The sequence below is a fragment of the Paenibacillus sp. BAC0078 genome (genome assembly GCF_054483875.1).
Genome location: NZ_JBTLRW010000005.1, coordinates 172,537 through 287,879, shown reverse-complemented (window position 1 = coordinate 287,879; position 115,343 = coordinate 172,537). Strand labels below are relative to the sequence as shown.

Genomic DNA, 115,343 nt, shown 5'->3' with positions numbered 1-115,343 from the left:
AGACCGAATATTACGAATGTGACCAAAGCCAGCAGCAATGATAAGGAAGGATTGTACGAGTTCATTGTTAAGCTCGCTGACGGAACGGAGTGCCGCGCGTTCTACAATCGGTTTCCGGAATGGAAAATGACGAACATCAGCCGCCTGCTCAAGACGCCTTGTCCGGTTTGCCGCAAAGATTTTATCTGCAGATGTATGGAAGCCTTCACCGCTGATTTCGAAGGGCAAATGATCGGGAATGAATGGATTGACAAGGCGATTGCCGAATAATTACATGGACGGATTACGATGGCGCGGGAGCTTATCCCGCGTTTTTGTTTTTTTAAGAGGAGCGCTCAGGGATATACTATGATTATCAGAAAGGGGTGGGGACAGTGGAGGAAGAACGGATTACAGCTATAGAGGGCAAGTCCGTTGTGCTGATTGATGGGGTGTGTCATTTGTGCCAGGGGCTGGTCCGGTTCATTATTCCGCGTGATCCCAAGGGCAGATTCCTGTTCGCCCCTTTGCAGAGTGAGATTTCCCGTGAGCTGATGATTGATAATGGGCTTACGCCCGACGGGCTGAGTACGGTAGTGCTGCTGGAGAATGGAGTTTGTTATACGGAGTCTGCTGCAGTGCTGCGGATAGCCCGCAGGCTGCGATTTCCGTGGCCGGTTGCGTATGTATTCATGATTGTTCCCCGCCCGCTGCGTGATGCCATGTACAGGTTTGTAGCCAGGAACCGTTACCGCTGGTTTGGCCGTGATGAGCAGTGCCTGGTGCCGACACCGGAGATCCGGAGGAGGTTTTTATGAGTGCTTATGGGTAAAAACAAGCAGCAGACCCCGGTTTGGGGCCTGCTTGTTTTTTTGACGGGAAAAAGATCAGTTCGCCTTACTTGGTCAACGCTTCAACATTGAGGTTGTAGGTCTGCACCAGCTTCCACTTGCCGTCCGCCGATTTTTTCAGCGTGGTGACGGCTTTGACCCGGGAATCGTTGAACTGCGGTCCTTTTAGCTTTTTAACTGTAACTACGGTATATATTGCGGCTTCATTATCTGAATAACTAATGATTTTGGAGGACTCCACGGTTGTCTCTAAATCATAGGCCTGGAAGATCTGTTTATAGGTCTGCTTGGTTTGCTCGTAGGCTGCGGAAGTTTCGTCAATGGTGGACAGCATGCCGTCCATGTCTTCTTTGTTGGTATAATCCGTGTTGGCTTGCAGCGTGGCCTTGATTTGATCCTCATCCGCTTTTGGAACTGTAATATCCGCTTTCAGCATAGCATCCGGGAGGATATATTGGATTCCTTTGATTTGGATGCTGCTGATCAGCCAGCCGGAGTTATCTGCATTCCTGGTAAGAGAATATACATATTCCGATTTCGAATTCAACATGAAGGGGCCGCTGACTTTATCTGTCGTCTCAATCGTATGTACGGTCGCTTCCTTGGCCTGCACATCAATAATGTCCATCTGGACAATCGCTGTGGTAGTAGTGAAGGTATTCATCTGCTGCTTGAGCTGTGGACCTGCTGCGGCAAGCGGTGATTTCGGATCAATGAGGCTTATGAAGCCTTCGGAATTGCCCTTGTTGGAGTAGGTGACATATTTGTCGAAAAGCTCCGCAATCCCTTTGGTGTCCGCGCTGCTCTGATTGCTTTTGATTTCAACGGTATTTGCTGCCGCATTCCAGGTGACGCTGTTTCCTGTCGCTTCGCTGACAAAACGCAGAGGCACGTAGGTGACATTGTTGATCATTTTGGGAGCGGTTGCCAGTTGCTTAACGGTTCCGTTCACGCTCGCTTTTTTGCTGCCAATCTGCAGTGTGATCGTCAGGCCTTCCTTTGCTGCTGTAATGGTGCCTGTTTTGGCGTTCCACACCAGGTTCAGCCCCAGTTTCTCAAAAATGGGCCGCATAGGAATGAGGATGGAGTCGTGATCTTTAACCGGTGCATTGGTGGTCAGGTTCAGCTTCTGCTGATCAATCTGGACTGTGATGGGCCGCTCTGCAGCGGCTGCCGAAAGGCTGATGGCACCGGACAAGGTGAGTACGGCGAGAAAACCAGGTACTAGCTTCATGGTGAGATGTGCTCCTTTATTATGATCTTGGTCCAGGTAAATAATGGACGTATGAATTATACAGGGAAGTGACGGATATTGGAATATCCTGCGCGGGCTATAAAACGACAATTTTAAAAAAGCTATTGCTGTGCTCTTATATATATGCTACTATAGCTGTAAATTATAGGAATAGTAACGGAAGCACCGTTCAATGACCGTATCTCACGGTTATTGGCGGTGCTTTTTTGCGTTCTTTTATGCGGAAAGGAGAGGGGTTATATGGCGGCAAGGATCGTGCTCGCCGTGCGGGAGAGTCAATATATTGAGCCATTGCTGCATTACGTTCATCACAGCGAGTATGGAGGAATGCTGCGGATCACGGCGTTTAGCCGGCTGGATACCTTTGTGGAATTTATGAGGGGAGAGGAGGTTCCCGATGCTGTTGTAGGCGATCCTTCTTTTATCGAGGCTTGGCTCGTGGAAGGGAGAAGCACGGTTCCGTGGGCGGTTCTGAGCGAAGCCGGGGAGATTTCGGGCAAGCAGCACGGGAGTCTGGCAGGCGGTCAGGTTATTGCCAAATACCAGTCGCTGCCGTCACTGCTGGAGTCCATACTCCGGTTATGTGATGTGAAGCGAAGCAGGGCATCCTCCACTCCGAAGGAAGAGACGCTGCTTCTGGGTGTGGTCTCGGCCAGCGGAAGCAGCGGCAAAACCACGCTTGCGCTAAATTTGGCCAAACAGCTTGGCGGACTGGGTCTGTCGGTTTTTTATCTGAACCTGGAAAGTGTGGACAGCAGTGCATTGGTGCTGCGGATGCCGGCTGGAAATTCCCCAGGGCTGGAACGTCTGCTGTATGAACTGAAGGCAAGCGGAGGAGAGGAGGGTGAGGCCGCGCCGGACAGGCTTGCACTGGAAAGATATGCTGTGCGGCAGGACAGTCTTCGGAGTGATTCCTTCAGACCTGTAGCGAATTTCAAGGAAATGCTGCAGATGTCGCTTGCGGATACGCTGGATCTATTGGAGCGGCTGTCTGCAGCGGGACGATATGATGTCGTAATTGTAGATACCGGAAGCATTGAGGAGGAGCGGGCCCAGGCTGTTTTGCAGAGATGCGGCATTCTGCTGTGGGTGCTGAGGAATGATGAGGCCAGTCTGTATAAGACGGCTAGGTGGCTCGGACATTGCAGCAATCCGAATTCAGGCAAGCTGCAGGAGGTGCCGGACAAGAGCAGATTTGTTATGAATTTCGCAGCGGATTCAGCGTATGACAGGGCTATGCCTGTGGAAATCAGAATTGATGCCGTCCTACCTTACATCCCATCCTGGGCGCTGCCGCATCACGGGGAGCTTAGCCTGAATTCGCCGCAATTTGTGGCTGGGGTGCTGCAGATTTGCACGGAATTCGTTGAGCCGGCGCTGCCGCGTGTTTTTACCGGAAGCCTCTATGAATGAAGAGATGTTCAGAGAACTACGCAGCGATATCCGGTCAGGGCTTGATGTTACCTCCGCTGTGGGGAACCGCGAGCTTACGGCTCATATTGAGCGGACGATTCTAGAGCGCGACAGTCTGCGGTATTTGACCGCCCAGGAGAAGCATGAATTGGTCAAGAGGCTGTTCGATTCCTTCCGTGGACTGGATGTGCTGCAGCCGCTGGTGGATAATCCGGCGATTACCGAGATTATGATCAACAGTCATGATGAGATTTTTGTTGAGGAGGACGGACACATCCGCCGGTTGCCGCTGGCTTTTGAATCCAGAAGCAGGCTGGAGGATATTATCCAGTCCGTGGTCTCCGGTGTGAACCGTGTGGTGAACGACTCTTCGCCAATCGTGGATGCCCGGCTGAAGGATGGCTCTCGCGTCAATATCGTTCTGCCGCCGGTTTCACTGAAGGGTCCGGCGATGACCATCCGCAAATTTCCCGAAACGCCGATGACGATGAGTGAACTGATCCGCCGTGAGGCGTTAAGCGGGGAAGCGGCGGAGCTGCTGCAAATATTGGTGGCTGCCAAATACAACATTTTTATCAGCGGGGGCACCGGCTCGGGCAAGACAACCTTTCTGAACGCCTTGTCCCAGTTCATTCCGCCGCAGGAGCGTGTCATTACAGTAGAGGATTCCGCCGAGCTGCAGATTGTGACCGTGCCTAACCTCGTCTCGCTGGAGACGAGAAATGCCAATACGGAAGGCCGCGGCGAGATTACCATCCGGGACCTGATCCGCTCCTCGCTGCGTATGCGCCCCAACCGCATTGTGGTCGGGGAGGTCCGGGGAGCGGAATGCCTCGATATGCTGCAGGCGATGAACACAGGACATGATGGATCGCTTAGTACGGGCCACTCGAACAGTGCGCGGGATATGCTCAGCCGCCTGGAGACTATGGTGCTGAGTGCAGCCGATCTGCCTGTCGCGGTGGTCCGCCAGCAGATCGGTTCGGCGATAGATATTTTCGTGCATCTGTCGCGGCTGCGGGACCGTTCGCGGCGGGTGGTGGAAATCTGTGAGGTCATTGGTCTGCAGGACGGGGAGGTGGCGCTGAGCCCGCTGTATGAGTTCCGGGAAGCAGGGGAGAGAGGCGGGCGGGTGCAGGGAGGTCTTGTCGCTTGCGGGAATCCGCTTATGCATGACTACAAGCTGAGGATGGCTGGGGTTCACGACTATCCGTTGTCCCGGTTTAGTGCCGGAGTTCAGAAGAAGGAGGAGGGGGTGATCTGAATATTTTGAACAAGAAGGTGCAGCGTTCGCGGAAGGCTGGAAGAAAATTCTTTGCCCTCAAAGGCAGGCCGGAAGGCACTCAATCAGCGGAGGAGGCTGCCCGTGCTCGTGGAAGCCAGGTGCAATTGCCGGATTATACGGTGTACACGTTAACTTCGCTGCAAAGAATCCTGTCATTGCTGGCAGGAGGGGGGCTACTCTGGGGTATTGGGTTTCTTTTCTACCACAATGTTCTGCTGTCTCTGCTGCTGGTCCCGGGCGGGGCATATGCGCCGCGAATGCTGCGCGACTATCTGCTCCGCCGGCGGCGTGCCGCACTGAATCTGCAATTCAAGATGACGTTATTCTCACTCTCTTCTTCGCTGTCTGCAGGCCGTTCCGTCGAGAATGCTTTTCGTGAAGCGGTGCAGGACCTGCTCATGCTCGACCCGGAGGGCGGCAGCGATATGATCTCTGAGCTGAATATTATCTGCGCGCGCATGGAGTATGGCCAGCCGGTGGAAGAAGCGCTGCATGATTTCAGCAAACGGGCCGGCATGGACGATGTTGAACGGTTCGCCGACGTGTTCTCTGTCTGCAAGCGGACAGGAGGTGACCTGGTGGAGATCGTGCGCCGGACCTCAACGATCATCGGGGAGAAGCTGGATATTAAGCAGGATATCGCCGTCAGCATCGCCCAGAAGAAATTCGAAGCCAAGGCTTTGCTGGTATCGCCTCTTGTTATGGTGGCGTTTATGAGTCTGACAGCAGGGGATTATATGGAGCCTATGTATACCGGTGCAGGAATTGCAATCTCCACACTGGCACTTGGCAGCTTGTTTCTATGTTATCTCTGGACCTCCAAAATCATGGATATTCCGCTGTGAAGGGGGTGAAAAGATGATTTGGGTATGCGGCGCCATCATGTTGGCGCTCACACTCGGCTGGGCGTTCCTGCGCCTGAAATGTGGCAACCGCTATGCCGGGCTGCGCGGATTGAGGGTGGAAGGGCTGCGGCTTCGCAGGCTTGGAGAGCCTATTCTTTTGCTGATAGAGAAGGGGAAGCTCGGCAGTTATGTCCCTTCGGTGATGTTCAGGATTCAGCGCTCGCTGCAGCGGACCTATGGAAACCGCCACAGTGCAGAGCGGACGCTGCTCTTCATGGGCGAGATGTTCAGCTACAGCTGGCTGTTCCTGGTGGCTGGAAGCACACTCACCCTGTTCAGCGGGGAGAAGGCCGGGATTCTTCTGGGAGCAGTGCTGGCGGCAATCCTTCCGGTGGCGCTGGTCAGCGATTTGCATAAGAAGGTAAGGCTGCGGGAGCAGAATATTTTACTGGAGCTGCCGGAGCTGCTGAACAGCATTGTGCTGCTGGTGGGTGCGGGAGAGACGGTGCAGCGGGCGATTGTCCGCTGTGTGGACAGCCGGAAAGAAGACAGTTCACATCCGCTGCATAAGGAACTGCGAACCATGACCAGTGAATGGGAGAGCGGCTATTCGTTTCAGCAGGCGTTTGAGAATTTCAGCAAGCGCTGCGCGGTGCAGGAGGTGTCGCTGTTCACGACTACAGTGCTCCTCAATTACCGCAGAGGCGGGGCGGACTTTGTTTTGTCGCTGCGCGACCTTTCGCGGATGCTGTGGGAGAAGCGGAAGGCGATCAGCCGGACACGCGGGGAGCAGGCTTCTTCGAAGCTGGTTTTCCCGATGGTGGTTATCTTTTTAATTGTAATTGTGCTGGTGGGGACACCGGCGTTCATGATGCTAAAAATGTAGGAGGATGAAGCTGATGATGAGTTTAACGGTTGTGGAAGCTGCAAAGGGCTTTTGGAAGGATGAGGAAGGGCTGGGCACGCTGGAGATGATCCTGATTATTGCGGTGTTGATTGCGGTAGTGCTGGTATTCCGTGAGGAGATTGTGAAAGTGGTCAAATCCTTGATCAGCACGGCGGGAGACAAGAGTCAGGAAGTATTCGAGTGATTGCACTTCAAAAGGACGAAGGCAGCTTTACCATAGAAGCCTCTATGCTGCTGCCGATTATTATGTTCATCACTATGCTGCTGCTGTTCTTCTGTCTGTACAGCTATCAGAAGTCGATGCTGCTGCAGGTGGCTTCAGCCGCTACAGAACGCGCAGCCTTCAATTGGGATAATAGCAGCAAGGCGAAAGAGGGCTCTTTTGCCATCGGACAATATGATTCTCTGTACTGGCGAATTGGCGATGATGGCCTGTTATCTTCTTTGTTCGGTGTGGGGGCGGATAACGGTGCAGTTACAATAACACTTCCTGCCGCCGAAGGTGGAGGCGCATTAGCCGCGGTTAAGCTTCAGCGGTCCTCCGGGATGGTTCCGGCCAATATGCCGGGAGAGATGAAGTACGCCTACAGTCTCACCGGCCGAAAGGTAAGCGCAGAGCTGAAGCGGGTGCTGAATCTGCCCGTGCTGGATGGGCTGCTGGCTGACAAGGCTAGTCCTGAGGTGACTGCCCAGTCTGTGGTTGCTGAGCCAGTGGAATTTATTCGTACCGTAGACCTGATGCGCTATTATGGTGCCAAATTCAAGGGCGGCACGCAGAATGCCAAGTCAGGGACAGGCATGGAGAAGAAAAATGCTGCTATGATGATGACCAAACTGAAGTAAGCAAATGGTATTGCATGCGGCAGGCGGGAAGAGTCTCGGGAGGAAGAAATGCAGCAGGAAAGAGTGAGGAAAGGGCGTGGATAAGGTGTGAAGCTAGAGGGGGGCTTTGGCGAACGGATAAGGCGAAAGAAAAACGGGAGTTTGACTATTATAGGTCGGGTTAGCAGTAGACAATTTGGCAGAAGTCAGGGGAACGGAAGCCCGATCAACAGGATCTGGAATCATAGCTGGAATCATCGCTGGATTCACAGGACAGATGGCTCGGTCTCTATATTTCTGATTATGGTGCTGGCTTTTGTATTTCTGTTCTCCGCTGTGCTGATTGACTATGCGCGGATTGCCGCTGTGAATGTGCAGGAGGAGCGATTGGCGAGGGCTGGTGTCCGTTCAGTGATGTCTTCATACGATATTGAACTCAAGGACAAGTATGGGTTGTTTGCCTTCGGTGGCAGTGACGGCGACCAGCTATTGGCCGGAGTGCTGAATGATAATCTTTATGAGAGCGGACGCGGCGATGCTTTTAATTTGCTGCCGGTGAAGCTGGATTCCGCATCTCTGAGCTGGAGTCGTCCGCTTGGCAGCTATGATATCTTTCGCCGGCAAATTGTTGAGGAGATGAAATATAAGGCGCCGATTGATTTTGCCCTGGAGCTGGCCGGGAAGTTCAAGCCGCTGTCTGCGGTTATGGGAGAGGCTTCACGGACAACGAAGATGCTTAGTAAGCTCCAGCCCTTATATGATGAGCGCGAGGAAGCGCTGGATCTGATGCTGAAGCGGCGGAAGCAGGCCGCAGATAGCGGAAAAGCGCTGCAGGAGCTGGTCATGAATCCCCCCGGCGACAGCATTGGGTCTATCGCAGTGGGAAATATCACTTCGGCTGCGGATATCCCGGCTATGTACAACGATTATGTCGGTAAATATTATGCCGATTTGTATCGTGATGAAGACGAGTCTGCACAGTACGGAAGTATTCTGGCACTTTATTCACAGCAATCCGCTGAGCTGATTTCACGGATTCCTGCTGCCCTGTCTGATTTTCAAAAAGAACACGACCAATTCATGGAGGATGCCGGGTCTGCGCTTGAGCAGGTCAAAACCTTGAATGCACAGATGAAGAGCTTACTGGAGCAGGCCAGGAACAACGGACCGGATGATGCGAAGGATGCCGCGCGGGATTGGGATATTCCAGACAGTACGGCAGAGCTAAGTGCCGATCCTATTAAAAAGCTGCGCGAACAGGAGGATTCACTTATTCTTACGGACAGTGATATCGGCACTCTGGAGAATAATTTATCTGCACAGAAGGGAGCATCGCAGGCGGTGGGGCCGGCGGTGTCCGGGCTGCCTGGGAGCTTGGGGGCAGCAACGGGTTATAATGCGGAGCTTTCTCTTATGGTTAACACTGTTCTGGCCGCTTCACAAGCTATAAGCAGCTATATACGGGATTATGGCAGCAATGGGACGGTTATTGCGGCTGAAGCCGCTCAGATCGAAGCGCATCGCACATCAGACAGCCAGCGCAAGCAAATTGAGCAGGAGGCCAAGGGCAAGCTGGGTGATGCCATGAAGCTGCTGGACCAGATCCGCGGGCTGAGCGATAGCGCGGGAGAAGCCATGAAGCGGTATCAGACGCTGCGTCAATATTATGAGGAGAGTCTTGCTTTTAACAAAGGATTGGATCAGGAAAGTGCAGCGGAACCCGCAAGTACAAATCCTTATTCGGCAGGAAGATCATCCATGAGCAAAATGGACGGTCTTTACGCTGCAATGGGTGATGTGCTGGAGGGAGCCAGGGACAGGCTATTCCAAACCGAATATTCGGCGCTGTATTTTCCGGCCTTTGATCCTTCGAAATTAAGCGGTCTAACTTCAGGCTCTATAGGTGATGCAGTGGGGCTGCTCGCAGATCAGCTTGATCCTAATGCCCAAGAGCTGGAGTATATCCTATATGGCTTCTATAATCCCGGCGGGAATATAGCGGCAGCTTATGGGGAGATTTTTGCAACGCGTCTGGCTATACGAACTATGGAGGGTCTTTCAGAAAAGGCTGCTCTAGGTAATCCGTTGTTAATCTTGGCTGCGGCGCTTCTATACGGAGTCGAGCAGGCGGTACAGGATATGCTGCTGTTATGCAAGGATGGCGAAATTCCGCTCTCCAAGTACATACCTGTCAAGCTGAGTTATCGGGATTACCTGCGTTTGTTCCTGGTTCTGCATGGAGGCGGCGATGTGCAGTTGTCGCGAATGCTGGCCTTGATTCGGCTGAATACAGGCAGCAATCCGAATGAGAAGTTCACTTATGCGGCGGCGGATATCAAAATGGCGACGCCGTTATGGTTTTTGCCGGGTGTGGTGAAGCTGCTCGACTACAGTGCAGGTCTTCCCGGTGATGTGCAGGGCAAGTTATATTACCGGACAGTGAAAGCCGATTTCTCTTATTAGCATGGGGGTGACACCGTGGGGAGCTGGTACCGGAAGCAAAAGAGGGCAAAAGATGAAGGCAGTATGGTAGTGGAAGCTGCAATGGTTCTCCCCATGTTTCTGCTGTTTGTCCTGTTTCTGATCTTCATTGTGCAGATGACCTTATATTCGACTGCCTTGCAGAGCACCGCTTCGGATACGGTTAAAGTGATCTCGACTCATATGTACCCTGCCGCGCTTGCCGCACAGAAATGGGGTACAGAGGGAAACGGGAAGGCTGCATCAGGTGAGTTGGGTGGCGGTACCGCTGCCGGAGCTTCGGGTATTTCCGGGAGCGGAAGCTCTAGCGGAAATACAGAGGCTGCTGGAGGCGCAGGGTCGGCTTCGGGCAGTTGGAGCATTCCAAGGCTGTCGATTGAGGAGTGGAGTGAGAGCTATGTGGCGGATCTCCCGGAGCCTATTGATGAGTGGGTAAAGTCTGCCGTGCAGAAGGGCGAAGCCCCTTTGCAGAAGCTGCAGGCAGAGGCGTCGCAGTCTGTGCTGGATTTGGCGCTGAAGCCTGTAATGAAGCCTTATCTCGCATCGGACTGGCTGGAGTATGACCGCATTCATGTCTCCAATGTGATGATACCCGAGCTGAAGGAGGGCTCACGTCCATATTTTGGGCTGGTGGTGAGCTATGAGCTGCCGATGAAGGTCCCTTTTCTGAATCAGAGCATTGTACTGGAGGCTAGTGCGGTTGAACGCTTGTGGATAGGAAATACCGACCAGGCAGGTGATAAAGGCGGGGATGGGGGAGCTCAAGAGGGGAACAGCTCCATTGTCATTCTGGAGAAGCCGAGTCCGGGAGTGGCCAATCATCAGGGCAGAATTCGGGTTAAAATCCCGCCGAATGCTTCCGCAAATCTGTCGATCTTCTATAAGAGCGGTCAGAGCACGGCTAAATATTTGGGCTGGAAGCAGGCGGATGCGAACGGATATATCGAATGGGAATGGAAAATCGGTGTTAATACTACGCCTGGCTCATGGCCATTTGTAATTCGCCTGGACGACGGAACTACGCTTGAAGCAACCTTTACAGTAGTGAAATGAATTTGGCGGAAGAAGGGACATATTAATGGCGGTATGGGCATTTTGGGGCTGCCTGCCGTTCCTGGCAGTGGCGTTAATTACGGATATCCGCTATATGCGGATACCGAACTGGATCACTCTAAGCGTGCTGCTTGCCGGTGTGCTTGCGCAGGGTCTGATGAAAGGGTGGTACGGCGTACTATTTTCCCTCTGCGGTGCAATTGCGGGGTTCCTGCTGCTGCTGATCATGCATCTTATCGGTGCGGTTGGGGCAGGAGATGTTAAGCTTTTTGCGGGAATCGGGGCCTGGACGGGGATATTGTTTACACTGCAGGTTACGGTATATTCTGTGTTATTTGGCGCAGTGATTGGCTGGATCATTGTTCTGACTAGGCGGGAAACCGGAAGACGCATAAGGGGGATCATCAGCAGGACAGCAGGATTTTTGTTACTTCGCGATCTTCGTTTATTTAAGAAAGGAAACGGCAGTGAGCTGTTGAGATTTCCTTTTATGCTGGCGGTCGTTCCAGGATTTATCTGTGCTTATTTGTATCTATGAGGGAGGTGATGGTTATTGTTCGGATTGAGCCGTGATTTTGTGCAGCAGGATGGGTTCTCGATGCTGCTAAGTAAGCCTGAAGGATTGCGTGTGGCGGAGCTCAATATGGTTCAGGCCCGCATGCTGATGAATACCGGGATTCCGCATCATCTGCGGCTGCTGCTCCGGGAAATTGACTTGCAGGTAACCCTGGAGTATGCGTTGTCCCGCCGGAAAATGCTCAGCCATCTTTTGAAAACCGACAAGCTTAGCCTGACGGACCTCTTCGGACTGCTGCTGCAAATTGCTGCGGGTATGGAGGAGGGGCAGTTGTATATGCTTCGGGCGGAGCAGTATGCGCTGCATGAGGATTACATTTTTATTGACGGGCCTCTTCGCGGCGGCAAGGTATATCTCACTTACCTTCCTCTGCTGTCTGCTGAATCTGCCGTGCGTCCCGGAGACTCACTGAAGTCATTAATTATGGTGCTTATGTCGTCCGTAAGTGAACTCTCAGGTGATGGTGTGCAGAGGCTGCTGCAATACTGTGGCGGGGAGGAATTCACTCTGGCAGGGTTAAAGGAGCTGTTGGCGGAGCTGCTGACAGACGGTGATGGAGCAAGAAGGCATAAGGAGGCTATTGAGCCTGCGCCGAGCCCTTCCTTGCCTGCGGTGCCGCTGTCAGCAGAAAGAGTAGTTCGGGAGCGGAACAATGTGCCTGCAGGGAGTGAACCGGTTATCCCGGAGAGGGGGAAAATAGAGCTGGACAACGGAAACGCGGCTAGTGCAGCTCAAAGTCAGGCTTCATGGATGAACGGTTATCCGAGACTCAGGCTAAGGGAAGAGGAGCCACAAATAGACGAACTGGGTTCCGAGAGTCAAGCCTCAACTGAACCGTCCGCGAGCAGGACCTATGTTGTGCTTGGCGGTGTTCTCGCCGACGCGTTATTATGGAAGTTTCTTTATTTGAACAACCCTAAGCCGCTTTGGCTGGTGGTTTGTGCGGCAGTGACGCTGGCGGTTGCAATTTTCTGCTGGCTGGTATGGAGCGGAAGATTGATGCTTGGGGGCGTTAAGGGTGAAGAAGACGCAGAAGGTGAGACGGAGGATAAAAGGTGGATGAATCATAGGGCGCTGGAATGGGATTTCGGAAGAAATCTTGATGCTTCAGCTAATGCGGCTGGTACTCCGGTTAGTACTCTGGGGACTCCGATTACTCCAAGGTCCGCTCAGAAACCTGATATCCCGGTCATCGGCAGTGCTCAAGGTATACAATTCAAAGGCGCAGCAGAAGTACACAGCCAGCATGTAAAAGCACCAGTACCGTTACCGGTAGAGGCAACGACGCTGCTGACACGGGATCAGCCCTCCGAGAATGAGCGCGACAAGGAGAGGCCAGGGCGGGCCGGTCCATACCTTGAAAGAGTCCAGAAGGACGAAATCGGCAGTCTGGAAAAAATCGAGCTGAACCGCCCCAGCTTTCTCATTGGCCGCTCACCTGAGGTAGCACAATATGTAGAGAAATCCGAAGGGGCATCCAGAGTGCATGCTGAAATCCTCAAGGGTCCGGGGGGATACATTCTTAAGGATCTGGACTCCCGAAACGGAACGCTTTTTCAGGGAGAGGCGATGATTCCGTACAAGGAGTATCCGCTGACGGAAGGGACAGTGTTCACCATTGTAAAAGGCTGCTATACGTTCCATTCAGCCTAATAACCAGTGTTATTCAGCTTTCAAATGCTCCAGTGATGGCTGGAGGGTTGAATAGGTGAAGTTAAAGCCGTGGTCCAGCGCTTTGGCAGGGAGCACACGCTGACCCTTCAGCAGAATTTCCGACAGCTCGCCTACTGCTGCTTTCAGCAGAAAGCCTGGCAGCGGGAACCAATGCGGACGATGGTATACTTTTCCGATCATTCTGCCGAATTCTTCATTGGTCACGGGCTGCGGAGCCGTTGCATTGACTGGACCCTCGATTCCGGGAGTTTGTACACAGAAATCAATCAGCCGGACCATATCGGTGAGGTCGATCCAGGACAGCCACTGCTTCCCGCTGCCGATTTTACCGCCGAAGCCGAGCATGTAAGGCAGCTTCATTTTGGGCAAAGCGCCGCTTTCGTTACCGAGCACTACTCCAGTGCGCAGCTTGACCAGCCTTACTCCCTTGTAAGCTGCGTCAGCAGCTTCTTCCCATGCTTGCACGACCCCAGAAGGGAAGTCCATAACATGGGCGGGAGAGGTTTCAACAAAGTTATCTGTCAGCGATGTGCCGTAAATGGCGACAGCGGAGGCCTGGATAACCACTGCGGGTTTATGCTGCAGCGCATTTAGCAGCTTGGCAGCCGCAGAAACGGTCTCAAGCCGGGACTGCATAATCACCTTCTTGCCCTTTGGGCTCCAGCGTTGACTGAGCGAGGCTCCGGCAAGGTTGATGAGTGCATCTGCGTCTTCGCCAAGCTTCGGATTTGACGCCACGCTGTCCCACGTGAGGCTGCTAAGGCCTGGATGTGAAGAGTAAGCCTCAGGCAGCTTACGGCCAACGACGATGACTTGATGTCCGCCCTGTAGCCAATATTCTGTAAGCCTGCGCCCGATAAAGCCGCTGCCGCCGCAGATTAGGTATTTCATAGGGTTAGCTCCTTCGGTTCAGGCACGTCCTGAAGTGATGTTATGGACACAGTTAAGGTGTAGGTAGATAGAGGCTTACTTGATCAGATGCTGGTAAGGAGAGTAGTCGATGCCGTTTTTTTCAAGGAAGCTGACCAGAAAACGGTTATCACGCCGCGGTGTAGCTATGATATAACCTCTGATACAATGCTCGCGGGTGACCTCCGTCGCTTGGCTCTCCACAGCGATCTTGCCAATCTCGGCAGCTATGGAATGCTTGGCGATATCGCGGAAAGGGCCTGGTACAGGCTGGACAAGCTGATCCAGAAAAGCCTTCATCTCGTCGCTCCAGAGCGGACGGCTACGCTCTACCCAGTAATTCTGCCAGTCGAGCTTCGATTTGCCATCGGCCTTCGGCAGCACCTTGAGAAATTTGCGGAACATGAAATAGCCGCCGATGCACATGCAGCCCAGCAGCAGGAAAGTCCAAAATGCGATGGAGTTCATAAACCAATTGCTCGGTGCTGTGGACAGCAAGCTTAAGCTTGATTTGAATGACATGTATACACCGCCTTTGACAATGATGATTGTCACAAACTTCATTCTCAGATAAAGTATAGCGTATTTCCAAAGTTTTGCGAAGCCAAAGACGGCTACTACAGCTTGTCTAGATTTATTTTCCCGATCACGGTAGAATAGGGGTTAATTCGTGAAGGAAAGAGGGAAAAGGCATGCTGAAAATAGGTTCACATGTGTCCTGCGCGGACAAGGGTCTCCTGAGCGCGGCCAATGAAGCAAATGAATATGGTTCTACCTCATTTATGATATATACGGGGGCGCCGCAGAATACGCGCCGCAAGCCGATTGAATCCATGTATCCCGCTGAAGGAAAGCAGGCGATGAAGGAGAACGGTGTGGAGGAGATTGTTGTCCATGCTCCGTACATCATTAATCTGGGCTCCTACAAGGATAACACGTATCAATTGGCCGTTGATTTCCTGCAGGAGGAAATCCGCCGCACGCATGCCCTTGAGGTGAAGCATATTGTGCTCCATCCTGGAGCTTATACGGACAAGGATGCTGCATACGGAGTACAACGGATTGCGGATGGTCTGAATGAGGTGCTTGGCGGTACAGACGAGACGGAAGTGCACATTGCTCTAGAGACTATGGCTGGCAAAGGGACTGAAATTGGCCGCAGCTTCGAGGAGATTGCCTCGATCATCGACAAAGTCGTCCATAACGAGCGGCTGTCCATTTGCCTCGATACATGCCACATTCATGATGCCGGTTATGATATCGTCAGCGATTTGGATGGTGTTCTGCAGCAGTTCGACCAGATTATTGGCCTTAAGCGGCTGGGTGTTGTTCATATCAACGACAGCAAAAATCCGCGCGGAGCGGGCAAGGACCGTCATACCCCGATCGGCTCAGGCTACATTGGCTTTGAGGCCATCAACAAGGTAGTTCATCACGAAGCGCTGGCAGGTCTGCCATTTATTTTGGAGACTCCTTGGATTGGTAAGGATGCGAAGACGGTACGCCCGATGTACGAGATAGAGATTGCTCTCTTGCGCGGCAATGTTAAGGAGCGCTTTGGAGCAGAGTTTCTCCAGCAGGTTGAGGAGCTGCAGGCTTTTTTTGCCAAGCAGGAGCTTGATCCCCGCCAGTATGTGCTGGATGTATGGGAGCTGCTGAAGAACGACGCCAAGGCCAAAAAGGCTGATCCGCGTGAACCGCTGGAACGGCTATACGATAACGTTGCTGCTGCACAGCTTTTCCCGCAGCTTAGTGAGGAAGCGATCAATCACCGGCTTATCGCATGGCTGGCAGGCAAAGAGCTGCTCCTGAACGCTTAAGCTTAACCACAGATTGCGCTAGCAGATGAGAGGATGGAAAGAGGATTATGGAATTACATGTTAAAAGAGATCATTCGTCAAGCGGACATTATCCAAACCGCGCGCGCATGCTCATTTCCTGTCCGGACGGACCTGGGATCGTAGCCGCTGTATCGCATTTTCTGTACCAGCACGGTGCCAACATTGTGCAGTCGGATCAATACACAATGGACCCGGTTGGCGGAATGTTTTTTATGAGAGTAGAGTTTGACCTGCCTAATCTGGATGAGCGGATTGATGAAGTGCGCTCTATCTTTGGCGGTGTGGCTGAGCGGTTCAAAATGAACTGGCAAATTTACAGTGTAAGCCACAAGAAACGGCTGGCGATCTTTGTCTCCAAAGAGGATCACTGTCTGGTTGAATTGCTATGGCAATGGCAGGCCGGTGATCTGGATGCGGATATTGCCCTTGTGGTCAGCAATCATACCGATATGCAGGCCTATGTTGAATCCTTCGGCATTCCGTTCCATCATATCCCGGTTACGGCGGACACCAAAGCGGAAGCGGAGCAACGTCAGCTTGAGGTCATTGGGGATGATATCGACGTCATTATTTTGGCGCGGTACATGCAGATTATCTCGCCTGCGTTCATAGAACATTACCGCCACCGGATCATTAACATTCATCATTCGTTCCTCCCGGCGTTTGTTGGCGGCAAGCCGTATGCCCAGGCCTACCAGCGCGGGGTGAAAATTATCGGCGCAACCGCCCACTATGTTACTGAAGAACTGGACGGCGGTCCGATTATTGAGCAGGATGTGCAGCGGGTCAGCCACAGTGATGATGTGAACGAGCTGAAGCGCATCGGCCGTACGATTGAACGTGTTGTTCTGGCCCGGGCGGTCAAATGGCATATTGAGGACAGAATTCTTGTCCATCACAACAAAACTGTGGTTTTTAATTAATTGATACATCCTCCGGTGAATGGCGGCAGTCCTGATATATTTGGCACCGTGTCTGCCCTTCACCGGAACCCTTCTCCAGCCGGGAGCCTGCTCCCGCAGTTAACCTCAAGCTTCACCGCCTCATTGATAATCTAATACTTTTCTCAACTACTATAGGTAAAAAAGCATTTTACCGGCATTTTGGCACTTTGGGCCAAGGTGTATTTTGTCATGGGCAAAAACGACATTTCAAAGGGGGTAAAAGGCTTGGCATCACAGCGGGGACATTTGTTAAGACGCAATTATTTGTTTGCTTTTCTCATTCTGATCGTCGGTTTCGGCGGATTGCTCGGCTATGATCTTTATTTCAAGCCGTACGTGCTGTCGCAGACTGTGGTCAAGATTAAAGTGGCTGACGGCAGCTTTTTGCCAAAAAATTATGAATTGAAGCCAAACGACCTCTATCTGGATTCTGTCCAGACCAAGGACATCCCCTCCGGGGTGATCACGGACATAAGCCAGGTAGAGCATAAAATTACAAATGTAAATTTGACAAACGGCAGTATTTTGACGGCATCCCTTGTGGATGTCAGTGATCTGGAGCCGCAGCAGGACGAAGGTATCTTCCCTATTCCAAAGGACGCTATCTATGCGATCAACGGCTCACTGCGCAGCAGAGACAAGGTGGATATTTATCTGGTTGACGCTGAATTGGCTAATCAGACGCGGAATGGCGGCTACGGTTCTGCAGGTGCAGGTGGCAGATCTCCCGGTGCTGCGGGATCAACAACGGGAACAGGTGTTGTTGAAGCTGGTCCTGCGGAGCCTGCCCGCAAGGTGTTTCTCACTGGTGTCACCGTGAATTATGTAAGGACCGAGGACAACAATGATGTGCTGGATTCGGAGGACGGCAACAATAACAACCGTTTCACCTCTACCGGCAAGGTGGCTGCACCCGAGCTGAAGCTGAAGAAAAGCGACGGCGAACTGCTGGGGCAATATCTGGAGCAGGGCAAGAAGCTGTGGATTGTACGGGTCGAGTAAAAATGAAGGGAGGCGATTGACATGAAAATATTCAGTTTTGGATTGGATCAGTTGACGATTAATGAGATCAAGCTTGCCGGGTTCACGGTAGTTACGCAAAATGTTCTGCCGGAGCCTTCCCAGACACAGGGGCAGATGCTGATGGTTACGAGCGAGCAGATTCCCGTATCGGGACTTAGTGAACTGCGGCGAGGTTATCCGAACTCATCGTTATTGTATGTATACCGGCAAAAAGGAGTCCGCAGCTATCAGGCCATTCATATGTTATGCGAGAGCCTGGGAATCTTCTTTATTCCACCGCGCTCAACTTCGTCGGCGATTGTGGACAAGCTGCGCTATATTCTGGAGGAGGAGCGCGAGGAACGGAGCAATCTAGTCGGTTTTTTCGGCTCCGGTCCGGGCATTGGCTGTACGAGTATGGCCAAGCTGTTCGCCCGCCGGATGGCGGCGGCAGGAATGCAGGTGATTCTGCTGGGCTTAAATCTGTACGATCCCGGATACGACCGCAAGACGGCAATCAGTCTCGACAGGCTGCGGCCCCGGCTGACCGGTAAAATGCTGCAGGCTGCGGATTTTGAAGGATTGGTTAAGCAGGAGGGCTACGCCTACTTGCCGGGCAATTTTGACTATCTGAGTGTCCAGGATTATCAGGAGGAGGAAATTGAATATCTGCTTGCCAAGGCAGCCGAAACCGCTGATGTGGTAGTTGCCGACTTCGGGTCTGTTCCCGAAAGCGCAGCATGGTATGTGGGGATGCAGAAATCGGCATTGCGTATGATCGTTACGCATCCGAAGCATGAATACCGCCTTCAATCATTAATGGAGCTTGCCGGTCATATGGATCTGCAGCCGAAGGATTTTCAGTGGCTCATTAATCGCAGCAATGTGGAGGAGCTGAGCTCACCCAAGAATCTGGCGCTTCGCTTCGGCAGTGAGATTTTGCTTGAGCTTCCCTATTATCAGCCATTTCAGGACAGCCTTCCACTCGGCAAAAGAGAGCTTCAGCATGTGGATGATAAGGTTCACGCGCTGCTGGTAGCACTGGGCCTGGCGCCGGAAGCTCGAAAGAAGGGGATTTTCCAGTGATTGAATATCGGGAAGAAGTATGCCGCAATAGGCCGAACCCAGCGCAAGACCAGCGGGAAGGAGCTGTGCAGGAATCTGCACTGGAGTCGTTACGGCTGACTAATCCTAACGAATGTTCACGTTTGTTCTCGCTTAAGCAAAGCGTTCTGCGGACCAGTAAGCCGGGCAAAGATGATTTTTATGGTTTTCTGCAAAAGATGAAAAATGATATGAACGCCGAGCTGGAGCGGGAGGACGAAGGGTACTTCGAGCTTAATGCCAAGGCATTGATCGGCGATCCGCAGGCAGTCAGCTTTTTTATGAATGAGATCGAGAAATATTTGCGCAAAACGCCGTTTACCGGCAAGGTGCCGGAGGCTTATGGTACAGCGGCGGAGGCGCTTTTTCACGAATGGAAGGGCTTCGGGCCAGCCTATCGCTGGTTCACCGACCGTGCTTACAGTGAATCTACTGGGCTGCAGATGATCGGACGGCAGATTTTTTACAACCATCGCGGCAGATTTGTGGTCTATCCTTACGAAATGCCCTCACTGGACCGGGTGGAGCAGCTCAAACGTTCCTTGCTCAAAAGCGATCCCAATAAGAAGCTCAACAAGGACAATCCTTCGGTAGAGTTCAAAATGGATGATCCGCTCTGGCCGGGCCGCTTTATCCGTCTCGCAATTTGGGTTTCCCCGAGGGTCTGGGATGGCTTCACAACGATTTCGCTGCGGAGGCAGGTTGTAGAATTTCTCGATCTGGAGGATCAGGCTGGTACGGAATGCATCCCTGCGGAAGCCATCGAGCTGATTCGCGCGCTGTCGGGAACGTTCCGCAATACGATTATCGCCGGGGCAGTAGGCTCGGGCAAAACTACTTTTGCCAACACGATTGTCGGTGAACAGCTTCTCGGCTCCTCCTCCTGCATGGGCGTGGTGATGATTGAGAAGCATCCGGAGTCGATTTTGCCATATCAGATCAAAGGTCATAGGATTATCCCGATTCAGGCTGCCAACGAAGAGCTGATGGAGGTTGGAGTCGAGTCGCTGCGGCATGATCCGAACATTCTCTATATGACAGAAATGCGTTATAACGAATGGGAATTCTATTTGTGGAGCGGTGAAAAAGGCTATGACGGCATTACAGGAACCTTTCATACGGTGGATTCGGAGGATATTCCTTATCAGGGCGCTTTTGCGGTATCGACACGGATCGGCGGGAGTCTGAAGGGACATCTGATCTCTGCGCTCAAATCCTGTGAGCTGGTGTTTATTCTGGAAAGTGTCGCTGACGGGAAAAAGCGGCTGGCGCGGATCTCCGAGGTGTACTATGACGAAGCCGCAAACTCTGTGTTCGCCAATGATCTGATGCGCTGGGAGGAAGAACAATCCGCCTGGACTTATAATGACAAGCTGACAGCCGGACTCATGCGGAAGATGAAAAAGAAAAATTCCCGGGCCTCGCGTGTGCTGCTGCAGGAGCTTGGACATTTGGCCGCGCTGAAGCCTATGGAGGAGCCGCTCAAGGAGAGTCTTAAATCGAAGATTGTACTGAACGAATGAAGGGGGAGAAGGGATGGAGCTGTTATTTTATATGCTTCGGGTTGCCTTTCATTTATTGATTGCGGGTGGCCTGTGGCTGCTGGTGAAGCCGCTGATTGAAAGGCACTTGCGGCAGCTTGGGCAGAAGATCGACCTGGGAATGAGCCTCAGGATCAGTCTTTTTGGCAAAAAGGTCAGCAGCAATAAGAAAAGAAGGTGGCTGTACCGGCACTTGGATGATTTGCTGTATTTTGTCCACCGTAAATATGAACCGGGCATCAGCGTGATGCGCTTTTCCGTTCGCACCGTGTTTTTGTTCAGCGCTGTTTTTCTCTCAGGACTGCTGACCTTAAGAGAGCTGCCGGGGCATTTGAGCTTCAGCAATCCTTTTTTGGAAGGAATCAGCTTCGATGATAGGCTTCCGGTTCAGGGGGCTTGGCGTTTCCCGCTCTTTGTGGCAATTATTGCAGCGAGTGTCCCTTATCTTCGGCTGAGGTATGCCTATGCGCAGAGGAAGGTACGGGGAAGCTATGACTTGCTGGATGTAATCAAAATAGCGGCCAAATTCACGCATCTGTCGGTGGATTCGATTTTGTCCAAAACGGCTGACCTGTTGACGGAGGAAAGTGTGCTGAAGACTCCCTTGAGGCTGATGGGGGCGGCGTTTGCCAATTACAGCAATGAACGGGAGCTTACCCATGAGGCGGAGCGGTTTGCGCGGGCAATCGGGACTACCTTTGCCGTGGAATTCGTGTCGGATTTGCTGTACTGCGAGAAAGAAGGCACGCGTTACCTGAAGAATACTCTCATGATGCTGAGCCGCTCGATGGAGCAGCAGCGGGAGACGATTCTGACGGTAAAGGCAGGAAGCAGAGATGCTATCAGCCTGGGGTTATACGGTAATCTGGTTGTGCTGGTGTCGTCGGTCGGAACATTTATTTATATGCTAAAGCCTGATGTCTATTTCAAGCTGCAGTTTCAGACGAGTGTCGGCTTAACTTTTTTGATGGTTATTATTTCAGGGCTGTTCATCTCTTTCATGATCAGTACCGTACTTGCCAGGCCAAAACTGGACTACCACTAAGGTGATGAACAATGGATAGACTTTTACTTTTGATTGCCGTCCTGGGACTTGTATATCTCTCATTGCTGGTTTTTGTGAGCAGCAGCACTAGACAGGAGCGTTATATGCTTCGGCTGGGGGCAAGGTGGAAAATACTCGGGGAACGGATGCATAATGAACGGCTCCAGCAACTGCTGCATAACAGCGGCCTAACCATTTCTGCCGGTAAAATCACTCTGTTCCGTTATTCGGCGGCGCTTATCTATGTACTGGTTCAAGCTGCAGGTGACTTTCTGCGCTCCGTGCCTTTCTCCATCTACGATCTGCTTGTGGGTGCTCTGATCCTGATCATCACCAGTCCGCTGAGATATCTCCCGCTGGGCTGGCTGCTGGCCTGGCTGCATCAGAAAGCGCTCATTCAAAAGGACGGCGAGCTTATCTCCTTCATCCGGCTCTACGAGAACAATCGGCTGCGCAAGCGGGGATACATGCAGTTCGGCGCTTTCTGTGCGGGAACGGCTGGACATTTTAGCTACATCCGGCAGGATCTGTATGAGCTGTCCGAGCGGGCAGTGGATGAAGGGAACGAACGGGCCATTGAATGGTTCTGCGGCAAATTTCCGGACGATCATGCGTTCATTAATGACATCCGCTCCATTCTGCTGGCTACGGAGGGTATGGACGACGATACGGAAGCGGCGAATTATTTGCGGGAGCAGGGCAAAATCATCACCAAAATTTCCAGCGACCAGTATTTAAAAAAATGGTCCTTCATCGGCGACGTCTCGACCATCATCAACGTCATTCCTTCCATCGCCACTTTCCTGATGATCGTATCGCTGGCGATGCAGTACATTTTGCTGATCAAAGGAAATTTTAACGGCGTGGGAATGTTTCAATAAGCGGATAAATTGCATTGTCTGAAATTTTTGTTGTATTCAAGAATCAAATAAAAATATAAAATGAAAAGGGAGAAATTAACAATGAAAAAAGACGCTATTTCTGCTGGATTGTTCATCGCTATCGGGTTCCTGTGTGTTGCCATCGTAATTGCCATTTTGATTCCGGTTGTACGGGATGTTATTAACTCTGCAGATGACAACAGACCGACTATACCTGGTGTGAGTATAATTCAGCCACTGGATTCGGGCACATCGACCGCATCCGCTCAAACGCTATCCCATACAGCGGTATAATCGCCATGAAAAAAGATTCAATCTCAGTCGCGCTGTTTCTGGCTATTGGTTTTGTGATTGCCGGGATGTTCATCGCGGCGGCAACCCATATTATCGGCAGCAGCCAGGATGATATCATCACACATACCAAACAAGTCGAGCAGTATTAAAAGGGGGAGTCTGCCATGAAGGCTACTGTCCTCCGGGCGTTATTCATGTGGCTCGTCTTGTTCATTATCCTGCAGCCGATTTTCACCTATATCGATTATTTGTTGGATTTGCAGGTTAAAGCCAACACATCGTATATAACGCAAAAAGCGGCAACGGAGGGGATGGTCACGGCTTCCATGGAAAGTGAGGTGATCTCCAACCTGAAGGCTGTAGGATTTCCTGAGGCGTCCATTCAAATCACAAGCAGTACGGAAACCGTACAAGAACGCAAGCAGCGGATGGATGTATATATCTCAGCACCCCGGTTGAATCTGTTTCCCTACAATTTTTCTGGTGTGACCCAGCCTACGCGTTATTACGGACATGGATCTATCATGAGCGAGTATCTCGACTGATTAAGGGATGAACCGAATCTATGGATTATATTGTTAAGCTGGCGTTTGTTCTATTGATCTTCGTCTACTCCTGGTTTTTTCAGATTCAAAATCAGGAGTGGGACACGCTGCGCAGCATGCTGAAGGATGCCAATAACATTGCTGTACACGATGCATCACAGGAGCTAAATGAGGCCGCACGGGCACAGGGCCGTCTGATTATTGACCCCGCTGAAGCTTTTGCCGCCTTCCGGCAATCCCTTCAGGCTAACCTGGGACTGGACGACGGCCTGTCCCCCCTGGCAGGCAGCAGGCTCCAAACCAAAGTTAAGATCGTAAAGTTCGATATTGTCGATCAATCCAGCGGAGTTGCTTTTCCTTTTCTCTATGAGGACAGCAAGTATGGCATCACCAAATACATACAAGGCCCTTCCGTTATTGCCGTCATCGAGACGGGCCACCCGGTACTCATCTCGCGCGCAAAGGTGCAGGAGGCCATCATCGTGCCTGCCGTGCAGGAGTATAAGATGAATGATTAAGAGATAAAGCAGTCAAATACTAACTATTAGGGAGAGCTCGAACTATGAAAAAAACAATGATGATGAAGTCAATTTTGGCAGCAACGATGTTACTTGGTGCAGTTGTAGGACAGGGAAGTGTCTCGCACGCTGCGGGAACTTCTCCTTCGGCGACCGCTGCGCCGGTTATGCGGGATAACCTTTCGAAGTATGGTCTGAAAAAGGCAGTGGAGTTGCCGGTGACTGTTACATCCGGAGGGTTTAGCTATACGCTGGAAAAGCTGATGATTTATGATGTGAAGTCTAAGGATGCTCAGGCGTTGATGAAGAAGTATGGTTACTCAGATAAAATCTATATGCAGCCAACAAAGTATATGATCTGGACGAAAATCACTATTCAAAATAATAGCAAGAAATTAATCCAGTGGGGCGCTAAAGATTTAGTACCAAAATGGTTCTTAAATATGAACGGCTTTAACCTAGATATCCCTACACCTAAACTGACAATCAATAAAGTAAACAACAAAGACGCTTTATACACCTGGTCCTTAAAACCAGGAGAAAAACTGACTACCTATCAAATGTATGAATCAATCGAGGCCCCTGACAGTATCTCTGTTTATTCTAATTTTGGTGGTGGCTTCGATCAAAAGTATATTGTCGCACGTCCAGGGGAGTAATAAATGATGAGAAAAATAGTTACCTTTCTGCTTGTAATTATTGTGTTATTACCTAATTTCCCTAAATCCATAGAAGCTGCGGATTCACAAAATAAAACAATATCCCTGCCCACTGAAATACTTACAGTATCTTCAAATAGCCAGAAGACATACAGTTTAGAGTTGCCGAGTGGAGTTTCAGCCTCATCTATTGTTACTTCATCACTCAAGTATAATGGAACCAATGAAAAGGTTTCTCTTACCGTTGAAAATGGAAAAGTGAAAGTAACATTGAAAGGCGTAGAATCAAAAGGAAAAATCGACAATGTTGAAGGTTATTATGCTTCATATAAATCAATGTTTTCTACAACACCAGGAAATTCGATCTGGAGATATTCAGATGGAATACGCTGGCAAATAAATGATTGGGACCCGTATACAAATTCTCAAAAGCATAAAGACATAAACGGTCAAGGTTCTGGGACTCCCAGAAACGATCCGCCAGATATGAAGATTGTGACTCAATCTCCTGTATATAAGGACGGAATTAAATGGTACAACGGAAGTGTGAACAGTGTTATTTCTCCTGCAGATATCATTGAGTCTTCTGTTCAGCTGAATGTACCTACAAAATATCTACCAAGTACTTATGTGAGTCACAATATAGTTAATGATAATCAATTTGTTATTTACTATAAAACAAATGCAGCATTACAAAATTATGGGCCTGAAAAGCTTCCAGATAGTTGGGAGGGCGGTTATGCAACTGGGAGACGATATAAAATAGCGCTAAACTATTACTTCACCGCTTCAGCCAACGTCACCTCATACAAATATAGCGGCAATATATCTTTCGACTATAAACTTCCGACTGAACCTACTCTAGTCGGATCAGTAACGTTAGACAAACCGAATCCCAACCCAGCCAAGCTAGGAAATACGGACATGCCTGTTCAAATTTCCGTAAAAGGGGAACTGCAAGGGTATACGGATTCGTCTAACATCAGAGAATGGTTATTTTACGCGAAAAAAAAGGATAAAAACGAAACACTTCAGATCAAAAAGGAAGCTGCGAAAACATTCACTGCAAGTAAGAGCTTCGACTTTAAGATTACGGTGCCAGAGGTGACAGGCGAAAACTTTACACAAGATTACGATTTAACAGTCGTGGTTCGATTTAATAAAAAGATCGTTACAAAGACGGGAGAGATTGACTCACTAGAGGAGAAGTTAAGTACTTCGGCTGGCGTGTATAAAAACAAACCGGAAGTCACTTTTCCCCCTGTTCCCCAGCCCCCAGCACCAATCGGAAAGCCGCCAGTTGCTGTAATCAACGCCCCAAGTGAAATTAAAGCTGGTGACGATGCGCTGATTGATGGCTCCTTATCGCATGATCCAGACGGATTCATTAAAGATTATTGGTGGGATACTCCAGGAGCGCAGGATAAAATCGGAAATATGGCTAAAGGAACTACATGGTACACCCAAGCACAAGTAGGAAAAACCTTCGACATTTCTTTAACTGTAGTCGATAACGATTTGCAGTTTGGCAGTACAAGTACGAAGATCACAGTCATTAAGCCGGAACCGGAGGCTCACATCAGGGTAGAGGGAACGTTGAAGCAAAATCGTAAAGTTATTCTAAGGAATAGCAGTACAAGCCCAACCCGGTTTCCATTAGTGCCTGAAAAAACGTATGTATACATAACTACACTTTCTGGAGGGACGAATGCAGATATCATGTACAAGGGCACATTAGGAGACTTTGAAACAAAAGATCTATTGTTCAAAAAGCCAGGGAAGTATAAAGCAGCAATTTATGTGGAGAACACGCTAGGGTATTCCTCCAGTGCTTCTATCACGTTTGATATTGTTCCGGATGAAGCGCCGGTTAATTACTTCTCGTTGGTAGGAGTAGCCTATCGAAGTCCAGACAATGGTAATAAAGCACTTATTGCAATAGATGATATGTCTTATTCACCGGATAAAGATGTCATTGGCCGGCGGCTATGGGAGTATCGCTATGATTCCAATAATGATGGTAATTTCAATAACGAGTCGTGGGTAATATTCAGCAATGAAAATAAGGATCGACTCAACCTGGAAGTAAGTGAGGTTGGAAAATATGAGGTCCGGTTAACCGTTTTTGAGGAGTTTGGCCAACCGACTATAGAGGAATTTGTGACGGAAAGTGATCGCAGATCAACAAATTCGGATGGGCAGGCGCAATCAGAACGAATTGTTGAAGTGAAGAATCGCGGGCCAGAAGTTGACTGGTCTTGGTAAGGGGTGAACAAGATGGTACGACTTAAAAGAATATTATTTACTATGATGCCATTAATAATGCTGTTCAGCCTTCTTTCTGAGTTAAATGATTTTACCGAAACAGCATATGCAACGAGTGATAATCCGAATGTTATCAATTACAAAAATATAACTATACCTGCAACAACATCCCAAAGAGTAAGTCCATATGGAGATGGATCAACAACGGGTAGTATCAATACTATAACATTTTCAAATATACAATATGATAAAACAACAAGGAAAATAAGTTATGATTTTAATCAAGATGCAAAACTTATAACAAATACAACATTGGATGCGCCTATTGATTCAGATGATGTACGGGTAGAGGAGTCAACATTATGTACAGGGATATTGGGAGATGATGAATACCCACTAAAGTATCCTGACAATTTGGACTTTTATGGTTGTGGCCAATATCAAATGAGTCATCCAGGTTTGGTTGCTACTATAATGGATAATCACTGGTTTCAGGGGCCTCTATCTGTATCTGGCGGTAGTTTTGGTGCATCTTTTAATTTGGCTACAGATATTCCATACGCTACAGGACAAAGCCTGGGTACAGTATGGAATAATGTAACTCCTGGCAGAATTCCTATGGCTCTTTTTGTTAGGATTGCCTGGACAGCAGGTAAACAAGCGTCATGGAGATTGGGTCCACAATATGGATTTAATTATCCAATGATAGGCCATACAATGAATTTTGTCATTCCATTAGAAGAAAATGGACCGCCGACGATTAGTTTGAACTCACCTAACGATCAAGTGTTACAGAATGAACCAGGGCGGAACACGATGAATATCGAAGGGTATGTTCATGATCCGGACAATGATGATCTGATTGTGAGTGCGGAAATACCGAACGTGTTCTACAAAAAAACGGTGGTCAAGCAAACGAAAAGCTATCAACCGTTCTCGATACCCATTGATGTAATTGCGGATTCTATTCCTCCGGGAGACTACACGATTAATGTAAAGGTTGCCGATCCATCTGATATGTCTGCTTCTACATCAATGACCGTAAAAGTCAGGATTAGGCTGAAGCGAAATGCATTTGTCCTGGTAAACACGCCTGTAGAGAACAGCGGGACAACCTATAAAGACTATGAAAGTGACCCTAAATACGCTGAACGCGTAAGATATGACCATGATCCAAACTATTTTGAGAACCCAATGGGAATGATTAATGATTCCGGATTATGGAGGACTCAATTATACAGTTCATTTCCGTATACGGGCGAATATGTAGTAACGTATCAGGCCAAAGACAATCCCAAAGCGGATGCCGCATTTTCGGAATATCAGATGTGGAGTAGGGATGCAGCTTCCACCATGAGTTTTCAAGTACATCGGAAACCAATTGCACTTTTTGCCGCGAAGCTGGCCGGCTCTACCGTGCAGCTCATTGACAGCTCCTACGACTTGGATCACGTCTCCAGTGACGATAAAGGGCTTAGTCAGTGGCAATGGCAGTATAAAAAATCGGCAGAAACCATGTGGGTAGATGGGAAGCCTGGAGTTGTATCGGCAACAGATAATTATGATATACGTTTACGCGTTCGGGATATAGACGGAAATGATGGACTTGGGGCCTGGTCAGACTGGTGCCAACGCACAGTTGGGACTGCAGCAGGGAATTTACCCCCAGTGGCCATGTTCACCGTTAACCCTAGCATTGTGTCATACCGTAAGGCCACGACGATTATAGACAAGTCCTTCGATCCGGACAATGACCCACTGGATACATACAAGTGGAGTGTGGTAAAGGATGGATGGAACACGGTATGGTCGCATTATGGCGCGGCGAATACACCGCCTAATATCGCAGGATATGGGATAGGGGATTATCAAATTAGCTTACAGGTCCGCGACAATCGGGGATCATGGTCCGAGAACTACAGCCAAAACGTAAAGGTAGTAAACCATCCACCTGTCGCTGCATTTAACATGCCAAATGAAGTGTATAGAGACACAGTGATAGCCCTGGATAACCAAACACCTGATCCGGACGCAGATGGTGATGCACTCACATATATCTGGAATGCACGAATTAACAACAGCCCGTATTACTGGTCAGGCAACAACCGCTATCAATCCATGACTATACGGGATCTGATCAATAGAAATGGCATTTCACCGAAGCAGGCAATCTCAGAAGGCTGGGAAATGCGGTTGACTGCTTCAGACGGATCACTGAGTTCAAACGCTACACGTACTTTTGTTGTAAAAAATCATGCTCCTGTGGCAGCTATAAACGGGGGAAGTAATGTCCATCAATTTGATACGCAAATGTACTCTTCCAATGATATGGATGAAGATACATCTGATCAAAGTTCTCTGTCCTACTATTGGAAGGTAACTAATGCGGACGGTGACATTAGATCCTACCGGACTCCCAACGTAGCCCTTACTTTCTTAGAGCCGGGAGTGTATACGCTAGAGCATTGGGCCATTGACCAAATCGGCGACAAGTCGAATATTGCTGTGCTTCAAGTGAAAGTGGACAAGAATCTTGCTCCTTCTATGACCATAACTTCTCCAGCAGGAACACTAACCGCGCCGACTGTATTGGATGCAGAGCTTCAAGGAGATCCTTTGGTGAAATGGGCTTATTCTGACCCTGAAAATGACCAGCAGGAACAGTACCATTTGGATTTTTGCTCAAAAGAAGATGATCTTCTGGTTTACAGTGTCGAAAATGCGGACCCAACGGGTTTACTGAGACAGTATCAGATCCCGAACAAAACATTTGAACGGTTCAAGTACTTTTACCTAAATGGGCGAGTGTTCTCCAAAAATTCCTGGTCCGACATCTCTAACGAGAAAGCCTTCATCATCGACAATCCGCCGAAACCAGGCTTTACTCTGATCACCGATACTGGCCGCAATGCAGCAATGGTGCCGATCTACCGGACGGATGTATTGCAGATCCAGAGCACTGCATCGGATGCCGATGTTCCGAAAGGAGACAGCATCACCCATCAATATTTCCTGAAGCCTTCAAATGGGATGGAGGGACTCATCAGCACGCAGAGTGCATTTACCAAGCAATTTACTACAAATGGAACTTTCACCTTACGGCAGGTGGTCACGGATTCATTGGGATTGTACCGGGAGCTCACTCAAACCATTACGGTAGTGAACCGTACTCCAACGTTGAATATCACATATCCAACCAGCACCAGCCAGGCAAGTCCAACAATAGCTAGTACGCTTACGCCGGTAATTAAATGGGATTACCAGGACGAAGACGGAGATCAACAGCAGCGGTATAAAGTGCGGATCATCAACCTGACAACTGGAGCGGTCACGGTGCAGTCGGGCGAGCAAACTTCAAGCGCCAAGCAATGGCAGATTCCAGCTAACGCCTTGGTGGAGAACCAAAAGTATGCAGTGGAAGTAGAGGTGTACGACGGCTTCAATTGGAGCAGTGTGTCACCGCGTAAATACTTCATGGTGAATCTGCTCTCGGTGAAGGGGGGAGTTCAGCATACGGCAGAATGGAACGGAAACCGTCAGGCCTACAATTTGAACAAAAGCGGGAATGCTGAAAGCCCGCGGGGCTACAACGTATATTGGGCGGGTGAACGTTTTGTGCTTCAAGCGAATGCAACAGGTCTGCCGGATACTATTGAAGTCGCAATGTCCGGAGGGTACACTACAAACCTTAGTCCAACAGACAGCAAGAAGACGATTTGGACCGGCGAGCTGTATGATCCTGCTTTTGAAAAGCTGCCTGATGGTCCTGTTACATTTACTTTTACCGCGAGGAATGAATATAACGTCAAAACAGATGCGGTGACGGTGACTATCTTGGGGGATTGGACGGAATATTTTCAGAGCCACCGGGTGAAATAAAGAATTCACAGCAAAGGAAGGGGGCTGGCTGTCTCTCAGACAACTTCTTCCGTCCTTTCTTCGTTCAATCCCGTCATTCCGTGGGTTCTGCGCATGTAGTAGGAGAGCTTGCCGCTGAAGATTTTATGGGCGTACAGGGAGGAAGCGAAATCTTCCGGCGTTACGAAGCAAGAGGGCTTAGCTACCGGATGAACAGCGGACTTTTCGAACACGGAGGCGACAAAATGGGAGCAGAAATAAGCGTCCTCCCGGTCGATTTTTACATTCAGCAGAACGCCTATCAAGCCTAAAAGATGATATTTGTAGCGGTCTTGATGTTGCATCATGCCCTTCACATGATTGTACATCTTCTCGTATTCCGCTTTGCTTACTCTGAGCTGATAGATTGCGCAGTCCGCACTGCTGTAAAAAGGATGAACAAAGTCCTCGCGGATTAGACCCGCCACGAAAGGATTGTAAGCTTTTTTGCGTCCGAAGCTGTATACTTCACGCAGTTCACTGTCAAAGGCAATTGAAGCGTGATTGAGCTCGGCTTTGGTGAACCATTTTATGAGTCCGCTAAAAGCAGTTCCCGTTCCGGTAAGAACGATGTAGATATTTTTATTTGGAGTCATCGGTGAAATTCCTTTCTTCACTGAAGTAACCCCATCTTACTGTATATTCCAGCGCTGCAAAACAAACTTTAGTCTTATCCGGCAACTGGACCAAAGGCTAAGTCGGTGACTGGACCTATGCAGGTATATGTGCTGCGGCAGCCTTGTTTTTCTGGGATAGGGCTGCTTTTTCCGCTGCCTGCAAAAGACTCAGGTCCGTTATTTTTTCTGGAATAAAGATGTATAGATTACCTGCAATCCGCAAAATATAAGCTGTTCGAACGCCAGGTTTACAAAAACAATTGATAATGCTTCCACATTAGTGATACAATAATAGTCAAAATGACATTCTTGATTTAGAGGAGGCTTATTTTAATGACTGAACAGGCAAAAGATCAAGCGATCCACAAGGAAGAAAACTCTACGGTGGACAATCTGGCCATTACCACGATCCGCACACTAGCAATTGATGCCATTGAAAAAGCAAATTCCGGACATCCAGGAATGCCGATGGGTTCAGCGCCGATGGGCTACCAGTTGTTTGCTAAGACGATGATTCATAACCCGGATCACCCTACTTGGGTCAACCGTGACCGTTTTGTGCTGTCCGCAGGACATGGCTCGATGCTTCTGTACGGCTTGCTGCACCTTAGCGGCTATGATCTGCCAATGGAAGAATTGAAGCAATTCCGCCAATGGGGAAGTCTGACACCGGGGCATCCGGAGTTCGGCCACACTGCAGGTGTTGATGCTACTACAGGTCCGCTTGGACAAGGGATTGGTATGGCGGTAGGGATGGCGATGGCTGAGGCTCAGCTTGGCGCTACCTACAATAAGGATGGACATAATGTAATTGACCACTATACGTACGCAATCTGCGGCGACGGCGATTTGATGGAAGGTATCTCTTCCGAGTCCGCTTCGCTTGCCGGTCATTTAAAGCTTGGCAAACTGATTGTAATGTACGATTCGAATGATATTTCGTTGGACGGCAAGCTGAATCTGGCGTTCTCCGAGAATGTAGCCAAACGTTTTGAAGCTTACGGCTGGCAGGTTCTGCGTGTAGAAGACGGCAACGATCTTCCTGCACTGGGCAAAGCTATTGCTGAAGCACAAGCTGAGAGCAGCAAACCGACACTGATCGAAGTGAAGACAGTTATCGGCTACGGCAGCCCGAACAAACAGGGTAAAGGCGGTCATGGCGGTACTCACGGTTCCCCGCTGGGAGCTGAGGAAGCCAAGCTGACGAAGAATTTCTACAAATGGGTATACGAGGAAAACTTCTACGTGCCTGACGAAGTCCGTGCTCTTTTTGCTGAAGTGAAGGAAAAAGGCATTGCAGCGAACAAAGCCTGGGATGAAAAATTTGCTGCTTACAAAAAGGCTTACCCAGAGCTTGCGGCACAGCTCGAAACAGCATTGAACGGCGGGCTTCCTGCAGGCTGGGATGCTAATCTTCCATTCTATAAAGTTGAAGACAAAGCGCTGTCCACACGTGTTGCCTCCGGTAATGCCCTGAACGGCCTCACTGCCGGTGTTCCACAATTGGTGGGCGGCTCCGCCGACCTGGAAAGCTCCACAATGACGCATCTGAATGGCTTGGCCCAGTTCACACCGGATTCTTATGACGGCCGCAACATTTATTTTGGCGTACGCGAGTTTGGTATGGCTGCGGCTATGAACGGGATTGCCCTCCACAGTGGTCTCAAAGTATTCGGCGGTACCTTCTTCGTATTCACGGACTACCTGCGTCCAGCGGTTCGTCTGGCTTCTATCATGAAGCTGCCGGTAACCTATGTGCTTACACATGACAGTATTGCTGTCGGTGAAGATGGTCCTACCCATGAGCCGATTGAGCAGCTGGCTTCCCTGCGCATTATTCCAGGTCTTACTGTCATCCGTCCGGCTGACGGCAACGAAACCTCTGCAGCCTGGGCTTACGCGATGGAAAACACAGCAAATCCGGTAGCGCTGGTGCTGACCCGTCAAAACCTGCCGATCCTTGCAGGAACCGTTGACGGTGTGCGTGAGAACATTAAACGCGGCGGATACGTAGTTTCCGACTCCAAAAATGGTAAACCTCAAGCGCAAATCATCGCTACAGGCTCCGAGGTCCAACTGGCTGTGAAAGCTCAAGCCGCGCTTGCCGAAGAAGGTATTGATGTCCGTGTTATCAGCTTGCCAAGCTGGGATCTGTTCGAGAAACAGGATAAAGCTTACCGTGATTCCGTCATCCTGCCTGAAGTCAAAGCGCGTCTGGCTATCGAAATGGCGCAAACCTTCGGTTGGGAACGTTACACAGGCGACCAAGGCGACATCCTCGGCATCACCACGTTCGGCGCTTCCGCACCTGGCGATACTGTAATCAGAGAATATGGCTTCACTGTAGAAAATGTAGTCAGCCGTGTGAAAGCCCTGCTATAATAGACAGAATTAAAGACAAGGGGGAGAAATAAGCACATGAGTCAGTTCACCAACGCAACAATTCAAAAAGCAGCTAATATTTACTACGATGGAAAAGTTACCAGCCGTACGGTTATTTTGCAGGACGGTACCAAGGTGACGCTTGGCATTATGCTGCCTGGAGTGTATGAATTCGGCACAGAAGGCCCCGAGACTATGGAAATTCTTTCGGGTGATCTTAAGGTGCTGCTTCCCGGAACAGACGTGTGGAAAGAAATTAAAGGAACCGAAACATTCCACGTTCCCGGCAACTCCAAGTTTGCGCTGGAAGTATTCGCTTTAACTGATTATTGCTGTTCTTACCCGGTTTTGTAATTCAAACAAAGGATGTCCCGGCAGCTTCGGCTGTTGGGATATTTTTTTATATTTACTTAAACTTCCATTATTAAGTCGTAATACCTAACGATACTATAAAAAAATGAATCTGCTAATTAATATCATTGACGATATAGGTACATTTTCATATACTTCCACTAGCTACTAGAGAGGCTAGAACCGCCTCAAGGGAGATAGAATGGGAGATGGAAGATGAAAAAGTCACCGTTTAGCAAGGAAATACATAAGTACTATCTAATCTTTTTAAGCTTTATGTTGCTAGGATCGTTATTTGTAACTCCGGGATCTGTACAGGCATCGGCAAACATTGTGAACCCCAATCAGGTATATTCCTACAAGGTAATGCAGAGGGATATTGAGAGATTAGCGCAGGAATACCCCGACCTTATAACTTATGAATCTTTGGGACAGACCGCATATGGACGGCAGCTGTGGGCGGTGAAGCTAGGCAGAGGAGAATCTGTGCTGTTTCTGAACGGTTCTCATCATGCCAGAGAGTGGATGACTAGTTCACTACTGATGAAAATGATTGATACTTATGCCCAGACCTATTACAACAATGGGAAAATCGCCGACTATAACGTACGCAGTTTACTGGATGAAGTCAGCATTTGGATTGTTCCGATGGTAAATCCGGACGGTGTAACCTTGTCCCAGCAAGGCACGGCAGGATTGCCGGCGAATCTAGCCAAAACGCTGCGTCAATATAATGGAAACAGCACAAATTTTACCCGCTGGAAAGCAAATATGCAGGGAATTGACCTTAACCGCCAATATCCGGCGAAATGGAATACGATTAAGAATGCCACTACATATCCTTGGTATCAGAATTATAAGGGCAAGAAGCCGGGGCAAGCTGCTGAAGTGCAGATGATGATGGATTTTACGCATAAGATTGATCCAGAGGTTACAATTTCCTACCATAGCTCCGGCGAAATTATTTTTTGGCACTTTAATACCTTGAGCAGCAATCTGTCCCGCGATAAATCCATGGCCCGGGCACTTGGCTACCTGACAGGCTACTCTCTTGTGAATCCGGAGAAAAACCCTTCGGGAGGCGGATATAAGGATTGGTTCATTCAAGAGTATGGCCGCCCCGGATTTACGATTGAAATCGCAAACTATGCCGGAGAGAGCAGTGTTCCGTTAAGACAGTTCAACCGGATCTGGTCTGAGAACAAGGAGGTAGGGCTTTATTCCGCAAAACAATCCTATTCCTTGTGGCTGAAGAAGCAGAAGCTTCAGTATCTTCAACAATCCATGAGCCTGCTGGCTGGAACGGAGCTCTATACGCAAGTAGGGGCCACAGCCGGAGGTACGAATCTACAGCCGCAGAAGCTTCAAGTTATTGCACAGAAGGGTGACTGGTATCAGGTTCAAGCAGATAAAGGATTAGGATGGATTCATCCATCACCGGGAAAGCTGGTAATCGTCGAGGATATCACGGCGACTACTGAATTGACGGTGAGCACACCCGCCTATAAATATCCGGATGCTTTCGCTCCTAAAGTGACCGTTCTTGCTCCGCAAACCGTCCAGGTATCGGGAAGATGGGGAACCTGGCTGCTGGCCTCCACTGCAAACGGCAATTGGTGGATCGACGGACGAAAGACAGAACTCAAGTGGCCGGTAGAGGAAACAGTGCCAAGTACGCCAACAGATGTTGAGATAACCGGAGAGACACAGCCAGAACCTGCAAATACTACGAATACTCCGTAACCAGCACTAGAATCGCCTTATACATCACTCTAAGAAGGTGCTGGAAGTACTTTAATTAACTGATTCTTGCTGCTCTACACCGGTTTTGTAATTCGATAGCTTAGGGAGTCCCGCCTAATGGCGGGGCTTTTTTGTTGTTTGTATAAAGTTGGGGAAAAGTTTCTTTTGATTTAAATCGTCCGAAGATGAATTTGTTTTATCTGAACAACTGGATAAAGTTTAGTTTATCTGGCAGATTTTCTCTTGGGATAAATTCATCTAGCGCATTGACTTTGCCAATTTACGGTGTTAACATGGCCTCGTAATCTTAATTTATGGAAATTATTCAACTAAATTTTTATTTGTTAAGTGAATTTTTTTAGGGGGAACTTCATGAAGTGGCGTAAATTATCGTACAACCGTAAGCTTTTTATAACCTTTTTACTCATCGGTAGTTTGCCTGTGCTGCTTCTAGGTACGATTGCTTACAAGAAATCCTCCCGGACGCTGCAAGCCCAGACCGAGCAGGACCTGCAGGTGATTGCCGGACAACTGAATTCCGCGATTGAGAAGCAAATCAGTGACTTCGACCGGTTCAGTATTCTTCCGTACTATATGCCGGAGGCTTTCAAGCTGCTCAGCCAGCCGTATGTTCCGGAGGATGAGTGGGGATCGGCGGAGCTGAACTCCCAGAAACAGCTGGTTCGCCTGATGAGCGCTTATCCGTCCATTAATACATCCATCAAAGGGATGGTGCTGTACGGCATGAATGGAGCGATCAGTGCTTACCGGACCAGTGCTTCCTCGACGGTCAACAGAGCTTATGATGCTTCGGGGGAGTCGTGGTATAAGGCTGCTCTGGAGCAGAAGGGAGGTTTTGTGGTGTCGGGGGTTCATGAGATTAAGCAGTTTGATGGGAAATCCTTTCAGGCGGTGACTGGCGCGAGATTGCTTCTGGACGACAACATGCGGCCGCTGGCCCTGATTGCACTGCATATCTCTCCTGATTTCATTGAGAAAATCATCCGCTCCTCCCAGCTGCATAACAGTGTAGTGACCGTGGTCGATGCGGATAATCATCTGGTGTACACTTCGGATTCGCAAATCGCGGAACCGTTATTAGGGCAGCTTACCCAAAAGAAACCACAGAGCATATGGATGACCGAAGGGACTGGAACGGATGGCAAGGTAGTTTACCGGGGCGTTATGAAGCAGAGCAAGTATCTCGGCTGGACGATTTATCTGGGCAAAAACCAAAATGAGCTGCTGCGTGACAGCAGATCGATCCGGCAGTATACCTTCATCATCGCGGTCATTCTGGTCTTCGCTGCGGCGGCCGTAGCCTGGCTGATGGCCCGCAGTCTTTCCGGCCCTATTCTGCAGCTTATCCGCTCTATGCGGAGTGTGGAGCAAGGGAAATTCGAAGGCGTTGAGCCTCCGCTGCGTCAAGATGAGATCGGCCAGCTGCATCTGAGTTATTCCAGAATGGTGAAGCGGTTGGACAGCCTAGTCAAGTCCATTGCGGAGAAGGAGCGGCAGAAGCGCAAAGCAGAGTTGTATGCGCTTACGCTAAGGATTCAGCCCCATTTCCTGTACAACACCTTAAATTCAATCCGCATGCTGGCCATTCTGCAGCAATCACATCAGATTGGCCGGCTGATCCATTCACTGAACAGACTGCTCCAGTCTTATATGAAAATCGAGGATGAGCTGATGCCGCTGTCTGAAGAAATCGCGCTGCTGCAAACCTATGCGGAGCTGATGGATCTGCGCTATACCAATACATTTGCCGTCGAATGGGAGATTCCTGAAGAACTGCGGGGTGCGGGAATTCCGCCAATGCTGCTGCAGCCTGTCCTGGAGAATGCCATCTTCCATGCCTCCAAAGGCCTAAACCGCATATTGCAGATACAGATTCGGGCCTCGCTTGACGGGTCCGGCAGCACGCTGCAGATTGAAGTCTGCGATGACGGAACCGGGATCCCGGAAGATCAGATTATCCGGCTGCTCAATGACCGTAAACAGGATGGAACCTCCAGTATTGGACTTAATAATGTGAATGACAGAGTCCGTTTGCGGTTTGGCGCGGACTATGGTCTGCAGCTTAACCGCCTGCAGCAAGGAACGGCAGTGACAATCACTTTACCCTACGATAATTTGACTCAAAGGAGCGGGGAATAACATGTGGAATCTGCTTGTCGTTGAAGACGAATCCATCGTCCGGATGGGGCTGCGTTATATGTTGGACTGGGAAGCCTGCGGTGTGAACTGGAAGGCGGAAGCCTCGAACGGGGAAGAAGCGCTGGAGATTCTGGAGAGCGGTGACATTCATATTATTATGACGGATATCCGGATGCCAGGGATGAACGGGCTGGAATTGGTTCAGCAGCTCCGCACGAACGGGGACTACAGGACTGCGGTGATTTTCTTGAGCAGCTACGATGATTTTCCTTATGTAAAAGAAGCGATCCGGTTAGGCGCTATAGATTATCTGCATAAGCCTACGATGGATGAAGCGGAAGTCACGGCAACCCTCCGCAAAACCATAGCTTTGCTGGAGCAGAGCGCAGTAAGGCCGCAGACGCTGTTGACTGAGAAAGAACGGAATGAACAGCTTGTGTCTCTGCTTGATATTTATACATTTCCTCATGAACCGGTATATGAGAAGCTGCTGGGCGAGCCGTTTAAGCAGGGGCTGTGGCTTGCAGCCTTCCGGCTGCGGGATGATGCGGCGGATCAGATCGGAGCTACTACAGAAGAGGACAACATGAAGTTCATGTCAATCCGTTATCTGATTGATGAGTATGTGGCTAAAGATTGGGGAGGACACGTCTTCCACCGCAACCACAGGGAGATTATCTGGCTGGCTCCGGCCCAGGCTAAGGATGAGCGCAAGGTCCCAACAGACAAGGAGTATTATCTCGATAAAATGCGGAATAAAATCTTCGAGCTGTTAAATGTGTTTCTCATCTACTCCAGCAGCCAGATATATAGCGGGCCATCAGAGATTCCTCATGCCTATTTCGAGGCTGAACTTAAATTTCCTGCCCATCAGCAGAGTGACAGTCTGTATGTGCGGATGGCCAAACAATTCGTCGACCGTTATCTTCTGGAAGACATTTCGCTGCCCAAGGTAGCTGAATCCATTCCCATCAGCACCAGTTACTTAAGCCGGATTTTCCTAAAAGAGGTCGGGGAGAGCTTCAGTGAATACGTGATCCGCAATAAAATCATGTACGCGCAAAAGCTGCTACGGGAAACCAATAAAAAAATCTATGAGATTGCGGAGCAGCTTAGTTATACCAACCCGCATTATTTCGGCAAGCTCTTTAAAGAGCGGGTGGGCATGACTCCGCTGGAGTACCGCAACCGATAGAGCATAAAAACATAGGAAATGACACAAGAATGAAGGATTTGTAGCCCCTCTTCGGCAGAGCGCTGAATCAAGGCATGAAAGCGCATTAAATGTCAACGCAGGCCCGTATTCCGGGTTCGCGAGGCGCGGTAGACTGAGAACAGGCAAATGAGGATCAGTTGCTGAAAATATTCAGGGGGTAATGAACAAATGAGAAGAAAACACTTATCAGTTATGCTCACGGTTATGCTGGCTGCAGTTCTTCTGCTTACGGCCTGCGGCTCGAAGAACACGGGAAATTCGGCTGCGAATGCTGGGGATGAAGGTGAAACGACGATCTCCCTTTGGGTTCTGAATGATCAGGAAGCTTATTTATCACCAATTATTGAATCCTTCCAGCAGGCGAATCCGGGAATACATGTCGAAACCACCTTCTACGGAACCGATCCTTTGAAGGAGTCACTTAAGGTAGCCGCGTCCTCCAAGACATTGCCGACCATGTGGTTTACCTGGGGCGGATCGCTGGGTTCCTTCTATCCCGAGAATAATTTGTCGATGGATTTGACCCAGACCTCGGAAAGCCATAACTGGAGTGATATCTATAATCCGGCGGCGCTGGAGCTGGTGAAATACAATAATAAAGTATCAGGCGTACCTTTCCATCTGGCCTCACTCGGCATGTTCTATCCCAAATCACTTTATAAGAGCTTGAACATAGCGCCGCCAACCTCGTTTGCAGAGTTTGAGCAGCAGCTGGAGCAGATCAAGAAAAGCGGAGTGACCCCATTTGCTGTCGGTGGTAAAGGCGGCTGGATGGTGATGCGCCTAACCGAGCAATTGCTTGAGACGTATGCAGGAGCGGAGCTTCATGACAAATTGAATACCCTGGAAGCTTCCTGGGCAGACCCTGCCGTCGAGAAAACCTTCGCCAAGCTGAAGGATTGGGCGGATAAGGGCTATTTCGAGAAGGGCTTTATTACAATTGATCCGGCTGAAGCAGAAGCACCCTTCTATCAGGCAGAACGGGGATACACACTCACAGGTTCATGGGTGGACTTGAATATTAGCCAGGCGGGAAGCAGCCCGGCCGACTTCGGGATCTTCAAATTCCCTAACGATCAGCCGACTTCGCGGATGTCCAGTTTTGTCGAAATGTTTCAAATCAACGGCAGCAGCGATTCCAAGGAGCAGGAGGCTGCTGTGAAATTGGCCGAATATATGACCGGACCGGATACGGTGAAGCAGTATATTGATCAGTATGGATCGCCTGCCCTGAAAGAGTTTGAAGGTTCAGCCCAGTCCCCGCATACCGCAGAGTTGGCGAAATTGATCGGGGAAGGGAATTTCCTGATCGCTGACCAGGCTTTGCCGCAAGCTGTAGTGCAGAAGCTCTTTGAAGCCCAGGATGCTGTAGTGCTTGGCGAATGGACACCGGCAGAAGCAGCTCAAGAGATTCAAAAAGCAGTTGAAGCCTACAAGAGCGGCCAGTAACAGCCAGGCGTCAGTCAAGGGAAGAAGAGCGGCCGGAATGGCGCTCTTCTCCTTTTTTAAATCAAGGAGGCATCTTATGAAGATCAAACAGTGGAAGCCTTGGGCATTCGTAATGCCGGCACTGCTGGCATATCTGGTGGTCATTGTAGCTCCATCCCTATACACACTCAGGCTAAGCTTTTATAGCTGGAACGGTATCGCCGCGTCCAAGAAGTTTGTCGGATTGCAGAATTATAAATACCTGCTCAGTGAAGATACAGTGTTTAGAGTTGCTCTGCGTAACAACATTATGTGGATGATTGGTTCGCTGACAGTCATTATCGGTCTGGGGCTGATGTTTGCGCTGCTGCTGAACCGCAAGCTGAAGGGCCGTTCCATTTTCCGGAGTGTCTTTTACTTTCCGTATGTGCTGTCAGGGATTATCGTTGCTTTGATGTGGACCTGGCTATACCATCCGAGCAAAGGCTTCTTTAATGTAATGCTGGAGCAGATCGGCCTTGGGTCCTGGGCACATGCCTGGCTGGCTGATCCCAAGACCGCACTGGCGGCAGTTTTTATAGCCGGTGTATGGCAGGGAGTCGGTTTACCCATGGTCTTGTTCCTGGCAGGACTGCAAACCATCCCGCGCGACTGTTACGAGGCGGCAATTATCGACGGCGCTAAACCGCGGCAGTCCTTCAGATATATTACGGTACCGCTGCTCAGCGAATCGTTCATTATCGTGTTTGCCACAACGCTCGTCAATGCAATGAAGGTATACGATATTATTTATGGCATGACAGCCGGAGGCCCGGCCCAAAGCACCCAGGTACTCTCTTCCTGGATGTATTATCAGACCTTCAAGCTAAACAATATCGGTGTAGGATCGGCGATCTCTTGGGTGCTTGTCTTCATTACAATGATTGTAATTATTCCGTATGTGTACTACACCAACAAAAAATCTCATTTGTGATGATGGATAAAGGAGTTATATACCAATGGAGGAAACGAATTATACTGCTACTTCAAAAATAATAAATTATATCTTTCTGGTGTGCTTGGCTGTCCTGTTTCTGATTCCTGTTCTCTTTATCGCGATGACTGCTTTGAAATCCAATGCGGATTTATCGAAGTATCCGGTGTATGCTTTTCCAGAAAAGCTGCAGTGGAGCAATTTCTCGCAAGCCTGGGAGAAGATGAGCGTCTATATCCGCAACAGTATGTTTATCTCGGTCGTGAAGGTGCCGATCGGCATCCTGCTTGAAGCTTTAGCTGCGTATGCACTTACACGGATGAATTTTAAATGGGCGAATCTGTTATTCGGATTATTTCTTATAGGGATGATGGTGCCTTTCCAGGCTACGCTCGTACCGCTGAATATGATGATAAACTTCTTCGGTCTTGAAAATACGTACCCGGGTGTATTCATCATTTATATCGGCTTCGGCGTACCGTTTGGAATTATGGTGCTGCGCGGCTTCCTCCGCTCGATTCCCAAGGAGCTGGATGAATCGGCGTTCATCGATGGCTGCGGCGAGCTGGGCAAATTTTTCCGGATTATTGTTCCGATTGCGATGCCGGCGATTGCGACGCTGATCATTCTGGATTTCCTGGCCACCTGGAACGAATTTCTGCTGGCGCAAATTTTCATCACCAAAGACTCCATGCAGCCGGTAACGGCGGGACTATTAACCTTCCAGGGGCAGCATTCCAACAATTACACTCTATTGAGTGCGGGCGTATTATTGTCGATCATTCCGATTCTTGCCGTTTACCTGTTTTTCCAAAAGTATTTCGTTGCCGGTATGGCCGGAGCGGTCAAAGGATAACTATAGAGGGGGTATATTTAGTGATTACAGAACAAACGAAGATTGGCGCCATTCTAAGAGATCAAGCCGCGCGATTCTGCTTGGTCAATGCATTCCCGTTCCTCGATGAGGAGAAGCATCTGCTGTTTATCTATAAGACGATGAAGCTTAGTGAATTTCTTGATTCCAGAGTGAAGCTCGGGTTTACTCCGGAACAGCGTTCCGGGTTAATGGACGAGCTGACCGGACTTCCTGAGACTGCGGAGCCTGCAGCCGGTGTGCCTGCGGATGAGAAGCCGCAGCGGTATACGGATGCAGATGCTGAAGGGCGGGTGCTGATCTCACCGAATATCGCCCCGCAGTGGGAGGTCTTTGAACTGCAGTTTGAAGGCCCGTCTGCGGGAAATCCGTATACCGAGGTAGAGCTTGGGGCTACTTTTAGCAGAGTTGGAGAGGACAGAAACTTTACCGTGAACGGCTTTTACGAAGGCAACGGGTATTATAAAATCCGGTTCATGCCTGACAGCGAAGGGGAATGGCATTACCGCACGTTCAGCTCCGTTACCGGGCTGTCCGGGCTTGAGGGGGATTTCATCTGTACGGCTCCTTTGGCTGGAGTCCATGGACCTGTTCGGGTCAGCAACACCTTTCATTTCTCGTACGCCGACGGAACCCCGTATCTTCCGGTGGGAACCACCTGCTATGCCTGGACGCACCAGGAGGAGAGTGTAGAAGAAGCAACGCTGCAGACGCTTCAGGGCTCGCCTTTTAACAAAATCCGCATGTGTGTATTCCCTAAATCTTATTTATACAACCGGAATGAGCCTAAGCGGTATCCGTTTGCCGGTTCTCTGGAGAGCGGCTGGAAGACCGGGGTGTTTAACCCTGACTTTTTCGAACATCTGGAACGGCGTATTTCCGAGCTCGGCAGGCTGGGAATCGAAGCCGATTTAATTCTCATGCATCCGTATGATATGTGGGGCTTCTCGGAGATGGACCGCGCTGCGGACGAACGTTACATCCGTTATATTCTTGCCCGGTTAGGCGCTTTCCGGAATGTGTGGTGGTCACTTGCCAACGAATATGACTTAATGTGGGCCAAGTCAGATGAAGACTGGGAATATTATGGAACGCTTATCCAGGCTAATGATTCATACCCGCATTTATTGTCCAACCATAACTGTCTAGCCTTCTATGATCATGACAAACCGTGGATTAGCCACTGCAGCCTTCAGCGCATTGATGTCTACAAAACCTCGGAAGCAACCGTAGAATGGCGGCAGCGCTGGAACAAGCCGGTCGTGATTGACGAATGTGCCTATGAAGGCGATATAGATCAGGGCTGGGGAAATATCTCTGGAGAAGAGATGACCCGCCGGTTCTGGGAAGGCTTTATCCGGGGCGGCTATGTCGGCCATGGAGAGACCTATATGAATAGCGAAGAGCTGTTATGGTGGTCAAAAGGCGGAGACTTGACGGGCACGAGTCCGGCGAGAATTTCTTTTCTGCGCAGGATCATTGAAGAATCTCCGAACGGGTACTGGGAGCCGCTTCCTTCGGACTGGGATTTGCCTTGTGCCGGAATTGATCAGGACTATTATATTTATTATTTCGGGTTCAATCAGCCAAGCTTCCGGAACTTCAATTTCAAACCGGGCTTATATTATGAAGCAGACATTATTGATACCTGGAATATGACCATCAGCAAAGAGCAGGAGCTGAAAGAGGGCAGCTTCCGAATTGAGCTGCCTGCGCGGCCATTCATGGCAGTGCGGCTCACCCGGCGTTTAGCTCAATAAGTGCTACATATAGCTACGTGAGCCCTGTGTATAATAATGAGTTAAAACCAGCAGTATTATGCTAAATAATGCTGCTGGTTTTAACTGTAAAGGGAGAGATTTATGTCATTTTACGTGGCTACGATTAGATTATCTTCACTTGGAGCAGGAAAGTCTGCTGGGCGTGATGGCAAGAGAGTGGCTCGACAGAGTGGGCTTGGTGTCTTAAGGACGCTCTTCTTCAGTTATTCGTTCATATTGAAAGAGTGTTTCGCCGCTGTTGGTATCGAGGACCTCGGCAATTTGGACAAAACCATGCTTTTTATAAAAATGGTGGTTTCTCACCGCCCATGACGGTGTATCGAGCGTCCATTTCTGCGCGCTGGAGAAGGTGCTGAACAGGAAACGGAAGGCCTCCTGCCCGTAGCCGCGGTTCTGATGCTTGGGGTCGATAAAGATACGGCCCAGATGGCATTCTTCCTTGTTCTCAGAAGGGAAAATAATCATTCCGCCGATAATAACATCATCTTCAAGCAGCTTGTAATAATGCCCGGACTTCATCATATCGCTCTGCCAGGAAATTGATCCGTATCCCGGAGGACCCTCTTCCGGTTTGTTCTGATACTGCTGGGCGTCGTGATCAAAAGTTCTTTTTTGTACTTCGGCCAGACGGGAAGCGTCTTGAGGACTGGCTAGCTGAATGGATAGCATACGTATTTCCTCCTTGGTATTCTGTGGTGTTTTATGTAATTGAGCACGCTATTAGTTGTTCGGAGAAGAACGGCGAACTCCTGCATGGGCCAATGCCCTGAATTCACAATAAAAGACGCAGCCGGAAGCTTCGGCTGCGCCTATATCAGTTGAACTAAAGAAAATATAAAGAGGGCACAGACCCCAAGTTATGACTGAGCAGCATCTATTCCTTGCTTGTGTTCTTCCCGATCTTCTGCCCAATCCATTCTTCATAGGTTTTGACCACTGCTGACAGGTCTTCATCGCCGTAGCCATGGTTAAAGCCGGTTTGGAACATGCTTTTGGCCAGGCCAAGCATTGGTGAAGGAACGCCTGTAGAATCGCTGAGCGAGGAAGCCAGCTTCAGATCCTTCAGCATCAGCGCCAGGGAGAACTGGTTGCTGAAATCATTGTCGATGATCTTGCGGCCTTTAAGCTCGGCCTGCTTGCTTCCTGCAGAGCCGTTCTGTACCAGCTCCAGGAACTTGTCTGCCGGGACACCGGATTTCACAGCAATAGAGAAGCCTTCGGCCAGAGCGACGTTATGAATGCCGACCATGGCGTTATGAGCCAGCTTGGCAACGGCTCCGCTGCCGTTTTCGCCCATATGCAGCAACAATCTGCCCATAGCGTCGAAGATATCACGGTGTTCCTCAATGACTGAAGCATTGCCGCCGACCATGAATACCAGCGTACCCTCAATGGCCGCCGGTTTGCTGCCGGTTACAGGAGCGTCCAGGAATTTACCGCCGCGTTCCTCTACGGCCGCAGCAATCTCCCGTACCAAGCCGGGAGAAATGGTGCTGGAATCAATAATGACTGCTCCCGGCTTCATGGCGTTCAGGATACCGTTATCGCCGTAGAATACCTCACGGATTGAATCATCATTGCTAATCATGGTAATAATAACATCCTTGCCTTCAGCAGCACTTTGTGGAGTTGCGGCGACTTTGGCGCCTTCCGCTGCCAGCGGCTCGCTTTTTGACGCTGTGCGATTGAACACCGTAACCTGAAATCCGCTGCGCAGCAGGTTGGAAGCCATAGGCGCTCCCATTGTTCCGAGTCCGATAAAGCCGATCTGTTTCATTCCATTTCCACCTTCGCTCTTTGAGATACCTAATAGAATTTGAACTGGAGATTGTCTTAGTCCAGCTTCTTCAGGGATGCTTTTCTACATTCTATCACGGCACCCGGGCATGTTCCACAGAACCGGGCTTTTGTTCTCACAGCAAACGCTTCCAAGAAACTTCCGAAAACATGGTCCTAAAGCCCGGGATGTGCGCTAAGACCTTGCCAGTCAAGGAAAATTAAAGTATCCTATTATAAAGTTGTAACAAACGGTGTCAAATCTAAAGAGATATACAGGAGGTTACCATTACCGATGTCCAAAAAGATTAATTTTGACTACACCAAAGCCCTTTCCTTCTTCAGCCAGCATGAGATTGATTACTTGGCTGCTCCGGTTAAGCTGGCTCATGAGCAGCTCCACAACAAGAGTGGCGCAGGCTCCGATTACCTCGGCTGGATTGATCTGCCAACCGCGTATGACAAGGAAGAGTTCGCCCGCATTCAGCAGGCCGCCAAGAAGATCCAGAACGATTCCGATGTGCTTATCGTTATCGGTATCGGAGGTTCTTATCTGGGAGCACGCGCAGCAATTGAGGCGCTCTCGCATTCCTTCTACAATAACCTTACCAAGGACCAACGCAAGACACCGGAAATTTATTTTGCCGGCAACAATATCAGCTCGACGTACATCACGCATTTGCTCGATCTGGTAGAAGGCAAGGATTTCTCCGTGAATGTTATCTCCAAATCGGGAACAACCACCGAGCCTGCTATTGCCTTCCGCATCTTCCGCGCAGCGCTGGAGAAGAAATATGGCAAGGAAGAAGCACGTAAACGTATTTACGCTACTACGGACAAGGAGAAGGGCGCTCTCAAGAAGCTGGCAAATGAAGAAGGCTATGAGTCGTTCATTATCCCTGACGATGTAGGCGGACGTTATTCTGTGCTGACTCCGGTAGGACTTCTGCCAATCGCCGTAGCGGGAATCAACATTGAAGAAATGATGCAAGGGGCCGCAGCCGCAGCCGACGAGTTCAACAATCCTGATGTGGCTACGAACCAAAGCTATCAATATGCTGCTGTTCGTAACGCTTTGTACCGCAAAGGCAAAACAACGGAAATTCTAGTCAACTACGAGCCTTCCCTGCACTTTGTATCCGAATGGTGGAAGCAATTGTACGGCGAAAGCGAAGGCAAGGATTTCAAAGGCATCTATCCTGCCTCTGTTGATTTCTCCACGGACCTGCACTCCATGGGACAATTTATCCAGGAGGGCAACCGCAACATCTTCGAAACGGTTATCCAGGTGGATCAAGTACAGCATCATGTATCCATTGAGAATGATCCGGACGATCTGGACGGTCTGAACTTCCTGACCGGCAAGACAATGGATTTTGTCAACAAGAAGGCTTTCCAAGGTACTATGCTGGCGCACACAGACGGACAGGTGCCGAACCTGATCGTCACGATCCCGGACCAAACACCTTATACCTTCGGCTATCTGGTTTATTTCTTTGAAAAAGCCTGCGGTATCAGCGGATACCTGATGGGCGTTAACCCGTTCGACCAACCGGGCGTAGAAGCATACAAGAAAAACATGTTCGCACTGCTTGGCAAACCGGGCTACGAAAAGGAAAAAGCAGAACTGGAAGCCAGACTTAACGAGTAGCATTGCCAAACATCGCAGATCAATCATACTAATGTAACCACCAGGGAGCAGTCCATAGGTAATCCAATACCGCGGGCTGCTCCTAATATATATCAAGTTATCCATATGGAAATAAGGACTGGAATAATGATGCTGGAACAATACCGGACGGTGCGTTCTCCCGGTTCCCGGGAAGTCGTAATCCGTAAATCACGCTTCATTGGGCATGTCATGCCGGTGGAGAACGAAGAAGAAGCGGTGCAATTTATCGAAGACATCAAGAAGCAGCATTGGAACGCCACACATAACTGCTCTGCTTATATGATTGGTGAGCGGGATGAGATCCAGAGACAGTCGGATGACGGGGAACCGAGTGGAACGGCCGGTAAACCGATCTTGGAGGTAATCCGCAGCCAGAACGTTAAAAATGTCGCAATTGTCGTCACCCGTTATTTTGGTGGCATTATGCTGGGCGCAGGCGGTCTGATCCGGGCGTATACGGATGGCGCTGTGCTGGCACTTGAAGCTGGAGAAGTAATCACCCGTGTGCTTAGGCGAGAGGTATTTGTAGAGCTTGACTATACCTGGCTGGGCAAGGTTGAGAACGAGCTAAGGGGAAGAGGCATAAAGACCGGTGAAACTTTGTTTACAGATAAAGTTACGCTGCTGTGTCTCCCGCGTAATGAGGAAGGCGACACATTTATGGCATGGATAACGGATCTTACCCAGGGGCAAGCGCTGGTTACAGAAGGGCGGCGGCTTTACTACAGCGAAGGGGAATAAGATATGGCAAGAAGAGCAGTGGAGCAGGAGTTGTCGAGGGAAAGAATATTGGAAGCGGCCAGGCATCTGTTTATAACCAAAGGATACCGGGCGATTTCGATGCGCAGCATCGGTCAGCATTTGGGATACAGCCATGGCTCGCTCTATTATCATTTCAAGGAAAAGGCGGAGTTGTTCTACGCCATTGTAGTCGAGGATTTCAATCATGTAGCCGCACTGCTTAATCAAGTTATGAATACTCCCCCTGAACAGGGAATGACCCGGGTAGAGCAGCTAATTATGGAGTTTATCCGCTTTGGGCTGGATCATCCTTATCAGTATGAAATCATGTTCATGATCCGCGATGAAGAGCTGCTTGCTTACTGTCGTGCAGAACAGGGACGATGTTTTGAGTTGTTCGCAAGTATTGTGCGTTCTCACATGAAGGAAGAGGGTTATGTATCAGAGGACTGGCAGAGCATACCGTTAACCTTGTTCTTGTCGGCTCACGGATTTATCTCTTATTATATCCAGGACAAAGTTTCGTTCGAAGATGTTAGGCAGGCTGCATTGATGCATGTCAAAGTACTAAGCCGCAGTTTATAATTACTGTGTTTTTTTATCTTTTCTCGGTTTAGCGCGTTGCATTGGTATAACTTTGAATGGTGAAAGTGTGAAAGAGACTATAAATTATATAGAATGCGGCTCTGCTGGAACTGGCGGGGCCGCAATTTGTTTGTGGGGTTCGCTAAATAAGTTGAACTATAGATTTTCATATTGGGTCTGGTCGTAACTGCGGGGAATGTTTGGACTTCCGGCCGCTGCCCGCCTGCAGATTTCTTGATTCATACCGCTCTTCGCGGTGGAAATCCGCAGACAGCTTATGCTTACGATGCCAGCTTTCCTACGGAAAGCTCTCAGGCGGTCGCTACCGCTCCGTAAGTATCCAAACTTCCCCTCCGTCACTTCTCCCCTTTTTATATTTTCTTTTGTTTAACTTATATAGTTCCAGCAGAACTGCAATATGTGTATCGGATACCGCTCCTGTAAGAACTAGCAAGCGGTATTTACCCCTGAATAATCTTCAGATAACACTGCCGATGTCTGGGGCCGTCGAACTCACAGAAGTATATGCCTTGCCAGCGGCCCAGCAGCAGTGCGCCTTCATGGATGATGATGCTTTGGGAAGGACCCGCAGTAATGGATTTCAGGTGGGAAGCGGTGTTGCCTTCCGCATGGCGGTATTTGGGATGCTCCCACGGATAAACCTCGTCAAGTCTCATCAGCACATCATGCTTCACGTCGGGATCGGCATTTTCATTGATGGCTATTCCTGCAGTAGTATGCGGACAATAGACGACGATGATGCCGTTCTGTACCCCGCTCTTTTTTACATAGGAAATGACTTCGCGGGTGATGTCCCGCAGTTCATCCCGCTTGCTGGTGGTAATCTCCATAGTATGCAGCATAATGTATTCCCCTCTCTGTACAGTAAATATACCATAAGTTTATCCCAAATCGAACGAAAGTAATTGACGGAAGTAAGCGGCTTTGGTAAAGTAGTGATAACTTTAAACCAAGTATATTAATAGGAATAATTATGGCTGTAAAGGCGAGTATACCGACCGGTAAGCCGGAGGTGGGGGGATTGATTCTTGAATACGCTGCTTAGACACAAAGGCTGGACCTGGGGATTCCGCACGACGATCCTGCTTTATTTTGTAATATTGATCGTTTTGCCGATACTGGGTGTCTATTACAACTCATTTTCGCTTGGCTTTGGCAGCTTTGCCGAGAGCATTAGCGACCCGATTGCCTGGAAGTCGGTACTGCTTACTTTGAAGCTGGCGGTTATTGCTACTGTTATTAATGTGCTGCTCGGCACGATGATTGCCTGGGTGCTCATCCGTTACCGGTTCGCTGGCAAGGCGCTGCTCAATAGCTTGGTGGACCTGCCTTTTGCGCTGCCGACGGCGGTTGGCGGGCTGATGATTCTGCTGCTGCTCGGTCCGGGCAGTCTGATCGGCGGTCTGGCCGAGTCCTTGGGCTTCGAAATTGTGTTCCATCAACCGGCGATTGTCATCGCGATGATCTTTGTAACCTTTCCTTTTGTGATACGGGCGGTACAACCGCTGCTGGAGGAGCTTGACCCTTCCGAGGAAGAAGCGGCTTATACGATGGGAGCGGGGCGCAGCCGGGTATTCCGGCAGATTATTTTGCCTTCTATGGCACCTGGGATGATTAGCGGCGGCATGCTGGCATTTTCACGGGCGCTGGCTGAATTCGGGGCCGTCGTGCTGGTAGCCGGGAACATTCCGGGCCGCACGCTTGTATCCTCTGTTTTTATTTTCGGTGAAGTTGAAAGTGACAATCCGGTGGGGGCTGCGGGGGTCTCCATTATTCTGTTAACCTTGTCCTTTGTCATTCTCTGGCTGATCAATATGCTGCAGATGCGGGGGAGAAGAGCATGAGAAGATTATGGATTGGACTCACTTACCTTGTATTTTTCCTCCTGATTGCCGCACCGCTGGGGAAAATGACGATTGGCGCATTCAGCGAAGGCTTCGGCGGGTTCTGGGATGCATTGACGCGGCCGGAGGCGCTGCACGCGCTGATGATGACCGGATTCGTTGTGGTAGTGGTCACACTGCTGAACACGCTGTTCGGCATTATGCTGGCACTGTATCTGGTGCGGGCGAACTGGCTGGGCAACCGGGTTAAAAGCCTGCTAAACAGCATCGTAGATTTGCCTTATGCTGTATCGCCGGTTATTGGCGGGCTGATGATCGTGCTGCTGCTCGGTCCGGACAGCGCGCTGGGCGCTTTATTTGAGCAAATCGGGCTGAAGATTGTATATGCTTTTCCGGGAATGGTTATTGCTACACTCTTTGTAACCTTCCCTTTAATGGTGCGTGAGGTGATGCCGGTGCTTCAGGAGATCGGCTCGCAGCAGGAGGAGGCGGCCTCGACGCTGGGAGCGTACGGCTGGACTACCTTTTGGAAGGTGACCTGGCCTTCGATCCGCTGGGCGGTGATTTACGGCGTGATCCTGACGGTTGCGCGCTCGCTGGGTGAATTCGGGGCGGTGCTGGTCGTTTCGGGCAACATCATGAACAAAACCCAGACCGCAACCACGCTGGTATATCAGGACGTCGAGAATTTCAATGTAACGGCTGCGGGCGGTGTAGCGCTGGTGCTGGCCGCATTCTCCGCAGGTCTGCTGCTGCTTATGGAATGGAGCAAAAGAAGAAAGGAAGTGCACTGATATGCATGTGGAAGTCCGGGGACTCGATAAGCATTTTGGAGATTTTCATGCCGTAAAGGACGTCAACTTCGGAATTACCAAAGGCCATCTCATTGGGCTGCTTGGCCCAAGCGGCGGCGGCAAAACCTCGATTCTGCGCATGCTGGCGGGGCTGGAGACACCGGACAGCGGGGAGATTGTTTTTCATGGTAAGACGGTGAATCATCTTCCGCCGCAGGAGCGCGAGATCGGCTTTGTGTTCCAGAACTATGCGCTCTTTAAGCATATGACCGTATATGAGAATATTGCGTTTGGACTGAAGGTCAAGAAAGTAAGTAAAAGCGTAATCCAGGACCGCGTAGCCGAGCTTGTGGAGCTTACCGGACTGAAGGGCTTTGAGAAGCGTTATCCGCATCAGCTTTCGGGGGGCCAGCGGCAGCGGGTTGCTTTTGCCCGGGCGCTTGCGCCACAGCCGCAGCTTCTGCTGCTGGATGAGCCGTTCGCAGCGATTGATGCCAAGATCCGTCAAGAGCTGCGCTCCTGGCTGCGCGAGCTGATTGAACGTGTCGGCATCACGTCTATTTTCGTAACCCATGACCAGGACGAAGCGATTGAGGTAGCCGATGAGATCATGATCATCAATCAGGGACGCCTGGAGCAGAAGGGCACACCTTGGGATATCTATAAGGAGCCGAAGACGCCGTTCGTCGCGACCTTTATCGGAGAATCGACGCTGATCGAGCGTGCCTCCGAGCTGAAGGGTTTCAAGGACGCAGGCGGCGGCAAGCCGACCAAGGCGCTGATCCGGCCGGAATATATTGAGGTAGGGCATTTGCACGAATTCAAAATGGCATCGGCCACGGAGCAGGGCATCGTGAAGCATCTGCACTTCCGCGGCAGCGAATGGCTGGTAGAGGTGGAAGTGAACGGGCATAAGCTGGTGACTTACCGCTCTCTGGAAAAGGAGACTCTTACACCGGGTCAGGAAATCGCTGTACTTGTCCACCGTGCTTATCTGTTCAATGATGAACGGAGCTGGATTCAGGAGAACGGATTGAAGGAAGATCCAATGCCGGTATTCATCTAATAAATAGGTACCTGAGTAAGCTTCGAAGTCAAATCTCCACTTTGTGGGGGTATCTTGTCAAAGGATGTGTGGCCGGGATGAGGCTTTTCAAAAGGAGCAGACAACTGCACGGATGGCTAGCTGTCCTAATGCTGGCAATGCTCGCGCTGGCTGTGGCCGGTTGCGGGAATGGGAATGACAACTCAGCGGCGGCTGAGAGTCCGCAGCAAGGCGATCTGACGCTTGTCATTGGAGCCTACAGTGTGGCGAAGGATGCCATGGGTGAAATTCTGCCCCTGTTCGCGGCGGACTGGAAGGCCAAGACCGGACAGCGCATCACGTTCCAGCAGTCCTATGAGGCTTCGGGAACCCAGGCGCGGGCGATTGCCGGCGGCTTTGAAGCGGATGTAACCTTGCTGGCTATGGAAGGCGATGTTGATAAGCTTGTTAAGGCGGGGCTTGTAGACAAAGCCTGGAAGGACCGGGGCCAGAAGGGAATGGTGACCCGCTCGGTGGTGGCGCTGGGCACGCGGGAAGGCAATCCGAAGAACATTCATGATTTCACCGATCTAGCGAAGCCGGGAGTGAAGGTGCTCTATCCCAATCCGAAGACCTCCGGCGGAGCGCAATGGGACATCAACGCCATCTATGGGGCGGGCCTGAAGCTGTCTGAGGAGCAGAAGGGGGAGAAGGACCCGGCTGCTGCCAAAGCTTTTTTGGAGAGCGTACATGCCAACGTGGAGTCACTGGACAAAAGCGGGCGGGCTTCGATGGCAGCCTTTGAATATGGTGTGGGCGATGTTATTGTGACCTATGAGAATGAGCTGCTGGCGCGGATCGCCAAAGGGGTGGAGTATGAGGTGATTATCCCCAAGGATACGATTCTGATTGAGAACCCGGCAGCGGTGGTGGATAAATATGCTGATAAGCACGGTACCCGCCAGGCAGCAGAGGCGCTGGTCACTTTCCTGACTACGCCGCAGGCGCAGGAGGTTTTTGCTAAATACGGCTTCCGTCCTGTAGATAAGATGGTCTATGCGGAGCATGAGGACCGATACCCCGTTCCTGCGGGGCTGTTCGATATCAATTATCTCGGCGGCTGGGATAAAGTGCGCTCAACACTGTATTCCAAGCGGGGAGTCTGGTATCAGGTGCTGGCCGGGATTGATTGAAGCTTGGAGCATGTGTAGTGGAATGATATGAGTCATCGCTAAAAGAGTTGTCACATCCGCAGCATTACTGTGGACGGGGCAGCTCTTTATTTGTTTGGGTTCGCGAACCTGTACTATAATAAAAAGATATATATACATCCGTGACGGTAAAAGGGAGAGCTGGCTTATGGACACATTGGTGTTTTTGGGGACTGGGGATGCTATGGGTGTACCCCGGGTGTATTGCAACTGTGAGACCTGTACGGAAGCAAGAAGCAGCGGGCAAAATATTCGGCTGCGCTCCTCCGTGCTTATAGATAACGGCAGTGATTTTTGGGCGATTGACTGCGGTCCCGACTGGCGGCGGCAGATGGAAATGCAGGGACGGCGCAGCATGCGCAGGCTGCTGGTGACGCATGCCCATTTCGATCATATCGGCGGACTGCCGGAATGGGCGGATAGCTGCCGCTGGATGGGGTATAGGGGAGAGCTGTACGCCCCGGCGGAGGTGATTCCTGTTATACAGCGGCAATATCCGTGGCTTGGCAGCCACATGGATATGATTCCTTGCGATGACGGACTTACGCTTGACGGCTGGCAGATCAGCACCTGGCGGGTTAACCACGGCAAGAACGGATATTCTTACGCCTACCGGCTGGAGAAGAACGGCTACGCTTGGGTCTATTGCCCGGACTCCATTTCCCTCACGCCGGAGGAGACGAAGCGGATGCAGGGAGCTGATCTGCTGGTGCTGGGGACGAGCTTTTATTATGAATCGGCGGAGCTGTCCACCCGTTCTGTGTACGATATGACGGAGGCGGCGGAGCTGCTGGAGATTGTGCGTCCGCACCGGGCCGTGTACACACACATGTCGCATGATGTGGATTTGAGAAAAGACTACATTTTGCCGGAGAATGTTACGCTCGCGGTAACGGGGAAGCAGATTCAGCTAAGTCGCGAGGAAGCTTGAGGAGTGTCATTTAGGAAATCTTAATCCGAACAGGAGGCGTAATACTACTATGAATTCCGAATCCTTCATTCCGCTTATGCTTGATTTTCCTGAGAGCTTTGAGACTGAACGTCTACTGGTACGTGCTCCGCTGTGGGGAGATGGGGCAGCGGTAAACGAGGCGATCAGGGAGAGTCTGGAGGAGCTGAAGCCGTGGATGCCTTTTGCCCAAAGCATGCCGCCCCTTACGGAATCCGAGCAATTCGTCAGGGAGTCGCGGCTGAATTTTCTCAAACGCACACAGTTGAACATGCTTATTTTTCACAAAACAGACGGGAAGTTCCTTGGCTGCAGCGGCTTGCACCACATTGATTGGGGGGCACGCTGTTTTGAGACCGGATATTGGATTAGAACCTCTTGCGCGGGCAATGGATACATAACCGAGGCGGTGAATGGGGTTGTAGATTTTGCCATCAGGGAGCTTGAAGCGAACCGGATCGAAATCCGCTGCAGCGGGCGCAATGCCAAAAGCGCTGCCGTTGCCGAGCGGGCGGGCTTTACACTGGACGGCATCCTGCGGCTCAGCACCCGTGGCATGGATGGGGAATTGCATGACTCGAAGGTGTATGCGAAGGTGCGCGGAGCTGAATTTTAGATAACTTTATATTGCGGATAGACAGCGGGTCTCCGGTTAGCGGATGCCCGCTGTTTTTTTGTACTTTTTCTAAAATCCGGATTAACAAAAATGATCGAATCAAGCCGTCATTTAACCCATAACCCCAGCATAGTGTATAGTAATTCGTTCAGCCATATGGGATGGAGGAATATGCCCGATGGGAGATTTGCTTGGCAAATTATTTGAGCAGAATGAGCTGACTAAGGAAGAAATAATTTATTTCCTTAAGCATTTGACTCCTGATCTCAAGTATCGGTTGTTTGATTTGGCGGCGCAAACCCGGAAGAAGCATTACAATGAAAGCGTTTTTATTCGGGGTCTGATTGAATTTTCAAGCTTCTGTAAAAGGGATTGCCTGTACTGCGGTCTGCGCAGATCGAACTCCAGGGCAGAGCGTTACCGGCTGACGGAGGAAGAGATTCTGGAGTGTGTGACAGAGGGCTACCGCCTCGGATATCGTTCGTTTGTTTTACAGAGCGGCGAAGATTTTTATTTTACGGAAGAACGGATGACCTCTGTAGTCAAGAACATGAAGGCCCGTTATCCTGATGCGGCAATTACCCTGTCCATTGGAGAGCGAAGCGAAGCTTTTTACCGTGCGCTTTTTGATGCAGGGACCGACCGTTATTTGCTTCGGCATGAGACGGCTTCACGTTCGCTGTACCAAGCTTTGCATCCAGGAATGTCGTATGACAACCGTGTGAACTGCCTGCGGACACTGGGGGAGATTGGCTACCAGGTGGGAGCCGGATTCATGGTAGGACTTCCGGGTCAGACCCATGAGCATCTTGCAGAGGATCTGCTGTTTCTGAAAGAGCTCCATCCGGAAATGATCGGCATCGGACCATTCATCCCGCATAGCGCAACTCCTCTAAAAGCTGCTCAAGGCGGAACCGTTGAAGACACACTCGTGATGATTGCTATGGCGAGATTGCTTATTCCGGATGCGCTGATGCCTGCTACTACGGCCATGGGGACTCTTGATAGAGAAGGTAGGGAGAAGGCGCTTTTGGCAGGAAGCAATGTTGTTATGCCTATTCTGTCCCCCCTGAAGGTGCGCGAGAAATATGCCCTCTATGAGAACAAGATTTGTATGGGCGACGAAGCCGCACATTGCAGGAGCTGTATCGAAATGAGAATCGCAGCCGCCGGATTTAAGATTGAACTCAGCAGAGGGGATCACTGCAGCTTCATTTCGCACACCTGATAAAAGCGAATGCTGCGGGCATCATTTTTACGCTTTAAGTGAATATTTTCACGTTTTATGGTCTGACAAAGCTTTAAGGAGGAGATTTAATGTCATCTTTGCCGAAAATGAATGCGCTTGGCTTTTACGAAATCCGTCTGGAATCCATCGGCGGACTTGGGGCCAACCTTGCAGGTAAAATGCTTGCCGAGACTGGCGCGCTTGAACTTGGCTTCAATGCATCCAACTTCTCATCTTACGGCTCCGAGAAAAAAGGCACTCCCATCAAAACCTTTGTTCGCTTCTGCGACCCGGAGGTTGAGATAAGGGACCACAGTCCAATTGAAGAGCCCCATCTGGTAGCGGTTTTTCATGAAGCGCTGTACAAGACGGTTAACGTGGTTAGCGGCATGCAGCCGGATGGAGTTGTTCTGGTTAACACCACGCGAGACTTTGACGATGTGCGGGCAGACCTGAAGCTGAAATACGGTACGGTTGCTTTGGTAGATGCTATGGGGATTGCCGTTGAAGAGAAGACAAAAGTAAATACCTCTATGCTTGGCGCTATGTTCCGTATCTGCGACTTCCTTGATCCCGAAGCCATGCGCAAGGTGATCCGCAGAACCTTTGAGAAGAAATATCCGCACCTGGTGGAGCCGAACATCCGCACCTTTGACCGCGGCTACAATGAAGTGAAATTTAAAACGTATGAAGTACCGGCAGGCACTGAAGCAGTTCCTTTTATCCGTGCCAGATCTCCATTTGGTTATGAGACACAGCTCCCCGGCGGCGTGATTATGGCTCAGGGCAATAGTACTCTCAAGGATTTGAGCGGCTCGCGTGCAGGCATGCTGCCAGTACTTGATACTGAGTCATGCATTAGCTGCGCGGCATGCGACAATGTGTGCCCTGACAATTGCTTTGTCTGGGAAGAAAGCGAAGACAAGCGTGGACGGCCGCAGCAGGTTCTGCTTGGCATCGACTATCAATACTGTAAAGGCTGCCTGAAATGCATCGAAGTATGCCCGACAGAAGCCCTCACCAGTATCCGGGAAGAGGTTGGTTTTGCCGAGCAACATCGCGTAGCCCAAGTGTTCAAGTAATGGAAAGGGAGGATACGACAATGTCTATTAGTGAAAATACACAAGCAGAGACAGTACCGGCTGAGCAGGTTACCTGCTTCGAATCCGGCAATGAAATGGCGGCTACCGCTGCCGCTCAAATTAATTACCACATCATGGGATACTTTCCGATTACACCTTCCACGGAAGTGGCCCAATACCTGGACCAGATGAAAGCTAGGGGACAGCACGATATTGAACTGATCGCAGCGGATGGCGAGCATGGTTCTGCCGGGATATGCTACGGTGCGGCTATGGCGGGAGCGCGCGTCATCAATGCGACCAGCTCCCAAGGTTTCCTGTATATGCTGGAGCAGCTCCCCACCCAGTCCGGGACACGTTTCCCAATGGTGCTGAACCTCGTTACCCGTGCTGTCAGCGGACCGCTGGATATTCGCGGGGATCACTCTGACTTGTACTATGGTCTTAATACCGGGTGGGTCATCCTGACGGCCAGTACACCGCAAGCTGTATATGACATGAACATCATGGCACTCAAAATTGCCGAGCATTCTAAGGTACGTTTGCCCGTGATCGTTGCTTATGACGGCTTTTTCACCTCCCACCAAAAACGCAAGGTACAATACTTCAAAGCGAACGAAGTCGTTCAGAATTTTGTAGGTCCGAATCCCAATCACAATTATCCGAATGTCTCAGATCCATCCCGTCCGGTAACCATTGGTGCGCATATGGGCGGCGATGACCTGCTGAATAACCACTATCAGTTGTCCGAAGCGCTGGAAAAAGCGGGTGAGGTCTATGAGGAAGTTGCGCGCGAGTATGCTCTTTTGTCAGGACGTGAATATCCGGTTCTCGACCTGTATCGAATGGATGATGCCGAAGTAGCGGTGTTCCTGCTCAACTCGGCAGGAGAATCCGCCAAGGATACCGTTGACGCGCTTCGTGCCAAAGGCATCAGAGCAGGGCTGGTTCGTCCGAACATTATCCGTCCGTTCCCGGCTGAACAGCTACGCCAAGCCCTCAAGAACGTCAAGGCGCTGCTTGTCGGTGAACGTGCAGACTCGTATGGAGCCAAAGGCGGCAATCTGACTCACGAAATCCGCTCCGCACTTCAAGTAGATCCAGACAATAAGACGATCGTCCTCTCCCGCATCTTTGGTCTCGGTGGCAAGGATTTCTATGCAGATGACGCAGAAGCATTCTTTAAACTAGCTATAGAGGCGGCAGAAAAGGGCTATGCCGAGAAGCCTTTTGACTATCATGGTCATTACCCGGGGGACGCCAAGGATGCACTTGTTCCGGTTCATGAACCGCTGCATGGCGGCGCCTACAAGAGCGGCCTCATCCAAGTGACACCTAGTGAAGATACCGGTCTGCTGAAGGTTAAGCTTCCGCCGCTCCGGCAACTGACTGCCAAGCCGCATCGTCTGGCTCCCGGACATGGCGCCTGTCCCGGCTGTGGCGCACTTTCTGCACTGGAGCTGTTCTTCAAAGGAATCGAAGGCGACATGGTGGTCCTGTTCCAAACAGGTTGTGCGTATGTTGTAACCGCAAGTTATCCGTACTCCTCACATAACCAGACCTTTGTACACAACTTGTTCCAGAACGGTGCAGCTACCTTGGCCGGTATGGTCGATGCCTTCTACGAATTGAAGCACCGTGGCGAAGTTCAGGTCAGCGACGATGTTACCTTCATCATGGTATCCGGCGACGGGGGAATGGATATCGGGATGGGCGCAACTATAGGTGCGGCACTTCGCAACCATAAGATGATCATCCTTGAGTACGATAACGAGGGTTACATGAACACCGGTTCGCAGTTGTCTTACTCCACGCCAGTAGGTCACTTGACCAGCACCTCAGGGGTGGGGAAAACGCAAAAGGGCAAAAAGGGCCATCACAAGGATACAGCGCAAATTCTGGCGGCTTGCAACATCCCTTATGTGTTCACCGGTGCTGAATCCAATCCGCAGGATTTGCTGCAAAAAGCAGCTAAAGCCCAGTGGTACGCCAATAATGTGGGTACTGCCTACGGCAAACTTCTCTGCGCCTGCCCGTTGAACTGGAGAACCTCTGACCATAGCGGCCATGACCTGGTGAAAGCGGCTGTTGATTCCTGCTTCTTCCCGTTATATGAAATTGAGCAGGGCATCACCAATATCACATACAACCCGGAACTTAAGGGCAAGCGCATCCCGGCAGTGGAATGGCTGAAGGGAATGGGTAAAACCAAACATCTGCTGAAGGATGAAGAGCTGCTGCAAAGCTTCGAAGCCGAAATCGAGCGCCGCTGGAGCAGGCTGAAGCTCAGACACGAGAATTCATTGCTCTAGGTAATTGAAAATCATTCTCAATACATTATATCCGAATTTCCGCAAAAGATGCTGCATTCTTAAATAACTGAGCCCAAATCTTTACTTTGAGTGGAGGGAGCGTTCTTAATGGAACATCAACAGGCCAAGAGCTGCGGAGGCGTAGCCGAAGCTGACGAGAAGCTTATGAAGGTACAGTTGGCAATCACTCAGTTCAAAATGCTCAAGGGGGCGCTGATTCCAGTGCTCCACGAAATTCAGGATATCTACGGCTATCTGCCGGAGCATGTGCTCCAGATCGTGTCCACAGAGCTTAACTTGCCCATGAGTGAAATCTATGGTGTGGCTTCGTTTTATCATTTCTTTTCACTTACTCCTAAAGGGGAAAATGTGATCCATGTGTGCCTTGGGACAGCTTGCTATATCAAAGGCGCACAAGGTGTGCTTGACCGTCTGAGCACGGAGCTTAAAGTGCCTGTACAAGGAACTACAGAGGACAACAAATTCACGCTTGAAGCGACCCGCTGCCTTGGAGCCTGCGGCCTTGCGCCTGTCATGACCATTGGCGAGAAGGTGCATGGACGGCTGGTTCCGAATAGCATTCCGAAAATTCTGAAGGAATACAAATGATGATCTTGCGCTAGAGGCGCATTTGATACGGGAGGTATGGGCATGAAGCTTGTAACGGATCTTGATGCAATCAAAACGCTCGCGCAGGGTCGTCTCGATAACCGGAAAATCACGGGAGAATCCGCTGATTCCATCAAGTTCAGATCCGTAATGGTGTGTGGGGGGACGGGATGCACATCTTCGGATTCCAATAAAATCATCGCTGAATTGAACAAGGAAATAGTAAATCACGGCATTCAGGAACAGGTGGAGGTCGTGCGTACAGGCTGCTTCGGCCTATGCGAGCTTGGTCCAGTTGTTATCGTATACCCGGAAGGGATTTTTTACAGCCGCGTAGAGGTTAAGGATATTCCGAAGCTGGTTGAAGAGCATCTGCTGCAAGGAAAACCGTATGAGAAGAAAATTTACGAGAAGACCAAGCAGGACGGCGAAATCCTCAACTTTGAAGAAACCGAATTCTACAAAAAACAAGTGCGGATCGCCCTGCACAACTGCGGTGTCATTGACCCGGAAAATATTGATGAGTATATCGGCAGTAGCGGATATAAAGCGCTGGACCAAGTGCTGAAGACCATGAGCCGCCAAGAGGTAATTGATACGATTAAGCAGTCCGGTCTCCGGGGGCGCGGCGGCGGCGGCTTCAACACGGGGCTGAAGTGGGAATTCGCCGCGAAGCAGGATAAGGAGCAGAAGTATGTCATTTGCAATGCGGACGAAGGCGACCCGGGGGCATTTATGGACCGCTCGATCCTCGAAGGCAATCCGCACTCTGTGATTGAAGCTATGGTTATTGCCGGTTATGCCATTGGTTCGAACCAAGGTTTTATCTATGTCCGTGCAGAATATCCCATCGCTGTTGAGCGTTTTATGAAAGCGCTTGACCAAGCCCGTGAGTATGGGCTGCTCGGTGATAATATCCTTGGAACCGGCTTTGCCTTCAACATTGATGTGCGGCTGGGCGCTGGAGCTTTTGTCTGCGGTGAAGAAACGGCTTTGATTCACTCGATTGAGGGCCACCGGGGGATGCCGACGCCCAAGCCGCCTTTTCCGGCTGTTCAAGGTCTGTGGGGGCAGCCGACAATCATCAACAATGTTGAAACACTGGCTAATATTGCCCAAATTATTCTGCGCGGCGCACAATGGTATGCAAGCATCGGCACCGAGAAGTCTAAAGGCACTAAAGTATTTGCCCTGGGCGGAAAGGTCGTGAACACCGGCCTGGTCGAAGTTCCTATGGGCATAACCTTGCGCGAAGTTATTTTTGAAATTGGCGGCGGGATTCCTGGCGGCAAAAAATTCAAGGCTGTCCAGACCGGCGGTCCATCCGGCGGCTGTCTGACGGAAGAGCATTTGGACTGCACCATTGATTTTGATACACTGACCAGTCTGGGCTCGATGATGGGCTCCGGCGGCATGATCATCATGGACGAAGATACCTGTATGGTTGACGTTGCAAGGTTCTACCTGGATTTCACACGCGATGAGTCCTGCGGTAAATGTACGCCCTGCCGCATAGGGACGAAACGTCTGCTTGAATTGCTCGATAAGATCACAGGAGGTAAAGGCAGTATCGAGGATCTGGAGAAGCTTGAGGACCTCTCGCTCCAGATCAAGAATGCATCCCTGTGTGCGTTAGGCCAGACTGCTCCCAATCCGGTATTGTCTACGATTAAATATTTTCGTGAAGAGTACATGGCCCATATTGCCGACAACAAATGTCCGGCTGGCGTCTGCAAATCCCTGATTTCTTATCAAATTGATCCTGAGCTATGCCGGGGCTGCAGCCTCTGTGCGAAAAAATGCCCTAGTGATGCGATCTCCGGCGAAATGAAAGAACCGTTTGTCATCGACACGGCGGCCTGCATCAAGTGTGGTGTCTGCTTCGATGTATGCAAGTTCAAAGCCGTAGCGATAGTCTGACGAGGAGAGTGATCAAGTGGATACCATTAAAATAATGATTGACGGCATCGAGGCGGAAGTCGCCAAAGGGACAACGGTTCTCGAAGCAGCCCGTGCTCAGGGCATTCATATCCCGACCCTGTGTTATTTGAAAGGGATCAACCATTCTTCAAGCTGCCGGGTGTGCGTGGTTGAAGTCGGCCCAAGGCTTATTGCTTCCTGTACGCTGATCGCGGAGGAGGGCATGAACATCCGGACGAACACCAAGAAGGTCCGGGATGCCCGAAAAACCTCCGTAGAGCTGCTTTTGTCCGATCATAACCAGGAATGTCTCAGCTGCTCCCGCAGCGGGGGCTGTGAGCTGCAAACCGTCTCCAGTGATCTCAATATCCGCAAGGTGAGTTACACCGGTGAAAAATCGAGCCAGGAGAAGGACTATACTTCCCCATCCATTGTTCGTGACGCGTCCAAATGTATCCTTTGCGGGCGTTGTGTCGGGGCTTGCGGTACTGTGCAGACTGTGGGGGCGATCAGCTTCGCTAGGCGCGGCTTTGATACGGTGATCTCGACCGCGTTCGGCCGCTCACTTGCGGATTCAACCTGTGTTAACTGCGGCCAGTGCATTATGGCTTGTCCCGTAGGCGCCCTTAGTGAGCATGAGAGCATCAATGAGGTGTGGAATGATCTCGCAGATCCAGGCAAATATGTGGTGGTCCAGACAGCGCCTGCTGTACGTGTTGCCCTTGGAGAAGAATTCGGGATGCCCGTGGGCACCCGCGTGACCGGCAAAATGGTTGCAGCCCTGCGAAAGCTTGGCTTCGATAAAGTATTTGACACGAACTTTGGTGCGGACCTGACGATTATGGAAGAAGGCACGGAGCTGATCTCCCGTCTCACCAGCGGACAGTACCTGCCGCTTATGACGTCCTGCTGTCCAGGCTGGGTTAAATTTATGGAGCATAATTTCCCGGATATGCTGGGTAATCTGTCTACCTGCAAATCACCGCATGAAATGGAAGGTGCAATGGTTAAGTCCTTTTTCGCCAAGAAAGTGGGGCTTGATCCGCAGAATATTGTCGTCGTCTCGATCATGCCTTGTACCGCCAAGAAGTTCGAGGGTGAGCGGGAAGAGCTGTCACATGAAGGGCTGCAGGATGTCGACCGGGTACTGACGACCCGCGAGCTTGCGGCGATGATCAAAGAAGCGGGAATCGACTTTGCTAACCTGAAGGATGAAGCGTTCGATAATCCGATTGGCGAAGGCTCTGGTGCGGGCGTTATTTTTGGTGCAACCGGCGGTGTTGCAGAAGCTGCGCTGCGTACCGTGTTCGAATTCACCTCAGGCAAGGAGCTGGAGACTATCGAATACACTGCTGTCCGGGGAATGGACGGAATCAAGGAAAATGTTATTGAGCTGCCGGGCGGCCAGAAGATTCGTACCGCTGTTGTTCATGGTCTAGGCAATACGCGCAAGCTGATGGAAGCGATGGAACGCGGCGAGAAAAGCTATGATTTCATAGAAGTAATGGCCTGCCCCGGCGGCTGTATTACAGGTGGCGGCCAGCCGATCGTGGATGCGGGAACCTCCGAGCGGATTGATATTAAAGCTGAACGGGCAAAAGCCATTTACACGGAGGATGAGGCTCAGACGGTCCGTAAATCACATCACAATCCTTATATAAAAGCTCTTTATGAAGAGTTCCTGGGTGCGCCTAACAGTCACCTTGCACATGAATTGCTGCACACGCATTATGTGACGCGTTCCAGGTTTTAAACCTATGCTTCCGTAGCACAAAACTTTGAGGAGGCTGACGAAGTTGCGGAAAGATTGGGAACCCGCTGATTTTATCAATGACGAGGAGATTCTGCTCAGTCTGGAAGAAGCCAAGGTGAAGGCAGGCGACGAGACCTATGTCCAGTCCATTTTAGAAAAAGCAAGAGAGTGCAAGGGACTTACCCACCGGGAGGCAGCCGTGCTGCTTGAGGTTACAGATACAGAGGTCCTTGATAGCATTAACCGCTCAGCGAAGGTCATTAAAGAGAAAATTTACGGCAACCGTATTGTATTATTCGCTCCATTATATATAAGCAACTACTGCGTCAATAATTGCGAATACTGTGGATACAAGCACAGCAACAAGGATTTTCAGCGGCGGAAGCTAAGTATGGATGAATTAGCGGATGAAGTCTGCGTACTGCAGGAATTAGGCCACAAACGGCTTGTCGTTGAAGCAGGAGAAGACCCATCGGCCTGTGACATTGACTATGTGGTCGAGTCGATCAAGACGATTTATTCCGTGAAGGTCGATAACGGCAGCATCCGCCGTGTGAATATTAACATTGCAGCTACCACAATTGAGGATTACACGAAGCTTAGGGACGCGGAGATAGGAACCTATATTTTATTTCAGGAGACGTATCACAGACCCACCTATGCTGCTCTGCATCACGAGGGACCCAAGAGAGATTACGACTGGCATACCACGGCCATGGACCGCGCTCAAATGGGCGGGATTGATGATGTGGGCATTGGCGTTCTCTATGGCCTGTATGACTACAAGTACGATACAGTCGCTATGCTGATGCATGCGGAGCACCTGGAGGAGAGGTTCGGTGTCGGCCCACACACTGTATCTGTTCCCAGGCTGCGTGAGGCGGCGGGTGTGAATTTGGAAACCTATCCGCATTTGGTCAAGGATGAGGATTTCAAGAAGCTTGTTGCCGTTCTGCGCTTGGCTGTTCCCTATGCCGGGATGATTCTTTCCACCCGTGAAGAGCCGTCATTCCGTGACGAGGTGATCAAGCTGGGAATTTCCCAGGTGAGTGCGGGCTCCAGTACGGGAGTCGGCGGCTACATGGAGACCAAGCAGGGAACCGCAGGCGAGCCAAAAGAGAAGCCGCAATTCGAAGTAAGCGATCATCGTTCGCCGGAGGAGATTATCCGCGGACTATGCCGGGATGGATACGTTCCCAGCTATTGTACCGCTTGCTACCGGGAAGGACGTACAGGCGACCGCTTTATGAGACTTGCCAAGTCCGGGCAGATTCATAATGTGTGCCAGCCGAACTCTCTTTTAACGTTTAAGGAGTACTTGCTTGATTATGCAGACGAGGAGACCCGTATCTTAGGGGAAGAGATCATCCGCAAGGGACTTGATGATATTCCGAAGGAAGCCGCGAGAAAAGTAACGATTAACCGCCTCCGGCGCATCGAAAACGGCGAACGGGATTTACGTTTCTAAAATCGTATCTTAAGGAGAGAAACGTTATGCAATTTACACCACAATCCAACAAAATGCATATCGCTGTGTTTGGCAGAAGGAATGCCGGGAAATCCAGTCTGATTAACGCGCTCACAGCGAAAAAGACCTTGCTGGTCAGCGATGAGCCGGGAACGACAACCGAACCGGTCTTTCAATATTTGGAGGTCAAAAATATCGGAACCGCCATTATCGTAGATACGGCCGGAATTGATGATCCGGACCTCTTCCGGGTGCAAAAGACGAGAGAGGTTATGGATTTAACCGATCTTGGGATGATGATTTTCTCCGATGAGCCAGGCGACTACAAGCTGGAAAAGGAATGGGTCCGCGAGCTGGCTAACCGGAATATTCCTGTCATCGGGGTCATTTCCAAAACTGACGATCATTATGTAGATATTGACTCTCTGAAGACAGAACTGAACATCCCCTTCGTGAAGCTCAGCGTCAAGCGGAACTCCAACCTAGGAAGTCTGCGCCACGCCATGAGCGCCTATGCTCCTGCCGAGTTTGAACGCAACAGCATTGTAGGGGATTTGGTCAACCCTGGGGATCTGGTGGTCATGGTAATGCCTGAAATGATCCCTGCCCCTAAATACCGGCTGGTTGCCTCGCAACAGCAAATTCTCCGCGATCTGCTGGATCATCACGCTATGGCGGTGTCTGTCACAGAAGAAGAACTGCCGGAGCTGCTCTTGCGCCTGAATAAAATGCCTAATCTTGTGATTACAGATTCACAGGTATTCGACAAAGTGAACGAGATTATTCCGGCGAGTGTGCCCTTAACCACCTTTGCGATTCTGATGGCGCGCTTTAAGGGGGATTTGGAAACCTTTGTAGCCGGTGCCGGGATGATTTCCACCCTGAAGCCCGGAGACAAGGTCCTTCTGTCAGAGGCCTGTATCCATCATCCGCATAACGGAGAGATCGACCGGCTGCTGGTCAAGGCTAAGCTGCAGGAAATGGCTGGCGGCGTTCTGGATATCACGACAAGTGTGGGGCCCGATTTCCCTGAGGACATCTCCGGGTATAAGCTGATCGTTCACTGTGGAGGCTGTATCTTTAATCGCAAGCAGCTGATGATGCGGCTGCAGAGCTCGGGAGTGCAGGGCGTGCCGATTACCAACTATGGCATCGCTTTTGCTTATTTCCACGGGATTCTGCCGCGTGTGCTGGAAGTTCTGCAGGTGAGGGCCTAAGCGTTATAAGGAGGACTTGAAAATTCAAAAAAAGGGTAGAAGTACGGAGGGGAAGTTTGGAACTGGAGGAGCGGTAGCGTCCGCCTTTATGTTTGGATTTCTACCGCGGCCAGCGGGCTAAAATCAGGAAATCCAAACATAACAGCGGCCGGAAGTCCAAACATTCCCCGCAGTACGACCAAAACCCTTAACATCGTAAAAGGACGGCTATCCGATGGATGAATCGCGGAAATCTCCCCGTATTGAACGGGATGCTTTGGGCGAAAAGGAGATACCAGCGGCTGCTTATTATGGTATTCATACGGCGCGGGCGATGGACAATTTTCCTGTAAGCGGCAGAACGGTTAACCCTCATTTGCTCCATAGCATGATAACAGTGAAGAAAGCAGCAGCGCTGGCTCATTTGAAGCTGAATACCTATCCGGCGGCCATTGCCCGGGCGATTGTGCAGGCCTGTGATGAGCTTCTGGCAGGTGCCTTTAAAGAGCAATTTACGGTAGATGCGCTACAGGGCGGCGCCGGGACATCAACAAACATGAATGTGAATGAAGTTATCGCGAGCCGTGCGAGTGAGGTTTTGGGTGGAGAACGCGGGGACTATTCACGGGTACATCCTCTGGATCACGTCAACTGCTGCCAATCCACCAATGATGTCTATCCAACGGCACTAAGAATCGCTGCTATCGGTCTGGTGCGGCTGCTAAGTCAGGCATTTGCTTCCTTGCAGGAAGCGCTGCAGGAAAAAGAACATGCCTTCGCAGACGTGCTCAAGCTGGGCCGTACGGAGCTTATGGATGCTTTGCCGATGATGGCAGGGCAAGGCTTCGGAGCCTACGCCAAAGCGATCGCCCGGGACCGGTGGCGGCTGTACAAAGTAGAGGAACGGCTTAGAGAAATCAACATTGGGGGTACAGCGATTGGAACAGGACTCAATGCCCCGGTAAAATATACGTTTTACATCACCGATATTTTGCAGGATTTGACCGGCTATGGTCTGGCGCGGAGCGAGTATCCGATGGACCTCACGCAGAATATGGATGTTTTCGCTGAAGTGTCCGGGCTGCTCAAGGCTGCTTCCATTAATCTTTTGAAAATATCGGGGGATCTGCGGCTTCTGGCAAGCGGTCCAGCCGGAGGCTTGGGGGAGCTTGAATTGCCGGCTGTGCAGGCAGGCTCCTCGATTATGCCGGGCAAAGTAAATCCGGTCATGGCGGAGATGGCAGGGCTTGTAGCTATGCGTGTCATAGCGAATGATACTGCCGTAACAATGGCGGCTGCGGGCGGGGAGCTAGAGCTTAATGCGTTTATGCCGCTGATCGCTGATGCGCTCCTGGAATCCTTGGAGATTATGGCGAATGCCGTCCGGCTGTTCGAAGAGCGCTGTGTCCGTGGCATCCGTATTAATGAGGAACGCTGTCATGAACGGGTGGTGCATTCCTCCGCTCTGGCCGCCGCACTAATAAGCCACATCGGTTACGAGAAAAGTGCTGAGGTAGCCAAGCAAGCAGGGCAAGAAGGCAAATCTGTGCGGCAGGTGCTGATGGAGGCCCGGCTTCTCCCGGAGGCTGAGATTAACCAAATTCTGAATCCCTATCAAGTGACCAAACCGGGTGTGCCCGGAAAATAATTGAAGTCTCACATTAACCGGTCAAGGGAAGGAGAGAGCCGCATGAATATGAATGATACCCCCCGCTCCAGCCGCTTGCACATCGCCATATTCGGCAGGAGCAATGCCGGGAAATCAAGCCTGATCAACGCGATAACAAAACAGGATGCCGCAGTCGTGTCATCGGTTAAAGGGACGACAACAGATCCCGTGTATAAGGCTATGGAGCTGCTTCCGCTCGGGCCGGTTGTATTTATTGATACTGCCGGCTTGGATGAGGCAGGGGAGCTGGGTGAGCTGCGGAAACAGAAGACGTTTGAGGTTCTTAACAAGTCTGACATGGCCCTGATCGTTGTTGATGCCGCCTGCGGCGTAGTCTCATTTGACCGGCAAATTGCTGAGACCGTCCGAAGCAAGGGCATCCCGGCTATTGTTGTTTTAAATAAAATAGATTTGTTAGGTGACGAGAAATCATCCCATGCTGAAGACCTTGCAGCTCTTGTTAACAAGACTGAGCAGGAACTGGGCTGTAAGGTGATCCCTGTATCTGCAGTGGAGCGGCAGGGGATTAGCGGCCTCATGAAGGCGCTGATTGCTGCTGTGCCGGATCAAGATGATAAATTCCGTATTATAGGGGATCTAGTATCTCCGGGTGATGTAGTAGTACTGGTGGTGCCGATTGACAAAGCAGCGCCCAAAGGCAGGCTGATTCTTCCGCAGCAGCAGACGATCCGCGACCTGCTGGAGAGCGACGCCATTGCGGTGGTTACCAAGGAATTCGAGTTGAAGGAAACCTTGGAGAGCCTTGGCAAGAAGCCGCGGCTTGTGGTTACGGATTCGCAGGTATTCCTGAAGGTTGCAGGAGATACGCCAAAAGACATTCCACTCACCTCCTTCTCCATCCTGTTTGCCCGGCACAAAGGCAATCTTGAAGAGATGGTGAGAGGCGCGCGCGCGATTGACCGGCTGCAGGACGGTGACAGAGTGCTGATTGCCGAAGCATGCACACATCACCAGCAGCCAGATGATATCGGCAAGGTGAAAATTCCGCGCTGGATTCGCCAGGCCACGGGAAAACAGCTCCAGTTTGATTTTGCGAACGGAATGAAGTTTCCTGACAATGTGAAGGACTACTCGCTTATTGTTCATTGCGGCGGCTGCATGATGAACCGCAGACAGATGCTCTGGCGGGTGGAGCAAGCCCTTGAGGCTGGAGTCCCCATTGTCAATTATGGTGTGGCGATTGCCTACATCCAAGGCATTTTGGAGAGAGCGATTTCTCCGTTTCCGCTTGCCCGCATGGCCTGGGAGGAAAGCACGTTGCAGGAGTAAATTGAAAATTCTACAGTACGGCTAAGGTCCACGAGCAAGAAGAATACATGATCCCTGTCTCATAAACGGGGGGCGGGTATCCTTCTTGGATGGGCTTTTTCTTTTTGTACAGGGGCTCGGGAGGGAGTAAAAAAGAGGCCTATGCGGCCTCTCTTGAATAACAACGTGAAGTGGAAAAAGTAACACTAATTAGAGCGTTCCAGTTCCCGATTAGCCAATAGTGGGAAAAAGTAACACTAATTCGCTCGAGTCAGGCGATAAATCATGAATTAGTCCGAAATAGGTGGACAAATTCCCACTAAACCTTTATTTACCACGGATTTGAGCAGATTAGCGGGAGAAATTCCACTTCGCTCAAGAGCGGAGGGATTTCTGCTATCTGATTACGCTTCTTGACCGGCAGTATGCAGGATGAATTTATCAATGGCATATTTCACGCCGTCTTCGTTGTTGCTGAGGGTGACGAAGTCGGCGATTTCCTTCAGCGCCGGAATAGAGTTAGCCATAGCAACGCCAAGGCCGGCGGCTTCCAGCATTTCGTGGTCGTTCCAGGAGTCGCCGACAGCGATGGTTTCGGACATATCGCAGCCGAAATGCGCCGCAAGGAATTCGAGAGCGAGGCCTTTGGTGCCTTCACGGTGCATGATCTCCAGGAAATGCGGCTTGGATTTCGTAATATGCACGGAATCGCCCAGAAGCTCACGCAAAATTGGCGCCAGCTCATCCAGGAATGCGGGATCGTCGATGATCAGCATTTTTGGTGTTTTTTGCGGGACGAGCTTCTCCCAATCCGGCTCAATGTAGTAACGGGTTCCGTTGAGGGTGGAGTAGTCGATCAGCTTTTGGTTCTCTTCGCGCGCGTAGAGCTTGTCATCAATATAGGTTTGCAGGTGCAGATTATGCTCCACACAATAGTTGAACAGCTTGCGTACGGCGTCTTGCGGCACATAACGCTCGTACAGTACCTTTTCGTCCATCAGGTTCTTCACAAGTGCGCCCTGGTAGGTAATAATCGGCACATTCAATCCAGTCTGGCGGGCAATGGCCTGGGCCGAAGCATAAGCGCGTCCGGTGGCAAGTGTAACTACAACGCCTGCGGCCACAGCCTGCTCCAGTGCCGTTTGCGTCGCGGGGGTTACTTCCTTCTCATCATTAATTAGCGTGTCATCAATATCAATTGCAATCAATTTGTACATTTGGGTTCTCTCCTTTTTCTCTATAACAGCTTGGGGCGCCTGGCTTGATGCCAGGCTTAATTCTCTTGAGCTGCCGGGCAGGCTCGGGGCTCAGCTCGGCAATAAGCATCGCTGCAAGAATGCACAGACAGCCCAGCGCTGCGGTGATGCCGAGCGTTTCCCCGCCAAACATCAGCCCGGTCAGGGCGGCAAACACCGGCTCGGTGGCGTAAATAATCGCCACCCGGGCTGGTGTGGTGTATTTCTGGCAGGCGGTCTGAATCCAGAAGGCAAAAGCGCTCGTAGGGCCGATGGAGACCAGCAGCGCCCACAGCACATCCGGCTTCAGGATCAGCGCCCCGCTGTGCGCAAGCGGGGCGGGGCCGTCCACGAGCAGCGAGGCGGCTACGCTGAGCAGCCCGACAAAGGCAAGCTGCAGCGTGGCGAGCGGCAGCGCAGGATAACGTGGAGCATATACGCCGGTATATGCGACCTGCAGTGCAAAGACGACTGCGCAGAGCAGCACCAGCGCCAGGAAGGGGATAAGCACCACGGACAATCCGGTAATAAATCCGGTGTTGGAGGTGGTGGTATAGAGCAGTCCCATTGTCTGAAAGCCATAGCCCAGAAACAGAAAAAGACCCAGCAGCAGGGCGTGGATTACCATGCGCCAGCTCATCATCTTCCATTCCCGGCGGTAAAAAACGGTGGTGATCAGCGCCAGCAGCAAGGCGGCACCTGTGAAACGAATGCCGTTGAAGGCGAGCGGCGGCAGCACCTTGACCGCGCTTTGCACAATCAGAAACGTACAACCCCACATCATCGCCACCAGCAGCAGACTGAAATCGGCGATTCGGGAGCGGTTCACCAAGGTCATCCTTTCTTGAATCAGGCCAGAATACAGGCCAACTGAAGTTGTCAAAATTGTAACTTAAAACAGTGGAGAGGACAAGACGAAACTGCTCATCAGGCTTGCCGCCAAGGGCTTCGGCATTCGAAATACAGCCAATGGCTGGACAAAAAAGCCAGCTCTTGGTATACTTCGAGAACCGTACACCTGTTCTTATTTTTACACGGGATAGTCTCTACATCTTAGAAAGGAGCGGGTACACCATGATGGGCAAATCCCATTTAATCATCAGCACCGGGATAACCCTATCCGCCATGAGCCTGCTCGGCTATGACATTACGATTCCGGCGGTCGCCGTAGCGGGGCTTAGCGCCCTGCTGCCTGATATCGACGAGCCGAATTCGCTGCTGGTGCGCAAGGCCGTGCCGGAATTCCTGCTGCGGATACTGCAGGTAGCGCTCATTGGGACGGCTGTTTATCTTTATTTTGCCGGAGTCGCCGCGCCGCCCTGGAATATTGCGCTGGCGCTGCTGGTCGGCAGCGTGTCCTTCCTGCCGGGCCGCAGGCTGCGGCATCTGGTGATGCTGCTTCTGGCCCTGGCGCTGTTCGCGTTCGCAGATGCCTATGATCCCTGGAACTACATTGCCGCCTGTGTGCTGGTGGTCTCCTCGGTTGTGCCGCATCGCGGACTTACGCATACGCTGTACGGCGTGGCCGGCTGGAGCACCTTGCTATACTTCGCCTCGCTTGGTATGGATGACGGCGGCAGCCTGTGGATTGCCGGGGGCATGTCCTACGCGCTGCACCTGCTGGCCGATGCCCTGACCCAGCGCGGGATCACTCCGCTGCCTCCGCTCCCCTTCAAGCTGCGGCTGAAGCTGATGAGCACCGGAACTAAGAAGGGCAGCGCGGTGGAGAATGTCTGCATTGTGCTGACACTTGCACTTGTCGTGTATGTATTTGTGCTTACCGCTTGAGAAGGGCAAGGACCCGAATGCAACACCCGACACCGAAGGCTTTCCGCTGCTTAGTAGTGGGGAGCCTTTTGCTTTTTTTTCGCAGCCTGCCACTGCAGGATGTTATCAGGGTAATCGCTTACGAAATGAACTAAAAACAGGTGAAACAAGGAGAACCGTGAGTAGGTGCTTCGCCCGGAAATAACAGCAAAAATGCCGTTGTTGGAGCAAGAGTAGGTGCTTCGCCCGGAAATAACGGCAAAAATGCCGTTGTTGGGGCAAGATTGGGTGGTGCGCCCGGAAATAACGGCAAAAATGCCGTTGTTGGAACGTGGAGAGGTGAAGTCGGGAAATTCCACCTTCGTTACCTGGCAAATAGGGCTAACGCTTCCGAAGCCATTATTTCCTGAAACTTTGAGTACAGGGGTTCAAAAAAATCTGTAAGCGATTGTCCTGTAATGTTACTTAGTTCATAGACACCAACAATAGAGCTTGTTACTTTAAACATACCGACGGTCGGAATGGAGAATAATCAATGACAAAAAAGCAGTTGAAAGAGCATAGAGTAGAGTCTTTGCTCCTGGCAGCAGTAGAAGAATTTCTCGAAAAGGGCTACGATGGCGCATCTGTAGATGCAATTGCCAAGAGAGCCGGTGTCAGCAAGGGCGGCTTTTATCATCATTTTCCCAATAAGGAGGTGCTGTTGATGGAGGCGAATCAGAAGCTGTCGGAGCCGCTAATAGAAATGGCGGAAAAGGCGAGCATGAATAGCAGTGCTATGGACGGATTAAGACAATACATTAGCGATTATCTGAGCTTTTGGGCAAGCAGGCCAAGGGAGCTGAGCTTTCTTTTCTTATCCATGTCCAAAGCATTACAGGCTCCGGCCCTTATGGAGTACTACAAAGAATATGTAAAACAAAGTACAGCTTTCTTTGTGGGGATGTTCCAAAAAGCGGTCGAATCTGGCGAGGCTGAAATGAAGGACCCTGAAGCCTATGGGATATCCTTGATGGGAGCGCTGGATGGGGTTGTTTCTTACGCGATGATTCATCCCGAAGAAGAGATTGAGCTTCTGGCAGAACGTTTTGGGCAGGTCTGGCTGAAATGACCGAAAGGAGTAATCAATGAATGGAGCATGAGATTATTTTGTCTGTAGAAGGATTAAGTAAAAGCTATGGTGAACTGCGCGCGGTAGATGATGTAAGCTTTTCGGTGCGTAAGGGAGAGGTGTTCGGGCTGCTCGGGCCCAATGGCGCAGGTAAGACTACTACCATAAAAATGCTGTGCGGTCTTCTGAAAATAGATTCAGGCAAAATTACGGTCAATGGCATCTCCATGTCTTCGGGTTATGAGCGCATCAAAGGGATTATTGGGCTGTGTCCGCAGGATATTGTTATCTGGGAGCTGCTGACCTGTCTGGAGCAGTTGAAATTTGCCGGGATGTCCTATGGGCTGACCCCAAGAACGGCTGCTAATAAGGCGGAAAGCCTGCTGCAATCGCTTGGACTCTGGGATAAAAGAAACAGCCTTGCCAAAACGCTGTCAGGCGGCATGCAAAGGAGGCTCAACATCGCGCTGGCGCTTGTGCATGATCCGAAGCTGATTATTTTGGACGAACCGCAGGCAGGGCTTGACCCTCAGAGCAGGCTTCTTGTACGTGACTTCATCAGAGGGCTGGCCCAAGAAACAACGGTTATCCTTACCACCCATGACATGGATGAAGCCGATAGACTATCAGACAGGGTGGCAATTATTGACCACGGGAAGGTGCTTTTGGTAGACACGCCTGAGAAGCTCAAGGATCAATACGGGGCAGGAGATGTAGAGATTACGACGGTCAGAAAGCGGACGCTTGAGGATGTGTTTATTGCTCTGACGGGAAGGGGGCTGCGTGAATGAAGCTCGCTGCTTCTGTTACAAAGTCATTTAAGGAAAACCTAAGGGATTGGAAGGTTCTTGCGCTGGTGCTGCTGTTCTCCCCGTTCTTTTTATTCCTGATGAACCTGTTTTATGGAGGGGAGCCAACCACCTATAAATTGGGCGTTATCAATTATGATGCTGGCCGGGCATCCATCGAATTAATCCAAAATCTGGAGCATATGAAGGGGCAGGACAACGCCAATATTTTTGAGATAACCGATTTCAGCAGCCAGGATCAATTAGAGGCAAAGGTAAAAGAAAAGGCCATAGATCTAGGAATCATTATCCCAGAAGATTATTCGGACCGATTAGCCCGCAGATCTGCTGATAACAATGAGAACCCCGCTCTTGTAGACTTTTATGGCAGCATGGGAAATTTGAGATATCCGGTTGCGGCGGTGCTGGCGGCAGATGGTGTGAACCAGCAAGGCTTGGAGATAGCTCAAATAAAGCTGCCCACAAGGATAAACGAAACCTTTCTTGAGAAAAAACAGCCGCTCAATGAATTTGAAGGATATGTGCCGGGTTTGATTTCTTTGGCTGTGCTAATGATTCTTTTTACAGCAACTGCTTCAATTGTGAAGGAAAATGATAAAAAGACACTGATCCGCTTGAAGCTTAGCCGTCTTGGAGCGTTCAATTTCCTTGGCGGCATATGTATTACGCAAGCGATTGTAGCCGCAGCAGCAATTGTTCTTTCCTACTGGACGGCGCTTGGACTGGGCTACAGACCGGGGGGAGGTTTTGGCGCTGTGCTTGTCGTAGGGCTTCTATCCAGCTTCTCGATGGTTGCTATAAGCCTGGTGGTGGCGAGCTTCCTAAACACAGTGTTTGATGTGCTGACTGTTGGCTGTTTTCCATTCTTTATTCTAATGTTCTTCTCGGGCAGCATGTTTCCGCTTCCGAAGCTGAATCTGCTTACAATAAGCGGGCATTCCTTCGGGCTTGCAGATCTATTGCCGCTTACGCATACCGCAAATGCATTTAATAGCATCCTGAACTATGGGGCAGGCTTGGGCGATGTGTGGTTCGACGGCTTGATGATTGCTCTGCTCACAGTGATCTATTTTGTAACAGGCTTGCTGCTGTACCGGAAGCGTAAGCTGTCGAGAGCATAAGCGTATTCCCAAAGAAGAGGACAGTTTCCGGACAAAACGGAGCATCCCAAGACAGGAACGACTGCCCGATTTCCTGTACCTTGAAGGAGAAAGGAGATGAGAATATGGAGACGCTGGTATTGCTCCGCCAGGCTATCGACTATATAGAAGAGCGGCTGCAGATGAGGCTTGAAATTGAGGATATTGCCAAAGCTGCCTTGTCCTCGAAATACCATTTTCAGCGGATGTTTCATGCCTTGACCGGCTTTACTGTAACCGAATATATTCGCAACCGCCGGCTTACGCTCGCTGCCGAAGAATTGGCAAGTACGGACATTAAAGTCATTGATGTGGCGCTGAAGTATGGCTACGAGAATCCTGAGGCGTTCGCCAAAGCCTTTCAGCGGTTGCATGGCATGACACCGTCTGCTGCGAAGAAAAAGGATGTGAAGCTCAAGTCGTTTCCGCGAATCTCCTTTCAAATTCAGATTAAAGGGGTAACGGAAATGAATTATCGCATTGTGGAGGAAAGTGCTTCGGTAGTGGTGGGCAAGGACTTTATTATTCGAAAGGACGCTTCTGCAGAAATTCCTGAATTTGTAGAGACAATCTGGAAGGATGGCACGCATGATCGCATCAATGAAGCTGTAGGAAAGCCTCACGGCTCCCTTCTGTTCGGCTATCATTACGATTTCAGCGAAGATGGAACGAAACGGTATTTGATGGGCTTCGAGGTAAAGGAGGCAAATGAGATTCCGCAGGACTTAACCGTTCTTCATATTCCCGCTCAAACCTATGCTGTGTTCGACAGCAGGGAGCAAATTCCCGATGATGCTGAGCTTGGGCTAGAAATTATAAATGTATGGAGACGCATCTATGCGGAGTGGTTTCCTTCAGCGAACTTTGAGCAGGTTGAGGGTCCTTGTATTGAAAAATATTATTGGGCGGATGAGAGCCAAGCTGATTCTATCTGCGAAGTATGGATTCCCGTTCAGAGAAAACGTCTGTAACAGGTTAAAAGCATTAAGGCTCACCGCTGCGTGGTTGCAGCCGGTAAGCCTTTTGCTCCGGGTAACTTATGCCGAGGAGACGCTATTCCTCCAGGAAGATCAGACCGATGAAGTCCTCCGGCTCGATGCGGCCAAAATAATGCTTCAGATCAAGCCCGGACAGAGCCGCTCTGACCTCGGCTTCATCATAACGCTTGCCGCGCAGCGCGTTCTCTACATCCGCTACATCGCCGACGCCGAAGAAGTCGCCGTAGATTTTGATCTCCTGAATGAGAGAATCTTCAATGTCCATGCGGATATCGACAAGCCCTGCCGGGAATTTGCGGGTGTGCTTCACATTGCTTTTCGGCGACAGGCCATAGTTCCAATCCCAATTCCGGTAATGCTCCTCCGAGATTTCGTTGATCCGCGCCCAGTCTTCCTGGGTCAGCTTGTACTGTGGAACCTCCGAAGGCTCCATGCCAAAGATGGAACGCAGCAGCCCTTCGCGGAACTCTTCAATCGTCATTTCTGTACCAAGCAGTTCCTTGATATTTGCGACACGGCTGCGTACGGATTTGGTGCTCTTCGATTTGAATTTCTCCGGGTTCACGTTCAGCGAAGCCTGCACATCGTCCAGATTGAGGTTGAACATCAATGTACCGTGGCTGAACATGCGTCCGCGTGTGGAGAACTGGGCGTTGCCGGAGATTTTTTGCTCACCGACCTGCAGATCATTACGTCCGCTCAGCTCAGCATTCACACCCATAGCCTGCAAGTAGTCGATAACCGGCTGGGTGAATTTCAAAAAGTTATGAAAAGACTGTCCGTCGTCCTTGGTAATAAAGCTGAAGTTGAGATTGCCCAGATCGTGATAAACGGCCCCGCCGCCGGACAACCGCCGCACCACCTGAATGTTGTGGTCCTTCACATATTCCTGGTTGATTTCTTCAATGGTGTTCTGGTGTTTCCCGATGATAATGGACGGGCTGTTGATATAAAAAAGCAGATAGCTTTCGTCCATAGGCAGATTCTTCAGGGCAAATTCCTCAATCGCCAGATTGACCGATGCATCTGTGATTCCTGTGTTATCAATAAAAAGCATAGTGAATTCCTCCGCTTAGACATGATTGAATACGGGTTCTATTTTAAACCAAAAGCTGGGTTTGTACAAAAGAAACGATGGTTCCAGGCCAAAGCGCTGCCTGAAACGGGCAGAATGGCTTGGCTTGCCGGGGCCTTGAGGATTGACGTATTTCCGGCAATGAGTCAATAATGGGGTCAATGAGCCATATAAGACTATAGAGGAGAAAGACTAGAGGGAGTGTAGGCATGCTTGAAAAATACGGCCACGGCGGCGATTTGCTGACGGCGGCGGAATTGTACGGGGATGGCAGCGGCGGGGCTTTTCTTGATTTCAGCGCCAATATTAACCCGCTCGGCCCCCCGCCCGGCTTGCTGGAGCTGCTTCGGCATTCATTAACTGCCATAACGGCATATCCCGATCCCGGCCACCGCAGGTTAAAGTCTCTGCTGGCAGAGAGCCTGGGGATTCACGGGGACTGGATTACAGTGGGCAACGGGGCGGCGGAGTCCATGGCGCTGCTGCTGCTGGCTGCAGCGCCCCGCAGGGTGGGCGTTGTCGAGCCTTGCTTCTCCGAATACCGACAGCTCTCGGAGCAGTTCGGTGCTGAGGTGCTGTCCGTTCAGGGAACGCGGGAGCAGGAGTACCGGGCAAGCGTGGACAGCATCGCCGGGCTGCTGGAGCAGGTGGATCTGCTGTTCCTTGGACAGCCGAACAATCCGAACGGCGTCCAGTATGCGCTGGACGACCTGCGGCTGCTGGCGCAGAAGGCGGAGCGCTGCGGCACGGTTCTGGCGGTGGATGAAGCGTTCATCGACTTCATCCCCGAGGAGCGGCGGCAATCGCTGCTGCCAGAGCTTGGGGCGTACCGGCATACGGTGCTGATCCGCTCGATGACGAAGTTCTTTGCCATTCCGGGGCTGCGGCTGGGCTATACGATCGCAGCCCCGGAGCTTGCCGCGGCTATGACCGGCAAGCAGGTGTCCTGGAGCGTGAACGGCCTGGCTCTGCTGGCCGGGGAAGCTTGTCTGCGCAGCGGGCGCGAATATGAGGAGCGCACGCGCGGGCTGATTGCCGCAGAGCGCGAAGCGCTGCGGCAGGGTCTGCTGCGGCTCGGCTGCGAGGTGCCGCCGGGCGAAGCGAACTTCCTGCTGCTGGGCCTGCCCGCGCCGTGGAGCGCTGCGGCCCTGCAGGAGAAGCTGGGCCGCAGCGGCATCCTGGTGCGCAGCTGCGCCATGTATCCCGGCCTGGGGCCGGGGCACATCCGCGTTGCCGTCAAAGGCCGCGGGGACAACGCCCGCCTCCTCCGCCAGCTGGAGGAGACGCTGGCGGGCAGGAGTGTGAGAGGCTTGAAGGGGCTTGGAGCGGCAGAGTGAGCCGGAGCGCGGGGGAAGGTAACGGGTGGGGAAGTTTGGGGCTACCGCTCAACCGTTAAGTGGAATTAGTAAAACTAATTTGCTGGAATCTTTGCTGAAGCGGGCGCTAGTGGGAATTTCTCCAACTAATTCAGGCGAAATACCGTATATCGGCCGGTTAGGGCCGGATTAGGTTTACTTTTTCCAACTATTGCTTTCGGGAGAGAGGGCAGGCGCTGATTAGCAGGAGAAATTCCACTTATCATGGAGGGCGAGGAAGCTATTGTTAATAAATGCTGTGAGAGGAGTGTGATTAGTGTGAGTGAAGTACAACTTCCTTTTAGTTCTGGCGGCGGTATGGCTGCGTATCATTCCATCGTCTGGCCTGGACTTACGCTCGAATGGAAAAAGGAGCATCTGCTGCTGGAATTTCCGGCTGAAGCAGATGGGCTTTCGAGTGCGGTGTATGGCGGAGGGATGGTCCGGCTGAAGCGGGCGGTGAACCAGTTCGTCAGCCGTGATTATGAGTGCAGTAATCCGGTACGCGATATGGAGAATAAATTGCAGGAGTGGGGCTACCGGCTGGAGGGCTGCGCGGGCCTGATGACGGCTGTGCCGTTAGAGCATGCCGCCGTCGTGGAAGAGGATACCGGCTCGGCGGGGATTTTCTGCTGCGTGACCGCAGCTTCCGGCAATGCCGCGCGCGCCGGGGTAGAGCGCAGCGTGCTGGCGGCGTACCGCCCCGGCACGATCAACATCATGCTGGGCATTGACGGTCGCCTGACTCCGTCCGCGATGGTCAATGCCGTAATGACGGCAGCCGAAGCGAAGGCTGCCGCCCTGGCCGACCTCGGGGTCACCGATCCCGAGAATGGCCTGATTGCCACCGGCACAACGACCGATGCGGTCGTGCTGGCGGTAAGCGGAAGCCGCCGCTACGGGGCGGAGCATGTCTACGCCGGAACCGCCACCGACCTCGGCGGGGCCATTGGCCGGCTGGTGTACGCCGCTGTAACGGCCAGCCTCGCTTCAGTAAAGGCAGCCGGGCCGGTGAAGCCGCACAGTCCGGTCGCCGTGCCGGAGCCGGCGGGCTCCACGCTGGACCCGGCTCAGGCTGCATCAGCCCAGCCAGCGAAGCCGCACAGTCCGGTCTCCGCGCCAGAGCAGGCTCAGGCTGCGTCCTCGCAACCGGTAAGGAAGGGCAGCCAATGAGCGGTTTATGCTGCGAGCCGCTGCCGGGTGAAGCCCGGTGACAGTGGCTATTATACTGATTGCAGCCTATGTGCTGGACCGGATGATCGGCGATCCGCAGAGCCTGCCGCATCCAGTGGTACTCATGGGAAAGGCGATTTCTGCCACCCAGCGGTTGATCCGCCGCTTCTGTTCACAGCCGCTCGCTCTGAAGCGCGCGGGGGTGCTGCTCCCGCTGCTCGTAGCAGGCGGAGCCTGGGTGCTGACAGCAGCGCTGGTCTGGCTGCTGTCCCGGGTCTCGCCCTGGCTGGCCTGGGCGGCCGAGATCTGGCTGATCTCGACCACCATTGCCTCCAAGGGACTGGGGGATGCCGGGATGGCCGTGTACGCGGAGCTGCGCAAGGGAGATATCCCGGCAGCCCGCAGGGCGGTCGGCATGATCGTTGGCCGCGACACCACAAAGCTGGACAGCCCGGAAATTGTCCGCGGCACAGTGGAGACTGTAGCGGAGAATATCGTCGATGCGATTATATCTCCGTTGTTCTTTGCTCTGCTGGGCGGAGCGCCGCTGGCTATGGCTTACCGTGCGGTGAACACGCTTGATTCTATGGTCGGCTACAAAAACGACAAATACCGCGACCTCGGCTGGGCATCCGCCCGGCTCGATGATGTGGCAAATTACATACCGGCGCGGATTACAGCGCTGCTGTTAGTCTTCAGCGCCTGGCTGTTGCGGCTGGACTGGCGGAGCTGCTGGCGCATGGTGTGGCGCGATGCCCGCCTGCATCCCAGCCCGAACAGCGGCTATCCCGAATCGGCGGTCGCTGGAGCGCTCGGCATCCGCCTGGGCGGCGAAAATGTATACCACGGCGTGGCTTCGTTCCGTGCCTACATGGGTGATCCCCTGCGAACTATGGAGCCGGAGGATATCATCCTTGCTTCACGGCTGATGCTGCGCTCTTCTGCCATATTTGTCTGCCTGTGTGCAGCGGCAGCCTTGCTGTGGCACGGGATCGGAGGTTGAGCGGAGAAGATGGCCAATGACCGAGCCGCACCCGAATTTGGGCATGAACCGGACGCTGCGGTTGAATTGAAACCTGAGGATGAACTGTACATAGGGCATGAGCTATACCCAGGGCATGAACCGGAAATTGAACGCAAAGGTGAACTTGAGCTGGAACTGGTGCTTGTCCGCCACGGGTATACGCAGTGGAACAGGGAACGCCGCTATCTGGGCAGCATGGATCTGCCGCTGCTGCCGGAAGAGCGGGAGAAGCTGGCTGTACTAAGAGAACAGCCTGAGCTGACGGGAAGCTTCTGGCGTGTATACTGCAGCGATTTACGCAGATGCCGGGAAACTCTGGCCCTCATTGCCCCTTCACTGGAGCAAAGTGCCATCTATGATTCCCGCCTGCGTGAGACCGGCTTTGGCGAGTGGGAAGGCTGCACCTATGAGCAGTTGAAGGATAATCCCCACTACAGAAGCTGGATTGATGATCCGGCGGCGTATACACCGCCGGACGGGGAGTCTTGGGAGGCTTTTGCAGCCAGGCTGGAGCATTTCCTGGACGATTTGTACCGTGAGGCCGAAGCGGACGCAGCATCCCTCAAGAATTGTCCTAGGCAACGTGTGTTAGTTGTCACTCACGGGGGAGTGATCCGCCAGTTGACAGCCCGGTCCCAGGCTGGCGCCACCTTCCGTACGACAGCAGCTCCACCGCCGGGACAGGTGATGCCGATCATACTAAAGCGGCCAGCAGGCAGTTAGCCGCAGGCCGCTTTTCGCCGCTGGTGCTGGCTGACGCTTGACCTGATAACGCCGCTGGATGGCTAAACAGGAATGGCGGGCGGCTTGCCGCTCAGACAAGCTAACCTGCCAAAGAACCACCTCCGGAAGAAAATCCCGGGGCAGTGGTTCTTTTTTTACGGAGAAGACTGTGACATGATAGCTATGGGGGCGATTGAAGCATGTTCAAGGATTTCAAGCTGATTGCCGGTCGGCCGGTATATATTCAGGTCAAAGATTATATGAAGCAGTTGATCATCAAGGGCGCCCTCCAGGGGAATCAAAAGCTGCCGTCCACACGCGAGCTCAGCCTCCTGCTGAACGTAAGCCGCAATTCGATCATCTCCGCCTATGCGGGGCTTGAGGATGACGGTTTTGCCTATGCGATGCGGGGGCAGGGAAGTTATGTGTCACCCGCCGCCACCCAGATGGAGCCGGAAGCCTCCGGCTGGACTCTGGACTGGAAGGAACGGTTAAGCAGCACGGCGAAGCTGGCCGAGGAACTGGATATTATGAAGCGCGGGATTCGCGCGGAGAAGGGCACGATTTCTTTTACCAGCATTGCGCCCGATGAAAGTCTGTTCGATCTGGACAATGTGAAGCGGGCGTTTCTTACGCGCATGTCGGTGGAAGGCAATGTTCTGCTGAACTATGGCTATGCCAAAGGGTATAAGCCTTTAATAGACTATTTGCGGCAATATATGGAGCATAAGGGCGTGGACACGCGCGGCAAGGATTTTCTGATTACGAACGGGTTCACGGAAGCTTTTGATGTGGTGCTGTCTGCGCTTGGCCGCAAGGCCGGGGCGGTGCTCTGCGAGAATCCGACGCATCATACGGCAATTAAGAATATGAAGCTGCACGATTTTGAAATAACGGGTGTCGCGATGGAGCGGGATGGCATCCATTTGGGGGAGCTGAAGAAGGCGCTGGAGCAGCGTGAATATGATTGCGCGTATTTTGTTCCTTCCTACCACAACCCTACAGGTATCGTAATGTCCCCCGAGAAAAGACAGCGGCTGATGAAGCTGATGGCGGAGTACAAAGTACCGGTGATCGAGGACGGCTTCAATGAGGAGCTGCGGTATTCGGGTTCGCATGTAGCCCCTCTGATTGCAGCGGCGGGCGGCGGTAACAGCGTAATTTATCTGGGGAGCTTCTCCAAGGTGCTGTTCCCCGGGCTGCGGGTAGGCTGGGTGCTGGCGGATCAGGAGCTGATCTATTATCTGGAGAGCGTTAAGCGGGCGCGCTGCATTCACACCTCGACGCTGGATCAGTCCATTTTGTATCAATACCTGCTGGGCGGCAATCTGGAGAAATATCTGAAGCGGGCCAGAATGGAATATAAACGCAAATACGAGCTGACCCTGGCCTGCTGTAAGGAATATATTCCGTATGCCTCAATCACCGGGGATGGCGGACTGCATCTTTTTATAACGTTTGAGGAGGGCTTCAGCACGAGAGAGCTGCTGGCGGCGTGCCGGAAGCAGGGGGTTATTTTTACGGCGGGAGATATCTTTTATACGAATGGGCAAGGGCAGAATACACTGCGGCTAGGCTTTTCCAGGGTGGCTGATGAGAATATCCGCAAGGGCATTGAGATTATCGGCAGAACAGCACGGCAATTACTGGGATGAAGAGGGGTTTTGAGGATGATAAAAGTAGGCGTAATTATGGGTGGAGTATCCTCTGAATATGAGGTGTCGCTGAATACGGGCAGAGAAATGCTGAAGCACCTGGACCGCAGCAAATATGAGGGTGTGCCGGTGGTCATCCATTCAAGGGAAGAGCTGATTGAGGGTGTAAAAGGCCTGGATTTCGCGCTGCTGGCCCTCCACGGCGCCTATGGTGAGGACGGAACGGTGCAGGGAACGCTGGAAACGCTGGGCATTCCTTATTCCGGAAGCGGTGTGCTCGCAAGCAGCCTGTGCATGGATAAACATCTGACCAAAACCGTTCTCGCCAGCAAAGGCATTCACACCCCGGCCTGGCTGTGTCTGGACCGCATGGAGGATTTATCGCTGGAAGCAGTGGAGCGTCTCGGGTATCCGGTGATGGTCAAACCGAATTCGGGCGGCTCCAGCATTGGGATGACCAAGGTGAACAGCAGCGCGGAGCTGCGGAGTGCGGTGGAGAAGGCTTTTGCCGTTGACCGCTCGGTGCTGATTGAAGGCTATACCGTTGGCGAGGAAATTACCTGCCCGATTCTCGGGGGAAAGCTGCTGCCCATCATTGGCATCCGTTCGCTGGGGGCCGACTGGTTCGATTACAGCGCCAAATATGAGCTGGGCGGAGCGGAGGAACGGGTAATCCGGCTGCCTGCAGAGCTTGAAGAACGGGTGAGCGCGGCGGCGCTGGCCTGCTACCAGGCGCTGAGATGCACGGTGTACGCGCGGGTGGATATGCTGGTTAAGGACGGCGTTCCTTATGTGCTGGAAGTGAACACATTGCCGGGAATGACAGAAACGAGCCTGCTGCCGAGAAGCGCGCTTGCGGCCGGATATACCTTCAGCGGGCTGCTGGATGAAATTATCTCCGGCTCGCTTGCGGAACGGCGGGGGACGGTGGAACAAGAAAAGCAAGGAGTGATCAGTTATGGATAAACAGCATACATCCCTGATGATGAACAGGAGCTCTCTGCCAAGGGAGCAGATTGCTCCGCGTGTACGGGAGATTGCGCCTTCGGGCATCCGCGCTTTTTTTGATCTTACTGCCGGTAACAACGACATTATATCGCTTGGTGTAGGCGAGCCGGATTTCACCACGCCCGAGCATGTGAGGGCAGCTTGTGTCCGCGCCTTGAACCGGGGGGAGACGATGTACACCCCCAATGCCGGACTGCCGGAGCTGCGGGAGGAGATTGCCCGCTACCAGCAGATGAGCTTCGGACTATCGTATGATCCCATGAATGAGGTGATGGTAACAGTGGGCAGCAGTGAAGCGCTGGATCTTGCGCTGCGCGCATTCACCGCTCCGGGGGATGAAATTATCATCCCGGCTCCAAGCTACATTGCCTATTCTCCTATCGCCTATATCAACGGAGGAACGCTGGTGGAGGTCGAAGCAAGCGCGGAGCAGGGCTTCAAGCTGACCGCCGAAGCGCTGCGCAAAGCGATCACCCCGCGCTCCAAGCTGCTGATGGTGAACTTCCCGAATAATCCTACGGGGGCTGTAATGTCATACGAGGACTGGCTTCCAATTGCCGAAATTGTAAAAGATAACAATCTGATTGTGCTGTCAGATGAAATCTATGCCGAGCTGACCTATGACAGCAGGCATGTCAGCATCGCCTCGCTGCCCGGAATGAAGGAGCGGACGATTGTGATCAGCGGCTTCTCCAAAGCCTTCGCCATGACCGGCTGGCGGGTCGGCTATGCCTGTGGTAACCATGAATTGCTGGCCGCGATGCTGAAAATTCATCAGTATACCGCCATGTGCGCACCTGTGCTGGGCCAGATTGCCGCGATCGAATCGCTGCGTCATGCGCTGCCGGACAAGGACAGCATGAAGGAATGCTTCAGACAGCGCCGTTCGCTGTTCGTTGAAGGGCTCAGATCCATCGGGCTGCATTGCCATGAGCCGCAGGGGGCGTTTTACGCCTTTCCTTCCATCGGGCATACCGGAATGAATTCGGAGGAATTTGCTCTTCGCCTTCTGCGGGAAGCAGGGGTTGCCGCTGTGCCGGGCCATGTGTTCGGAACAGGCGGCGAAGGCCATATCCGCTGTTCCTACGCGGCTTCCACGGCGAAGCTGACAGAGGCGCTGGAGCGGATGGAAAGCTTCATGAAGGTAAAAATGTAATTGTAAGATCATTCTCAATCCCCTATAATCCTTAAGGAAGAAATAGGGGGATGTGACGAAATAGCTGGCGCAGCCGCAGCGGAGGGCCCTCTTCTTCAGAGAAGGGGGCCCTCCGCTGTATTATCGCTGTAGCTTTATTTGTGAAGAACAGTAAGAACAAACAGGAGGTTATATTATGATTTCAGCTATAAAAGAAATAACAGGGCGGATTACTCCGCCGGATGAACAGGCCGCAGCGCGGGCCGTGCTCCGCCTGAACAGTCTGACCAAGCCGCCGGGAAGCCTCGGACGGCTGGAAGCGCTGGCCATACGGCTTGCCGGCATCTCGGGGAGCGAGAAGCCCAGCTATGGGAAGCGCACCGTTGTTGTAATGGCTGCCGATCACGGCGTCTGCTGCGAGGGGGTCAGTGCCTTTCCGCAGGAGGTTACGGTGCAGATGGCTTACAATTTCCTGAGCGGCGGAGCGGCGGTCAACGTGCTGGCCCGCCAAGGCGGGGCAAGCGTGCAGTTCGTGGATATCGGCATCAATGCTGAGCTTGAGCACCCGGATTTGATCAACCGCAAGGTGCGGCGCGGGACGGATAATATGGCAGTAGGTCCGGCAATGAGCAGGGAAGAGGCTGTTCAGGCGATCCTGGTCGGGGTGGATGTAGCCCGGGAAGCGGTGAAGAACGGGACGGAGATTTTTATCACCGGTGAAATGGGAATAGGCAATACTACGGCGAGCGCGGCGGTTCTGTGCGCACTGGAGGGCATCTCGCCGGAGGCTGCTGTCGGAAGCGGAACCGGAATCAACAATGAACGGCTGCGGCACAAAATTGAAGTCGTGGAGCGCACGCTGCGGGTGAACACTCCCGATCCGGCAGATCCGATTGATGTGCTGTCCAAGGTGGGAGGCCTGGAAATCGCCGGACTGGCGGGGCTGATTCTTGGAGCGGCTGAGGCCCGGGTTCCCGTCATTCTCGACGGCTTCATCTCCGGTGCGGCTGCGCTGCTGGCGAAGGCGCTTGCGCCGGAATCGGTGAATTATATGATCGCCTCCCATGTGTCGGATGAGCAGGGCCACAAGCTGATGCTGGACAAGCTTGGACTGGAGGCGCTGCTTGATCTTGGACTGCGGCTGGGCGAGGGTACGGGGGGCGCGCTTTGTCTCCATCTGATTGAAGCGGTCAGCCGCGTCATGACAGAAATGGCGACCTTCGAAAGTGCCGGAGTCTCCGGGGCTGAGGGGAAATGAGCATCCTTGTAACGGGGGGCGCACGCAGTGGAAAAAGCGGCTTCGCCGAGCGGCTGATCCTTTCCCTAGCGGATCAGGCGGTGTATGTGGCTACCGGACAAGCCTTCGATGAAGAGATGAAGGCGCGGATTGCCCTGCACCGCAAGCTTCGCGAAGAGGGCGGCGGTGCTTGGGAGACGCTGGAGGAGCCGTATGATCTGCCTGCGCTGCTGGACCGGCTCTCCGGGGGCAAGGCCGTGCTTGTGGATTGCCTGACGCTGTGGCTCTCCAATGTGCTGCTGGCTGTGGAGGATCAGAAGGACAGACAGGAACGGGTGGAGCGGGAAATTGCCCGCCTGGAGCAGAGTGTATCGTCCTTTCAGGGTACGCTGGTGCTGGTGACGAACGAGGTGGGCGACGGCATTGTGCCGGAATATGCGCTTGGCCGGCTGTACCGGGATTTGGCCGGCCGGATGAATGCGCTGCTGGCCCGGATTAGCGGGCAGGTCTTTCTGGTTACCGCCGGCATCCCGATTGAGCTGAAAAGCAGGGAGTACCTGTTATGAGCGTGCGGGGAGATGCTGCCGCCGCCTTTCAGTTTCTATCGCGGTTCCCGGTCAAGGGAGACGCGGATTTCTCGCCTGAGCTGCTGCAGCGCAGCGTGGTGTATTACCCGCTCGTTGGCGCAGCCATCGGGCTGAGCGCAGCGCTTGGCGCAGGTATGGCAGCCTGGCTGCTGCCGGCCTGGCCTGCTGCCGTGATCACGCTCATCCTGTGGGTGGGGCTGACCGGTGGCCTGCATCTCGACGGCTGGATGGACAGCGCCGACGCGCTGCTCAGCTACCGCACGCGCGAGCGGATGCTGGAGATCATGAAGGACAGCCGCGTAGGGGCCATGGGAGTGCTGGCCTGCGTGCTGCTCCTGCTGCTGAAGGCCTCGCTGCTGGCGGCATTTATCGAAGGCGGCTCCTATGCGGAGCTGCCGCTGCTTCTGCTGCCGCCGGTCTGGAGCCGCTGGTACATGGTGCGGGCCATGGCCCGCTTCCCGCTCGCCCGCGGCAATGAAGGGCTGGCCGCCAGCTTCGGCGGGCTGCCTGCCCGGCAGGAGCGGCGCACGCTGCTGCTGGCGGCGCTGCTCACGCTGGCCGCGGCCGCCGCGCCGCTGGCGCTTGGCGCGGGAAGCGCCTGGCCGCTGCTGCTGGCTGCGGCCATCCTGGCGCCGGTCGCCGCGCTGGCCTGCGGCACGCTTGCGGCGCGGCGGATCAGCAGCCGGCTCGGCGGGCTCACCGGCGATGTGTACGGCGCGCTGAACGAGCTGCTGGAGGCGCTGCTCCTGCTTTTGCTGGTGCTGCTTCAGCATAATCTCTAGCGCGCCGGAGCGTGCCACCCCGGAGCCGGATGAACCCCGGCTCCTCCAAATAACAACTGCTTCGCCAATACCCCGGCAGCAGGAAGAAAGCAGGGCAATCGCTTACGAAATGAACCGCGAAATTGAATGAAGTGGAAAAAGGAAACCTAATTTGCGAATTTCACCGATTTTTTGGTGAATAGGTGGAAAAAGTAGACTTGATTCTCTCCATTTCCCCCCATTCAGTGATTTTAGAAGGAAATAAGTGGATTTTTTCCCACTACCATCCCGGGGGAGTTCGCTCAGCGGGATGAAGTGGAGAAATTCCACCTCAGTTACCTGGTAGATAGGCAATCGCTTACGAAATCATTGATTCCGATTGCCTTGAGGAAGAAAGCGAGGAGGCTTGACATGAAAGAACAAGCCGCAACAAGAGAGTCTGCGCCAGTCCTGATGATTCAGGGAACGGCCTCGGATGTCGGCAAGAGCCTGGTGACCGCAGCAATTGGGCGGATTATGACCCGGGACGGCTATCGCACGGCCCCCTTCAAGTCGCAGAACATGGCGCTGAATTCCTATGTCACCGAGGACGGCAAGGAGATTGGCCGCGCCCAGGGCATGCAGGCTGAAGCATTTGGCATTACTGCCACCACGGACATGAATCCGATACTGCTGAAGCCCTCGGGCGAGATGAGTGCGCAAATCGTGGTCCACGGCGTGCCGCACATGGCGCTTAGCGCGCGGGAATACCGGGAGAAATTCCTCCCGGAAGCCAAAGAGACGGTGATGGAAGCGCTCGGGCGGCTGCGGGAGACTTATGATGCCGTGCTGATGGAGGGGGCAGGCAGTCCGGCTGAGATCAATCTTAAGGCCCGGGATATCGTCAATATGAATCTGGCGGGCTGGGCGGACGCACCGGTGCTGCTGGTCGCCGATATTGACAGAGGCGGTGTGTTTGCTTTCCTGGTGGGTACACTGGAGCTGCTGGAGCCGCATGAGCGGGCTAGGGTCAAAGGCTTTATTATCAATAAATTCCGTGGCGACCTGTCGCTGCTGCAGCCCGGACTGGACTGGCTGGAGCAACGCACAGGCATACCAGTGCTTGGGGTTCTGCCTTTTCTGCCACGCTTGCGGATTGAAGCCGAGGATTCCGTAGTTCTGGAAGGAACCTCGGGGCGGCTGCGCGCAGAGCACGGCAAAGAACTGGATATCGCGGTTATCCGCTATCCGAGAATTTCCAACTTCACCGACTTTGATCCGCTGGCGGACGAGCCGGACACTGCTGTCCGTTATGTGACCACATCTGACGAGTTGGGCACACCGGACGCCATCATTCTGCCGGGGACCAAAAATACGGCGGCTGATCTGGATTACCTGAGGGAGCAGGGCTTCCCTGAGGTGATTGCCGCCGCGCTGGAACAGGGAACTATGCAGCTCGCCGGAATCTGCGGCGGATACCAGATGCTGGGCCGGAAGCTGCTTGATCCGTTCGCCGTAGAAAGCGCTGAACCTGGCGAGAAAGAGGGGCTTGGGTATTTGCCGCTGTCCACATCTTTTCTGCAGGAGAAAACCACGGTGCGTGCCAGCGGCAAGCTGGCTCAGGAGCATCCGCTGCAATTGGCGGAACCGGCTGCCGGAGAGGCGGCAGGAATCTCTGTTGACGGGTACGAGATCCATATGGGAACGACCACAAACCATAATTCCACACCCGTTAGAAGCCTCTTTATGCTGCACGGACCGGAGGGGGAAATGATGCCCGAAGGCTGGGGAACGCCGGATGGACGGATCTGGGGAACTTATCTGCACGGATTGTTCCATAATGATGAACTGCGCAGAGCCTGGCTTGACGGCCTGAGGGTATCCAAAGGACTTGCGCCCCTCACAAACACCTTCTCGTCAGAAGCCCTTCGTGAACAGGAGTTTGACCGGCTGGCGGATGCGGTGAGTGCGAACCTTGACATGAAAGCCATTTATGGGATCATGGGGTTAACGCGAAAAGGGGGCTGAGCATGGTCATAGCAATTCTGCTGTTCATTGTTGCCGGTCTGGCCGAAATCGGCGGCGGCTATCTGGTCTGGCTGTGGCTGCGGGAATCGCGGCCGCTCTGGTACGGGGTGGTAGGAGCCCTGATTCTGGTTGCCTATGGCATCATTCCCACGCTGCAGAAATTTCCTTCCTTTGGCAGAGTGTATGCCGCCTATGGCGGTGTATTCATTGTGCTGGCTGTGCTGTGGGGCTGGCTTGTGGATAAAAAAACGCCGGATCTCTACGACTGGCTTGGGGCCGGCATTTGTGTAATCGGCGTGTCGGTTATTCTGTGGGCGCCAAGACACTGAGCAGCAGCGGCAGATCCCTTTGACTCCGCTGCTGCTGCAGTTTTCCGCCGAAATCGTCCTCAGGGTGCTGCGCGGCGGCTTGACTGGTGCAACTACAAAAAACGGGTGCCGTCCTTCATCAGGAACGGCACCCGTTTTTGTATAAGGAGCTTATTCGCGCCGGTTAAATCTTGAACTGCTGCACAGCCTTCTGCAGCTTCACAGCCTGCTCATACAGATGCTCTACAGTCTGTGCATGGACTTCCAGTTCCTGACGCTGGCGTGAGGAGTTGCCGGTAAGTGTATCTGCATTCTCCTGCGACTTCGCAGTAATCTGGGCGGTTTCTTCCACAGAGGCGCTGACCTCTTCGGTTCCGGCCGAGATTTGCTGTGTAGCAGCAGATACGGACTGAACGCTGTGGTTGATGCTCTGAATAAGAACAAGCAAATGACTGAAGGCATTTCCGGCTTCCGCCGCTTTATCGACTCCCGAAGCAACCTCCGAGTTAACGTGGTTCATCTCCTCAACCGAGCGGTTCATGTCCTCCTGCAGGCTGAGCAGGAATTCACGGATCTGTTCATTGGATTCCTTGGACTGCTCGGACAGCTTGCGGACCTCTCCGGCAACTACAGCGAAGCCGCGGCCATGCTCGCCGGCGCGCGCCGCTTCGATGGAGGCGTTAAGCGAGAGCATTTGAATCTGCTTCGTAATTTCGGTGATTCCCTGAACAACCTCACCGATTTGCAGGGAGCGTTCATTCATGATGCGGAACTGCTCCACTGACTTCATTGAAGCCTGCTGAACCTGGCGCATTTGATCTACAGCGCTTTGCGCGATGTCATTGCCGCCGGTGGCTTCTTGGGAGGCTTCACTGATCTGCTCGGTAACCTCTCCCGCCGCCGAAGCGATGTGCTGGATGCCGATGTTGATCTCGTCCATCGCCCGGGAATTATCCTTCGCACTGCTCGCGATGGCGGAGCTGCCTTTGCCGATTTCCACAACGGATAAGGTGGACTGCTCGGCCATCTCGTTCAGAATATCGGTACGTTCCTTCAAATCATTAGAATCTGCAACCACGACAATGGAGGTATCCAGAACATGGCTGATCATTTCCTTAAGCCGCTGGCTCATGGTCCGGAAGCTCTCAGCGAGCTGTCCGACTTCGTCGCTACCCTTGATCTCAAGCTGCTGGGTGAAATCGCCTTCGGCCAGCTTGTTGCTGTAAGCTGCGAGCTGTGTAAGCGGACGAGTGATTCGGCGGCTCATCAAAAAGGCGGAGCTCAAGCCAACTACCAGCACGAGCAAAGTGATTCCGGTACTGGTCCAGAGAATGCTTTGCATTTTATCTTCGACAAAACCGACATCCGAACTAACTCCGATGACCATCGTTGAACCGGGAACTCCAACATACGCGGTCTTATGTACGCCATGACTGTCTTTATAAATTTCGCTCAAACCGGCCCTGCCCTTGGAGGCTTGCACCATGGCGGACTGTACTTCAATGCTCTCATCGGCCTTGAGCTGCGCTCCTTGATCTGCGGCAAGCACGGTAGCTTTGTCTTCCTTCAGATTAATGAGGAAGATTGTCTCCACATCATGCTGTTTTCTTTTATCCTGAAAATAGGATTCGAGCGTTGTTCTTGACTGTTCGTTTTTGCCCAGAGTCTGCTGTGCACGCGTCGCATTCATATTTTTATAGGTATCCTGGGCTGCGGCGGTCAGAATCTTGTTGATCTGCGGCATTACGTAGCTGTTGATCGTATTGATGGATATGAAATAAAAGCTGACACTCAGTAAAGCAGACGACAGTAGCAGAACGACGAACAGCAAAAGCGTAAATTTACGGCTGATTGATTTCTTGAATTGAACCATATCATTCTCTCCTTTATCATTGAATGCATCCTCCCATGCCAGTGCTTATATGCCAGGCAAGCAGCAATATACTCCAAAGGTGTAGGTCATATATCAAGCTATTGTTCCGGGAATGTGACTGATAACTATTCTATAGAATTAACCCCCGGTTGAATAGTGAAAATTTAATTAATAGCTCAGAATTTTCAGAAAAAAATGAATAATTGACGAATACTTTACCTGTTTTGCGAAAAAAAAAGATCATGTCAGATATCCTTGAAAATTGAAATTTTCATAGCATGTTAGCTTCTCTTGTGGTAGAGTAGTAATGTTTTGGTCTAAACAGCCTGAACACCGCGGTTCGTAACCATCCCGCGTAAACAAAACTAGGGGGCTTGTGAAATACATGTTTAATTTGCTTTGGGGTATTTTATTTGTTGTGGTCAATTTTGGCTTCTATTTGCTCTGCTACCGGCTGTTCGGTAAAAAAGGGCTGTACGCCTGGGTAGGTGTTGCAACGGTTATCGCCAACATTCAGGTAGCCAAAACTATTGCCATGCCGTTTGATATCGTTATGACACTGGGCAATACGATGTACGTCACACTGTATATGACCAGCGATTTGCTGAATGAGAAATACGGGCGCGCGGAGGCGCGGAATGCAGTATGGTTTGGCTTTTTCACCCTGCTGATGACTACAGTGATCATGCAGATGGTGCTGAAGTTCGAGCCGCAGGAAACGGATATTGCCCAATCCTCGCTGCAGACCATTTTCGGTCTGATGCCACGGCTTGCGCTGGGCAGCCTTACCGCTTATTTTGTCAGCCAGTTCCTCGACGTACGCTTGTACTCATGGATTCGGGGCTATTATGGAAGTCCGCGCCAGATGTGGATTCGCTCCAATGGCAGCACGATGGTCAGCTCTTTTGTAGATACGCTGATTTTCTGCACCATTGCATTTGCCGGGACCTACGATTTGCGGGTATGGACGGAGATTCTGCTGACCACCTATATAGTAAAATTCCTCTTGACCGGGGCAGCAACGCCGATTCTGTACATTGCCCGCTCCTTCCGGTTTGCGGAGGATGAACAGAAGGTTCATCAAGCTTCGGATAATCACGGCGTTATGCCTATGTAAAATAACAGAAAAAGCAGCAGTCCGCCCCGACAGGGGAAGGATGCTGCTTTTTTTGTTGTACAGATATGCAGTGATAAAGGCAAAGGCAGCTTATGTAAACTGTCTGTTACTTAGCCGCGCCTATAAATGCAGCACCGTCAGCTCTTTCGGAAAGCTTGTCAGCGTCTGCGGGCCTTCAGCGGTAATAAATACGTCATCTTCGATACGCACTCCGCCGAGATTCGGCACATAAATTCCCGGCTCTATGGTAAATACATTGCCGTTCTCGATAATGTCCTCATTCAACCCGTGAAGAGAAGGATACTCATGCGTGTCCATGCCAAGGCCGTGTCCGACCCGGTGCATGAAATAAGCGCCGTAGCCGGCAGCTTCAATAACTTCCCGCGCTGCGCGGTCTACAGAGCCGAACGTTGCTCCCGCCCGGGAAGCGGCAATGCCGGCTTCATTGGCAGCAAGTACCGTATGGTAAATTTCAGCCAGCTTGGAGTCTGTTTCTTCTACGGCAAAGGTACGGGTAATGTCGGAGGCATAACCTGCGGCATATACGCCAAGATCGAACATCAGGAAATCTCCCGGCTGGATGATGCGGTCGCCCGGCACACCGTGCGGCAGGGCGGTCTTCGGACCGGAGAGCACCATTGTATCAAAAGAGGGGCCGGCGGCTCCGACCTTTTTCATCTGATATTCCAGTTCGGCGACCAGCTCGATTTCGCTTACCCCATCTTTGACATGCGTAAGCCCGCGGCGGAGAACCTCCTCCACCAGCTCGGCGGCATGCTTCATCCGGCTGACTTCTTCAGGTGTTTTCTTGGCGCGCATGGCCCGCAGTAGATGGCCGATATCATTGAAGCGGTCTGCAGGAACCGCCGCAGCCAGTTGCTCGTAGCGGCTCACGGAGAAATGCTCCTTCTCGATGCCAATCGTTCCGGGCTTTGTGCCGCCAAAACAAGCTTTAAGCAGCTCGTAAGGATTGTCCGTATCGCTGTGCGTCAGAATCTTCGTTACCTCTGAGGCGGCATGCGCCGCTTCAGCGTCCAGCGCCGGAACAATCAATACCGGTTCCTCGCTGCGAATCAGCAGCAGTCCCAGAAAACGCTCATGCGGATTACTGGCAAACCTGGTCAAATAATACACATGCTTCGGATCGGTAACGAGCAGCGCATCCAGGCCCCCGCCCGCCATTCCTTGCTCCAAGGTGGATAGAGCTTCATTCATTTCAGTAATTCCCCTTTCAGATTCACGTTACAAAGCAACGTTCTCATTATAGATCATAACCCTGCAGGGTGCACGTACAAGCAGGAGAAGTTGCTGGCTGCGTCCGGGCATCTGATTTTGCTGAATCTAACGTGCGTATAAATTAGAGAGAATCATACATTTATTTGCATATTCATGAAGTCCTACAACTTAAGTCCCGCCTTTATTTTGGGGATGCTGGCGAATTGTAACAAAATATCTTTTTTTACGATAAAATATGAGAATTTATAACAGGAATTGATTGACATCAACTAGGTCCTTGGGTAGGATTCCACTATGTCTATCTAATTTTGACAATTCTGCTGGGGGAAAAGTCATGGGTAGAATTATACTATCATGAGGAAAAGGAGACAGCTATGTATTCAAAAAGGTTGAGAAGTACAGTTTCGCTATTATTGGTTTTCATGTTGTCCTTTATGGGTGTGCTGGAGGTATCGGCGGCATCCTTGAAAGCGGGGGTGGTGTCCTCCGAGAAGACGCTGGACGGTAATCAAAAGATCTCCGTGAACAGTGTACTGGATGTTACCTATGGAGATTATAAGACACTTAATACGGTGAAGTTCTCACTTCTTAAGGATGGGAATGAGGTAGCCAGTCAGACGAAGTGGAAAAACCAGGTAGAACGTCTGTCTGCGACAGATTCAGTGTACTCGGTCTATTATTCCGGCATCGCTTTTGAGGGGCTGAAAGCAGGGGAGGAATACACTCTGCAGGCAGAGTATCAGGGGCAGTCAGGGAAGGTAGTTACAGATCCCCAGAGCATTAAAGTTCCTGCTTCAACTAAGATTCAAGTTGTCGTAGAACATATGGCAAAAGATTCGGATACATACGTGGAAGCCGCTGCGGGGGAAGTTCGCAGTGATGATAAGAGCATTAGAGTCTCGTTCTTAAGCAATGGGGTGCCGCTGGCAAACGAGAGAATTGAAGTACGGGCGTATGCTAAATATTATAATGGCTTTGTCACCAATGCATCGGGTCAGATCGAACTGGCTGGCAAAGCAGATTCCCCATTGGCTAACTCTGTCCTGATAATTTCTGTTAAGTCAGGAACGGATAACTATGAGGTCACGCCTTTGTATATCACCGACAAGCAGCAGGCAGGGACATATACAGCAGCTATCCGTTACCTTGATAAGGAAGGCAATCTGATACGCCAGAGCTATGATAACACTAGCTGGCCAAACGGCGTTGTTCAAAGATTGGGGGGTTCCGGACTAGATGTGCTGGTACTAAAAACAGCCGGAGTGTCGGGGGATTACAAAACACTTATTAAAGCCGTGAACAATGAAACGTATATGTTCCATACGAGCCAATCGGCGCTTTACTCCGCCGTAGACGGAAGTCATCTTGCTATTATCCAGAATGGCAGTGACTACAGCCGCTTGAACCTTCAGTACTCTTGGGATGGAGCACCTTTAGAGGTGAAATCCATTTCTATTACAACAAATAATCACTATAAACAGCACAGCAGCTCAAGTATCTTCCAGGATATAGCTGCAAATGTTATATACGTTAAGAAAGGCCTGGAATATGATATCGCAGCCGTTGCAGCCATTCCTGGGACTAGCGGCAGGGTTGTTTTGCATCATCAGGTAAAGCCGGATGAATCGGTTAGTAACATAGAATATGTAGCCAAGTCTGAGGATTTTAGTGCGCTGAAGCTCCAGGTGCCGGATCGCGGACAAGGTCAAGGGCAGGTAAAGGTATCTTATTTAAATAACAAATTGAACTACAACCAGGCTAGTGGATCTGTGCCGTCAGCAGATTCTATCTTGTACGTTCACAAAGGGGAAGAAATTCACCGTCTGACTGCGGCAACAACAGTCGGAAATGCAGGCAACAGCAACTATACGAATCAGGTTGTTCTGAAGTCCTTCTTCACCCCAACAGACAATGAGTATTCCCTTAAGGCTGGAAGCAGCTACAATTCGCAGATTATTCTGAAAGTGCTGGGCTCGAATTATTATGCTCAGGATGAAATCCGCAACCAGATCGTTCTGGGTGAGAATCTGGAAATGCGGGTGGTTATGTCTGACGAGAATCAGAATGCTCTTGATTTGAACGGCAACTACCGAATTCAGATTCTGGATGCAGACGGAGCCATTGTTGAAGAGAACTCGCTTTCTTGGACAACTGAAGAAAAGGATGGCCTCCTCAAACGCATTGACAAACGGGAATGGAAACCTGTGAAGTCAGGAGACTATAAAGTCCAGTTCGTCCCTTATGTCTATCAGAATGGCGGATATGTGAAGGGTGAGGTTCTTGCTGAAGCCCAGTTGCGGGTTTTACCGAAGCAAGAGCTGGAAGTGGAAATCCGTGATAAAGCAGGTAAGCTGGTTGACTTGGTGAACAAACCTTATCTAACAGTTGATCAGGCCGGAAAGATTACCTTCACCGTACGTGAACATACAACTGGGGCTGTAGGCAAAGCTCTGCCGGGCGTGAAAATTACACGCTATGGCAAAGAAGTGGGAGTGACCGATGCAGAGGGTCAATTCACGCTCCCGGCAAGCGAAAGCTCCTATCTCGGAGAGTTTTTCTTCGAAAAATCCGACTACCTGTCCAAAACAGTATCGGTAGCCGTTATAGATCCAAAATCGCAATCCGTAATACGGGTCCGGGGACTGGATAAGCCGGAAGGAGCATATGCCGGTGGAGTGCCGCTGGATTATGCCTACGTACAGGCTAGAATCAAGAAAAACGACGGAACTACCATTCATCAATCCCAGTTTATCAACATTGACGATCAGCAGGCTTTCCTTATTGTAGAAGCACCTTCGGTTGTCGGTGTAGACTTCATGCGCTATAACCGCAGCAATATGGGAGTTGAATCCAAATACGGATACTACATGTACGGTTCTGTGCAAACAGCGCCGGGCAAGGAATATTCACTGGTGCTTGATGCAAGAGATGCTCTCCAAGAGGTAAGTAAAGTCAATCTTACGGAGTATATGGAGGAATTATCCCTTATCCGTAAAGGCTTGTCCGGCGTGGATTATGTTCCTTACGTAATTGACAGTAACAAAAGTGACCAGAACTACTTTTATGCTACTGAGGGAACCTACAGCGTATTGGCCCATACGAACGGAGACACTTTTATTTATCGTGATAATGTAGTGATTACCGCAGGGGATAATACATGGATCTATAATGATTCGGCTAGCGATCTGGCTACTGTGGTTGCACCGGAATCAGGAAGCATCTACACTGTGGATTACATCACAGCAGCTCAATCGAAGCTTAGAGGTTATGCTTATGATGCCACACAGGTTCAGTTGACGCCTGGCGAAGTTATTGTGAATTTAGACCAGATGATCGGCAGCCTGGAATACCAATATAATATTCGCTTATCAGGAAATACGCTCAAAGCAGGAAAGTTCACCGAGTTGAGTCCCGGCGCAATTGCCGGACTGGACATCGTTGGACTCCAGAATGGAAAATTGGTCCGCAGCAGCTCCTATAACTGGCTGAAGGTTGGATTGGTTGATACAGCAGGCAATGCGATTGGCCAACTGTCCAAACCAAGAATCCTGGTTACCAGCTATGGTTCATCCAGCGGTCATACTACTATTAATCCGGAGGCCGGTTCCTACATCATTGAAGATGAAGCGGGAAACAAGCTATATGAAGGAAGCTCATTAAGCTATCCATTGAATGCCTCCGTAACGTTGAAGGACGGAAGTTATGTAATTAAAGCAAACATTACTATCAATGGACAGAGTTATAGCCTGAACAAAAAATTCGTACTGGAAACGAAAGAGGGCACAGTAGTAGATCCGGGAACCACTCCTCCAGGTGAAGATTTGGATAATGGCGGAAGCACACCTGGAAATGGAGCGAATCCCGGAAACGGAACAAATCCCGGCGGAAGCAATGGCGGCACAGGCGGCGGTACAGTTACAACTCCAACACCAACCCCGGCGCCGAATGCAAGCGTAAATGAACAGAACACTAAGCTTCAGGATTTGGTGAAGAATACAGCCGGAACACCGGCAGAACGGGCGGCCGTAGCTCAAAGCGCACTGAGCAGCATTGCTAATTCGCTCAAATCCGTAACAACGCCTCAAGAAGCTGAGAAGAACAGCAAGAGCCTGTCTCAAGCCTTGGACAGTGCTGCCCAATTGCTCGCAACCATTCAAGATCCGGCAGAGAAGCAGAAGATTGTCAGCTCCATCAATGAGCTTGTAGGCAGTGCTCCTTATGTGCTGAATCATCTGGACACAGGTGAGAAGGCTGTTGCCTTTGCACAGACGCTGATACAGAATGCAGCGGCAGTGTTGAACAACGCACAGGGTGTCGCTGCGGCGGATATCCAGCAAATCAAGAGTGGCGTGGTATCTTCCAGCCAGGCGGCTCTGAACAAAGCGGGCGAAGTAACAATCGCCAAGGAAAATGTGACTGTAGCGGGGAACTCCGTCTCATCGCAATTGACAGAAGATTTGGTCAGCAAACAGATTGAAGCCTCCAAGAAGGCTCTGGCTGCTGTATCAGAGGAGCTGACAGCCAAGCTCGGATCAGGTCTGGCCAGTGAACTCAAAGTTTCCTTGACTGTAGAGATTCCTCCGGTCGGTGAAGGTGTGAACAAGCTGAACACTTCACTTCCTTCGGAGATTCTGACAATGATCCAAAACAATGGTGTCGACGGACTCAAGCTCCAGATGGGTAAAACGGCATTTACCATTGAGCCGGACACGTTCGGCACTGTGGAAGCAGGACAGAAGATTACTCTTGCAGCGGAAGTTGTGGAGAACGCCGTGATCGGCAAGCCAAGCCAGGCGGAGCCGCTGGCTACCCTGCCGGTGATGGAATTCAGCGCAACGGTAGGAGATAAGGCAGTTAAAAGCTTCGAGAAGCCGATCAACGTGACCTTCGATGTCTCCGCAATTGATACATCGAAATACGCAGCAGCAAATCTTGAGAATCTCACAGTTTATGTGCTCAATGAGACAAACCTGACCTGGGAATCGGTTGGCGGCAAATATGATCCGGTTACCCAAACCGTGAGTGCGCCGCGAGGCCATTTCAGCCGTTATACCGTAATGCTCGGAACAGGTACTTTTACGGATGTAGCGCAGAACCATTGGGCTGTGAAGGAAATCAACTACTTGTTAACCAAGGGAATTGTAGACCAGACCGGGGAGTTTAATCCTTCGGACAAGGTAACCCGTGCTCAGTTTGCTGCATGGATTTCCAGAGCCTATGGTCTGGATGGCACGGGACTGACCCTGCCATTCAAAGATATCGCGGCTGGAAGCTCCGGCTACAATGAAATTGCCGCTGCTTATGCAGCAGGAATTATCACAGGCAAATCCGCTGCGGCTTTCGACCCTGAGGCTACAATTACCCGTCAGGAAATCGCCACGATGCTGGCACGCGCCCTTACGCTCTACAATGGAGCGAAGGCAGTTACTGATCCAGGGAATGTGAATGCAGCCTTCACCGATGGCGGTAAAATTGCCAAGTGGGCAGCAGCAGGCGTTGCTTTAACCAAGAGCACCAAGCTCTTCGGAGGTTTTGAGGACGGTACCTTCCGTCCGGCACAAACGGCAACCAAAGCAGAAGCAGCCGCTCTGATCTACAGACTATATCAACTGAAGTAGAAACTGTCTTATTAACCTTAAAAAGCTGGCCTGCCCGTGGATTATCATTCCCGGGCGGACCAGCCTTTTTGTGTCGTGATTGTAAGAAGCTTTTCTTAATCCCCTGATATGTTGTAACATAATCATATATTTTGAAAAGGCAATAAGCGGGGGGAATACAGCATGGTGTGGCAAGACTACAGCATCGAAGATGCGGCAGCCGGGGATTTGGCGGCTATAGTGGATATTTATAACTCGACGGTTGCCGGACGGATGGTGACTGCTGATCTGGAGCCAGTGAGTGTTGCGGACAGAGAAAAGTGGTTCCATGAGCATAACAGCCACCACCGGCCACTGTGGGTACTCAAAAAGGATGGCGAAATCGCCGCCTGGTTCAGCTTTCAGTCCTTTTACGGCCGACCGGCCTATAACGGCACCGCCGAGATCAGTGTCTATGTAAATGAAAAATTCCGCGGCACAGGGGCAGGGAGGCTACTGCTGACCAAAGCGCTTGCAGAATGCCCGCGCCTTGGCCTGCAGAATCTCGTTGGCTTTGTATTTGGCCATAATGAGCCAAGTCTGTCGCTGCTGCGGAAGTTTGGTTTTGAAGAATGGGGCCTCTTGCCGGGCGTTGCCGAAATGGATGGGGTCATGCGTGACCTGGTGATTGTTGGCCGCAAGCTTTAATCTGTGAGGGAAATGCCGCCGGAGCAGTGACAGATCACTGGCCGTGCTTATGGTGGGGAGACGGCTCAGGCTGGCAGTCTGCCTCCGTAATCCATGATTCCGACCACATCTGCAGGTCACGGATGACCGATTCCAGCGCGCGGCCTTTATCTGTCAGGGAATATTGTATTCTTACAGGTGTCTCGGGAAATACCTCGCGGTGGACGATGCCCTCCTGTTCAAGTTCCTTGAGCCGCTCGGAGAGAAGTCTGCCGCTGACCGGGAGCGCGGCTTCGATGACACTGAACCGCTGCGGTCCCTGGAGAAGCTGATAGATGATTAAGCCCGTCCAGCGCCGGCCGATGATATCCATGCTTTTTTGTAATCGTGGACACAAATCTGTAGATTTCATAAGGCTCACCTCTTACAGATCATTATAAACGAAAAGGCTCTGCACTAAAACAAATTTGAAATATTAGAAAAATAAATAACTATATAAATTGAACTTGAAAAATTAACAAAAAGGCAAGAGTGACGGAGGAGAAGTTTGGAACTGTAGGAGCGGTAGCGGCCGGAAGTCCAAACATTCCACGCAATCACGGCCAAATCCCAAAGTAGAAAATCTCTAGTTCAATTTATATAGATACACTCTCCCGAAAGGATGATTGAAAGTGGCAAAAAAGAAAAAAACAACTCCTGCGCCGCGCCCGGCGGCTGCGGATGCTCCGGCAACCCTGAAGGATCTGCTGAGCAGCGATGTGCTGGATAAGCTGAAGGCGCAGTCAGATGCGCTGAAGGCTGAAGAGAACGACAAAAAAGAGGCCGCGAGAAAGGCGGCAGAGGATCAGCGCAAGGCGGAGCAGAAACGTCTGGACAATGATTTTGCCCATTTGCTGGAGAACAGCAGCCAGGACTGGCACAAATTCAAATAATTACTTTTCCAATAAAAGGGTTGACATAAAGCAGGAACGCCGTTTATTATTGGATTTATCGAAATTAGAAGGGAGGCCGATGGGTCATGATTGGAAATTTACAGCTTACAACCGCATATGGAAGATCTGATCTGATCGACCTCGTCCGGGAAACATGATGTGCACCAGCCTGTTCTGTTGAAGCTTAACAGTACGGGTATGCCCGCATGATGAATACTGGCCTTAGGCTGGTTTTTAGAACACGCTTAGCAATGTCAGGAGCCGTGGATCAGATCATGATCTGCGGCTTTTTTGCGTGCGAATTTTATTCGCTCCACACATTTAGAATTTACAATTTGAAGGGAATTGAACGACAATTATGAATATGCAGCACACGGGCGATTATGAGGCCCGCTATAAACATGAGCTTGCCCTGCCGGGCGGCGATCTGAAGGTTTACGCTAGTGAGCAGTTGTTTGCTTCGCTGGATTATAAAGTACTTGAGATGGCGAACAACAACCTGCAAATCCCGAATATCGAATATATGAGCTACACCCCGGATGTGCATGTTGGCGTCGGAACCTGCATCGGTACCACGGCGGTGTGGGATGCCGCTGACGGTTATGTGTCCCCGTCTATCGTCGGCAGCGATATCGGCTGCGGCATGCGCGTGCATCTGACCACGCTCCACAAGGACGATCTGCGCGAGGTGAAGCTGCGCCGGAAGCTGGTGCGGGCCATCGAGAGATACTTGCCGATGGAGCAGCAGCAACGTGGGCACTACAGCGATATCCGGCTGGAGAACATCGTCCGCAAGGGGCTGCACGGACTGCCGAACAAATATGTGCCGGACAGCTATACGCCGAAGAAGTCGAGCGCTTTGTCACATGTCGAGATCAGCAAGCTTAATTTTGACGAGGACATTCTGAATGAGCTTCCGGAAATGGCCTGGCACCGGGGGCATCGGCAGCTCGGAACGCTGGGCGGCGGCAACCACTTCGTGGAGATTCAGGCGATTGAGGTCGCCGAGGAGCAGCGGGAGCTGGCGGCAGCCTGGGGGCTGCGCGACGGGCAGGTTGCCGTGATGATTCATTCCGGCTCCAGAGCATGGGGAGGTATAGTCAACCAGTTCTGCACACCGGCCTTTGCGAAGGTGATGGGCCAGCTCGGGCTGGGCAGCGCCGATCCGCGCCTGATCTATGCACCGCTTGCGCATCCGCAGGCGCAGCGCTATGTCAATCTGATGTATTCGGCGCTGAATTATGCGGTGGTGAATCGCCATCTGATCGCCTACGCGGTCCGCGAGGGCTTCCGCGATGTGTTCGGACCGAAATGCGAGCTGCGCACCCTCTACGATCTGATGCACAATTATGCCTGGATGGAGCAGACCGCTTCCGGGGCCAAGTTCGTACACCGCAAAGGGGCAACGCGCGCATTGCCCGCCGGACATCCTGATAATCCGCGCCCTTATGCCGATACCGGACATCCGGCGCTGATTCCAGGCTCAATGGGCACAGCTTCGTACATTATGGTCGGCCAGCCCGGCGGGGAAGAGAATTATTATTCCATCTGTCACGGCGCGGGCCGCATCCGCTCACGCTCGGCAACGAAGCGGCTGGTGAGCGTCAATGATTTTTCCAAAGCGCTTAAGGTAGGCAAAGAGGATGAGATCGTCGTCAACCAGCATTCTCTGGAAGCTATCATTGACGAATCGCCTCAAGCCTATAAGAATGTAGATGAGATAATAGAAAGCGTTACGGGTGCCGGGCTGGCTGCCGTTGTGGCCAAATGCAAGCCGCTCGCAGCGATAAAGGGGACCAAGTAACTATGGAGAAGGAGTACAAGAAACAGACTGTAATCTACGAATACGATGAGAACACCACCGGGATGATCAAAGGCTATGATGCCTATGCACGCCTGGTGAACGGAATTCTTGAAGCTTTGTACACCCGTTATGGTGTCCGCTATGAGCTGTACGCCAGTGATGATCCCAACAGTGAATATTGGACGCTGCTGCTGAATGATGTGCAGAGCGGGCATCCCGGTGTGGAGCATGTGGCGCGCATTTTCGACCTTCTGGAGGACCGGACGTTTGTGTATGAGGATGACAAGGAGCAGCCGGAATACAACATTCACCTGTCGATCCGCAACAACGTGCTGGCCTATCCTGAGATGGGCGTAGCGCTGGCACGGGTTCCTGTATTTCAGGAGAACGGCATCAACTTTCAGGACTATGTATTTGCCGCATCAGACGAGCAGCTTCAGGGTTTTCTGGGCAATGTGCGCAAGCGGCAGCGGGAGCAGAATATCAACAAGGTGACGGTCTTCACCGACAGACGTAACGGGATTTACCGTGAGGATGAGCCGATTACACGTTCTGTCGGACGCGAGGATGTGGTGCTGGAGGCGGGCATCAAAAAAGAGATTTTCCGCTCGCTTGACCAATTTTTCGATTCGGACCGCAGCTTTTATGTTACCTATGATATTCCCTACAAAAGAGGTGTTCTGCTCTACGGCCATCCGGGCAACGGCAAGACCACACTGGTCAAATCCATTGCCGGCAGTGTTCCTGGGCCTGTAGTCTATTGGCAGATCACCGAATATACGAGCAGCGAATCGGTGAATGAGGTATTTGAAGCCGCTGCAAGGCTGGCGCCGATGGTGCTGGTGATCGAGGATATCGACTCCATGCCGCAGGAGGTCAGATCCTTTTTCCTGAATACGCTGGACGGGGCCACCTCGAAGGAAGGTATTTTTCTAATTGGTACGACCAACTATCCGGAGAAAATAGATCCCGGTCTCATGAACCGCGCCGGACGTTTCGACCGGGCCTATGAGATTAAAATGCCGGACGAGGAGCTGCGGCTGGAGTACCTGAAGCTGCGGGGCTTCTCGGCTTTTGCCGGTGAAGAGGGCGTCGCCACGGCGGCGCGGCTAACCGCAGACTTCTCCTTGACCCAACTCGGAGAGCTGTATGTCAGCGCAGCGCTGGAATGGCATGAGAACGGCCGGGCCGATGTCGAGGCGCTTGTGCGCGGCATGCGCGGGGAGCTGGACAAAGGGCGCAAGCGGGAATGGATGAAGGAGGCTTCATCCACGATTGGATTTTATTGATTGCTGCAGTTAAATAGTTAAGCGGGAGTTACAAGGGGGGCCGGTCGGCTCTCCTTTTTTCATAAAAATAAGGCTTCTGCTTGATGATCGGCTATGGCAATCCCTGTGGCCCGGTTGTGCGACCCGAAAGCTGCGTATTCTGCAAGATTATATGGAAAAACTCCAACTAATTCCGCACTATATGCCTTGTTATAAGAACAAAATGGAAAAACTCCAACTAATAGCCGCTCCAGGCGGCTTGGAGGCTTAAAACATAGAGATTAGATGGAGAAATTACAGCTGAGGTCTTCTTTTTACGCCATTTGAGCGAAATTAGTTGGAGAAATTCCACTAAGACTTGCCGGGGCGGCGCGCAGAATTACAGCCCACCATGAGTCTTCTATGAGCCCACCATGCGCCTGGCATGAGCGCTTTACTTGCTTCTCCCCCCGGCAAATCGTACAATTAGCTGAAAATAAGTACTTGCAATATGTGATATGTGTTCATGATTATACGGGTTAGGAGTTGAAGCAGATGAAGGTAGGAGTAGTATCGGATACGCACCTTTCCAGCAGTGCCAAAGGGCTGCCATCCGTGCTTATTGAGGAATTCAGCAAGGTGGATATGATTTTGCATCTGGGTGATTGGGTATCTATGGAGATTTATGACCTGCTGGCAGAGCTTGCTCCTGTGGAGGGGATTGCCGGCAATAATGACGGTGCTGAGATTATCCGGCGGCTTGGTGAGCGCAAGATTATTACGCTGGGAGGCGTGCGCATCGGGATGATCCACGGGCATGCGCCGTACTCCCGCAAGGGAACTGACGGGAATGCGCTGCTCGCTTTTGAAGGTGAGGATGTGGATTGCATTCTATTCGGCCACTCCCATCAGCCGCTGCTGCGCAAGGAGAACGGCATTCTGCTGTTCAATCCGGGCTCTCCTACGGACAAGCGGCGGGAGAAGCAGTATTCCTTCGGCCTCATGGATATTGAAGAGGGTAAGGTAAGCGCCCGCCACGTATTCTACGATTTGAGAGACTAGAGCAGTACCCGGTGATTTTGTCCAAATGAAACGTCATTCTCTCTATGGTCTGCGGCAGGAACGCTATTCTAAAATAATGGTAAAAGGGCCAAGGCCGGGAAGCGGGAATACTTATGGCAAGCTATTATTTGGAACAGGCGGGTTGCGGGGATGTAGAGCTGGTTGCTCCGTTGTTTGATGAATACCGTGTCTATTATGGACAGGTCTCTGATCTGGAAACAGCAAGGCGGTTTCTGAAAGAGCGGCTGGAAAATAAGGAATCGGTCCTGTTCATGACGGTAACGGGTGAGGGATCATCCAGGCGGGCCGAAGGTTTTGCACAGCTGTACCCATCCTTTTCGTCAGTGACGGCCGAGCGGCTATGGATATTGAATGATTTGTTTGTTGCTGCGGAGCAGCGCGGCCACGGACTGGGCTCTCTGCTTCTGGAGGGGGTTCGGAACTTTGCGCTGAGCACAGGCTCCAAAGGCGTGACCCTGACCACAATGACTCATAATACCGAGGCACAGCGTCTCTATGAAGCGAACGGCTATATCCGCGATGATGAATTTTATACTTACGATTTGTTTTTTTCTAATTGAAAGAACCTGGTAAGGAGCGTTAATGTGAATACAAGCAATAATAAACTGGCGATTTTTTGGGATTTGGATGATACGCTGTACGATCATTTGGTGCCGTTCCGGGAAGCTGTGCGCGAGGTGCTGCAACCGGACGAGAGCACGTTGAATTATGCCGACCTGTTTTATAAGGTAAGGCATCACAGTGATTTGCTCTGGCCGCAGTATTTGCGGGGAGAGCTTGCGCTCGAGGAGACGCGGGTGCTGCGGCTGGAGCTGGCTTTTGCCGAATATGGGTTGAAGCTGAACCGCGAGCAAGCGGCAAAAGTCCAGGCGTCGTACATTAGCCGTCAATACAGTATTGAAATGATTGAGGGTGTGGCCGAGCAGCTTAAGCGGTTTATCTCTCTTGGGCACAAGGTAGGCATCATTACGAACGGGCCGCAGGAGCATCAGATGAACAAGCTGCGCGGACTTGGCATAGACAAGCTGATTCCTGAGGAGATGATCTTCATCTCGGACGCCGTCGGGCTGGCGAAGCCGGACCCGGCAATCTTTGCCCATGTGAATAAGGTAACCGGAACAACAGCGGAGCAATCGCTTTATGTCGGGGATACGTGGGACAATGATGTGGTTGGCGCGCTTGCGGCGGGCTGGAAGGCAATCTGGTACAATCCCCGCGGCCGGCAGCCGGGAACGGATCATCAGCCGAGCTATATTTTCACGAACTACCGGGAATTCAGTGAACTTCCTATCATTTAATCTTATGTGCGGCAAAAAGAACGGCGGAGCTCAGGCTCCGCCGTTCTTTTATTGCTCTGCAGGTATTATTTAGTTAGCAAAAGTATACGTAGGATCGGTGAGCTGCAGTCTGTCCCGCAGTCCTGAGGTGGCATAAATCTTGTTGTCGTCGGTAATAAAGAAGGCATCGACCTTCTCCGGCAGCGATTCAAGATATTTCATGCCGTCTTCGAGGCCCATCAGGAACACGCCGGTAGACAGGGCATCCGCATCCGTTGCGTTAGGGCTCATAATCGTAATGCTTTTCAGCCCGTTCTGGGAAGGAAAACCTGTGCGCGGATCAAGAATGTGATGATAACGCACACCGTCCTGCATGAAGAAACGTTCGTATACGCCAGAAGCGTCGATAACCTCATCAGAAATCTTGATCGTTCCAAGCTGGGTGCCGCGGCTCTGGTCAGGGTCCTGCAGGCCGATGTTCCACGGCGATCCGTTAGGCTTGTTGCCAAGCGCGATAATGCTGCTGCCCCCAAGGTTAATCATCGCACTGTCGAGCCCCTGCTCCTTCAAATAATCGGCAATGCGGTCGGCTGCATATCCCTTGCCGATCCCGCCCATATCCAGCACCATGCCTTCTTTGGCCAGCTTGACCGTCTTCGCCTTATCATCCACAATAACGTCCTTATAATTGGTCAACGCTTTGGCTTTGTCGATTTCCGCCTGAGGAGGAACATGATCTCCCCCATTACCGATATTCCAGAGGTCCACCAGAGGTCCGATTGTCGGATCGAACAGCCCGTTCATTTCCTCGGCGTATTTCAGCGATTGCTTGACTATATCCAGAGTTTCATCGGAGACGGCCACGGCCTCTTTGCCCGCAGCTTGATTTACAGCATACAGCTCTCCGTCTTGCTTGGTGCGGCTGAACTCTTTATCCATTCGCTCCAGCATTTGCTGGATGTGATCCATATTTTTTTGCGTTACATTGTCGCCGAACACCTTGATGTTCACTACAGTGTCATAGATATAAAAGGTCTGCTCCAGGGATTTGGTTCCCCCATCCGTCGATACCTTTGCGCCGCTGGCGGTTTCAGCCGGACTGCTGCTGTTGTTCTTATTGCTGCTGCAGGCTGTGACAGCAAGAGCGCTGGCAAGAACGAGAGTGAGCAGGATAAGCGCTGATTTTTTGTTCTTGAACATGTTCCACCATCCATAAAGTTAGTTTCTTGATCACATCCTTCTTATCATAACCCAGACAAGCTGGTAATGGATACTTAATTCATGACATTTTGGCATAAGTCCTGTATAAGATCTGCATAAGTTCCGCGACATAAATAAAAATTTAATTAAAATGTTTGTCATATGCCTGGAGACGTGGTAAATTGATTTATGACCGAGTGACCAAAAATAAAATTTAGTCAATTTTAACTGTCAGGAAGGAGAAAGAAGCATGTCCATTGACCGCAAATCGTTAATTCTGCAGGCGGCGACGCAGTCCTTTGTACAGTTCGGATATAAAGCCACAACGATGGATCAGGTATCCAAGATCGCGAATGTGGGCAAAGGCACGATTTATACTTTTTTCAAAAACAAAGATGAGCTGTTCGCTGAAATTCTGGACAAGGCCTCCCAAGAGCTGACTTCGGTCATGAGCCGTTTGGCGGCGGAAAATAACAGCTTTATCCAAAAGCTCTTCAATCTGCTGGACTCCATCCTGGAATTCCGCTCTGATCATGAGTTATTCATCAAGCTGGCCCAGGAGGTGCGGGATATCGGTACAGTCCAGGCACTGGAAGGGGTCAAGCGGATGGAGGAATATGCGCTGGATTTCCTGCGGCAGCAGATCGAGCTGGCAATCAGCCGGGGAGAAGCGAAGCCTTGCGATCCAAGTGTTGCTGCATTTATGATCCTTCGTCTGTATCTGGCGCTGACCACGGAATGGAACAAGGAGCATGAGCCGCTGGACAAAAGCCGGATTAAGGAGCATATGATCCTGTTCATTTCAAATGGCATTCTGGCATAGAATCCAAGCATTCAGCCTGTAAAGGCTATTTTTTTACAATTATAATGATTGTCTGTGAAAAATTTTCATAAATTTGCAGATTATAAAAAGGGCAGAAGTGACGGAGGGGAAGTTTGGATACTTACGGAGCGGTAGCGTCCGCCTGAGAGCTTTCCGCAGGAAAGCTGGCCGGATGATTAGGCTGTCTGCGGATTTCCACCGCAAAGAGCGGGACAAATCAAGAAATCTGCAGACGGGCAGCGGCCGGAAGTCCAAACATTCCCCGCAGTTACGACCAGACCCCATATGAAAGGTGTGTGAGCAGATGAGAGCGATTAATGTGTTTTTGCAGGATTTGAAAATGCTCGTGAGCAAGCCGATGCTGCTGCTCACTTTACTCGGCGTGGCGGCGTTGCCGATGCTGTACAGCGGTTTTCTCGTGGAAGGCTCCTGGGACCCTTACGGAAATACCGGCAAGCTGCCTGTTGCTGTTGTTAATCTGGACCAAGGTGCGAAGTATGAAGGTAAAGCTATGGAAGTGGGTAAGGATTTCGTGAAGGAGCTGAAGGACAACAGAGATTTCAAGTGGGATTTTGTTAATGCGGCGGAAGCCAAGGATGGCATGGCCCATAACCGCTATTATATGACGATTACGATTCCGGCGAATTTCTCCAAAAATGCCACAACGCTGACCGAGGAGCACCCGGTGCAGGCTGAAATTATATTCGAGCCGAACAGCGACTACAACTTTGTCGCCGGTCAGATCGGCAGCAGTGCGATGAACAAGCTGAAAACGAAGCTCTCCGCACAAATTACGGCGGCATATACCCGCAGCATGTTCGAGCAGGTGGATACGATCTCCGAAGGCCTCGGCGACGCGGGTAGCGGCGCAACGAAGCTGAGTGACGGAGCAGGTAAGCTGAACGATGGCCTGTCTACGCTGAAAAGCAACCTGAACAAGCTTGCCAGCGGTACGACTGAGCTGAAAAGCGGGCTCAAGCTGCTGCACAATGGGGCGGGCAGCCTGAATCAGGGTTCGGGCACATTAACGCAAGGGGCGACAGACCTGGCGGGCGGCTTAAGCAAGCTGTCCAAGGCGGAGCAGCAACTCCAGGACGGCGCTGTGAAGTCGCAGAGCGGTGCTGCGCAGCTTAAGATGGGCTTGCAGTCCTCGAAGGCGGGCAGCAGCCAGCTCAAGGATGGACTAACGGCTTCCGAAGCGGCCAGCGGTCAGTTGGCCACTGGAGCGGAGCAGGTGGCCAAAGGGCTGGAGCAGATGATGGCGGCGACCCCCGGACTGCAGGAGAATGAGCAGTTCAAGCAGTTGCTGGCGGCAAGCCAGCAGGTTGCCGCAGGCAGCCAGCAGCTGCACGCGGGCCAGGAGCAGCTGTTGGCCGGCAGCACGAAGCTGGACCAGGGACAGCAGCAATTGGCTCTAGGCGCCGCGAAGCTGTCGGATGGCGGCGCGCAGCTGGCCGCAGGGCTGACGGCCTTTGGCCAGAAGCTGAGCGATGCGACTGCGGGCGGCAGCAAGCTGGCGGATGGCGCAGCGGCGCTGAACAAAGGCGCCGAGAAGCTTGAGCAAGGGCTAAGCAAGCTGTCCAGCGGTGTGGACGGCCTGTCGCAAGGGGCAGGCAAGCTCACGGATGGCGCAGGTGAGCTGAAAGACGGTGCGGACAAGCTGACCAGCGGCAGCGGCGAATTGGCGCAGAAGCTGACCGATGCCGCAGCCAAAACCTCTGAGGTGAAGTCGGACGATGACACAGTGAATATGTTCGCCGAGCCGGTGAAGCTGACGGAGAAAACCGATTATAAGCTGGATCACTACGGGCGTGGCATTGCGCCGTATTTCCTGTCGCTTGCACTGTTTATGGGTGCACTCGTATTTACGACTGTGTTCTCCTTACGTGAATCCAGTGTGCCAGGGGCAACGCCGATGGGCAGATTTGTCAGCCGTACACTGACTTTTGTGCTGGTAAGTGTCCTTCAATCGGTTCTTGCCGATCTGATATTATTGTATGGCCTTAAGCTGGAGGTGCAGAGTGTACCGCTTTTCTATGTATTCACTCTGCTTGTCAGCTTCACCTTCACGATGATTGTCCAGGCGTTGGTAACCTGGCTGGATAACCCGGGACGTTTCCTGGCGATTGTGCTGATGATTTTCCAGCTAACCTCAAGTGCGGGCACTTTCCCGCTGGAGCTGTTGCCGCAATGGATGCAGAAGGTGAATCCTTGGCTCCCCATGACACACAGCATCGTCGGCTATAAAGCGATTGTCGCCAGCGGCGACTACGCCTTGATGAGGGAGCAAATCGTTTATTTGCTCAGCTATGCAGTGGTTTTCCTGGCACTGACTGCACTGTATTTCCTGCGCCAGAACAAACGCACGGCTAACGTAACCCAAGAGGTAACGGCATAATTTTATACTTCATATGCAGGAGCCCAGTTATACAAGCAAAACCCGCTTCCCCTTCCGGGGAGCGGGTTTTTGGCTTGTCTCACCGTAACACGGCAAGGTTAGTCCAGCATAAATTCGCGGTACTTGTCCTTACGGGGATTCAGCACAAAGAGGATGCCGCTGACGTAGCCCGAGACCGCATTGAAGTTGCGTTTAAGTGTGGCTTTGCCCGTTAGATAGGTCAGCGTCCACAGCAAGGCGGCGTAATTCTTTGCCGGTGCTTTGCGCAAATTCAGCAGGTAATAATGATTGACCGCGGTTGCCCGCGCCACCCGGCCCGCCTTGTCGCGCGAGCTTGGAGATTCATGGTGGGTAATCTTCATATCGGGATTTATGACGAGCTTGCCGTATTTGCTGGCCAAATGGCACATGTAGATATCGTCAGCCACAGCATAGCTGGTCATCCACGGGTAAGGCTTCATATCCCTCAGTGCGGAAGCCCGGAAAGACATGTTGCAGCCGTGAAAAAAGTCCGTTTCAAAGGTGTTCTCTGTCTCGCCCCAGAGCAGCAGGGAACCTGCCAGTGTGCTGGCTGACAGCCTGCCGGGGGAACCCGACATTTGGAAGGTAAGTCTCCCAAGCCATTTGCCGGATCTGCTGCTGGAGAGGCCCTTGGCAATACCGCCAACACCAACAATAGACTTGTCCTCAGCGTAGGTGTCAAGCATCCGGCGAATATACAGCGGATCATCCAGCTCGGCGTCATCGTCAAAGGTGAGCAGAATGTCTCCGTCAATAAGTCCCAGCGCTTCATAGCGGGAGAGCCAGACACCGGGTTTGGTTTTACGGTAATACCGCAGTTCTGCCTGTGGCATCTGCGCCAGCACCCTGCGGAAATAATCCAGTACATTATTCTCAATTTCACCATCGTCAACAATCAGCAGCTCAATCGAGACGTCCTCAAGCTCCGTCTGTCTGCCGATAGACTCAATGCACAGCTTAAGATCCTTGATCCGGTTGCGGGTGGGAATTACGATAGACACATCATGCATGCCTGCTGACTCCTTCCGGGACGCCCCAAGCGTCCGCTTAACGAGAATATAATGCGCCGAAAGTTCTTGTTGCTCTAAGTTTACCCCCCCTTCAGGTAGGCCGTATATACCACTTTCGTTTACTTTTTTTTATAGCGTTTGCAATTATAATGATTAGGAAATTAGTTGTATTTGATTTTAAGTAATATGAACTATTCGGACAAAACTTTAAGCCTATGCTTCCGAGGTCAGTTTTTTACGAAGCTGATACAGGAAGTAAACGCTAAAAAACTTTAAGGAGGAGACGTTATGCATGTCGGGATCTTTATGCATACCAATTACTTTGAAGATTTCTTCGTAAAAGGGCTGGGTCTCAGTGAAGAAGAATATGTAAGCTCGTATCATAATGATTTCTCATTTGACTATGCGCGTCTCTTACATACCAAAGGCATCCGTACCACCATTTATAATTTCACCCGGGTCGGTAATGAGGTCCGCACCTACCAGCATGGAATTGTAGATTGTACAATAAAATTTATTCCTGTGGGGAAACTATACAAATCGTATTGTCTCATCCCGCTGTCCCACCGCACGCCCATCGGTAAATTTATTTCCCAATATGTATCCACCATTCAAAAAAATTTGGGTGAGATTCTGCGCGGGGATGGCATCAGCCTGATCTATGCCCAGGAATATGCCTCCGGCCGTTTTGAACGCCTGGCTTCAACTGCGAAGCAACTGAACATCCCCATTATTGCCGCTTATCATGGAGGCAGCATTCATAAATGGATATTGCCGATTAAAAAGCATACGCTGCACAAGGCGGCTTTTCTTACCACACTTAATGAGGATGAGCAGAATAGCATGGTCGGCCATTTCCCGCAGATCGCGGAGCGGATCCGGCTGCTGCCCAACTTTGTGAATTCCGGGGTGTTCTACCGGCGGGATAAGGAGGAGGCGCTGGCCGCACTTGGTCTTGACCCGGAATACCGCTATGTCATTACCGTCGGCCGGTTGTTTGAGCACCAGAAAGGCCATTCCTTGCTGGTTCAGGCTGCTGAGCAGCTGAAGCATATTCCCAATCTGAAAATCTTGATCGCCGGCGGCGGGCCGGATGAGCAGAGTCTCAAGGCACTAATCACGGAAAAGGGTCTAGAGGATCGCATGATTCTGCTCGGCACCATCCGCGACAAGGATATATTAGCCAGCTATTACAGCGTATCTGAGTTTTTTGTCCTGCCTTCACGTTATGAGGGCTTGCCGCTTGTCATCCTGGAGGCCGGAGCCTGCGGCCTCCCGACGGTTGCTTTTAATGTAATGGGCGTACGGGGGCTGGTGAAGCATGGGGTGAACGGCCTGCTTGCGGAAGGACTGGACCCGTCTGCGCTTGCCGCCTCAATGGAGACGGTGCTGGGAAATCCCGCTTTACGCGCAGAGATGGGAGAAGCCGCCTTGCAGATCGTCCGCTCGAATTATTCGGAGGAAATTATCGGGGCCAGGCTGTACAATCTGCTGCAGGAGAGCCTTGGGCTGGAGCCTTTGGCAACACCATTTGTCGGAGACGGCTTCGCCAAGAAGCTGAGCACACCGCACTAGGTTGTACCCGATAATAACATGAGGCCCAGCGCTTTCAGCCCCTGCATGCCAGACAGACTGAAGCAGTTCACCACTTGATCTTTCGCTTGCCGCCAATTTCCTCCGATTTGTAAATGAGGGCTGGCGGCACTTTACATGTCGGAGAGAATGTGTTTGTAATTTTCGGTTTTTAACTATATAATCGTAAGTGAGATATAAATAGTTACTTAATTTTAGGAGGTTAACCCATGAGAATAGATGTATGGTCCGATAATGCTTGTCCGTTCTGTTATATCGGCAAAAGACGGCTGGAGAACGCGCTGAGCCAGTTCGAAGGCCGCGACAAGGTGGAGGTGGTATTCCGCAGCTTCCAGCTCGATCCGAATGCCCCGGCACATGCCACCCAGGATGTGCATGATATGCTGGCGGCCAAATACGGAATGACCCGTGAAAAAGCGGTCCAGATGAATGCCCAATTGACTGATCAAGCCAAAGGGGTTGATCTGGAGTTCAACTTTGACAGCGTACAGAATACGAACACCTTTGA

General features: G+C 51.5%; 100 protein-coding genes and 1 riboswitch (2 of these 101 only partly in view). Of the genes, 84 read left to right on the top strand and 16 right to left on the bottom strand.

Annotated features, from left to right (window positions below; genetic code table 11):
- Both ACX1DY_RS12585 and ACX1DY_RS12580 read left to right on the top strand, forming a co-directional pair.
- Positions 1-270 carry the 3' portion of a hypothetical protein gene (locus ACX1DY_RS12585; RefSeq protein WP_458964541.1) on the top strand. The gene continues 9 nt to the left of window position 1, outside the view, so the window shows 270 of its 279 coding nt (coding positions 10-279); the start codon falls outside the window, past its left edge; it ends in the stop codon at positions 268-270.
- A gap of 104 nt (positions 271-374) precedes the next feature.
- Positions 375-797 carry a thiol-disulfide oxidoreductase DCC family protein gene (locus tag ACX1DY_RS12580; RefSeq protein WP_458964540.1) on the top strand — a complete coding sequence of 141 codons (423 nt, stop codon included), beginning with the start codon at positions 375-377 and terminating at the stop codon, positions 795-797.
- A 79-nt stretch (positions 798-876) separates the two neighbouring features.
- Here the strand turns inward: ACX1DY_RS12580 and ACX1DY_RS12575 are convergent, their stop codons facing one another.
- Positions 877-2,064, bottom strand: coding sequence for a stalk domain-containing protein (locus ACX1DY_RS12575; protein WP_458964539.1), 1,188 nt, complete (start codon positions 2,062-2,064; stop codon positions 877-879).
- A gap of 261 nt (positions 2,065-2,325) precedes the next feature.
- On the opposite strand from ACX1DY_RS12575, the gene ACX1DY_RS12570 reads away from it, so the two are divergent.
- The 10 genes from ACX1DY_RS12570 (at position 2,326) to ACX1DY_RS12525 (ending at position 13,121) form a co-directional block, all read left to right on the top strand.
- Positions 2,326-3,498 carry a hypothetical protein gene (locus ACX1DY_RS12570; protein WP_458964538.1) on the top strand — a complete coding sequence of 391 codons (1,173 nt, stop codon included), beginning with the start codon at positions 2,326-2,328 and terminating at the stop codon, positions 3,496-3,498.
- Positions 3,491-4,762: a CpaF family protein gene (locus ACX1DY_RS12565; RefSeq protein ID WP_458964537.1), complete on the top strand. Its 1,272-nt coding sequence runs from the start codon at positions 3,491-3,493 to the stop codon at positions 4,760-4,762. Before ACX1DY_RS12570 ends, ACX1DY_RS12565 begins: the two co-directional genes overlap by 8 nt.
- 5 nt (positions 4,763-4,767) lie before the next feature.
- A complete protein-coding gene (locus tag ACX1DY_RS12560) occupies positions 4,768-5,628 on the top strand; it encodes a type II secretion system F family protein (RefSeq protein WP_458964536.1) in 861 nt (286 codons plus the stop codon).
- Between the two features lie 13 nt (positions 5,629-5,641).
- Entirely contained in the window at positions 5,642-6,514 is an 873-nt protein-coding gene (locus ACX1DY_RS12555) for a type II secretion system F family protein (protein WP_458964535.1), read from the top strand.
- A gap of 13 nt (positions 6,515-6,527) precedes the next feature.
- Positions 6,528-6,719 (top strand): Flp1 family type IVb pilin, encoded by a 192-nt coding sequence (locus tag ACX1DY_RS12550; protein ID WP_458964534.1) that lies wholly within the window; start codon positions 6,528-6,530, stop codon positions 6,717-6,719.
- A complete protein-coding gene (locus tag ACX1DY_RS12545) occupies positions 6,716-7,378 on the top strand; it encodes a TadE/TadG family type IV pilus assembly protein (RefSeq protein ID WP_458964533.1) in 663 nt (220 codons plus the stop codon). The genes ACX1DY_RS12550 and ACX1DY_RS12545 overlap by 4 nt, the downstream gene beginning before the upstream one ends.
- A 141-nt stretch (positions 7,379-7,519) precedes the next feature.
- Positions 7,520-9,820: a hypothetical protein gene (locus ACX1DY_RS12540; RefSeq protein WP_458964532.1), complete on the top strand. Its 2,301-nt coding sequence runs from the start codon at positions 7,520-7,522 to the stop codon at positions 9,818-9,820.
- A 15-nt stretch (positions 9,821-9,835) separates the two neighbouring features.
- Positions 9,836-10,891 (top strand): TadE/TadG family type IV pilus assembly protein, encoded by a 1,056-nt coding sequence (locus ACX1DY_RS12535; protein WP_458964531.1) that lies wholly within the window; start codon positions 9,836-9,838, stop codon positions 10,889-10,891.
- A 25-nt stretch (positions 10,892-10,916) separates the two neighbouring features.
- On the top strand, positions 10,917-11,429 hold the full coding sequence (locus tag ACX1DY_RS12530; protein ID WP_458964530.1) for an A24 family peptidase: 513 nt from the start codon (positions 10,917-10,919) through the stop codon (positions 11,427-11,429).
- A 15-nt stretch (positions 11,430-11,444) separates the two neighbouring features.
- Entirely contained in the window at positions 11,445-13,121 is a 1,677-nt protein-coding gene (locus tag ACX1DY_RS12525; RefSeq protein WP_458964529.1) for a DUF6382 domain-containing protein, read from the top strand.
- 9 nt (positions 13,122-13,130) lie between these two features.
- Here the strand turns inward: ACX1DY_RS12525 and ACX1DY_RS12520 are convergent, their stop codons facing one another.
- Entirely contained in the window at positions 13,131-14,033 is a 903-nt protein-coding gene (locus ACX1DY_RS12520; RefSeq protein ID WP_458964528.1) for a TIGR01777 family oxidoreductase, read from the bottom strand.
- A gap of 75 nt (positions 14,034-14,108) precedes the next feature.
- Positions 14,109-14,573 (bottom strand): DUF2621 domain-containing protein, encoded by a 465-nt coding sequence (locus ACX1DY_RS12515; RefSeq protein WP_458964527.1) that lies wholly within the window; start codon positions 14,571-14,573, stop codon positions 14,109-14,111.
- Positions 14,574-14,743: 170 nt separating this feature from the next.
- Between ACX1DY_RS12515 and ACX1DY_RS12510 the strand changes: the two genes are divergently transcribed.
- The 14 genes from ACX1DY_RS12510 to ACX1DY_RS12445 all read left to right on the top strand — a co-directional run bounded on the left by ACX1DY_RS12510 (position 14,744) and on the right by ACX1DY_RS12445 (position 30,569).
- The gene (locus ACX1DY_RS12510) at positions 14,744-15,871 is read left to right on the top strand and encodes a deoxyribonuclease IV (RefSeq protein ID WP_458964526.1); all 1,128 of its coding nucleotides are present in this window, start codon (positions 14,744-14,746) and stop codon (positions 15,869-15,871) included.
- Positions 15,872-15,918: 47 nt separating this feature from the next.
- Positions 15,919-16,815, top strand: a complete 897-nt coding sequence (gene purU / locus ACX1DY_RS12505) for a formyltetrahydrofolate deformylase (protein ID WP_458964525.1) — start codon at positions 15,919-15,921, stop codon at positions 16,813-16,815.
- Between the two features lie 246 nt (positions 16,816-17,061).
- Complete coding sequence (locus ACX1DY_RS12500; RefSeq protein ID WP_458964524.1) at positions 17,062-17,838, top strand: CpaB family protein; 777 nt, start codon at positions 17,062-17,064, stop codon at positions 17,836-17,838.
- A gap of 21 nt (positions 17,839-17,859) precedes the next feature.
- Positions 17,860-18,924: a hypothetical protein gene (locus tag ACX1DY_RS12495; protein WP_458964523.1), complete on the top strand. Its 1,065-nt coding sequence runs from the start codon at positions 17,860-17,862 to the stop codon at positions 18,922-18,924.
- On the top strand, positions 18,921-20,465 hold the full coding sequence (locus tag ACX1DY_RS12490; protein ID WP_458964522.1) for a hypothetical protein: 1,545 nt from the start codon (positions 18,921-18,923) through the stop codon (positions 20,463-20,465). Before ACX1DY_RS12495 ends, ACX1DY_RS12490 begins: the two co-directional genes overlap by 4 nt.
- 13 nt (positions 20,466-20,478) lie before the next feature.
- The gene (locus tag ACX1DY_RS12485; RefSeq protein ID WP_458964521.1) at positions 20,479-21,528 is read left to right on the top strand and encodes a hypothetical protein; all 1,050 of its coding nucleotides are present in this window, start codon (positions 20,479-20,481) and stop codon (positions 21,526-21,528) included.
- Positions 21,529-21,539: 11 nt separating this feature from the next.
- On the top strand, positions 21,540-22,409 hold the full coding sequence (locus tag ACX1DY_RS12480) for a hypothetical protein (RefSeq protein WP_458964520.1): 870 nt from the start codon (positions 21,540-21,542) through the stop codon (positions 22,407-22,409).
- Positions 22,410-22,490: 81 nt separating this feature from the next.
- The gene (locus ACX1DY_RS12475; RefSeq protein ID WP_458964519.1) at positions 22,491-22,703 is read left to right on the top strand and encodes a hypothetical protein; all 213 of its coding nucleotides are present in this window, start codon (positions 22,491-22,493) and stop codon (positions 22,701-22,703) included.
- Between the two features lie 5 nt (positions 22,704-22,708).
- Positions 22,709-22,852: a hypothetical protein gene (locus ACX1DY_RS12470; RefSeq protein ID WP_458964518.1), complete on the top strand. Its 144-nt coding sequence runs from the start codon at positions 22,709-22,711 to the stop codon at positions 22,850-22,852.
- A gap of 15 nt (positions 22,853-22,867) precedes the next feature.
- Positions 22,868-23,248, top strand: coding sequence for a hypothetical protein (locus ACX1DY_RS12465; RefSeq protein WP_458964517.1), 381 nt, complete (start codon positions 22,868-22,870; stop codon positions 23,246-23,248).
- A gap of 20 nt (positions 23,249-23,268) precedes the next feature.
- Positions 23,269-23,766 carry a hypothetical protein gene (locus ACX1DY_RS12460; RefSeq protein WP_458964516.1) on the top strand — a complete coding sequence of 166 codons (498 nt, stop codon included), beginning with the start codon at positions 23,269-23,271 and terminating at the stop codon, positions 23,764-23,766.
- Positions 23,767-23,810: 44 nt separating this feature from the next.
- Positions 23,811-24,425, top strand: coding sequence for a hypothetical protein (locus ACX1DY_RS12455; RefSeq protein WP_458964515.1), 615 nt, complete (start codon positions 23,811-23,813; stop codon positions 24,423-24,425).
- Positions 24,426-24,428: 3 nt separating this feature from the next.
- Positions 24,429-26,690 carry a hypothetical protein gene (locus ACX1DY_RS12450; protein ID WP_458964514.1) on the top strand — a complete coding sequence of 754 codons (2,262 nt, stop codon included), beginning with the start codon at positions 24,429-24,431 and terminating at the stop codon, positions 26,688-26,690.
- Positions 26,691-26,702: 12 nt separating this feature from the next.
- The gene (locus tag ACX1DY_RS12445; protein ID WP_458964513.1) at positions 26,703-30,569 is read left to right on the top strand and encodes a glycoside hydrolase family 78 protein; all 3,867 of its coding nucleotides are present in this window, start codon (positions 26,703-26,705) and stop codon (positions 30,567-30,569) included.
- 35 nt (positions 30,570-30,604) lie between these two features.
- On the opposite strand, the gene ACX1DY_RS12440 is transcribed toward ACX1DY_RS12445, so the two are convergent.
- Positions 30,605-31,204, bottom strand: a complete 600-nt coding sequence (locus tag ACX1DY_RS12440; protein WP_458964512.1) for a hypothetical protein — start codon at positions 31,202-31,204, stop codon at positions 30,605-30,607.
- 333 nt (positions 31,205-31,537) lie between these two features.
- Between ACX1DY_RS12440 and tkt the strand changes: the two genes are divergently transcribed.
- From tkt to ACX1DY_RS12395, 9 genes are all read left to right on the top strand, one after another.
- A complete protein-coding gene (tkt, locus tag ACX1DY_RS12435; RefSeq protein ID WP_458964511.1) occupies positions 31,538-33,586 on the top strand; it encodes a transketolase in 2,049 nt (682 codons plus the stop codon).
- Positions 33,587-33,622: 36 nt separating this feature from the next.
- The gene (gene ppnP / locus ACX1DY_RS12430; protein WP_458964510.1) at positions 33,623-33,940 is read left to right on the top strand and encodes a pyrimidine/purine nucleoside phosphorylase; all 318 of its coding nucleotides are present in this window, start codon (positions 33,623-33,625) and stop codon (positions 33,938-33,940) included.
- A 213-nt stretch (positions 33,941-34,153) separates the two neighbouring features.
- Positions 34,154-35,680 (top strand): M14 family zinc carboxypeptidase, encoded by a 1,527-nt coding sequence (locus tag ACX1DY_RS12425; protein ID WP_458964509.1) that lies wholly within the window; start codon positions 34,154-34,156, stop codon positions 35,678-35,680.
- 372 nt (positions 35,681-36,052) lie between these two features.
- On the top strand, positions 36,053-37,840 hold the full coding sequence (locus tag ACX1DY_RS12420; protein ID WP_458964508.1) for a cache domain-containing sensor histidine kinase: 1,788 nt from the start codon (positions 36,053-36,055) through the stop codon (positions 37,838-37,840).
- 1 nt (position 37,841) lies between these two features.
- Positions 37,842-39,035, top strand: coding sequence for a response regulator (locus ACX1DY_RS12415; RefSeq protein WP_458964507.1), 1,194 nt, complete (start codon positions 37,842-37,844; stop codon positions 39,033-39,035).
- A 189-nt stretch (positions 39,036-39,224) separates the two neighbouring features.
- Positions 39,225-40,505: an ABC transporter substrate-binding protein gene (locus ACX1DY_RS12410; RefSeq protein WP_458964506.1), complete on the top strand. Its 1,281-nt coding sequence runs from the start codon at positions 39,225-39,227 to the stop codon at positions 40,503-40,505.
- A gap of 76 nt (positions 40,506-40,581) precedes the next feature.
- Complete coding sequence (locus tag ACX1DY_RS12405) at positions 40,582-41,457, top strand: carbohydrate ABC transporter permease (protein ID WP_458964505.1); 876 nt, start codon at positions 40,582-40,584, stop codon at positions 41,455-41,457.
- 25 nt (positions 41,458-41,482) lie between these two features.
- A complete protein-coding gene (locus ACX1DY_RS12400) occupies positions 41,483-42,313 on the top strand; it encodes a carbohydrate ABC transporter permease (protein ID WP_458964504.1) in 831 nt (276 codons plus the stop codon).
- A gap of 20 nt (positions 42,314-42,333) precedes the next feature.
- The gene (locus ACX1DY_RS12395) at positions 42,334-44,091 is read left to right on the top strand and encodes a DUF5605 domain-containing protein (protein ID WP_458964503.1); all 1,758 of its coding nucleotides are present in this window, start codon (positions 42,334-42,336) and stop codon (positions 44,089-44,091) included.
- A 204-nt stretch (positions 44,092-44,295) separates the two neighbouring features.
- Here ACX1DY_RS12395 and ACX1DY_RS12390 read toward each other — a convergent pair whose 3' ends face one another.
- Together ACX1DY_RS12390 and ACX1DY_RS12385 are read right to left on the bottom strand one after the other, a co-directional pair.
- A complete protein-coding gene (locus ACX1DY_RS12390; RefSeq protein ID WP_458964502.1) occupies positions 44,296-44,781 on the bottom strand; it encodes a GNAT family N-acetyltransferase in 486 nt (161 codons plus the stop codon).
- 205 nt (positions 44,782-44,986) lie between these two features.
- Positions 44,987-45,889 (bottom strand): NAD(P)-dependent oxidoreductase, encoded by a 903-nt coding sequence (locus ACX1DY_RS12385; RefSeq protein ID WP_458964501.1) that lies wholly within the window; start codon positions 45,887-45,889, stop codon positions 44,987-44,989.
- A gap of 294 nt (positions 45,890-46,183) precedes the next feature.
- Between ACX1DY_RS12385 and ACX1DY_RS12380 the strand changes: the two genes are divergently transcribed.
- The 3 genes from ACX1DY_RS12380 to ACX1DY_RS12370 all read left to right on the top strand — a co-directional run bounded on the left by ACX1DY_RS12380 (position 46,184) and on the right by ACX1DY_RS12370 (position 48,886).
- Complete coding sequence (locus ACX1DY_RS12380; protein WP_458964500.1) at positions 46,184-47,539, top strand: glucose-6-phosphate isomerase; 1,356 nt, start codon at positions 46,184-46,186, stop codon at positions 47,537-47,539.
- Positions 47,540-47,668: 129 nt separating this feature from the next.
- The gene (locus ACX1DY_RS12375; RefSeq protein ID WP_028530961.1) at positions 47,669-48,301 is read left to right on the top strand and encodes a YigZ family protein; all 633 of its coding nucleotides are present in this window, start codon (positions 47,669-47,671) and stop codon (positions 48,299-48,301) included.
- Positions 48,302-48,304: 3 nt separating this feature from the next.
- Complete coding sequence (locus ACX1DY_RS12370) at positions 48,305-48,886, top strand: TetR/AcrR family transcriptional regulator (RefSeq protein ID WP_458964499.1); 582 nt, start codon at positions 48,305-48,307, stop codon at positions 48,884-48,886.
- 461 nt (positions 48,887-49,347) lie between these two features.
- Here ACX1DY_RS12370 and ACX1DY_RS12365 read toward each other — a convergent pair whose 3' ends face one another.
- A complete protein-coding gene (locus ACX1DY_RS12365; RefSeq protein ID WP_458964498.1) occupies positions 49,348-49,749 on the bottom strand; it encodes a secondary thiamine-phosphate synthase enzyme YjbQ in 402 nt (133 codons plus the stop codon).
- A gap of 186 nt (positions 49,750-49,935) precedes the next feature.
- On the opposite strand from ACX1DY_RS12365, the gene cysT reads away from it, so the two are divergent.
- The 16 genes from cysT (at position 49,936) to hydF (ACX1DY_RS12285) (ending at position 69,872) form a co-directional block, all read left to right on the top strand.
- Complete coding sequence (gene cysT, locus ACX1DY_RS12360) at positions 49,936-50,751, top strand: sulfate ABC transporter permease subunit CysT (protein WP_458964497.1); 816 nt, start codon at positions 49,936-49,938, stop codon at positions 50,749-50,751.
- Positions 50,748-51,545 (top strand): sulfate ABC transporter permease subunit, encoded by a 798-nt coding sequence (locus tag ACX1DY_RS12355; protein WP_458964496.1) that lies wholly within the window; start codon positions 50,748-50,750, stop codon positions 51,543-51,545. The genes cysT and ACX1DY_RS12355 overlap by 4 nt, the downstream gene beginning before the upstream one ends.
- Before the next feature lies 1 nt (position 51,546).
- On the top strand, positions 51,547-52,611 hold the full coding sequence (locus ACX1DY_RS12350) for a sulfate/molybdate ABC transporter ATP-binding protein (protein WP_458964495.1): 1,065 nt from the start codon (positions 51,547-51,549) through the stop codon (positions 52,609-52,611).
- A 77-nt stretch (positions 52,612-52,688) separates the two neighbouring features.
- On the top strand, positions 52,689-53,762 hold the full coding sequence (locus ACX1DY_RS12345) for a sulfate ABC transporter substrate-binding protein (RefSeq protein ID WP_458964494.1): 1,074 nt from the start codon (positions 52,689-52,691) through the stop codon (positions 53,760-53,762).
- A gap of 166 nt (positions 53,763-53,928) precedes the next feature.
- A complete protein-coding gene (locus tag ACX1DY_RS12340) occupies positions 53,929-54,711 on the top strand; it encodes an MBL fold metallo-hydrolase (protein WP_458964493.1) in 783 nt (260 codons plus the stop codon).
- A 49-nt stretch (positions 54,712-54,760) separates the two neighbouring features.
- Positions 54,761-55,345, top strand: a complete 585-nt coding sequence (locus ACX1DY_RS12335) for a GNAT family N-acetyltransferase (protein WP_458964492.1) — start codon at positions 54,761-54,763, stop codon at positions 55,343-55,345.
- A gap of 178 nt (positions 55,346-55,523) precedes the next feature.
- Positions 55,524-56,573, top strand: a complete 1,050-nt coding sequence (gene hydE / locus ACX1DY_RS12330; protein WP_458964491.1) for a [FeFe] hydrogenase H-cluster radical SAM maturase HydE — start codon at positions 55,524-55,526, stop codon at positions 56,571-56,573.
- Positions 56,574-56,662: 89 nt separating this feature from the next.
- Positions 56,663-57,655 carry a 2-oxoacid:acceptor oxidoreductase family protein gene (locus ACX1DY_RS12325; RefSeq protein WP_458964490.1) on the top strand — a complete coding sequence of 331 codons (993 nt, stop codon included), beginning with the start codon at positions 56,663-56,665 and terminating at the stop codon, positions 57,653-57,655.
- Positions 57,656-57,675: 20 nt separating this feature from the next.
- Entirely contained in the window at positions 57,676-59,967 is a 2,292-nt protein-coding gene (locus tag ACX1DY_RS12320) for a thiamine pyrophosphate-dependent enzyme (protein ID WP_458964489.1), read from the top strand.
- Between the two features lie 108 nt (positions 59,968-60,075).
- On the top strand, positions 60,076-60,576 hold the full coding sequence (gene nuoE, locus ACX1DY_RS12315; protein ID WP_458964488.1) for an NADH-quinone oxidoreductase subunit NuoE: 501 nt from the start codon (positions 60,076-60,078) through the stop codon (positions 60,574-60,576).
- A 42-nt stretch (positions 60,577-60,618) separates the two neighbouring features.
- Positions 60,619-62,496 carry an NADH-quinone oxidoreductase subunit NuoF gene (gene nuoF / locus ACX1DY_RS12310; RefSeq protein ID WP_458964487.1) on the top strand — a complete coding sequence of 626 codons (1,878 nt, stop codon included), beginning with the start codon at positions 60,619-60,621 and terminating at the stop codon, positions 62,494-62,496.
- A gap of 16 nt (positions 62,497-62,512) precedes the next feature.
- The gene (locus ACX1DY_RS12305; RefSeq protein ID WP_458964486.1) at positions 62,513-64,249 is read left to right on the top strand and encodes an NADH-dependent [FeFe] hydrogenase, group A6; all 1,737 of its coding nucleotides are present in this window, start codon (positions 62,513-62,515) and stop codon (positions 64,247-64,249) included.
- Between the two features lie 43 nt (positions 64,250-64,292).
- Positions 64,293-65,717, top strand: a complete 1,425-nt coding sequence (hydG, locus tag ACX1DY_RS12300) for a [FeFe] hydrogenase H-cluster radical SAM maturase HydG (RefSeq protein WP_458964485.1) — start codon at positions 64,293-64,295, stop codon at positions 65,715-65,717.
- Positions 65,718-65,743: 26 nt separating this feature from the next.
- Positions 65,744-66,934 carry a [FeFe] hydrogenase H-cluster maturation GTPase HydF gene (hydF, locus tag ACX1DY_RS12295; RefSeq protein WP_458964484.1) on the top strand — a complete coding sequence of 397 codons (1,191 nt, stop codon included), beginning with the start codon at positions 65,744-65,746 and terminating at the stop codon, positions 66,932-66,934.
- Between the two features lie 214 nt (positions 66,935-67,148).
- The gene (locus ACX1DY_RS12290; RefSeq protein WP_458964483.1) at positions 67,149-68,561 is read left to right on the top strand and encodes an aspartate ammonia-lyase; all 1,413 of its coding nucleotides are present in this window, start codon (positions 67,149-67,151) and stop codon (positions 68,559-68,561) included.
- 42 nt (positions 68,562-68,603) lie between these two features.
- Positions 68,604-69,872, top strand: a complete 1,269-nt coding sequence (gene hydF / locus ACX1DY_RS12285) for a [FeFe] hydrogenase H-cluster maturation GTPase HydF (protein WP_458964482.1) — start codon at positions 68,604-68,606, stop codon at positions 69,870-69,872.
- A 383-nt stretch (positions 69,873-70,255) separates the two neighbouring features.
- Here the strand turns inward: hydF (ACX1DY_RS12285) and ACX1DY_RS12280 are convergent, their stop codons facing one another.
- Both ACX1DY_RS12280 and ACX1DY_RS12275 read right to left on the bottom strand, forming a co-directional pair.
- Entirely contained in the window at positions 70,256-71,068 is an 813-nt protein-coding gene (locus ACX1DY_RS12280) for a Cof-type HAD-IIB family hydrolase (protein WP_458964481.1), read from the bottom strand.
- Positions 71,046-71,915, bottom strand: a complete 870-nt coding sequence (locus tag ACX1DY_RS12275) for a DMT family transporter (RefSeq protein WP_458964480.1) — start codon at positions 71,913-71,915, stop codon at positions 71,046-71,048. The genes ACX1DY_RS12280 and ACX1DY_RS12275 overlap by 23 nt, the downstream gene beginning before the upstream one ends.
- A 245-nt stretch (positions 71,916-72,160) precedes the next feature.
- On the opposite strand from ACX1DY_RS12275, the gene ACX1DY_RS12270 reads away from it, so the two are divergent.
- On the top strand, positions 72,161-72,874 hold the full coding sequence (locus ACX1DY_RS12270) for a metal-dependent hydrolase (protein WP_458964479.1): 714 nt from the start codon (positions 72,161-72,163) through the stop codon (positions 72,872-72,874).
- Positions 72,875-72,924: 50 nt separating this feature from the next.
- Here the strand turns inward: ACX1DY_RS12270 and ACX1DY_RS12265 are convergent, their stop codons facing one another.
- Complete coding sequence (locus tag ACX1DY_RS12265) at positions 72,925-73,212, bottom strand: hypothetical protein (protein WP_458964478.1); 288 nt, start codon at positions 73,210-73,212, stop codon at positions 72,925-72,927.
- A 176-nt stretch (positions 73,213-73,388) separates the two neighbouring features.
- On the opposite strand from ACX1DY_RS12265, the gene ACX1DY_RS12260 reads away from it, so the two are divergent.
- From ACX1DY_RS12260 to ACX1DY_RS12245, 4 genes are all read left to right on the top strand, one after another.
- The gene (locus tag ACX1DY_RS12260) at positions 73,389-73,964 is read left to right on the top strand and encodes a TetR/AcrR family transcriptional regulator (protein ID WP_458964477.1); all 576 of its coding nucleotides are present in this window, start codon (positions 73,389-73,391) and stop codon (positions 73,962-73,964) included.
- Positions 73,965-73,984: 20 nt separating this feature from the next.
- Positions 73,985-74,755 (top strand): ABC transporter ATP-binding protein, encoded by a 771-nt coding sequence (locus ACX1DY_RS12255; RefSeq protein WP_458964476.1) that lies wholly within the window; start codon positions 73,985-73,987, stop codon positions 74,753-74,755.
- Positions 74,752-75,894, top strand: coding sequence for an ABC transporter permease (locus ACX1DY_RS12250; RefSeq protein WP_458964475.1), 1,143 nt, complete (start codon positions 74,752-74,754; stop codon positions 75,892-75,894). The genes ACX1DY_RS12255 and ACX1DY_RS12250 overlap by 4 nt, the downstream gene beginning before the upstream one ends.
- Before the next feature lie 104 nt (positions 75,895-75,998).
- Entirely contained in the window at positions 75,999-76,883 is an 885-nt protein-coding gene (locus ACX1DY_RS12245; RefSeq protein WP_458964474.1) for an AraC family transcriptional regulator, read from the top strand.
- A gap of 82 nt (positions 76,884-76,965) precedes the next feature.
- On the opposite strand, the gene ACX1DY_RS12240 is transcribed toward ACX1DY_RS12245, so the two are convergent.
- Positions 76,966-77,967, bottom strand: coding sequence for a lipoate--protein ligase (locus ACX1DY_RS12240; RefSeq protein WP_458964473.1), 1,002 nt, complete (start codon positions 77,965-77,967; stop codon positions 76,966-76,968).
- Between the two features lie 227 nt (positions 77,968-78,194).
- On the opposite strand from ACX1DY_RS12240, the gene cobD reads away from it, so the two are divergent.
- The 12 genes from cobD (at position 78,195) to ACX1DY_RS12180 (ending at position 90,979) form a co-directional block, all read left to right on the top strand.
- Positions 78,195-79,322, top strand: coding sequence for a threonine-phosphate decarboxylase CobD (gene cobD, locus ACX1DY_RS12235; RefSeq protein WP_458964472.1), 1,128 nt, complete (start codon positions 78,195-78,197; stop codon positions 79,320-79,322).
- A gap of 297 nt (positions 79,323-79,619) precedes the next feature.
- Entirely contained in the window at positions 79,620-80,513 is an 894-nt protein-coding gene (locus tag ACX1DY_RS12230; RefSeq protein WP_458964471.1) for an adenosylcobinamide amidohydrolase, read from the top strand.
- A 37-nt stretch (positions 80,514-80,550) separates the two neighbouring features.
- Positions 80,551-81,516 carry an adenosylcobinamide-phosphate synthase CbiB gene (gene cbiB / locus ACX1DY_RS12225; protein ID WP_458964470.1) on the top strand — a complete coding sequence of 322 codons (966 nt, stop codon included), beginning with the start codon at positions 80,551-80,553 and terminating at the stop codon, positions 81,514-81,516.
- A 9-nt stretch (positions 81,517-81,525) separates the two neighbouring features.
- Positions 81,526-82,260 (top strand): histidine phosphatase family protein, encoded by a 735-nt coding sequence (locus tag ACX1DY_RS12220; protein WP_458964469.1) that lies wholly within the window; start codon positions 81,526-81,528, stop codon positions 82,258-82,260.
- Between the two features lie 200 nt (positions 82,261-82,460).
- Positions 82,461-83,915 carry an aminotransferase-like domain-containing protein gene (locus tag ACX1DY_RS12215; RefSeq protein WP_458964468.1) on the top strand — a complete coding sequence of 485 codons (1,455 nt, stop codon included), beginning with the start codon at positions 82,461-82,463 and terminating at the stop codon, positions 83,913-83,915.
- Positions 83,916-83,930: 15 nt separating this feature from the next.
- Positions 83,931-84,881: a D-alanine--D-alanine ligase gene (locus ACX1DY_RS12210; RefSeq protein WP_458964467.1), complete on the top strand. Its 951-nt coding sequence runs from the start codon at positions 83,931-83,933 to the stop codon at positions 84,879-84,881.
- Positions 84,874-86,079: an aminotransferase class I/II-fold pyridoxal phosphate-dependent enzyme gene (locus tag ACX1DY_RS12205; protein ID WP_458964466.1), complete on the top strand. Its 1,206-nt coding sequence runs from the start codon at positions 84,874-84,876 to the stop codon at positions 86,077-86,079. Before ACX1DY_RS12210 ends, ACX1DY_RS12205 begins: the two co-directional genes overlap by 8 nt.
- Positions 86,080-86,254: 175 nt before the next feature.
- Entirely contained in the window at positions 86,255-87,316 is a 1,062-nt protein-coding gene (gene cobT, locus ACX1DY_RS12200) for a nicotinate-nucleotide--dimethylbenzimidazole phosphoribosyltransferase (protein ID WP_458964465.1), read from the top strand.
- Complete coding sequence (gene cobU / locus ACX1DY_RS12195) at positions 87,313-87,861, top strand: bifunctional adenosylcobinamide kinase/adenosylcobinamide-phosphate guanylyltransferase (protein WP_458964464.1); 549 nt, start codon at positions 87,313-87,315, stop codon at positions 87,859-87,861. Before cobT ends, cobU begins: the two co-directional genes overlap by 4 nt.
- A complete protein-coding gene (gene cobS, locus ACX1DY_RS12190; RefSeq protein ID WP_458964463.1) occupies positions 87,858-88,664 on the top strand; it encodes an adenosylcobinamide-GDP ribazoletransferase in 807 nt (268 codons plus the stop codon). Before cobU ends, cobS begins: the two co-directional genes overlap by 4 nt.
- 390 nt (positions 88,665-89,054) lie before the next feature.
- Positions 89,055-90,650 (top strand): cobyric acid synthase, encoded by a 1,596-nt coding sequence (locus ACX1DY_RS12185; protein ID WP_458964462.1) that lies wholly within the window; start codon positions 89,055-89,057, stop codon positions 90,648-90,650.
- A gap of 2 nt (positions 90,651-90,652) precedes the next feature.
- Entirely contained in the window at positions 90,653-90,979 is a 327-nt protein-coding gene (locus ACX1DY_RS12180; protein WP_458964461.1) for a YnfA family protein, read from the top strand.
- 163 nt (positions 90,980-91,142) lie between these two features.
- On the opposite strand, the gene ACX1DY_RS12175 is transcribed toward ACX1DY_RS12180, so the two are convergent.
- Positions 91,143-92,831, bottom strand: a complete 1,689-nt coding sequence (locus ACX1DY_RS12175; protein ID WP_458964460.1) for a methyl-accepting chemotaxis protein — start codon at positions 92,829-92,831, stop codon at positions 91,143-91,145.
- A gap of 329 nt (positions 92,832-93,160) precedes the next feature.
- Positions 93,161-93,206: riboswitch (PreQ1 riboswitch) on the top strand.
- 10 nt (positions 93,207-93,216) lie between these two features.
- Here ACX1DY_RS12175 and ACX1DY_RS12170 point away from each other — a divergent pair.
- Positions 93,217-93,948: a queuosine precursor transporter gene (locus ACX1DY_RS12170; RefSeq protein WP_458964459.1), complete on the top strand. Its 732-nt coding sequence runs from the start codon at positions 93,217-93,219 to the stop codon at positions 93,946-93,948.
- Between the two features lie 120 nt (positions 93,949-94,068).
- Here the strand turns inward: ACX1DY_RS12170 and ACX1DY_RS12165 are convergent, their stop codons facing one another.
- Entirely contained in the window at positions 94,069-95,163 is a 1,095-nt protein-coding gene (locus ACX1DY_RS12165) for a M24 family metallopeptidase (protein ID WP_458964458.1), read from the bottom strand.
- Positions 95,164-95,558: 395 nt separating this feature from the next.
- Between ACX1DY_RS12165 and ACX1DY_RS12160 the strand changes: the two genes are divergently transcribed.
- Both ACX1DY_RS12160 and ACX1DY_RS12155 read left to right on the top strand, forming a co-directional pair.
- Positions 95,559-100,802: an S-layer homology domain-containing protein gene (locus ACX1DY_RS12160; RefSeq protein WP_458964457.1), complete on the top strand. Its 5,244-nt coding sequence runs from the start codon at positions 95,559-95,561 to the stop codon at positions 100,800-100,802.
- A gap of 162 nt (positions 100,803-100,964) precedes the next feature.
- The gene (locus tag ACX1DY_RS12155; protein ID WP_458964456.1) at positions 100,965-101,468 is read left to right on the top strand and encodes a GNAT family N-acetyltransferase; all 504 of its coding nucleotides are present in this window, start codon (positions 100,965-100,967) and stop codon (positions 101,466-101,468) included.
- A 34-nt stretch (positions 101,469-101,502) separates the two neighbouring features.
- Here ACX1DY_RS12155 and ACX1DY_RS12150 read toward each other — a convergent pair whose 3' ends face one another.
- Entirely contained in the window at positions 101,503-101,859 is a 357-nt protein-coding gene (locus ACX1DY_RS12150) for a winged helix-turn-helix transcriptional regulator (protein ID WP_458964455.1), read from the bottom strand.
- Positions 101,860-102,118: 259 nt separating this feature from the next.
- Between ACX1DY_RS12150 and ACX1DY_RS12145 the strand changes: the two genes are divergently transcribed.
- From ACX1DY_RS12145 to ACX1DY_RS12120, 6 genes are all read left to right on the top strand, one after another.
- Positions 102,119-102,379, top strand: coding sequence for a YqkE family protein (locus ACX1DY_RS12145; protein WP_458964454.1), 261 nt, complete (start codon positions 102,119-102,121; stop codon positions 102,377-102,379).
- Between the two features lie 358 nt (positions 102,380-102,737).
- Complete coding sequence (locus ACX1DY_RS12140) at positions 102,738-104,183, top strand: RtcB family protein (RefSeq protein WP_458964453.1); 1,446 nt, start codon at positions 102,738-102,740, stop codon at positions 104,181-104,183.
- A 2-nt stretch (positions 104,184-104,185) separates the two neighbouring features.
- Entirely contained in the window at positions 104,186-105,472 is a 1,287-nt protein-coding gene (locus tag ACX1DY_RS12135; RefSeq protein WP_458964452.1) for an ATP-binding protein, read from the top strand.
- Between the two features lie 513 nt (positions 105,473-105,985).
- Positions 105,986-106,492 carry a metallophosphoesterase family protein gene (locus tag ACX1DY_RS12130; RefSeq protein WP_458964451.1) on the top strand — a complete coding sequence of 169 codons (507 nt, stop codon included), beginning with the start codon at positions 105,986-105,988 and terminating at the stop codon, positions 106,490-106,492.
- Between the two features lie 113 nt (positions 106,493-106,605).
- Entirely contained in the window at positions 106,606-107,073 is a 468-nt protein-coding gene (locus tag ACX1DY_RS12125; RefSeq protein ID WP_458964450.1) for a GNAT family N-acetyltransferase, read from the top strand.
- A gap of 24 nt (positions 107,074-107,097) precedes the next feature.
- Positions 107,098-107,811, top strand: coding sequence for an HAD family hydrolase (locus ACX1DY_RS12120; RefSeq protein WP_458964449.1), 714 nt, complete (start codon positions 107,098-107,100; stop codon positions 107,809-107,811).
- 69 nt (positions 107,812-107,880) lie between these two features.
- Here the strand turns inward: ACX1DY_RS12120 and ACX1DY_RS12115 are convergent, their stop codons facing one another.
- The gene (locus ACX1DY_RS12115) at positions 107,881-108,990 is read right to left on the bottom strand and encodes an FAD:protein FMN transferase (protein WP_458964448.1); all 1,110 of its coding nucleotides are present in this window, start codon (positions 108,988-108,990) and stop codon (positions 107,881-107,883) included.
- A gap of 250 nt (positions 108,991-109,240) precedes the next feature.
- Between ACX1DY_RS12115 and ACX1DY_RS12110 the strand changes: the two genes are divergently transcribed.
- Complete coding sequence (locus tag ACX1DY_RS12110) at positions 109,241-109,813, top strand: TetR/AcrR family transcriptional regulator (RefSeq protein WP_458964447.1); 573 nt, start codon at positions 109,241-109,243, stop codon at positions 109,811-109,813.
- 304 nt (positions 109,814-110,117) lie between these two features.
- Positions 110,118-112,211 (top strand): YhgE/Pip family protein, encoded by a 2,094-nt coding sequence (locus ACX1DY_RS12105; RefSeq protein WP_458964446.1) that lies wholly within the window; start codon positions 110,118-110,120, stop codon positions 112,209-112,211.
- A 98-nt stretch (positions 112,212-112,309) separates the two neighbouring features.
- Here the strand turns inward: ACX1DY_RS12105 and ACX1DY_RS12100 are convergent, their stop codons facing one another.
- The gene (locus tag ACX1DY_RS12100) at positions 112,310-113,242 is read right to left on the bottom strand and encodes a glycosyltransferase family 2 protein (RefSeq protein WP_458964445.1); all 933 of its coding nucleotides are present in this window, start codon (positions 113,240-113,242) and stop codon (positions 112,310-112,312) included.
- A 288-nt stretch (positions 113,243-113,530) separates the two neighbouring features.
- Here ACX1DY_RS12100 and ACX1DY_RS12095 point away from each other — a divergent pair, with 288 nt between their 5' ends.
- Together ACX1DY_RS12095 and ACX1DY_RS12090 are read left to right on the top strand one after the other, a co-directional pair.
- Positions 113,531-114,817 (top strand): glycosyltransferase family 4 protein, encoded by a 1,287-nt coding sequence (locus tag ACX1DY_RS12095; RefSeq protein ID WP_458964444.1) that lies wholly within the window; start codon positions 113,531-113,533, stop codon positions 114,815-114,817.
- A 227-nt stretch (positions 114,818-115,044) separates the two neighbouring features.
- Positions 115,045-115,343 carry the 5' end (the start) of a DsbA family oxidoreductase gene (locus ACX1DY_RS12090; RefSeq protein ID WP_458964443.1) on the top strand. It continues 424 nt past the right edge of the window, so 299 of the gene's 723 nt are visible here — the first part of the coding sequence; the start codon lies at positions 115,045-115,047; the stop codon falls past the right edge of the window.

Coding starts and splice junctions, on each gene's coding strand:
- ACX1DY_RS12480 (WP_458964520.1), top strand. CDS start 21,540: ATGGATAGACTTTTACTTTTGATTGCCGTCCTGGGACTTGTATATCTC.
- ACX1DY_RS12475 (WP_458964519.1), top strand. CDS start 22,491: ATGAAAAAAGACGCTATTTCTGCTGGATTGTTCATCGCTATCGGGTTC.
- ACX1DY_RS12370 (WP_458964499.1), top strand. CDS start 48,305: ATGGCAAGAAGAGCAGTGGAGCAGGAGTTGTCGAGGGAAAGAATATTG.
- ACX1DY_RS12495 (WP_458964523.1), top strand. CDS start 17,860: ATGAAAATATTCAGTTTTGGATTGGATCAGTTGACGATTAATGAGATC.
- ACX1DY_RS12095 (WP_458964444.1), top strand. CDS start 113,531: ATGCATGTCGGGATCTTTATGCATACCAATTACTTTGAAGATTTCTTC.
- ACX1DY_RS12240 (WP_458964473.1), bottom strand. CDS start 77,967: ATGCTTTTTATTGATAACACAGGAATCACAGATGCATCGGTCAATCTG.
- ACX1DY_RS12135 (WP_458964452.1), top strand. CDS start 104,186: ATGGAGAAGGAGTACAAGAAACAGACTGTAATCTACGAATACGATGAG.
- ACX1DY_RS12400 (WP_458964504.1), top strand. CDS start 41,483: ATGGAGGAAACGAATTATACTGCTACTTCAAAAATAATAAATTATATC.
- ACX1DY_RS12335 (WP_458964492.1), top strand. CDS start 54,761: ATGAATTCCGAATCCTTCATTCCGCTTATGCTTGATTTTCCTGAGAGC.
- ACX1DY_RS12210 (WP_458964467.1), top strand. CDS start 83,931: ATGATAAAAGTAGGCGTAATTATGGGTGGAGTATCCTCTGAATATGAG.
- ACX1DY_RS12215 (WP_458964468.1), top strand. CDS start 82,461: ATGTTCAAGGATTTCAAGCTGATTGCCGGTCGGCCGGTATATATTCAG.
- hydF (WP_458964482.1), top strand. CDS start 68,604: ATGAATATGAATGATACCCCCCGCTCCAGCCGCTTGCACATCGCCATA.
- ACX1DY_RS12255 (WP_458964476.1), top strand. CDS start 73,985: ATGGAGCATGAGATTATTTTGTCTGTAGAAGGATTAAGTAAAAGCTAT.
- ACX1DY_RS12380 (WP_458964500.1), top strand. CDS start 46,184: ATGTCCAAAAAGATTAATTTTGACTACACCAAAGCCCTTTCCTTCTTC.
- ACX1DY_RS12220 (WP_458964469.1), top strand. CDS start 81,526: ATGGCCAATGACCGAGCCGCACCCGAATTTGGGCATGAACCGGACGCT.
- ACX1DY_RS12365 (WP_458964498.1), bottom strand. CDS start 49,749: ATGCTGCATACTATGGAGATTACCACCAGCAAGCGGGATGAACTGCGG.
- tkt (WP_458964511.1), top strand. CDS start 31,538: ATGACTGAACAGGCAAAAGATCAAGCGATCCACAAGGAAGAAAACTCT.
- ACX1DY_RS12415 (WP_458964507.1), top strand. CDS start 37,842: ATGTGGAATCTGCTTGTCGTTGAAGACGAATCCATCGTCCGGATGGGG.
- ACX1DY_RS12520 (WP_458964528.1), bottom strand. CDS start 14,033: ATGAAATACCTAATCTGCGGCGGCAGCGGCTTTATCGGGCGCAGGCTT.
- ACX1DY_RS12325 (WP_458964490.1), top strand. CDS start 56,663: ATGTCATCTTTGCCGAAAATGAATGCGCTTGGCTTTTACGAAATCCGT.
- ACX1DY_RS12155 (WP_458964456.1), top strand. CDS start 100,965: ATGGTGTGGCAAGACTACAGCATCGAAGATGCGGCAGCCGGGGATTTG.
- hydF (WP_458964484.1), top strand. CDS start 65,744: ATGCAATTTACACCACAATCCAACAAAATGCATATCGCTGTGTTTGGC.
- ppnP (WP_458964510.1), top strand. CDS start 33,623: ATGAGTCAGTTCACCAACGCAACAATTCAAAAAGCAGCTAATATTTAC.
- ACX1DY_RS12530 (WP_458964530.1), top strand. CDS start 10,917: ATGGCGGTATGGGCATTTTGGGGCTGCCTGCCGTTCCTGGCAGTGGCG.
- ACX1DY_RS12115 (WP_458964448.1), bottom strand. CDS start 108,990: ATGTTCAAGAACAAAAAATCAGCGCTTATCCTGCTCACTCTCGTTCTT.
- ACX1DY_RS12455 (WP_458964515.1), top strand. CDS start 23,811: ATGAAAAAAACAATGATGATGAAGTCAATTTTGGCAGCAACGATGTTA.
- ACX1DY_RS12550 (WP_458964534.1), top strand. CDS start 6,528: ATGATGAGTTTAACGGTTGTGGAAGCTGCAAAGGGCTTTTGGAAGGAT.
- ACX1DY_RS12425 (WP_458964509.1), top strand. CDS start 34,154: ATGAAAAAGTCACCGTTTAGCAAGGAAATACATAAGTACTATCTAATC.
- ACX1DY_RS12410 (WP_458964506.1), top strand. CDS start 39,225: ATGAGAAGAAAACACTTATCAGTTATGCTCACGGTTATGCTGGCTGCA.
- ACX1DY_RS12110 (WP_458964447.1), top strand. CDS start 109,241: ATGTCCATTGACCGCAAATCGTTAATTCTGCAGGCGGCGACGCAGTCC.
- ACX1DY_RS12575 (WP_458964539.1), bottom strand. CDS start 2,064: ATGAAGCTAGTACCTGGTTTTCTCGCCGTACTCACCTTGTCCGGTGCC.
- ACX1DY_RS12270 (WP_458964479.1), top strand. CDS start 72,161: ATGATGGGCAAATCCCATTTAATCATCAGCACCGGGATAACCCTATCC.
- cobU (WP_458964464.1), top strand. CDS start 87,313: ATGAGCATCCTTGTAACGGGGGGCGCACGCAGTGGAAAAAGCGGCTTC.
- ACX1DY_RS12450 (WP_458964514.1), top strand. CDS start 24,429: ATGATGAGAAAAATAGTTACCTTTCTGCTTGTAATTATTGTGTTATTA.
- ACX1DY_RS12170 (WP_458964459.1), top strand. CDS start 93,217: ATGTTTAATTTGCTTTGGGGTATTTTATTTGTTGTGGTCAATTTTGGC.
- ACX1DY_RS12245 (WP_458964474.1), top strand. CDS start 75,999: ATGGAGACGCTGGTATTGCTCCGCCAGGCTATCGACTATATAGAAGAG.
- ACX1DY_RS12165 (WP_458964458.1), bottom strand. CDS start 95,163: ATGAATGAAGCTCTATCCACCTTGGAGCAAGGAATGGCGGGCGGGGGC.
- ACX1DY_RS12185 (WP_458964462.1), top strand. CDS start 89,055: ATGAAAGAACAAGCCGCAACAAGAGAGTCTGCGCCAGTCCTGATGATT.
- ACX1DY_RS12385 (WP_458964501.1), bottom strand. CDS start 45,889: ATGAAACAGATCGGCTTTATCGGACTCGGAACAATGGGAGCGCCTATG.
- ACX1DY_RS12160 (WP_458964457.1), top strand. CDS start 95,559: ATGTATTCAAAAAGGTTGAGAAGTACAGTTTCGCTATTATTGGTTTTC.
- ACX1DY_RS12445 (WP_458964513.1), top strand. CDS start 26,703: ATGGTACGACTTAAAAGAATATTATTTACTATGATGCCATTAATAATG.
- hydE (WP_458964491.1), top strand. CDS start 55,524: ATGGGAGATTTGCTTGGCAAATTATTTGAGCAGAATGAGCTGACTAAG.
- ACX1DY_RS12570 (WP_458964538.1), top strand. CDS start 2,326: ATGGCGGCAAGGATCGTGCTCGCCGTGCGGGAGAGTCAATATATTGAG.
- ACX1DY_RS12355 (WP_458964496.1), top strand. CDS start 50,748: ATGAGAAGATTATGGATTGGACTCACTTACCTTGTATTTTTCCTCCTG.
- ACX1DY_RS12180 (WP_458964461.1), top strand. CDS start 90,653: ATGGTCATAGCAATTCTGCTGTTCATTGTTGCCGGTCTGGCCGAAATC.
- ACX1DY_RS12485 (WP_458964521.1), top strand. CDS start 20,479: ATGGAGCTGTTATTTTATATGCTTCGGGTTGCCTTTCATTTATTGATT.
- ACX1DY_RS12515 (WP_458964527.1), bottom strand. CDS start 14,573: ATGTCATTCAAATCAAGCTTAAGCTTGCTGTCCACAGCACCGAGCAAT.
- ACX1DY_RS12340 (WP_458964493.1), top strand. CDS start 53,929: ATGGACACATTGGTGTTTTTGGGGACTGGGGATGCTATGGGTGTACCC.
- ACX1DY_RS12175 (WP_458964460.1), bottom strand. CDS start 92,831: ATGGTTCAATTCAAGAAATCAATCAGCCGTAAATTTACGCTTTTGCTG.
- cobT (WP_458964465.1), top strand. CDS start 86,255: ATGATTTCAGCTATAAAAGAAATAACAGGGCGGATTACTCCGCCGGAT.
- cobS (WP_458964463.1), top strand. CDS start 87,858: ATGAGCGTGCGGGGAGATGCTGCCGCCGCCTTTCAGTTTCTATCGCGG.
- ACX1DY_RS12345 (WP_458964494.1), top strand. CDS start 52,689: ATGAGGCTTTTCAAAAGGAGCAGACAACTGCACGGATGGCTAGCTGTC.
- cobD (WP_458964472.1), top strand. CDS start 78,195: ATGCTTGAAAAATACGGCCACGGCGGCGATTTGCTGACGGCGGCGGAA.
- ACX1DY_RS12555 (WP_458964535.1), top strand. CDS start 5,642: ATGATTTGGGTATGCGGCGCCATCATGTTGGCGCTCACACTCGGCTGG.
- ACX1DY_RS12100 (WP_458964445.1), bottom strand. CDS start 113,242: ATGCATGATGTGTCTATCGTAATTCCCACCCGCAACCGGATCAAGGAT.
- ACX1DY_RS12510 (WP_458964526.1), top strand. CDS start 14,744: ATGCTGAAAATAGGTTCACATGTGTCCTGCGCGGACAAGGGTCTCCTG.
- ACX1DY_RS12130 (WP_458964451.1), top strand. CDS start 105,986: ATGAAGGTAGGAGTAGTATCGGATACGCACCTTTCCAGCAGTGCCAAA.
- ACX1DY_RS12405 (WP_458964505.1), top strand. CDS start 40,582: ATGAAGATCAAACAGTGGAAGCCTTGGGCATTCGTAATGCCGGCACTG.
- nuoE (WP_458964488.1), top strand. CDS start 60,076: ATGGAACATCAACAGGCCAAGAGCTGCGGAGGCGTAGCCGAAGCTGAC.
- nuoF (WP_458964487.1), top strand. CDS start 60,619: ATGAAGCTTGTAACGGATCTTGATGCAATCAAAACGCTCGCGCAGGGT.
- ACX1DY_RS12140 (WP_458964453.1), top strand. CDS start 102,738: ATGAATATGCAGCACACGGGCGATTATGAGGCCCGCTATAAACATGAG.
- ACX1DY_RS12205 (WP_458964466.1), top strand. CDS start 84,874: ATGGATAAACAGCATACATCCCTGATGATGAACAGGAGCTCTCTGCCA.
- ACX1DY_RS12460 (WP_458964516.1), top strand. CDS start 23,269: ATGGATTATATTGTTAAGCTGGCGTTTGTTCTATTGATCTTCGTCTAC.
- ACX1DY_RS12320 (WP_458964489.1), top strand. CDS start 57,676: ATGTCTATTAGTGAAAATACACAAGCAGAGACAGTACCGGCTGAGCAG.
- ACX1DY_RS12420 (WP_458964508.1), top strand. CDS start 36,053: ATGAAGTGGCGTAAATTATCGTACAACCGTAAGCTTTTTATAACCTTT.
- ACX1DY_RS12390 (WP_458964502.1), bottom strand. CDS start 44,781: ATGCTATCCATTCAGCTAGCCAGTCCTCAAGACGCTTCCCGTCTGGCC.
- ACX1DY_RS12465 (WP_458964517.1), top strand. CDS start 22,868: ATGAAGGCTACTGTCCTCCGGGCGTTATTCATGTGGCTCGTCTTGTTC.
- ACX1DY_RS12280 (WP_458964481.1), bottom strand. CDS start 71,068: ATGTACAAATTGATTGCAATTGATATTGATGACACGCTAATTAATGAT.
- ACX1DY_RS12105 (WP_458964446.1), top strand. CDS start 110,118: ATGAGAGCGATTAATGTGTTTTTGCAGGATTTGAAAATGCTCGTGAGC.
- ACX1DY_RS12375 (WP_028530961.1), top strand. CDS start 47,669: ATGCTGGAACAATACCGGACGGTGCGTTCTCCCGGTTCCCGGGAAGTC.
- ACX1DY_RS12350 (WP_458964495.1), top strand. CDS start 51,547: ATGCATGTGGAAGTCCGGGGACTCGATAAGCATTTTGGAGATTTTCAT.
- ACX1DY_RS12290 (WP_458964483.1), top strand. CDS start 67,149: ATGGATGAATCGCGGAAATCTCCCCGTATTGAACGGGATGCTTTGGGC.
- ACX1DY_RS12470 (WP_458964518.1), top strand. CDS start 22,709: ATGAAAAAAGATTCAATCTCAGTCGCGCTGTTTCTGGCTATTGGTTTT.
- purU (WP_458964525.1), top strand. CDS start 15,919: ATGGAATTACATGTTAAAAGAGATCATTCGTCAAGCGGACATTATCCA.
- ACX1DY_RS12150 (WP_458964455.1), bottom strand. CDS start 101,859: ATGAAATCTACAGATTTGTGTCCACGATTACAAAAAAGCATGGATATC.
- ACX1DY_RS12250 (WP_458964475.1), top strand. CDS start 74,752: ATGAAGCTCGCTGCTTCTGTTACAAAGTCATTTAAGGAAAACCTAAGG.
- ACX1DY_RS12125 (WP_458964450.1), top strand. CDS start 106,606: ATGGCAAGCTATTATTTGGAACAGGCGGGTTGCGGGGATGTAGAGCTG.
- ACX1DY_RS12260 (WP_458964477.1), top strand. CDS start 73,389: ATGACAAAAAAGCAGTTGAAAGAGCATAGAGTAGAGTCTTTGCTCCTG.
- ACX1DY_RS12565 (WP_458964537.1), top strand. CDS start 3,491: ATGAATGAAGAGATGTTCAGAGAACTACGCAGCGATATCCGGTCAGGG.